Below are 88,812 nucleotides of genomic sequence, written 5' to 3'. Positions count from 1 at the left end.
ATCATTTACGAGTATTTTATATAAGACTATATATTATAATTTAAATTATAAATAAAAATAACTTATATAGATAATATTCTATGTATATAAGTTATTTCCCCGATATTTTTCTTATTTTAATAGATAATTATCTATTTATTATATAAAAACAAATATTAATAAGTTTAAATTTTCAAAATATAAACTATCTTAACCCATTCCACAGCATAAACCAGTACTTCTCCCTCTTCTTGAATATTGTTTTAATATTTTACATTATATATAAAAAAGGAGAATTAAACTTAATTCTCCTTTTAAACAGCAATAAAACTTATTTTTAATAACTTAAATAATTCCTAATGAAAGGTTTTAGGAATAAATTCATCTCCCTTTGCTTTAGGTTCTCCAAAAACTGCTTTTGTGCTTTCTTCAATAGGATTATGATTTATGTGTTTTTTTCGTATTTTTTTATTTTTCATACTAACACCTCCAAACACTTATATCATGTCCTAAAAAATAATAAAAAAACTATAAATTTTAATACTTTAAAACTATAAAATTTCTTTTTTGTTATGATTTTCATCCTCATTTTTATCAAGGTCTTTATAATCTACATCTATAATAGTACCATTAAAAGAATTTTCATCTTCTTTTGAATTTCTTTCATTATAATAATTTGTCCCATATAAATTATCTTTTTTTATTTTATTTTTATTTAATAATGGCTTTATATACTTAAAATATATAAACAAACAAACTCCAACTATTATAGCATATGGTAATATAAACCAAACCAATTTAAAAATTAAAATTAAAATTATAATAGAAATAATTAAGCTTATAGCTCTTCCCATAAACATATCATCCTTTTAAGTATAAATATTGTAATTTTTTAATCTTTTTTGTATTTATAAAAAATTTATATATTCTTTTTTATTATTATAACAGTAAAACACGAAAAGAAAAAGTATCAGTAATAATTATTATGAAAAATACACATTAATAATATAGTTAATAAAATTTAAAAAATAAATTAAGGAGGTTATAGCAAAACAATATTTAATTTTGCTTAAATTTTTATGAAAAAGCTTTTATTATTTTTTACGTGTATAATAATGTTACTATGTATTCCGTTTTCTACTTGTATAGCTCAGGATATTGATAATAATAAAAATGAATCTAATTGCGACAATAAAAAGATAGTGTACTTAACTTTTGATGATGGTCCTGGCGGAAAAGTTACAACTCAAGTTTTAGATACATTAAAAAAAGAAAATGTTAAAGCAACCTTTTTTGTAGTTGGTGAACTTGTTGAAACAAATCCAGACATAATAAAAAGAATGTATGAAGAAGGTCACAGCATTGGTCTTCATACATATAGCCATAAAAAAAGTATTTATAACAATGAAGAAGCTTTCTTAGCTGAAAATTTAAAAACAAAGCAACTAATTTACGATTTAACTGGGTATGAATCTAATATACTTAGATTTCCTTTTGGGTGTAATAACTCATACTACCATTTAACTAATAGTATGTTAAATAAATTGCATTCAAATAACATTAATATTTATGATTGGAATGTTGATACAACAGACGGGATGAATCCTAAACTAGAACCTTACAAAATAGCCGAAAAGGCTAAAAGTGATAAAGATGTTGCTATGATTTTAATGCACACAGGATATGCTAACAAAAATAGTGCAGATGCTCTCCCTTTAGTTATAAAATTTTATAAAGAAAAGGGTTATGAATTTCAAACTATAACCCATGATACACCGGAATTATATAAAATTAAATCAAAATAAATTTTATAACTTATAAGCCAATCATAGACTCTACTATTTTTTTAGAAAGAGATGGTATTAAATATTTTTCATCTCTTTCTATATCTAAAATATCATAGTTTATTCTCAGAATAATACAAGGCATAATCGTATTTTTTATCTTATAAACATCAGAATACCAAACTCCTAAATCCAAAAAACCTAAATTAGTAATAGAATTTATTATGTTTTTAGCAATCTTTTCTTCTTTAAAACAATTTTCACCTACAAAACATTTAACCCCTTTATAAGTACTATTGTTAAATTCTAAAGACAAGTGAATATTAGATGAAATTTCATTAATATTTTTTACCTTATAAAATATACAATCTCCAAAAGATAAAAATTCTCTGTTCCATGGGGTATAATCCCTTGTATTAAATCCATATTCCTTAAAATATCCAATTATAGATATAACAATTTTATTCAAAAATTGCTTTTTTAAATTAATTATATACTCTGTAATATCTTTTGATAATATTCCAACGTCAATACTTATTAAGGAACCATCTTTTAAGTACATATTATTATTTCCTCCTATGTTAATTATATTATTAGCTTAATAAGCAGTAGAATTATTTTATATATAATATGTACTTGGCTTTAAAATTGTTAAATCAAATGATTGCTTTAACTAAAACCACCTTTATCTAGCAATATCTTTATCATATACACTAGGAAATATATTAAACATTTTATTTTCAAGTTCTATTATATCCTTCTCTGAAATCTCTAAATTACCATTTAACCATTCAAGCATTAAATTAAAATGCCCATTAGAGTAAACTATATATAGCGCTTCTAAATATTTTTCATCTATTTCTGGATTCATACGTTTCCATCTATTTATACATATGCTTTTCCCAATGTCCTTAACCTTTTTAAAAAATTCTTTATCATTATAATTTTTAGCTAAAATTAAATATAACTTTTTATTCTCTTTTATTTTTTCTAATATATGTTTGGTGTCTGTAAAACTTTCGCATCCATCTAATTCATGCTTTTTAACATCTTCTTTTATTTCATTAAATATTTCATCTTCTATCTTTTTCAATAAATCATATATATCATCATAATAGTTATAAAAGGTACTTCTATTAATTTCAGCTCTTTTGCAAAGAGATGATACCGTTATCTTGTTTATATCCATATCTTCTAACATATCTACTAATGTATTTTTTATAATTTTTTTTGTAATTTTAACTCTCTGATTATCTTTTTTATTAGCCATATTTCTCCTTTAATTCAACAAAAAGATTTAAATTGTTTGTTTAATAACAATTTTATAAAATATTGATGATTGAAACTTAATTTAAATAATTTTATAATAAAAAAAACAATAAATCAACACAGTGTTTATTTAATTTTACATAAATATAATTAAAAGGAGAAATTTTTATGTCAAGAGGATTATTTTTAATTTTACCAGGTCACGGTCATGTTAACCCTACCATCGGCTTGGTTAATGAACTTGTAAATAAAGGTGATGAAATAGTATATATTACAGCTGAGGAATTTAGAGACAAGCTAGAAAAAGTTGGAGCTAAATTTTTAGGATATGAATTAGAAGATGGTTCTTTAAAGTTTAACCCAAATGAAATTAATAAATCAATGCAAGACCTTAATAACTCTGCTACTTTAATGGAAAAATTCATGGAAACTAGTAAAAAAACATTAGAACTTATTTTCACTTTAACTGGCGAATTTGATTATTTGGTTATAGATCATTTTCTTTTATTAGATACAAATCTTTTCGCAAGTAAATTTAATATAAAAAAAATAATAAGTTCTATAACTACATTTGCTTTGAATGAAAAACTAATGGATGATATGTTTAATTTAATGATGTCTACACTTACTAAAAGTGGTGCTACAATTCCTCAAGATATTAAAGAAAATATGGCAGGCATACGAGAAGCTTTTTTAAATAAAAAATGCGATTTAAAAATAGTATTCACCTCTAAATATTATCAACCTTACGGAGATGAGTTTGATGATTCCTTTAAATTTGTAGGTCCATCTATTTTTGATAGAAAGGAGTTAGTAGATTTTAAAATAGAAAAAACTAACAATAAAAAACTTATCTTAGCCTCTCTTGGAACTGTTGCAAATGAAAATCAAGTATTTTACAAAAACTGCTTTAAAGCTTTAGGTGGTAGAAATGATATAGATGTTATAATGTCTATTGGAAAGAGAATTAATATTAATGATTTAGGAGAAATACCAAAAAACTTTAAAGTCTATAATTATGTTCCACAACTTGAGGTCTTAAAACATGTTGATTTATTTATAACTCATGGTGGAATGAATAGTTCAAGCGAAGGGCTATATAATGATGTTCCTTTAATTGTTGTTCCTCAGTTTGGTGACCAACCAATAGTTGCAAATAGAGTAGCAGATCTTAAAGCTGGACTTGCTTTAATCGGAGATGAAAACTTAACTCCATCTGCTATATCTAAAGCTGTTGATAAAGTTTTATCTTGTAATTTATATAAAGAAAATGCTCAAAAAATTGGTAAATCCTTAAGAGAACTTAATGGATATAAAGAAGCAGCTAATTTAATTAAAAAAATCTTATTATAATATTAAAAAGAAGTATATTTAAAATATACTTCTTTTTAATTATTTTAAGCTTTAAAATTTTTAAGTCTTAACGCATTTAAAAGTACTGATATTGAACTTAAACTCATAGCTGCTGCTGCAATCATAGGATTTAGAAGTGGACCTCCAAATATATGAAGAACTCCCATAGCAACAGGTATTCCCAAAACATTATAAGCAAAAGCCCAAAATAAATTTTGCTTTATATTTCTAATTGTTGCTTTACTTAATTTTATTGCCTTGGATACATCCATTAAATCGCTTCTTATTAACACTATGTCAGCAGATTCTATTGCTACATCACTACCTGAGCCTATAGCTATTCCAATATCTGCTTTAGCTAGTGCAGGTGCATCATTAATTCCATCACCTACCATAGCAACTTTTTTATTTTCATCTTGAAGCTTTTTAATACTTTTAGCCTTATCCTCTGGTAAAACCTCAGCTAAAACATTATCTATTCCAACTTCTTTTGCTATCGCCTTAGCAGTATTTTCATTATCCCCAGTTATCATAACTGTCTTTATCCCCATTTTATGAAGAGTTTCTATAGCTTTTTTACTGCTTACCTTTACTACATCAGCAACAGCAATTATCCCTTTAATCTCTTTATTTATAGCAATATACATTGGTGTTTTTCCTTGATTTGATAAATCCTCTACTTTATCATTAAATATAGTTATATCTATATTTTGGTCTATCATTAACTTTCTATTTCCTAACAAAATATTTTTATTTTCAATAACAACATCAATACCTTGACCTGCAATTGCATTAAATTTATCTATTTTCTTTAATTTTAAATTTCTGTTCCTTCCTTCATTTAAAATAGCTTCTCCTAAAGGATGTTCTGAACCCTTTTCTGAACTTGCAGCTAAAATTAAAAGTTCCTCTTCACTTATAGAATTGGTTATTATATCTGTAACCTTAGGTTTTCCTTCAGTTATAGTACCTGTCTTATCAAACACTATGGTATCTATTTTGTGAGTAGTCTCTAAAGCTTCACCACCCTTTATTAATATTCCATTCTCAGCACCTTTCCCTGTACCTACCATTATCGCTGTTGGAGTTGCTAAACCTAAAGCGCATGGACATGCAATTACAAGCACTGAAATAAATATTGTCAAAGAAAATATGAAACTTTCCCCTGCAATTAACCAGCTTACTGATGATATTATAGCTAATGATATTACCACAGGTACAAAATAAGCTGATATAACATCTGCAATTTTTGCAATCGGAGCTTTAGACCCTTGAGCATCTTCTACTAATTTTATTATCTGTGCTAATGCTGTATCTTGTCCAACTTTTGTCGCTTTATATTTTATAAATCCATTTTTATTTATACTAGCTCCAATAACAGTACTTCCAGTTACTTTTTCAACAGGAATACTCTCCCCTGTAAGCATAGATTCATCAACAGAAGTTATTCCTTCTATTACTTCCCCATCTACAGGAATTTTTTCACCAGGTTTAACTATAACTATATCAGATATTTCAACATCCTCTATAGATACCTGCATTTCTTTATTGTCTCTTATAACTGTTGCTACCTTTGGTGCAAGCCCCATAAGCTTCTTAATGGCTTCTGATGTTTTTCCTTTCGATACTGCCTCTAAATATTTGCCTAAAGTTATAAGAGTTAAAATAGTAGCTATCGATTCAAAGTAAAGATGCATTGCATAATCATGTGGATTATCCCCTATTATTATTTTATAAATTGCAAAAATTCCATAAATAAAAGCCGCTAATGTACTAACAGATATTAAAGAATCCATATTAGGAGCTAATTTAAATAAATTTTTTATTCCAATTTTATAAAATTTATATCCTGTTATCATAACTATTAAGGTTAATACAAATTGCACTAAAGCAAAATTTAACGGATTTATTTTAGGATTTATTATGCTTAAAAGTGGCATTCCTATCATATGTCCCATACTTATTATAAGAAGTGGCACAGTAAACACTAAAGAAATTATAAACCTGTTAAATAATCTCCTACTCTCACTCACTTCTTTAGTTTCTGTTTTTAAATTTGTTTCATCAACTAACCTATATCCAGCCTTATCTATGGTCGTCTTTAATTTCTCATAAGATATCTTGTTTTTCTCTACAGTAACTGTTAGCTTTTCTGTTGCAAAATTTACACTGGCATCTTTAACCCCTTCTAATTTTCTTGTTACACGCTCTACCCTACTTGCACAAGCCGAACATGTCATTCCATAAACTTTAAATGTTTTAACTTCCATAACCATCCCCCTTTTACCCCTCCCCTGAGGGGTATTAAAAATATAGTATATTATATTATTTATTTTGTCAATAATGTTATTTTTTATGCGTTAATAAAAAAAGAACTATATCTAATTTTTGATATAGTTCCTTTTTATTATTGTTTAAGATACATTTTTATGTTCATTCTTAATTTTTTCTTTTTTAACCATATATCTATGAACAGGAAGACCTAAAAGCGTAATTAAAATTCCTCCAATTGCAATTAAGGAGCTATTTAAGCCTGCCATAAATAATTGATTAATTAATACAAAAATTCCTCCTGCTATCGCTATAGCTGGTATTACTGGATACCCTAAAACTTTATACGGTCTTTCCATATTAGGTCTTGTGAGTCTTAATTTAAATATTCCTATAAATGTTAAAACATAAAATATCCATACCGTAAATATCTCTAGATTACTTATCAAATTAAACTCACCAGTTGCTGCATAAATAGCACCAATTACAGCTGTTAATATTATTGCATTTATTGGAGATCCACCTTGGTTTATCTTTTTTAAACTTTTACTAAATGGCAAATATCCTTTTTTAGATAACGCAAACACAACCCTTGGACCAGTTAAAAGATATCCATTTAAAGATCCAAATGCTGCAATTAATATACCAATACTTATTATTTCTCCACCCATAGAACCAAATATCTTATCCGCAACTAAAGCTGCTGGTACTGAAACTTTAGCAAGTTCATTTGCTGGAAGTACCCAAAGATAAGCAAGATTTATTGCTATGTAAAGTGCCATAACTATTGATATTCCACCAATTATAGCCTTTGGTAAATCTTTTCCGGGATTTTTAAGTTCTCCAGCTATTGATCCAATATTTATCCAACCATCATAAACAAATAAAGTCGCTATAAGTACCTGACCAAAAGCTACACCAAAACTAACACCATTTCCAAGCATTGGCGATAATATCGGATTTGTTCCTGTCCCTTTTATAAGTCCAAAAACTATTAATATAACTATGGGTACTACTTTACAAGCTGTTGAAATGCTTTGAACTAAACTTCCAAATTTAGCATCTAGTAAGTTCAAAATAGTTACAATTGCTATCATCATAACAGCTATAACAGCTCTTAAACTATTATCACCTATCATCTGACAAAACTGTTCTGAAAACATTACAGCTAATGCCGCTACAGTGCCTGGATAATATAAAACAACTTGCATCCATCCAGTTAAAAATGAAAGCTTTTCTCCCCACATTTCTCTTATGTATATCATCATGCCACCAGTTTCAGTTATAGAAGCTGCTGCTTCAGCTACAGTAAGCCCAGCAGATAATGTTATTATTCCACCTATAATCCAAGCCACTATTCCAAGACCTGGAGCTCCATTTGTTGCAGTATATATTGCCTCTGGTTTAAAAAATACTCCTCCACCTATAACAATTCCAACCACAATTGATAGAGCTGTAAAAAGTCCCATAGTTTTTTTAAGACCTTGATCTTGTTCCATATCCTTCTCCTTAATCCTTTGTTTAAAATCCTAAAAATTTATAGAGCGCTACAACTTTTAAATCTACTTTTCTAATATATTATATTATATTTTTCATGAAAAACATATTAATTACTAATAAAAAAAGAGTTAATTAAAAAGATAATAACTTGATTAAACAAGTTATTATCTTTTTAATTATAAAAGTATTAAAGTGTTAATTATCAACATATATTTATTTTCAAGATTTACTATACTTAAACGATAAATAGTATAATTTTTACATGTAATTGTTTTATAAAAATAGTGATATGACATAAATATCAAAAAAATATCTGGATTATCTTTAATAAAATAAAATGTTATTTTGCTAAATTACACTTATTTTTAATCATAAATATATTAATTTTTTGTTAATAAATAGTTATATTTATACAAATTTTATATTTTTTATATAAAAAGTTATATAAAGTATGAAAAAATAATTTATAAATTTTAATTATTCGGCTATATAAGGTGATTTACTAATTTTATTTTTTATATATTTTATTTTTATTTTTTATACATTATTTTCTATATTTTTGAATAAAAATACATTTTTATATTCAACTTTTTATATTTTATTCAATTTTAAGGATTTTATTTCATCCTTATTTACTTGTTGTTAACAGTTTTACACCTTTACAATTAAATTTATTTATTGTAACATATTGCCTACAAGGACGAATAAATAAAGATGTTAAATATTTTTATTATCTTTATTTAAAAATTAGTTCTTAAATTTGTATTAACTATATATTAATTTAAATATATAAATTTTTTAAAAGTTATATATGTTGCATTTTAATAACATATTAACTAATAAAGGAGGGAGATTTAGGCAAATAAATTAATATTTTTATATTAAAATAAATTTGAAGTTTATATTTTTATGTGACTTTTAATTTATTATTTGCCATTATTTATGATTAAGAAGAATTTGATAAAAACAATGATAGCTATAAGTTTAATTACGGGTGTATGTGCAGGTAATACAATACCATCTTTTGCAGCTACTCTACCAAACTCACAAACTTCTACTAGTTCTTATTCTGCAGGTAAGGTTTACGATGTTAATACTTATCTAAATGTTAGAAGCGGAGCAGGAAAATCTTATAGTGTTATTGGAAAGCTTTCAAACAACCAAGAAGTAACTATCATAGGTGAGAATGGAAATTGGTATAAAATTAACTATAACGGCTCAATTGGATATGTTAGTAAAGATTATATAACTTCAGCTAATAATTCTAATGGTAATTTAAATACAATAACTACTACAACTACTAGCACTACTAGTACAACTAGTAACCAAAGTTATTTAAAAACACTAACAATGAACGCCACAGCTTATTGTGAAACTGGTAGTAAAACTGCAACTGGCGTTTGGCCAACAAGAAATTCTAACGGGGTAAGTACTGTTGCCGTAGATCCAAATGTTATACCTCTTGGAACTAAGCTTTATATTGAAGGATACGGATATGCTATAGCTGCCGATACTGGTGGAGCTATTAAAGGTAATAAAATTGATTTATATATGAATAGTAATTCTGAATGTATAAACTTTGGTAGACAAAACGTTACAGTTCATATAGTTTCATATCCTAGTTAATGGTAAAATAATAATTTTAAATCAACTTAATAAAATTTAATATATAAAAAAAAAGACAGGTAATAAATGCTTGTCTTTTTTTATGTCTAATTAATTAAAACCTAAAAAATGTCATGATTTTTTAACTTTTATGTACAATAATTTAAACTTTATTTATATAAATTTTATGCAACCTTTGGACTTATCATACCAAATATCATAGCAAGATGAGATACAATTAAATACCCAGAAAGAAGGTAAAAACGTATTTTTAATTTTTGTTCAAATGTCTTATGTCTACATATTGCTTTAATTTCCATTAATGCAACAGGAAGAAGGAACACTATTCCTCCAACATATGATATCATTGCAACTATATCCACCCAACCATGCCATGTTCCGGTTTGTGCAACAGGCAGCACTATTGTGCAAAAAACATAGATAGATATTACAGAAAAATAAAAGCCACCTAAAATACCTGTAATTTTATTTACCGTTCTTACACGTGATTTTTCAATCTTGTTAAAAATTACTAAAAGTTCTGTAATTGTAAGAGTTTCTGCAAAAATTATTGGTATAGCCATGAATAATATTACTCCCCATGGCTCCCATTTAGACATCATAATCATATAATGAGTCATACTAGTCATAAAAAATTCCTCCTAATACTTTATCTTTTGTTTTAATCAACCACCCCTCCCATAGGGGGTGTTACACATTTATTATATATCTTTATTAAATTTTGTCAATCTATATTAATAAAATTTATATAATTATTCTTTTATTGCTTATTTTTCAGTAAATCTATTAAAATGTTAACGTTTTTAATCTTATTTTGAAATATTTTATGCTAAAACAACTTGAATTTATTTATAATATTTATTTAAACTCATTTATTATATTTAAAAATAAAAAATCATGAGCCTAAAACTCATGATTTATATGTTTATATTATTAAGCTAATTTTGATTTAGCTATTTCCACTAAATCAGTAAAAGCTTTCGCATCATGTATAGCTATTTCTGATAACATTTTTCTATTAACATCAACACCTGCTAATTTTAAGCCATGCATGAATTTTGAATATGAAAGACCGTTCATTCTTGTAGCAGCATTTATTCTTGCTATCCAAAGTCTTCTATAATCTCTTTTCTTTAATCTTCTTCCAACATAAGCATTTCTTAATGCTCTTATTACTGATTCATTAGCAGTTTTAAATAACTTACTCTTTCCTCCGTAATATCCTTTTGCAAGTTTTAATACTTTTTTATGATTTTTACGACTGTTTACAGCTCTTTTAACTCTTGCCATGTTTCAATTCTCCTCCTAGGTTTATATTATAGATATGGTAATAATTTTTTCATAGTTTTTTCTTGAGTAACTGAAACATATCCAGCTTTTCTTAAGTTTCTTTTTCTTTTTTGGCTCTTTTTAGTTAATATATGGCTTTTAAAAGCTTTAGCTCTTTTAAGCTTTCCTGAACCAGTTTTCTTAAATCTTTTTGCTGCACCTCTATGAGTTTTCATTTTTGGCATTATAAAATTCTCCTCTCAAGTTACGCCTTTTTAGGACCTATTATCATGTACATGTTTCTACCTTCTTGTTTTGCAGGTTTTTCAACCACACAAACATCCTCTAGTTTTGAAACAAAATTTTCAAGTATTTTTAATCCCATATGACCTAATTGTGCTTCTCTACCTTTAAATCTTACAGTTATTTTAACCTTATCTCCATCTAATAGGAACTTTCTAGCGTTTTTAGCTTTAATTGCAATATCATTTTCCTCAATAGTAAGACTGCATCTTATTTCTTTTAACACAGTTACTTTTTGATTTTTCTTAGCTTCTTTTTCTTTTTTAGATTGCTCGTATATATATTTACCTAAGTTCATAATTTTACAAACTGGTGGTTTAGCAGTTGGAGATATCATAACTAAATCTAGTTCATTCTCATCTGCTATTTTTTGAGCCTCTCTTGTTGCCATTATTCCTAATTGACTTCCATCATTAGCAATAACTCTAACTTCTTTTTCTCTTATCTTTTCGTTGATTATAAATTCTTTTTTTATACTTTCCACCTCCAAAGTTATAATAGTTATAATAAATCACCTTAAATTAAGCATCATATCTTAATTTAAGTCGAAGCTTAGTAGTTTCCTCCAATATAATTACCTTAACTAGCTTATTTTGCTGTAAGGTGGGAATTACTTTCCACTTCACCTACATTATTTTAACATCAAACATCAATTTTATCAAACAATAATTTATTATACTTTATGAAAATAACATTATTGTTTAATATATATCTACCTATAATATATATTGCTATTTTAATTTTGTTCTTCTTTAATTATTATATTTTTAAATTTATTTTTTATTTCATACATAGTTTCTTTAGCTACATTATCCATAAGCTTTAATTTGGTAATATCTAAAACTATTGATTTTTGTAAATCATCCTCATCAAAAGAATCTAAAAACTTTTTAGATGTAGCAAAAAAAAGATATCCAGATATTTTATATAAAACTTCCTTTTCATTTTCTATTTTTTCTATATCTATCTTAGCTACCCTATACACAAAAACTAGTGCATTTATTATTACACCTAAAATTACTCCAATAGCTAAATTTTGAGTTATAAGAACTGTTATCACTGTAATTATCATAACAATGGTATCTATAATAGGTGTTTTATGTATTTTTTTTACTGATTCTATACTAAATGTTGTTATAGATATCATTATCATAACTGAAACCAATGCAGCTATCGGTATTTTAGATACATAACTACTAAATACTGATACCAAAATCATAAGACTTACTCCAGCAAAAAGAGTTGAAAGCCTTGTTTTTGCACCAGATTTACTATTTATAGTCGATTGTCCTATAAGCGCACATCCTGCCATTCCACTAAAAAATCCTGTAACCACATTTCCAATTCCCTGTGCCATAGCTTCCTTATTTTTATTGCTTTTATCTCCAATTATTTCATCAAGAGATTGAGCTGTAAGTAAACTTTCCACACTCCCTACAATAGCTAAAGAAAAAGCGTAAGGTATAACTATTGATAATGTCTTAAAATTTATAGAAATTTTAGGAATGATAAAAGAAGGTAAAGTAGCACTTATATTACCTAATGTCCCTAAATTAGGAACATTTATATGGAATATAACAACTATAAACGTAACAACAATTATAGCCATTAAATTTTGAGGTATTTTTTTGGTTATTAAAGGGAAAAGATATATGACTGCAAGTCCTATTAAAACCAATATGTACATTATATATGATTGACCTTTAAAAAAATGAAGCTGATCTACAAAAAGCATTATTCCTAAAGAATTTACAAAACCATACATTACTGATTTTGGTACAAATCTTAAAAGATTTCCTATTTTAAAAATACCAAATAATATTTGTATGATTCCTGTAGCTATAGTCACTAAACCTATATATTCGACTCCATATTTCTTAGCAACTACAACCAAAACTAATGCCATGGAACCTGCTGCGGCTGATATCATAGCTTTTCTAGCACCACAAAAAGCTAATACTATTGACATACAAAATGTTGTATAAAAAGCTACCATTGGACTTAAACCTACCATAATTGCAAATCCTGCTGTTTCTGGTATCATTGAAAGCCCTACCACAAAACTTGACAGTAAATCAACTCTTATATTAGAAAACCAATCTCTCTTTATAGTTTCTAACAAATAATCACATCCTTTCAATTTAGAGTTCATATTAATAAGTTATTTTCATTACTTATATTTTACTATTAATAATTTTTATATATTTTAAATTTAGAATATCATATTTTAATATCTATTAAAATTAATTTAATCCCAATTTTTCTAAAATATAATTAAAAATTAATATTCTTTAAAAATAATTTTTACTTTTCTTTACATTGACTTCTAAATTTATAAGCAATATAATTAAATTAATAAAACTAATGAGTTTTCTTTAAAACTTATAAGTTTTGTTAATTACTAAGGAGATTTACATATGGTAGCATTTAGTGAAAAGAAAAAACATATTTTAGATGCTTCACTTCATCTATTTTCATTAAATGGATATAATGAAACATCTATGCAAGATATAGCAAGCTATTGTAATATATCTAAAGCAACTATTTATAAGTTTTTTAAATCAAAAGAAGAACTTTTAGCTTATATTATTAAGTATTTGCATGAAGAAACAATAAATATATTAAATGAAATAAATTCGAATAATTCTTTAAATGCTAAAGAAAAATTTGAAAAAAAAGTATTTCTTTTATTTACTTCTTTTATCAATAAAAAAGATTTTGCAATGAGCTTAATAGAAAGTGATAAATCTTTTAAAAATACTATAGTTGAAGATGCTTTTGATAATGGTAAAAAATTATTTTATGGTTGGCTTAAAAATTCTATCTATGAATATTTTGGTGATAGCGTTAACCCGATTATTTTAGATTTAACGTGTGTCTTAAATGGAATTCTTAGAGAGTTTTTTACAGCATCAATGTTTGATAAATTAATAATTGATGACTTTAATGAACTTAGTATATTTATAGTAAATGTTATAATTTCTATATATGAATTTCATATTAATGAAAAACCTATTATCAAAGAAAATTGCTTGAAATTTTTATCAACCAACAATAAATTTAAAAGAGATGAAAATATATTATTTGATAAATGGAATAATTTTATTTTAAAATCAAAAAATATAATCCATCTTCACGATTTAGATAATAAAGAAGATATTTTAAATAGCTTAGAACTTTTAGATAAAGAATTTAATAAAAAAGAAAATTCTAGAAATTTTTTAATTAATGCTCTTTTTCTTTATTTAGGAAATGTTGAACTTTTAAGCTCTGAAATAAATATTTTACAAATAATTTGGACAAAATTAAATAGGAGGAATTTTTAATGGAAGGAAATTCAATGAGTATACAACTTAAAAGAAATAGATGGGTTGTAATATCAATTCTTTTACTAGGATCAATAATAGCCTTTTTAAACGAAACAGCATTAACTACAGCACTAGCAACAATAATGCGTGACTTACATATAAGTGCAGATAAAGGACAATGGCTAACGACATCCTTTATGCTAGTATCTGGAATAATGATACCTATGACAGCATTTTTAATAGATAGGTTTTCAACTAGACAGCTTTTCTTTATAGCAATGGGTTGCTTTACTATAGGAACTATAGTAGGAGCCTTTTCTATAAACTTCAATATGCTTTTATTAGCTAGGGTAATTCAAGCAATTGGTGCAGGAATTATGATGCCACTTACACAAGTTGTTCTTTTATATGTATTTGAACCTGAAGAGAGAGGTTCTGCTATGGGTATTTTAGGAATAGTAATTTCATTTGCCCCAGCTATAGGGCCAACATTAGCAGGTTGGATAGTAGCTCACTATGCATGGAGAGATATTTTCTTTTTATCTTTACCAATAGCTATTCTAGACTTAATACTTGCAATTTTTATTCTTGAAAATGTTAAAGGTGCTCAAAAGGCTAAACTTGATATAATATCAGCTATAACATCCGCTATTGGATTTGGTGGTCTTTTATATGGATTTGGTAATATTGGAACTTATAGCATTACTAATATGCAAGTTTATGTGCCTTTATTAATAGGAGCTATAGCACTTATATACTTCACTATAAAACAATTAAAAGCAGATGTGCCATTTTTAAATTTATCAGTATTAAAAAATAAGACATTTACTTTAACAACTATAATAGTTCTTATTGTGTTTATAGGATTTATAGCTAGTGAAACTATCTTACCTTTATATATTCAAGAAGCTAGAGGATATTCTGCTTTTGATTCAGGGCTTACTCTTATGCCTGGTGCTATAATAATTGCTATAATGAGTCCTATCACAGGTAAATTATTTGATAAATATGGTGGTAGAGGATTAACACTAATTGGTTTAATCTGTACAACAGCTGGAACATTTGCTCTTGCAACTTTAACTTCAACTACACCATTATACTTTGTAACTATAATGTACACTTTAAGATTATTTGGTATAGGTATGTTTATGATGCCGCTTACAACTATGAGTTTAAATGTATTAAAGAAAAGTATGTACTCTCATGGTGCTGCAGTGAGTAATACTTTAAGACAAATAATATCATCAATAGGAACAGCTGTTTTAGTTGCTGTTATGACATTCTCTGCAAGTCATAGTGGTATTAAAAACCCTATAAATGCAACAATTCATGGTATGAATACATCATTCTTTATTGCAGGTATCTTTACTTTAATAGCTTTAATTATAGCTTTCTTTGTTGTTAAGAAAAACTATACTATAGAACATGAATAAAATAAATTACTCTAGATATATTATCTAGAGTAATTTATTTTTTATAGTTATTTCTATTAATTTCTTTTATTTAAAAATATTAACATAATAAATTTCCTATAATTAAAAAAACAGTATAATAATTATTGTTTTGTTGCATATTAAAAATAAGATTAAAAATATGAGAGGATTAAATTATGAATAGTAAATATAGCGATTTATTAAATACCCTAATAAAGGCTTATTATAATGATACTTTTGATAAAACTTTAGATAATCTTATAACTTGTCATGAAAAATCTCCACAAGAAACTTTCGAGATAATAACATCTCTTTGTGGTGTTACGGTGCCATTTGATAATAATTATAAGTACAACTTAAAAAAAGCTATAACAAGATATACAGCCAATAAAAAAATTGTAGAAAAACTAAAAAGTAAATGCTCTGATGATTGTTTAACTGACAAAAATGGTAAATTTCAATGTCAAATTTGTTGCCCTTTTGATGCAATTTTTTATGATAATAATGAAAAAATAACAAAAATTAATGACTCACTTTGTGAAAGTTGCGGAAAATGTATTGATGCTTGTAAAGATGGTAAATATCTTGATAAAGTTGAAATACTTCCAATTATTGATCTTTTAAAAAACAATAAAACTGTTGTTGCATGCGTAGCTCCTGCAATTATCGGGCAATTTGGTCCTACTGTAACATTAGATATGTTAAGAGAGGCCTTTATAAAAATCGGTTTTACAGATATGGTTGAAGTTGCTTTTGCAGCTGATATTTTAACTATAAAAGAAGCTTTTGAATTTAATAAGCATGTAAATGATCCTAAACATGACTTAATGATAACATCATGTTGTTGTCCTATATGGGTTGGAATGCTAAAGAAAGTTTATCATGATTTAGTTAAAGATTTATCTCCATCTGTTTCTCCTATGATAGCAGCTGCTAGAATAATAAAAAATATCAATAAGGATGCAAAAATCGTTTTTATTGGTCCATGCATTGCTAAAAAAGCTGAAGCTAAAGAAAAAGACTTGATAGGTGATGTCGATTTCGTACTAACTTTTGAAGAATTAAATACAATATTTAAATCTTTAGACATTCATCCAGAAAATTTAAATGGAATTCCATCTAAAGATTATGTATCTAGAGGTGGTAGGCTCTATGCACGAACTGGTGGTGTTTCCAAGGCTATTTCAGATGTTATTGAAGAAGTATATCCAAAAAAATTTAAATTTTTAAAAACTGCCCAAGTTCACGGAATTAAAGATTGTAAAAAAATTCTGCAAGATGCTTTAGAAGGTAAATTGGATGCAAACTTTTTAGAAGGTATGGGTTGTGTTGGAGGATGTGTTGGAGGTCCTAAAGCTTTAATTCCAGCAAACCAAGGTAAAGTCTTTGTAGATAATTGTGCTTTTGATTCTGCTATAAAGATGCCTCTTCATAGCGATACGACCGAAAAAATACTTGAATCACTAGGTATTAATTCTATTGATGATTTCAACAATCCACAAAAAGGAGAAATTCTTCATAGAGAATTTAAATAATTAATAAAAATAAATCGTATTAAATTATTTAATACGATTTATTTTTATTAGCTATTATATCTTTCTATGGAATTCTTAACTCTATCCAAATCTTCTTTATTAAAGAAATTTAATTTTTCCAAATCATTTATTATCTCATACTTACTCATACCAGTAAGCCAAACAGCATTTATAAACATCTCTTCTATAGCATAGTTATCAACATAAAGATGCAACATATTTCTCTCTTTTAAGAGATTTAAAACTTCTTCATACATTTTTCTAAAATCTCCACGAACTAAAGCACTTCTTGAGTGATTAAAACATTCTAACATATAGTTTAAATACCCTTGCTTATTATAGACTCCTTCTGTCCACGCTAAAAGTCTAGCTTTAGCAAGAACCATTGTGTTTTTGCTCTCTATAACCTCTTCTATAACCTCTGCTTGCTTTTCTTTAGGCAAATCATGAAAATTTAAAAGCATTCTTCTTAAACTTATCTCTTTTAATTCTTTTGATAAATCCTCAACTACATTATTTAAACTTTGACTTAATTTCCCTAAGTTATCAATTAATTCATTTTCAAATATTTCTTTATTTGTTAAGTTTTTTACCCTTTGTATAGAATCTTCTTCATCTTTAGATACACTTCTTTTGTCTATAAATGATTTTATAAGTATCTTTATTTTATTAGTTATATCAATTTTCTGATTTTCTGTATTATCTACATATTTTATATTTTCAAAGTTTTTAGGAAGAATTACACCTTCATTTAATATAAGATATTCTTCATCATATCCTTCTAAACCTACATTCATATTCAATAAACTATCTAAAAATGTAGTAAATTTTCTAAATTCTAAAAGTAAATTCCTAAGATCTCCCTCTAAAAAATTTGTAACATTACTTTGTTGATTTAACACATAACAATTTCTATCTATTTCTCTAAAATCTATTTCCATATCATAAAAATATCTTAGAAAAACATTGCCAACATCATAATTTTTAAATATAACAGCATCTACCATATCTTTTACATTAAATATATTTATAAGTTTACCTAATCTACATATAGTACCTTCTCTAAAAGATTTTACTCGATATTCGCCTAATATTTGTCTATCATCTGTTGAGTATTTAGTATCAAAATAAAGTTCTAAACATTCTTTTATATATAATAATCTTATATCATTAGCTTTTTCTGAATCTATAAGTTTTAAACAATACTCTTTGTTCTCTAAAAAGTTCTCTTTAACTTTATTATAAACTAAATTTACAGTATGCTTATTACTATTTCCTAAGTTTATTACATATAAGAATGTTTCATCATCTTCATAGTATTTCTCTGCACTTAATTCTTTTGTAAATGTTGTTTGAATTCTTTTATCTAAAAATCCTTCTATCAAATAATTTTCATTCTGTTCACTAGGTGATAAATCAAAATTCTCCTCTCTAAACATAAGAGGTAAATCGTATCTTTTTACTAACTCTTTATAAAGCTCCTCTTTATATACATCATCTAATTTATCAAATATTTTAAATATAGTTTCATTATATACATTTTCAGCTATTGTTTCTTCTCTATTTACATACTCTATCAAAAGACTTAATTTTTCCTTATAGATATTTAGATTTGTATAATAATTTATCAAGTCTAGTAAAAGATCTGTATAATTTTCTTTTAATATTTTTTCAGTTAATATATCAAAAAGAACTTGTGTGTTTTCATCATTATAATCCTCGTGAAACATTATTTGTTCTATTGATTTTAGTATGCCTTTACTTAATTTAATAAATTCCACAAAAACTTTATTCTCATCTTCGAAACTAAAATCCTTAATATATCTAGAAGTTAAAACCTTAAATTTAGTATAATCTGATTCACTATAATATGTCATAAGAGATTTTAATATCTTAAGCCTTTGATTAAAGTCACTCAATATACCATTTTTTAATGTTGCCTTATCTAAAAGTTCTAATTCATCATCATTTAAATTCTTTCCATCAAGAAGATTTTGCAAAATTATATCTATATAATTTGATAGTATTATAATACTTTTATTTGATAGTTCTTTAATAATATTAAAATATTTTCTGTTTATTTGCTTTAAAACATTAGCATTCGCTTTATTATATAGCTTCTCTAAAATACTAACTCCAAAAGGAATTATTTCTAAATCATCTTTATAATTTTCAAAAAGATCTAATCCTTCTATATATTCATCTATCGTTATCTTTCTATTGTAAAACTCAAAAAGTTTTAATACATCCTCTTTTTTAAAGATTTCTTTTATTCTCTCTAAACCTTTATTATTAATATTTCTCACTAATATTTTCAAAGAATTTATATCATTATTTCTTAAATAAAAATCATATATTATATCTACAAGCTCCTTTTTAGATATATATTCACATTTATTAACTATTTTATTTATTATATTATCAAAATCACTTTTATCCTCTGATAAACTATAAAGTTTTAAAAAATCATCCATAAATTCTAAATCAAAATTTCCTTCATCAGATTTTAAGGATAATAGCATATAATTAACTCTAACATCATCTTTTGTAGTAAGTTTTATATATTCTAAAATTTGTTTTGAATTTCTCGTAAATATATTATTTTCATACATCTTTTTTAAATATGTTAAAATATCATCTAAATTATTGGATTCTTTTTTATTATCTCCTCACAAAGCATTGCAATTTTTAAATTAAACTCTTGCCTACTTGCACACATTTTCACAATATCTATATAAGTTTCAATATCTATGGGTTCGTCCATAAATTTAGGGGCTGATTTTACAAAACTATACAAATCATCACTAGTTTGTATTTTGCCTAATGCTTTATTAAACATTGTTTTATTTGGTTTTTCCTTAAATTCCTTAAGCAACCTATCTAAATTTGTATTTTTTATAAAAGAATATACTTCTTTCATTTCCTCAGCATTATATAATTTATCAGACTTAGATAATATCTTAATTATTTTCTCATTTACAGCCGTAAGTTTTCCCTTAGCTATTTCATCTACAATTATATAAGATAATATTCTTAGATATTTATTATAGATACTAAATTCTCCATCTTTTATTATATAGTTATTTAAATAATCATAAGCTGTACCTTTAAAATCTAAAAGCTTATCCTTATAAAATTGCCTTAAAACCTTTAAATTTTTAATGTCTAATATTAATCCATTATCTCTTGGAATAAAATAATAGTTATCTAAATTAAAGTAATAATTACTAATTTCTATTTTAGATGTTTTTTCAAAAATAAAACCTATTATTCCATTTTTAAATAAAGTTTTTTCTTTGTCTATATAAATCTTATCTAAATTGTCAAACTTAAGTTTTATAAGCTTTAATTTATTTTCATGAATATATTCTTTTTCTAAAGAATCTATTATACTACTTAAAGTACCCCCATCCATATTATAATGAATATCATCAAAAATAAGATTTTCAATATAAGTATAAATTCTTTTTTTAACAGTAAATTTTCTCTTTATATCACTTAAATATTCATATCTAAGTTCTATAGCTATTAAAAGATATGCCTCTAAAGGAAGACATGTGTTATTTTCTATAAGCGTATTTACCATTGCAAACCATCTATTATCTTCTTCATATCGTCCCCTTTGATCAAAGCTTACTAAAGGCTCTCCTATTTTTAATTTTTTAATACTTCGTTCCTTAAGATTTATATAATCGTCTGAAAAAATATCCTTGTATTCTAAGTTTTCATGTATCTTCTGAAGAAGTCTAATAATTTCCAAAACTTCTAGTCACCTCCTAGCTTCTTTTAAAGCCTTTTAACATTTGTTTTATTTTCCATATAATATTCATATCTTTTTTATTTTCATCTTTCTCCTCTTTCCTTGTTATCCTATATTTACTATCCCTTTGAAGCTCCTTTATCTTAAACTCTTCTAAACCTTCATTTTCTAAATGTTTATCATCCGCTTTTTTTATTTTAACTTGATTTTTAATATTTTCTTTATTTAAGTCATTTTCTTTTTCTTTTGTATTTTCCAAAGACTCAGACTTATCATTAAAATCAACTAATTTTTTTTCTTCTTTTTTCTTTTTTATTTGATTATAATCCACAATATTGCTTTTTTCTTCTTTTTTATTCTTAGATTTATCTAATAATTCTTTACTATATTTTATTTTATTTTCTTTAACACTTTCTACTTTTCCTGTGTATTCTAAAGAAATAGTTCTACTATCTTCTTTTTGAATATCCATTTGATTTGATGTTTCATTTAAAGATTCTTCTTTATCCTCTTTTGACACACATTTATCTTTTATCAAAGAGTCCTCTTCTTTACTTTTTTTATTAACAGATAATTCCTCTTTAATCTCTTCTATATTTTTTTCTTTAATAAAATCATTTTTAATAATATCTTTTTTTACATTTTGTTCTTTATTGGCACTAGAATCTCTATTTTTTTCCATGTTAGAATTACTAGATTGTTGTACGCTTAAATCTTCATTTTTTTCTTTTACCTTAGTTTTATTTGATACAACTATCTCCTGCACAACTTTCTCTTTATTAGCTTCCTCTTTAGCTATATTTTTCTCTTCAATATTATCAGGTTGCAAAGCTAATATTTTCTTAGAATTAAAAGTTTCTTTAAATAGTAAGTCCTTGTTTATCTCATTTATATCACAAAAAAGTGAAAAAGGATACGTTTCTATTTCCTTGCTTATTTGCTTACAATCTTCATAATTTAAAATTTGTTCTATATCACCACTTTGCTCTAAAAATGCCTTAAATCCATCTTCATTACTAAAAATACTTCTTGCAGATTTTCTATTTATTTTTACAAGCTTTAAAAAACTATCAAAATCATCTATGGATTTTGTAACATTACTAGGCAATGTAGTGTCACAAACAATAGAAAAATCTATCGTTTTAATTTCAAAATCTGTATATATTATTAAACTTTCAGTAAAATTATAAGTCACATGGTCATTAGCTGGTATATCTATATCTAACGTTACTTTTTTCTTGCTTCCCTCGTTATCAACTTGAATACTTATTATATTTTTATGACCACATTGGACTTCTTTTATATAAAAGGGAAATCTATCTAATACATCATAACTTATAGTTATTTTTTCTTTAAGTCCCTTACTTCTTTTATACTTTATAACGTTATCTGTATCTAAAGGATTTTTTTCAGATACTGGAATTTTATCAATTATTCCTGTATCTAAAAGAAGAATCGCTAAATTTATATCCGCTAAATCTCTATCTTTTAACATATAATCTTTTAATATATGTAGACTACTACTACTTAAATATCCATATCCTTGCCACTTAAAATATCTAGGCAATATCTCTCTATAAAGCTGATCATTTCCAAGAGAATAGAAATTTATTTTTCTATTCTCAAGATCTCCTATAATTTTCTTAAGATTTAAATTTATCCTCTCTTCATCAAATATCTTTAACTCTTCTTCGGTAAATAACTCATGGATTATTTCTTGCATAAATGTCACACCTATTCATCACTTTTATTATTAGCTCTTTCTATTAAAGCCTCTTCCAAATCGGTATTCTTAAATACCATCCTAACCTCAATTCTTCTATCATTTTTAGTTGCCTCTACATCATATTCATCTAATCCCCTATCTCTTTCTTCCTTTGTACTATAATTTTCAAATTCAGACATACCAGATGCCTTAAATTTTGCTCCAAATTTATTCTCTAAAATACTATCTTCTTTTACTATTTCATTTAAAAAAGCCACAGCCCTATTAGTTGATAATGTTCTACCTGTTATTGTGCTACCTGCAAAATCAGTATGACCAACTATTTCTATATATTGTATTTCATTTGCTATATCTTCTTCTAATAAAAGCTCATAAAATATTTCACTTAAAATACTAGCCATTTCTATTCCATCTTCTTTCAACATTGACACACCACTATCAAAAAAAGTCTCTGTATTTATTTCTATTTTCCCTTTTTCTCTATTAAAATTTATTATACTTTCATCAACATTATTTTTATTAAGTTTCATCTCTATCTTATCATAAAGTAACTCTCTTTTGGCAGCTATATTATCAACAAATATACTAGATACACCAATTGCTATAATCATAATAAAGAAAAATACAAGCGCAACAGTTGTCATTATATCAACAAAAGAAGGCCAATAAGATGGTATTTCTTCATATCTTCTATTTATTCTACTTCTAACTTTCATAGAAAAATATCCCCCTTAAATTATTGAACTCCTATTGCACTTTCCTTAGTTAAAGCAACCCATTCATTAGTAGCCTTAACTAACTGACCTACAATCAAGCTATTAGTATTTAATTGTTCTGTAGATTTTTTTAAATCTATTAACGATTTATCTAGCTTTTTAACTATATTATCAGCTACATTGTCCATTCCTATTTTAAAACTTTTAGAAATTCCATTTGAAATTTCTTTTTGTATGATATCTAAACTAGATGTAAAATCATTCATTCCTTCCTTAAATGTAATATAACTTGAATTTAGATTTTGTATTTGAAGATGTAAATCATTTTTATTACCTTCATATATATTCTTTAAACTATCTGTTACGTCTATTAACCTGTCATAGCTACACTCTAATATCTTATCTTGATTTTTCAATAAAGCAGATACATTTTTAAGTTCTTCACTATTTAAATCAATACCTTGGTATAAATATGATAAATTATTATCTATACGTTCTAATTTATCACAAAATTTACCTATATTTTCTTTATTTCTATACATCAAATCATCACTTATAGATATAAACTCATAAATTGATGTTTTAAACACATCTACAGGATTTTTAAAATTTTCTATCGATATGTTTAAACTATTTGTAAGTCTATCTAAATCCTTGGTATAATTTGAAAGACCTTCAACAGTTTTGGTTAAATCTAAATTATTCTTATTTATTCCTTTAACTAATTCATCTACACCATATTTAAAAAGATTTTTCATCTCATCTGTTAATGAAATCATAGATTCTCTTATAATTTTATTAAATTCACAAAACTCGCTATTAAAATTTTTAGCATAAAGTGCAAAAACCTTATTGTCTAAATAACTTTCAAAAACATCATAGAATTTTTCTTTAGAGCCCTTCATTTTTACATTAGCTAAATTTAATACCAGAGAAGATAACACGCCAAAAATGCTTGTCCAAAAAGCACTAGACATACTAGATAAAGGTGCTTCCATATTTTTAGCAAAATCAACCATGCTTTGAGTTCCCAGAGAAAGAGCTTTTGTCGTACTCATTATAGCAGTTGTAAGCCCTAGAAATGTTCCTATAAGTCCTAAAGCTATACAAGATGTTGGAATTACCATTGCTAAAGCTTCTTTACCTAAAATCTCTCTATCTAAATTTTTTTGAATAATAGCTTCTGTATTTATATTATCTGTTCCTAATTGTGCACTTTTTTTAAATTCCTCATCTATGTTTTTTAATATATCTTGTTTAAATACTTTTAACGTCAGGTTTTTGTGTTCACCTATACTCTTTTCTATTTCCAAGGCATTATTAAAACTATCTAATAAATTTTCATAACTATTCTTAGAAATGTTGCTAAATTTATACGATAAAATAGCCAATATTAATATAATAAAAATAATAATCCAACCTATTACTCCTTGTTTTATAAACGAACCTATTATGTTCCCTATTAAATTTTCCATATTTCCTCCTTATACATAAAAATAATTTATCTTATGATAATATTACCATATTTTTGATTATATGTTTTATTTTTCTATCGACATTTTTCATCATATATAAAACAAATTAACTTCATTCATTTTTATGTATAAGGAATACCTCAGAATTTATTATACAACATTACACTATATTTAAAAAGTAATGTGTATGCAATTTTAAAACTCTTATTTATTTAAGATAAACTTATTTATAGCCATTGCAACACCACTATTTTCATTACTATCAGTTATAAAATCAGCATATTTTTTTATATCATCTTCAGCATTTCCCATAACAACCGCAAGTCCTGCCTCATTTAACATAGATAAATCATTTCCACTATCTCCAATACACATTATCTCTTCTTTTTTTATATTAAGTTTTTTAGCTAACATTTGCACAGCATTTCCTTTAGTAGTTCCTTTTTCCATAATCTCTAATGCTCCATTCCAAGAATGAACTATATCTCCTGTACATGAAATTTCAATTAAATCATCTTTAGCCTCTTCAAAACTCTTGCTTGTTAGTGTTTGTATTAAAATAACTTTTAATATACTGTGCTTTTTATCTTTAAAAGCTTCTCTAAAATCAGAAACTTCATAAAGTTTTATTTTCTCTTCATTAACCCAACTATTCATAAGTCTATAGCTATCATTACTAGGAATTTTAGTTTCTGATATTATTCCTTCAAGAGTATCAAAATACGCTAAAAAATTATACTTCTTTATTAATTCATAAATTTTATTAAATAATTTTTCACTCAATGTAGACTGAAAAACTACATCTCCACTATCTCTCTCTTTTATGTAGGCACCATTAGAACAAATTACATCAACATTTATTCCTAAAAGCTTAGAATATATCTCAATAGTTGGATAAACACGCCCTGTTGATATTGCAATTCTTACTCCTTTATCTAAAGCTTCTTTTAAAGCTTTCTTATTTTCCAAACTAACCTCATGTTGTTTATTTAATAATGTCCCATCCATATCTATACATACAAGTTTATACATATACTTATCTTCCTCTCTTAAAATCAAATTAACTCTATAAGCTATATAGTAAAAACAAATTATTCTATTTTACATATATCTTCTTTAATTATAATAATTATATATTTATTAAATTTATTTTTCCATATATAGTTTTAATTAAAAAATTTATAATTTTATTATAAAAACAAATAAAGCTTACAATAATCTCCTAAGATTATTGTAAGCTTCTGCTAAAAAAACTATACATTTTAAAGAACCGTAATTTTATCTCCAACTTTTATAATTCCACCTTTTAAAACTTTAGTAAAAATACCTTCTCTTGGCATAACACAATCTCCAACTAATTGTTTTATAGCACACCCCTTATGACATTCCTTTCCTATTTGTGTCACTTCATGAAGTGTTTCTCCTATTTGCACTTTAGTGCCCACAGGTAATTCATATAAAACAATCCCCTCTGTTGTTAAATTTTCTGCAAATTTTCCTGGAGTTAAATCTTTAGCACCTGCCTTATTCATCTTTTCTATGCTCTCTAAAGCTAAAAGACTAACTTGTCTATGCCAATTTCCACTATGAGCATCACCTACAAGACCATGATTTTCTTTAAATTCACCTGATTCTATTGGATTTTTTACAACCCCTTTTGTTTCGCTTATGTTAACTGATATAACTTTACCTTCCATTATTATTCTCCTTTTTAACCGCCTATGGCCATCATATTTCGTTTTATGTAACTTCCATCTTCTAAATTATGTTCTTTTGGCTTGTCCTTTATAATATTTTTCAAAATTCCTGATATATCCATATCTTGTCTTAAATATTTCATAATATCTATCTCTTCATCAGAATGCAAACATGCCTTAATTTTCCCATCAGCTGTAAGTCTCATCCTATTGCAATTTGAGCAGAATTTGCATGATATTGGATTTATAAGCCCTACTCTTCCTTTACCATTTTTCAATTTATAATAAACAGCAGGAGATGATTTATCCGCAGATTCTATTCTTTCTAAATAACTGCATTTTTCTAAAACAGTATTATTAGACAAATATCTATTTAATGACCATTGACAAACTTGTCCAATTGGCATAAGTTCTATAAATCTTACATCTATATTCTCATCTCTTGTTAAATTTACAAAATCTTCTATTTCATCTTCATTAAATCCTTTTATTAAAACCACATTAAGTTTTATAGGTGTAAGTCCTACCTTTTTTGCTTCTTCTATACCTTCTAAAACATTCTTTATATCTCCACCTCGAGTTATATGGCTGTATTTTTTAGGATCTAATGTATCTAAACTTATATTAACTCTATTTAGTCCTGCATTTTTAAGTTCTTTTGCATATTTCTTTAGCATTGTTCCATTAGTTGTCATTGCAAAATCTTTAACTTCTTTTAAAGAACCTATTTCCCTTATAAGTTTTAATATTCCCTTTCTTACTAAAGGTTCTCCTCCAGTTATCCTTATTTTGTTAATTCCAAGCTTTACAAATTCTTTTGTTATCTTTTCTATTTCTTCTAAAGTTAAAATCTCTTCAAATTCTTTTTTTATAACACCTTTATCTGTCATACAATATCTACATCGCAAATTGCAAAGATCTGTTATGGATATTCTAAGATAATTTATGCTTCTTCCATAAGAATCTAACATATCTTTACACCTCCACTTCTAATCTTTATTTTTAATTGTAACATAATTTTAAATCTTATACACATGATTTTTTAGTTAAACAATCTAAAATTATTTTAAAACACCACTTAATCTCAAAAGATTAAGTGGCTTATAATTAATAATTTAAATCCATCAATTGTTTAAGACTTTCTTCTCTTTTAGAAGTTACTGATTCTTGAAATCTTTCACTTTTAACAAAAGTTAATGTCTTTGTTGGACAAATTTCAACACACGCTGGACCTGCATCTCTTCCAAAACACAAATCACATTTATTCGCCACTATTTTTACTTTTTTATTAACAACCTCTTCAGCCATAGTCATTGCTCCAAATGGACACGCAACTACACATGTTTTACAACCAATACAAGTTGTTCTATTTATTTTTACTAATCCATCTTCCATAGTTATTGAACGATTTGGACATGCCTTTAAACAAGCTGCATCTTCACATTGCCTACATTGGACTGGAGCACTTATTCCTGCTATTTTTATAACTGTTAAACGAGGATTAAAATTTTCTATATCTTTATCACCTATAAATATATTCTTTTCAGTATGAGCATCAACACATGCAATTTCACAAGTTCTACAACCTAAACATTTATTAGGATTTGCTATTACAAAACTATTCATTATTATTTTTCTCCTTTATTAAAATTTTTGCTTCTATCTTTATACTTAGTATGTAACAAGTGGTGAGATTTTTCTCCTAAAGGCTTTCCTAAAAATTCCTCATACACCTTTTTAACATTAGGATTTTCATGAGATTTTCTAAATTCCATTGATTTATCATGAGCATATATAGAAGCTCTTCTCTTGCTATAAGCTTCTTCTCTTTTCCATTGTAGTACAAGCTTTGGCTGTCCTCCTCCACTTATACATCCATTTGGACATGCCATAACTTCTACAAAATCATAATTACATGTTCCTTGCCTTACACTATCTAAAACACTTCTAACATTTTTAAGACCAGCTACCATAGCAACATTTAGAGTTTGTCCACCTAAATCTACCTTAGCTTCTCTTATTCCTTCTCCACCTCTTAAAAATTTAAGTTCAAAATTATCAAGAGGCTTTTTAGAAGCTAACTCATATCCTGTTCTTATAGCAGCTTCCATTACTCCACCTGTAACTCCAAATATTGCTCCTGCACCACAATATCCACCAAGTGGAACATCAAACCCTTGTGGTTCTAAATCTTTTAAATCTATTCCTTCTGCTTTTAAAAGTACCGCAAGTTGTCTTGTTGTAACAACTAAGTCAACATCTTTATAACCATTATTTTGCATTTCCTCTCTATTGGCTTCATATTGCTTACAAGTACAAGGCATTATAGCAACACTAAATATTTTTTTAGGATCTATATCGTTTATTTTTGCCCCATAACTTTTAAATAAAGCTCCTGCCATTTGTTGAGGTGACTTACAACTTGATAAATGATTTAAAAGATCTGGATAATCCTGTTCTATAAATTTAACCCAAGCTGGACAACATGATGTAAACATTGGAAGATTTTTATGTTCTTTTAATCTTTCTATAAGTTCTGTACCCTCTTCCATAATAGTTACATCAGCACCAAAGTTAGTATCATAAACTCTATCAAAACCAAGTTTTCTAAGAGCTGTTGGTATCTTATCAACAACTAATGTTCCATAATCTAAGCCAAAATCTTCTCCAAGTGATACTCTAATTGCAGGAGCACACTGAACAACTGTAAATAAATTAGGATCTTTCAAAACTTCTCTAAGTTCCCTTATAGTTCCCTTATTGTAAGCTGCAAATATTGGCTCTGTAATCTTGTCTATCATCCCACGCTCTTTAAATCTTTTACTGCCTTTTTTCATATCTTTATTAAATTCTGTATCATAGGCACTACAAATTTGAACGCATTGTCCACACATAACACATTTATCTTGATCTATTGTATAAGCTTCTCCCTCTTCTCCATAAATAGCATCAACAGGACATATTTCCTTACATCTGCCACACCCTTCACACAATTCTTTATCAATATTAATTATTCCACTTGTTTCCATTACCAAGTTTCCTTCTTTCTAGATCTATATTAAATTTTAAAGTCCTTGTACAACGTTTCTAAGAGTTTTAACAACTTCTTCTCTTTTTCTATTTTCCTCTTCTTTAGGATTTACAAGCCTTAAAGCTTTTTTAGGACAAACTTTAACACAAGCCGGACTATCAGAATTTGCACATAAATCACATTTTAACGCAATAGTTCTTTCATTTTCGGTATCCTTATCTATTGTTGTCATTTCAATAGCTCCAAAAGGACACGCAACGGCACAAGTTTTACATCCTATGCATATACTTTCATCTAAAATCACCTTATTATCAACCTTCTTTATAGCATTTACAGGACATACTTTTCCACAAGGCATGTCTTCACAATGTCTACATTGAATTGGCATCTTTACTTTTCCTATTTTAGTCACAAATATTCTTGGAATGATTGGACCTTTTCTTGCACTTATAGTTTTTCTAGCTTCTTCATTTTTACTGTGTACATTCGAACATGCAACTTCACATAATTTGCATCCTACACATTTATTATGATCTGCTATAACAAATGAGTTTACTTTATTTTTCATATCTTTTCCCCTTATTAATAATCAATTCTTTCATCACCTGAATATATGTTCATTTTATTTCCACGAACAAATCCTACTAAAGTTATATTTAACATTTTAGCTAAAGCTACAGATAAACTAGTTGGAGCTGACTTAGATATTATTATAGGAATATTAAGTTTTGCACATTTTAAAATCATTTCTAAAGAAACTCTTCCACTTAAAATTACTATCTTATCCTTTAAATATATTTCCTTTTCTAAAGATTCACCGATTACCTTATCTAAAGCATTATGTCTTGCAACATCTTCATTTATAACTAATATATTTTCTCTATCACAAAGAGCTACACAATGCACTCCTCCAGTTTCTTTAAATACATTAGAATAATCAAGATTTTTTTTCATAAATTCAAATATTTTATTTATATTTAACTTTAAATCACTTCTTACACTTTCACAATTTACGCTAGTTAAGAAATTACTTGCTGCAAGAGATGTATCTTCAAAATCCTCTATACTATTTAAATCTATCTTTTTAGAATAAAAACTCTCTCTCTTTAAATTTTTGTTTAAAGTTTCAACATAAACGACTCCTAAATCTTCATCAAGATTTATAGTCTTTATATCCTTTAAATCCTTTATAAGTCTTTCAGTTCTTAAAAAACCAATAGCTAGTTCTTTTAACTTTTTAGGACTACACAAAAGTGTTGCTAATTTCTTACCATTTAAAATTATAGTTAATGGATATTCCCTAACTATAACTTCCTTAAAATCTTTTAAAATTTTTTCATTCTCTATTTTTATAACTTTACACTCTAAAACTTTATCCATCTGTAATCCTCCTAAAATGTTAAATATAGTATTAATTTATCTTATTTTTATTCCCATTTTTCTTCTTATTTCATTATATTCTTTTTCTACTTCTTTTTCGGCTTCTTCTTGATTTTCCATTTTTTCTACTTTTACAGCACAATACTTAAATTCTGGTGTTTTAGAAATTGGATCTAATGCATCATTTGTTAATTCATTACAAGCTCCAACCCACCATTGATATGTCATAAATGTTGAGCCCTTTCTTATTCTCTCTGAAACTGATGCTCTAGTTATAACTGAACCTCTTCTAGATGTTACTCTAACTAATTCTCCATCTTTTACTCCAAGTTCTTTAGCATCTTCTATACTCATTTGTATACGTCCTGGTTCATCCTCTAAAGCTCTTAATGCTCTACAATTACCAGTCATTGTTCTAACTGAATAATGTCCAACTTCTCTTACAGTTGAAAGGCTAAGTGGATATTCATCATCTACTTCCTCACCTGGTTTTCTCCACTCACATGCAAATAATACACCTTTTCCACTTGGAGTTGTGAACTTATTATCCTTATAAAGATATGAAGTTCCTTTGTCAGCATCTGATTTATCTGTACAAGGCCATTGAACTCCTCCTAATTTCTCCATCTTTTCATAAGTTGCACCAGTGAATGTAGGACAAAGATCTATAAGTTCATTCCAGATCTCTTCTGTATTTTTGTAAGCCATTTTATATCCCATAGCAGTTGATATTTCGCATATGATTTCCCAATCAGTTTTAACATCACCCTTTGCCTCTACAGCTTTTCTTATTCTTTGGAATCCTCTATCTGCTGATGAATAAACTCCATCATGTTCTCCCCAAGCTGTTGCAGGTAATATAACATCTGCATGAAGAGCTGTTTTATTCATAAATATATCTTGAACTATAACAAACTCTAATTCATCTAAAGCTTCTCTAACTTCTGCAGCATTTGGATCACTTTGTACTGGATCTTCACCCATTATGTAATAAGCTTTTAGCTTTTTATCCTTTAAAACAAGTTTTGGTACTTCTGTTAAAGACTCACCTTTTTCTGTTGGAATTTTTACTCCCCAAGCTTTTTCGAATTTTTCTCTTATCTTTTTATCAGTAAATTTTTGATAACCTGGAAGATAGCTTGGAAGCGCTCCCATATCGCAAGCACCTTGAACATTATTTTGACCACGAACAGGTCCTATACCAACATTTGCTCTACCATAATTTCCTGTTAAAAGACCTAAAGAAGCTAATCCACGTACAACATCAACTGCTTGTGAGAATTGACAAACACCCATTCCATAAAGAATTGTTGCATTCTTAGCTTTTGCATATTCTCTTATAGCTTGTCTTATTTCGTCCGCCTTAATTCCTGTTATAGTTTCAGCATACTCTGGAGTATACTTTTCTACTATTTTCTTATATTCTTCAAATCCTTCTGTAAAGTTTTTAACATAATCTTCTTTATATAATTTTTCTTCTATTAAAACATGTGCAAATGCATTAACAAGAGCCATATTAGTTGCGCCCTTTATGTATAATTGAAGATCTGCAAACTTTGAAGTTTCAGTTTGTCTTGGATCAACTACTATTATTTTAGCTCCTTTTTCTTTAGCTTTAGCTATTCTTCTTGCAACTATTGGATGACTATCTGCGCCATTATATCCAAAAACAAATATTAAATCAGTATCTTCTATTTCTTCTATTGAGTTTGACATAGCACCATCACCTAAACAATAAACAAGACCTGGTAATGTAGGACCATGACACACTCTTGCACAGTGGTCTATATTATTAGTTCCAATTGTTGCTCTTGCAAATTTTTGCATTATATAATTGGCTTCATTCCCTGAGCCTCTTGCACATCCTGTCATCATAATTGAATCAGGTCCATACTTTTCCTTTATAGCTGAAAGATTATCAGCTACATATTTTATAGCTTCTTCCCAAGATACTGGTTCTAATACACCATTTTTTCTTATCATTGGAGATTGTAATCTCCTTGTTAATATTTGAGGATCATTTAAATAATCCCATCCATAATGTCCTTTAAGACATAATGTTTTTTGATTTGTTCTACCATCTGCTGGTTCTGCTTTTATTACTTTTCCATCTTCAACTATTAGATATAATTGACATCCACTAGCACAGTATGGACATGTTTCTAACACTTTTGTTCTCATTTCACATCTCTCCTTAATATTATTTTTTATGTATTTCATATATAAATTAAAAAGTCAGCACAAAAACATACTATAAAATCAAAAATAAACTTATAAAAATTAAAATTATTTTTATAAACTTTTAATGATTTAATGTTTTGCACTGACTTATCTAAAAGCTAAGATATAATCTTTCTTTTTAATCCAATCAATGTTTATTTACTTTTATAACTACAATTCTTTCATTATCTTCTAATTCCAAGTTTTTAACTTCCCAACTGTAGTCGAATCCTCCACCTATAATATCACAGGCTTCTTGCAAAAATTCTTTTTCTAAATGTGGCTTAATATACTTCCAATAATCCATAACTATATCTCTTGCTCCCTGTTTTACAAGGATATCAGACAATTTAGATAATATTCCTCTAACTTCTATAGTTATAGTGCCACCATTAATTTTAACTTTAACATTATCAGGTCCTTTGCCTTTATAGCATTTTACAACCTTTATTGCAAATTTTCTTATTTTTCTTGCAATTCTAACTCATATCTATCCAAGGATATCACCTAATTAAATTAGTTTTTCTTTTGTTATGTATTTATTGTAATACTACCCACAAATACAGTCAATATATATTGTATTTAATATATGGTTAATTTATTTTATTTTTATTAATAAAATTTAATATATCTAGCTTTTTCTACGTTTTTCGTTATTTTTATCATAAATGTTATTTATCTTATTAGATATTTCTCTGTTTAATAAATAAAAATATTGGGTATTCTATAATTATTCTTAAATTACACTTTTAGGAGGAATACCTATGAATAGTTCTTTTAAGGCTAATTCTCTTATTTTTCAATTTATTTTAATATTAATATTGACTTTGATAAACGCCTTTTTTTCCGCAAGTGAAATGGCTATTGTATCTTTAAATAAAAATAAAATAAAAGTTTTAGCAGAGGAAGGAAACAAAAATGCCATACTTATAGAAAGGCTCTTGCAAGAACCAACTAAATTTTTATCTACTGTACAAGTTGGAATAACCTTAGCTAGTTTTTTTTCAAGTGCATCAGCAGCAACTGGCATATCAAATGTATTTGGAAATTCTTTAGAAACATTAAATATACCTTACGCTCACGAAATTTCTTTAATTGTGGTTACTATAATTTTATCTTATATTACTTTGGTTTTTGGAGAACTGCTCCCTAAAAGATTGGCTCTTCAAAATTCTCAAAAAATAGCCATGTATGCTGTTAAACCAATTATGCTTATATCAAAAATCACAATACCTTTTGTAAAACTTTTGTCAATCTCAACTAATTTTTTAATAAGATTGTTTAATGTAAACAGTAAAAATTTAGAAGAAAAAGTTTCAAAAGAAGAGATTAAGTCTTTAGTTGATGTTGGGCAGGAACATGGAGTTATAAATGAAACAGAAAAAGATATGATAAACAGCATATTTGAATTTGATGATAAGCTTGCAAAAGAAGTCATGACTCCTAGAACCAATGTATATATGATTAATATTGACGATTGTGCTAATACTTATTTAAATAGTCTGTTAAATGAAAAATATTCTAGAATTCCAATATTCCAAGGAAATATTGATAATATAATAGGGATTTTATATATGAAAGATTTTTTGTGCGAGGCATACAAAGTAGGGTTTGATAACGTAAACTTAAGAAACATATTACATGCACCTTACTTTGTACCTGAAATGAAAAACATTGATGAATTATTTAAAGAACTTCAAATTTCAAGAAAACATATGGCTATTTTAATTGATGAATATGGTGGCTTTTCTGGAATTGTAACTATTGAAGATTTGATCGAAGAAGTAATGGGTGATATTGGTGATGAATTTGATGATGAAGAAATCCTATTAAAGAATATAAACAAAAATACATTTTTAGCTAGCGGTCTTATATCTATTAATGAACTTAATGAAAAACTTCATATAAATTTAGACTCAGAGTCTGATGATTATGATACCTTAGGCGGATTTATAATAAAACTTATAGGATATATTCCTAAAAAAGATGATGACTGTATTGTTAATTACAAGGATATAATATTTGAAATAAAAGAAGTTAATAAGAAACGTATTGTTAAAGTAGAAATTACTATAAATAATTCTTTAGAGGATAAATAGAGTTTGTAGATAGCTCTATCTATCCTCTATTTTAAATTACATTATTATTATAAATAGTGTATAATATAGTTAATTAATTTTAAATAAGGAGCAATTTAAATGAAAAATATTTTACTTATAAATTGTAGTAAACGCAAAAAAAATACGTATAATCTTTTGCTTCAAGCAGAAGAAAATTTAAAAAGACATGATTTTAATACAGAAATAATAAATTTGCATGATTATAAAATAAATTTTTGTATTGGATGTGAATGTTGTATTTTAAAAGGATATTGTGTTTTAAATGATGATGTTAATATTTTAATGGAAAAACTAAAGAAATGTGACGGCTTTATAATAGGCACTCCAGTATATTTAAATAACATGAGTGGAATTTTAAAAGCCTTTATTGACAGAACATGTGTATGGTTTCATAGAAGTGATATAGCTGGAAAACCTAGTTTTTTAATTATAAACACTCAAGGTTCTGGTGCCAAAAACACATTAAAATCTATTGAGGAATCTTTAAGACAATGGGGAGTATTTTCTTGTGGCCATGCCCTTAGAATTGGTAGTAAGATACATTCTAAACCTCTAACTTCTGATGAATTATCTACTTTTATGAACATCGTTTGTAATAAAGCTGAGTATACACCTTCATTTAAAGATGTTTCTTACTTTAGTGTACAAAAAGCTTTAGCCATGAATATTTTTTCTTTGGACAAGGCCTTTTGGATAGAGAATAATTGGAATGAACTTTATTTTTATCCAAATAGTAAAATTAATATGTTTAAAAAATTTTATGGACAGTTTTTATATTCTATGATATCTAAGAATTTAATAAAAGCAAAATCAAACAAAAATGCTATATCAAACTAGATATAGCATTTATTTGACTCTATTTTAATTTTCTTTTAGCCACTTAGAAGCCTCTAAAGCATAATATGTTATTATCATATCTGCCCCAGCTCTCTTCATAGATAACAACATTTCTAACGCTATTTTCTTTTCATCTATCCATCCCATTTTAGCTGCAGCCTTCACCATAGCAAATTCTCCACTTACACTATATGCTACAACTGGTACATTAAAATTGCTTCTCACTTGGTGCATTATATCTAAATAAGAAAGTGCTGGTTTCACAATAACCATATCAACCCCTTCTTCTACATCCCATTGAACTTCTTTTAAAGCCTCTCTAGTGTTTGCAGGATCCATTTGGTATGTTCTTCTATCTCCAAAACTTGGAGTTGAATCAGCCGCTTCTCTAAATGGCCCATAAAAAGCTGAACAATACTTAGCTGAATATCCCATTATAGAAACATATTCGAAACCATTTTTATCTAATACTTCTCTAATATATTCAACTCTTCCATCCATCATATCAGATGGAGCCACAACATGTACCCCTGCCTTTGCATGTGATAATGCTATTTCTCCTAAGCGCTTTAATGTTTTATCATTATCTACATCTTTATCATTTAATATTCCACAATGTCCATGATCTGTATATTCACACATACAAACATCTGTTATAACTAATAATTTATCTGTTAGCTCTCTAATTTTTCTAACAGCTTTTTGAACTATTCCATCTTCTGTTGAAGCTTCTGTTCCACAAGCATCCTTGTGTGCTGGTATACCAAAAAGTATTACTCCTTTTACTTTAGCCTCTAAAATTTCTTTTACCACTTCGTCTAATCTATCAATTGATACATGATAGTTTCCTGGAAGAGATGATATCTCGTTTTTTATATTTTCTCCTTCAACTACAAATAAAGGATATATAAAATCACTAGCAGATAAAGTATTTTCTCTAACTAAATCTCTAATTTCATTATTTACTCTTAATCTTCTACCTCTTTTAAACATTTTTATCTCCTTTGCATTGAAATTATTTTAAAAAATTTATTTTAATATATCTTGTATTTCTTTTAAAAGCCCATCTTCTGTATGAACCTTGCACATAAATCCATTAACTTCTTTTTGCTCTAATGCTTTAAATGTTTGAGGTCCTATAGCTATGTTTATCTTTTCTTTTATTTTATCTAACCCAACTATATCAACCATATTATTAAACGTACTTGGACTTGTATACAAAACTACATCAACTTCATCAAAAGCTTTTGGATTTTTAGCCTCTCCACATACGTTGTCATATATATGAACTCTATCAACTATTGCTCCAACTTTTGAAATTTCCTCATTTAAATAATCTCTACTTAATGACGAACAAGGCATTAATACTTTGTCTCCTTTATTTAAATGTGGTTTTAAAGCTTCAAATAAACTTTCTCCATAAAATTCTCTAGCCATTACAAATGGTATTATTCCACGTCTCATAAGAGATTTTTTAGTTTCTTTTCCTATAACAGCAAATTTTGCTTTTATACTTCTTACATCTATTTGTTTATCAACTATATAATCAAAAAATGTTTCAACAGCATTTACTGATGTCAAAACTATATAATCATAAAAACTTATTTTTTCTAAATAATTATCTAAGTTTTTAGGTGTTTTTACTATCTTTATAGAGTTTATTTCTGTAACCTCAGCTCCTAAATCTCTTAATTTTGATTTTAAATTAGATGATTGATTTCTTGATCTTGTGACGCAAATATTTTTTCCAAATAAAGGAGTATGCTCATACCAAGCTAATTTTTCATTTAATGTTACAACTTCTCCAATTACTATAATACAAGGAGATTTAAGCTTAGCTTCTTCTACCTTTATTTTTATATTTTCTAAAGTCCCTATAACTTTTTTCTGTTTTGAAGACGTTCCACGCATAACAACAGCACACGGAGTATTTATGTCTTTTCCATTTTGAATCAGATTTTCTACAATAAGTTCTAAATTATTAAGCCCCATCATAAATACTAAGGTTCCATTTTCTTTAGATAAAGCCTCCCAATTCATTTTAGAAGTACCAGCTGACATTCCTGTAACTATATGAAAATCTTGAGCCATAGCTCTTTGAGTTATAGGAATTCCTGCATAATTTAAAACTGATATAGGTGATGTTACACCAGGCACAACTTCAAATTTAATATTTTCATCTACACATGCTAGAACCTCTTCTCCTCCACGACCAAATACATACGGGTCGCCTCCTTTAATTCTACCTACAGTATGACCTTTTTTTGCTAATGCCACTATCATAGAATTTATTTCTTCTTGAGTTTTGTAATGACATCCTGGTTCTTTTCCACAATAATATATTTCGCAATCATCACTTAAATAATTTAAAACATTATTACTAACTAATCTATCATACAAAACAGCTGTACATTTTTTTAATGCCTTTACTGCCTTTAATGTTAAAAGTTCTTCATCCCCTGGGCCTGTTCCTATTATATAAACTTTATTATCCATATTTTTCACCTCTTAAATTTACACACTTAATATTTTTTTAGCTAATTTTTCTCCAAGTAAAATATTATCTTCTTTATTTCCTAAAATATCTTTTTTTATTATTTTATTATTTACCATAAAAGTTCCCATCATATAAAGGTCTAATCCTTCTATTTTAGTATAACAACCTATAAAACTATGACAATCTCCATTTAAAGCTTTCATAAAGCTTCTCTCAGCATCTACAGTAATTCTTACTTCTTTATTATCTAATTCCTTAAAATATTCATTATATTTACACGTTTTAGCTACTTCTATTCCAATTGCACCTTGACCAATAGCTGGTATTACCATTTTAGGATCAAAATAATCAGTTATTATATTTTCCATATTCATCCTTTTAAGACCTGCAGCTGCTAATATTATTCCATCCATTCCTTCTTCTTCCATCTTTTTAAGTCTAGTTTGAACATTTCCTCTTATTGGGACAATTTCTAAATCAGGTCTTAGAAGTTTTATTTGAGCTTCTCGTCTTATACTACTTGTTCCTATTTTGGCACCCTTTCTTAGTTCAGCAAAATGAACCCCATTTGAAGATACAAAAACATCTCTTATATCATCTCTATCTGGCATAGAAATCAAAGAAAAACTGTCTTCTAATTGATATGGCACATCTTTCATGCTATGAACTGCACAGTGTGCTCTACCTTCTAAAAGTGCACGTTCTATATCTTTTACAAAAAGACCTTTACCCCCTATTTTATCCAAAGCTACATCAAGCCTCTTGTCTCCTTCTGTAACTATTAATAATTTTTCACTATCTAAATTTAACTTATCACTTAAAATTTTCATAACTATTTCGGTTTGCACTTGTGCTAACTTACTTTTTCTAGTTGCAATTACTATACTCATATGTATCCCTCTCTCTTAATCTTGTAAAAATATTTTACTTATTATATCTAAACATTCCTTTTGCCTTCCCTTTAAAGATTCTTCCTTTAATACATCTATGGCTTTATTTATATATGTATGAGATGCGCTTTTTATAAGAGTTTTAGCAAGCTTTAAATCTTCTTTACCCTTGCTCTTATTTGCGAAAGTTTTAGCTCTTTGTAGATAAGTTTCATCTCCAGACATTTTAAGCATTTTTATTATAGGGCCTAGTTTTCTAGTATTTAGCCAAACATTATATTCCCCTATTTTTTCATCTATTATATATCTGTAACTCTCCATTCTTTCTTTTCTAACTGCTTTATTTCTATCATCTATAGAGCTTATGTAATCTAAATCATAAAGCCTAACCCTATCTATTTCAGAAACCTTTGAATCTACATCACGCGGAACAGCAAGGTCAAAAATATATATACTATCTCCCTCTACATCTATATCCTCTTTATTTATTAATGTATGCGTTGCAGCAGTACAACTTATAACTGCATCAACTTCATTTAAAAATTTATTTTTTTCCGCAAATGATATAACAGATAACCTATCATCTTCTATATCATTAACAACATCCTTATTTCTTACAACTATATATAACTTATCGATATTATGCCCTAAAATATACTTAGCTGCAAGTTTTCCCATTTCACCATATCCTAATACCATAAACTTTTTTGCATTAATACTAAGAGCTTTAGTTATAGATATTGAAACTGATGATACTGGAACTTCAAATATCTTACATTCAGTTCTAAACTTTTTACCACATGATAAAGCTTCTTCAAAAAGTTTTTGAAGTTCGTAACCTAAAACCCCTTCTTCTTTAGCTAATATATAGCTATCTTTTATTTGTCCTAAGATTTGATCTTCACCTAAAATCCTTGAATGAAAACCACATACAACTTCCATAAGATGATATACTGCATTATCTTGTTTTAATAAAAATACAAAGGGTGATAACTTTTCATAATCCCATTGCAAATCTTCAAATATTTTATGTACTATATAATTATCTTCTAAAGAATCATCTGCATTTATATATATCTCTGTTCTATTGCAAGTGGATAGTATTACAGCTTCTTTAAAATCTTCTTTTAATCTCTTTACTAATATCTTTTGTCTACTAGGTGCTATTGCAAATTCTGCTCTTACATCTAAACTCGTATTTTTTTTAATTCCTAAAAGTAATATCACATTATACCCCCTAATCCTTTAATACATAAAGAATATTATATCATAAAATAAGAACTCTTTCATTTCTTTAGTATTTTCTAAATTTAATATATATTATTAATAAGAAATAATTATTAATAATTATATCATATAATTATTATTTTGGTTATTCTTTTGATGTTCTTCTATATTTATATTCCATAGTATACCTTCCTTTAATTCTTAAAAAATTAAAGAGACAAAATAATCATTTTGTCTCTTTTGCTTTTAAGTTAAGCTTAATAAATAATCATAAATTGGCTTTAATTCATCATATGTTCCAACAATACAATTTGGATATTGTTTTATATCAGGTTTATTATAATCTCTAAAATCACTAGGAACTGGAAGCCCTAGGCCGCAAAGTATCAAAAAATCAACATCAAATATTATATTAGATATTGCTGATAACTTTATCATTACCTGCTCTTTGCCTTCACTTGCATATATTCCTTTAAACTTACTTTTAGCACTTTTTCTCTCTATTATTATTTTATTACTAGTTATATTTACAATAGTTCCGCACTTTAACTCAAAAATTTTTCCTTCCATAACCTTCTCCCTACCTTAACTCTATATTAATCATATAATAATCTACTTTATATGATATATTATATCACTTTTTTATGTCCTTTTAGTTACAAAAGGAAAAATAAGTTTATAAATACTCATTTATACTCATATTGTTTATCATCAAATTTTCAATTTTATAATCTGAAAAAATTTCTTTCATTATACTAACTGGAGTTGCTAAAGACATAACATTTGACTCCTTATTAGTACATTTATCTATTAATTGTTTTGAAATCATACCTATAAGATTTCCTTTTACATCAAAAACTCCTGCACCACAAGCATACTTATCTGTTTCTGCTAAAATTTCTATTAATCCCTTTGGGGTAACTGTTTTGCTTTCTTCTTCTATATAACCATTTACTTTGGCATTATAATGTATATCTAAAGTTTTATATTGCCTCATACTATTTATAATATTGCCTAAAGTTATTATGTTTTCATCCTTTTTATATATTTGTCTGACTACAATAACGTGACTACCTATGAAAGCTTCATTTTCATTCCCAAAATTTGCAACTAAACTTTCATCAAAAATTCTATTAATTTTTATTATTGCTAAATTATTATTTTTATTTTTATATACTACCTTCCCTATTATTTCTTCTCCTGTATTTAACGTAACTATAGGACTTAAATTTTCTAATTCTCCTACTAACTCATAAGTTGTAAATATATGTCCATCATTATCAACTATAACTCCAGATCCTCTTTTACCCATTTTTCCAGACACTCCATCCATTACTTGAACGCCTTGATTTATAAGCTTTTTAGTTAAATCACTTATATATTTTTCTTTCTTATCTACCATATATCTATCCCCTTTAAAAACTTAATTATTAACTCTTTATACAATGCTTTTATCTAATGCAACTTCATCTATAACACTATCAGAAGTTTCATTATTTATAATATCCTTTATATTATTTATTGAAATTGCAAAGCTTAACCTCTCATAATCTTCGCATTTTCCAAGCAATAATCCAACAATCTCCCCTCTCACATTTAAAAGAGGACCACCAAGTGATGCTTTAGTTGCTATACCATTATATAAAATACAATTGTTGCTTTTAAATATATTATCAGAACCAATTTTATATTCTTGATTTATTTGAGCTACTATCCCTTCCACTACATTTATATTTCTGTTTTCTTCAAAAGGGCATACTGCATATACTTTATTTCCAATCCCTAAATCATTTGAATCACCAAGGGATAAATACTTTGTATAATCATTTAAACTTATAGAAATCATTGAAAATAAATTTCCTTCTTTATCTTTGAAAACTTTTTCTACTATCCCCTCTATTGTTTTATCTGAATTATAAAACTTACAATATAACCTGTCCCCACATTCAAATTGAACTAAATTACCATCTTTATTTAATTTATATCCATTTGCTAAAAGATTTCCTTCATTATTTATAAACACCGCAGTACCTAATATACTATTTTCTCTATCAAGTAGCATTACAGTAGCTTCCATAGCTTTCTTAAGCATAGTGACTCTACACTCATCTTCTTGAAAAATAGATTGTAGTACATTATCTTCATTTTTCAAAGTGTTCCCCACAATATAATTTTCTTTAATATCTCGTCTTAACATTTCACGAGATTTTATATTGCCTTTTCTAAAATTAAGTCCTATACAAACCCATGTAGCAACACATATCAAACTTAATAATATTATTATATTTTCTTCATTTATTGTCTTTGCACAATAAATAGTTACTGAAAAAATTAACATCGCTAAAAATATTATAGTTAAATTAGCCTTCTTACCCACTTTATTCTCCATAAATTCCCTCCTAAAATATTATGTAAAATATATATTATAAATTTTCATATTTTATTCCATTAAATTATAAATATCTAAATTATTGAAAAGTTTATTTAATTAGAGTAAAATTTTATTATTGTTTATTTTAGGAGGTGCTTTTTATGCCTTTAGCAGTTAAAATACTAGTTATATTTGCTTTTTGCTTTTCTATAGCAGTTATAATATCTCTTGCAGTATTTGCTAGAAAAGTCTTAAAGAAAAAATAATAATTTACATAATTTTTATGCTTTTTACTGATAAATTGTAATTTAAGCACACAAAAAGACTGCCTAATTCCTAGACAGCCTTTTTATTTTACCAAGGATATTTTCCTTGTTTACTATATGGTAATAATTTTCCATTCATTGTTATAATAACTCTATCTCCCTTAGAGTCTTTTTCTATTTCAACATCTATTCCAAAATCAATAGCACTCATTATAGCATTCCCTGATTTTTCATGAATTATTTCTTTTATTGCAGGTCCATATGTATCTAATGCCTCATGCAATCTATAAAGAATAGGATCAGTATCTGCCTTATATGGATGTTCCCTAAGAACATCAAAAACCTCTGTATTTAATTCTAATTCTTTTTCTAATAGCTTAATGTATTCCTCTGGAACCCATTGTTGACCTTTAAAAGCACTAGCAAGCCATACCTTATTTACATTTATTCTCCTTGCAAGTTCTTCATAAGTTAATCCCTTTTTCTTTCTAGCCTTTTCTATAACTTTTAACTCCTCTTCTTTTGAATATCTGTTTAAATAATCCTCATTTCTCATAATGAATCTCCTTAAATCCAATCATTTTTTAATTAGTTTTTTCTTTTAACCTTTAATTTAGTAGTTTTTTTCTTAAATTTTGGCTTCACAACCTTAACATCTGATATTTGTCCATCATACATATATAACCTAGGAATTTTTATCTTTAATTTTTTTTCATATGATAAAACAGTCTTTTCTTCTTTATAGTTTACTAAAGAATACGCTATTCCCTTATTTCCACATCTCCCAACTCTACCTACTCTATGAAGATAATCTTTATAATCTCTTGGTATATCTAAATTTACTATATGACTGACTCCTTTTATATCAAGTCCTCTAGAAGCTACATCTGACGCTATTAAAACTTGGACTTCTCCTTTTCTAAATTTTTCTAAAGCCTCTTGTCTTTGTCTATTTTTATTATTTCCGTGTAATGACTCTACTTTTATCTTATGATACCTTAATTTTTCTAACATTATATTTATATCATAATTATTATTTATAAATGCTATTAATTTTTCTGCTTTTGTGGCATGAATTATTCTTCTTAAGTAATCTATTTTATCTCTTTCTTCAACTAAAAAATATCCATGAATTATATTTTCATTTACTTGATTTTTTCCTCTAATACTTAAAACTTCACAATCTTTTAAAATCTTTTTTCCAACTTCTAAAGTTTTTTCCGTTAGAGTAGCTGAAAATAGAAGCTTTTGAACATCTCTTTTACACGATTTTATTATAGCATTTACTTCCTCTATATAATTAAAATCTAAAAGTTTATCTCCTTCATCCATAACTATAAAATTTATTGTGTGAGCTGAAATCTTTCTTTTTTTTATAAGTTCCAATATTCTTCCACTAGATCCTACTAATATATGAGGTTTTCCTTTAAGCTTTTCAATCTGTCTTGAAATATTTCCACTTCCAACTAGACTTAAAGATGTTATTTTTCTATTCATACCTCTCTTTAAATCATTTAAAGTATTATTTATTTGAATAGCAAGTTCGTATGTAGGTGCTACAACTATACATTGCATGTCTTTTTTAGTGTCATCTATCTTTTCTATTATTGGCAAAATATAAGCTAAAGTCTTTCCTGTCCCAGTTTCAGATTGAGCTATTAAATTTTTTTCATTTAATACGATAGGAATTGCTTTTTCCTGTATTTCAGTTGGTTTGTCTATTTCTAAATTTTTTAATGAATTTACTATATCTTCTCTAAGACCTAAACTTTTAAATGTTGTCATATAATTCTCCTTAAATAAATTTCATTTAAATATTTAAAAGCTTACCATAGAAAAATATGATAAGCTTTTTTTATTTTATTATACCCTAAATAAGCTATTATTAAAACTTTTATATTTATAACTCCTTTTTTCTTGTTATCTTTACTTTTATCATATTTATTATAAAAAGTATAAAAGCTATAAAACAAAGAACAGATACCATTAAATAAACATCCCTCATTGCAAATATAAATATATGTGGCTTTCCAGGTATAAAACCTAAAACCTTGTATCCTGCAAGTTTACTCATATATTTATAAAGAAATGTTGTGGATACCGAAACACCAATTGCAAGACCTACATTTCTTATAAGCGCATTTGTTCCTCCTGCTATTCCTAATTTATTTTTAGGGACAGATGACATTATAGCATTTGTATTTGGAGATTTAAATAAACCATTTGCAAAACCTAATGTAGATAAAAATAATACTATACTTACTACGCTAGATTCAATATTTAATGTGGATAATAGTATCAGCACTATTCCAATTATAAAAATTCCTAATATATTTAATATTTCATTTCCTATTTTATCTGATAAATGACCACTCAATGGCGCCACTATAAGCATTATAATTGGTGAAGACATCATAATTATAGATGTATAAAAAGCACTAAATCCCAAAGCATCTTGGAGATAAAAAGGCTCTATTATACTAACCGTATTTATTGCTATAAATGATATACATGCCCCTATTAAGTTTATTGTAAAAGTTAAATTTTTAAAAAGAGATAAATCAAGCATTGGTGATTTTGCTTTTTTTTCAATATAAACAAATACTGCAAAAGCAAAAAATCCAATTATAAATCCACACACTATGTATATATCAGAAAATCCTATTTGTTGTCCTATCATTATCGCTGAAAATATAAAAACTATCGAAATAAAAAAAGTTAGAACACCTTTTCCATCTATTTTCTCAGTAGTTTTTAATACTTCAACTGGTATATATTTTCTAGCTAAAATATATGCAACTACTCCTATCGGAACATTTATCAAAAATATATAATGCCATGTTAAATATGTTATTATAATTCCTCCAAGCCCTGGACCTATAAGAGCACCAAGGGCAACAGCAGCTCCCGTTACTCCAAGTGCTTTTCCTCTTTCTTCAGCAGAAAAAATAGCTGTTATTATCCCTTGATTTGTTGACATTACAAGTGCTGCACCTATTGCTTGAACCACCCTTGAGGCAACCAATAGATAAATATTCCCCGATATCCCACAAAGAAATGATCCTATTGTAAACACTAAAATTCCATTTATAAATACTAAAGTCTTACTCTTCATATCTCCTATTCTACCAAACAACAATATGGTTGCTGATATTATTATAAGGTAGATGCTAACTATCCACTCCGCAGAAGCCATGTTTATCCTTAATTCTGTTTCAATTGTTGGAAGAGCTATATTTACAATATTACTATCTAAGGACGCCATAAAAGGTAGTAAAACAACTATTGCAAGTATTATCCATCTGTTTTTATGTATTTCTTCAGAAGACATTTGTTTTCTTTTAAACATATACTTTCTCCTTTTTACTTATTAATATAATTCCATTTATCAAAATAAAACTAAAAAAGATAATGATATATTATTTATCATTATCTTTTTTTTATACTTGTATTTAAATTTTTTATATTAAAGTAAAACTTTTTTCTTTGCCTTTGTCCTTATCATATTGATTATAAAAAGTACAAAAGCTATAAAACAAAGAACAGATACCATTAAATAAACATCTTTCATTGCTGACACAAATATATCTGGTTTTCCTGGTATATATCCTAAAACTTTGTGTCCTGCAAGTCTACTCATGTCTGCATAAAGAATAGTTGTTGATACTGAAACACCAATAGCTAGTCCAACATTTCTTATAAGTGCATTAGTTCCGCCTGCTATTCCTAATTTATTTTTAGGTACAGATGACATTATAGCGCTTGTATTTGGCGATTGGAAAAGTCCATTTGCAAGACCTAATACACATAAAAATAATACTATTTTTAATATACTAGAATCTACATTCAATGTAGATAACATTATAATTGATATGCCTGTTATTAAAATTCCAATTGTATTTAACTTTCCATTACCTATCTTATCTGATATATGACCACTTAAAGGTGCTACAACTAACATAACAATAGGATAAGACATCATAATCATAGCTGATGTAAAAGCACTATACCCTAATGCATCTTGAAGATAAAATGGCTCTATTATACTTATTGTATTTATTGATATAAAAGATATACATGCACATATTAAATTTGTTGAAAAGGTAGAATTTCTAAAAAGCGACAAATCAAGCATTGGTGATTTTTCTTTTCTCTCAACAAATATAAATATAACTAAAGCTATAAATCCAACTATAAATGCACAAATTATATAAATATCATTAAATCCTATTTGCTGACCTACCATTATAGCTGAAAATATAAATACTATTGCAATAAAAAATGTTGATGCACCTTTTCCATCCATTTTTTCATTCTTTGTTGACATATTAACTGGTATAAATTTTCTAGCTAAAATATATGCAACTATCCCTATTGGAACATTTATTAAAAATATGTAATGCCATGTTAAATATGTTACTATGATTCCTCCAAGAGCAGGTCCTATAAGAGCACCAAGTGCAACAGCTGAACCAGTTATTCCAAGTGCTTTTCCTCTTTCAGTTACGGGAAAAACCGCAGTTATTATTCCTTGATTTGTTGACATCACAAGTCCTGCTCCTATTGCTTGTACTACTCTAGATGCGACTAAAAAATAAATATTTATAGATACTCCACAAAGAAGTGATCCTAATGTAAATACTATAATACCATTTATAAATACTAACCCCTTACTTTTCATATCTCCTATTCTACCAAATAATAGTATTGTAGCTGATATTATTATAAGATAAGCGCTAACAACCCACTCAGCTGAAGCCATATTTATCTTTAAATCTGCTTCAATTGTCGGAATAGCTATATTTACAATGTTGCTATCTAAAGAAGACATAAGAGGCAATAAAACAACTATTGCAAGTATTATCCATCTGTTTTTATGTATTTCCTCAGAAGACATTTGATTTTTTTTTAATATACTTCCCATATTTTTCTCCTTTAAATTTTATTATGTTTACATATAAACACCATTTATATTGTACATCAAAAGTGTTTATACGTAAACACTAAATTTTCAAAAAAATAAAAGACAATGATAAATTACCATTGCCTTTTTTTATACTTCAATCTAAAAAATTATTTAAAATATTTTTATGCTCTTATTGGTGATCATTATATTGTCCATAAAGGAACATTTGAGCCTCTGCTGTTCTTCTTGCATATAGTCCTGATGAGAATGAACCTCCTATATAACTCCAAGATTGAAAATCTGTCATTATGGTTGATGCATTTGTATTTCCATTTTTTATATCTTGAAGAAGTTGACTATTTTCTAAAGAACCTATTCCTAAATTATAAGCAAAATCTGTTAAAGCATTTATTTGATTTTGATTTAAATTACATCCTTGTGTTAAGCTCTTAACTTGACTCATGTATGTAGTTAAACTACCTTGTAGTGTATTTAAAGCCTCTTGATAAGTTACATTCTGTGGATATGAATTTCCATGATTTTGTCCAAATCCTACTGTCCAACCACCGCTCCAATAAGGTGTTGCTGAAAATCCCTCATATGATGCTGTAAAATCAACTAAATCAGATGGTGCTGTATATGAAACCTTATTTGCATAATTTGTTCCTACAACATTATTATTTGATGAATTAGTAGCTTCATTGTTAGAAACATTTGAATCACTTAATTTTTTTGATGAATTACTTTTTGAAACACTTGTTTTTGAAACAGTTGCAGTTGAATTATTTGAAGCATTTGTTGAATTATTTGATGAAGCGCTTCCTATTGATATATAGTTTGAATAAACATATCCAACCGTTCCATCATAATTTATTTTATACCATCCATTATTTTCTGATAATATAGTAACGCTTGTCCCTTCTGATAATTCTCCTATTATGCTATAATCAGTATTCGGACCTGATCTAAAATTTAAATCTACTCCGCTATTTAGATTACTAACAACTCCAGATTTTGAAGTATTGCTTGATGAATTTGATAAACTTGACGAATTATTTCCTACAGATACATAGTAACCGTAAACATATCCAATTGTTCCATCATAGTTTATTTTATACCATCCGTTACTTTCTGATAATATAGTAAACGTTGTACCTTCTGACAAGCCACCTATTACAGTATCATTAGTGCTTGGACCTAATCTGAAATTTAATTGTATATCTCCACTAAGATTTATAACTGTTCCTGTTTTTGAACTACTACTACTTAAATTACCGCTAACAATAGATATACATGGTGCATAAACATATCCTGTTGTTCCATTATATTGTACTTTATACCAATTACTATTACATTGAGATATTATTTGAAAATTAGTACCACTTGAAAGTTCTCCGATTATATTATAACTAGTGCCAGGGCCTTGTCTTAGATTTAATGATGTGTAACCATTCCCAAGATTAGAAACTTCACCATATTGAATCTCACCACATAAAGTTGTATCTTTTGATGCAGTTGAAACTTCTGAAGTTTTTATACTATTAAATGCTTTATTAGAAACCTTTGAAATATTTTCGTTTTTAGTATTATCCGTTAGTGCTTTTTCACCGTTATTATCCGTTGTTTTTGATTGGTTTTTAGTTGTAGTTTTTTGTAAACTCTGTTTCGACGAAGAGTTTAAAGATGCGGAACTGCTTAATGGTAGTGTAGCTGCAAAAGCTGATGTACTTCCTACAAGAGTAGTACTTATTACCACTGATGCTACCACTAACATATTTTTTATTTTATTACTTTTCACTTATAAATTCCTCCTACTTGCTTAGAATTTCTTATATTTATCGCAGAAATAGTTAACACTGGGTTCATAATTCTTAGTAAATAAAATTTTTTAACAAATTCCATCTAAAAATTCAACTTTAATTTTAAATTTAATTTTTTAAGTACTTTTTTAACAATCTAGCTATGTTTAAAATTCGACATTTAGGCATTTTCATAAAATTAATCTTACCTTTAACAATCTACAATTTTCTGCATAGAAAAATCGTACTAAATAAATTTCCCTAATTATATAAATATAAAAAATTTGCGTCTTATTTGAATATTATGTTTTTATTTATTAATTTATTTTTTTATGTATTTTTATCCTTATTTTTTGTCATAATATCCCTCGTTTTGTATACATTATACACTATATTTTTTTCAAAAGCAAGTTTTGGATTATTAAGGTAAAAAAAATGTAATTTTTTATGTAATTTAATTATATTTTTTAATGCTTTTATATCTTAGTATTTTTTTAAAACTCTAATGATATTTAAAAATACATTTAAAAATACATTAATTAAAATTACTAAATTTTACATTTTTTTATTATTAACTATAAAAATATATTTTTATAGTTAATTTTTTATCAATATTTTATTTTAAATTTTCATTAATCTCTTTTATAGTATTTTTTATATTATTAGTTTGAAAAATGGCAGAAATCACAGCTACTCCATCTATGTTTTCTCTCAAAGAGCTATTTATATTATTTTCTGTTATTCCTCCAATTCCAAAAATAGGATTATCCGTGATTTTTCTTATTTTTTGAAGAGTTTCTATAGATAAATTGACAGTATTGCTTTTACTTTTGCTTTTATATAAAGCACCTACTCCTAAATACGTAGCCCCTTCACTTATAGCCTCAAGTGCTTCCTTTTCATTATGTGCAGTTGCCCCTATTATTTTTCCTTCTCCTAATATCTTTTTTGCTTCGCTTATTTTCATATCTTCCCTTCCTAAATGCACTCCATGAGCATCAACTACAAGGGCTATGTCCACTCTATCATTTACAATAAATATTGCATTATACTCATGACAAAGTTGCTTTAGCACTCTAGCTTCTGCACACATATCCTTTGTTGATTTTTCTTTAGCTCTATACTGAACTATTTTTATTCCACATTCTAAAGCTATTCTAACTTTTTCAACTAATATATCAAAATCTAATCTATAATCTGTTATAAGGTATATTTTTTTTGATTTTAAATCAAATTCGTCTTTATTTTTATGATTTTCGATTAAATCATCAAATTTATTTTTTTCTTTTTTTATAATAAATTCCCCTTGATTATTATAAAATTTATAAAAATGGTGTGTTGGTCCTATCCCTTTACCTAGAGTAAATCCATACTTTATTGCATTTGTGACATATTCTTTTGCCAAAGCAACACTTTCCTTTAAGGACATTCCCTTAGCTATATTAGCAGCTATTGCTGAAGATAACGTACAGCCCGTCCCATGAGTATTATCATTTTCTATTCTTTCTTTTTCAAAAATAGTAAATTCTATTCCATCATATAAAACATCGATAGCATCACCCTTTAAATGTCCACCTTTTATTAAAACAGCTTTAGGTCCAAGGCTTAAAATAGCTTCTGCTGCTTTTTTCATATCATCTAACGTTAAAATTCTTTCATTTGTTATTTCTTCAGCTTCTAATATATTAGGCGTTATTAACGTTGCAAAAGGTATTAGATTAGTAATTAAAGCATCTTTTGCATCTTTTGACAAAAGATTAAATCCATTTTTAGACACCATAACAGGATCTATAACAATAGGTGGCAAATTTCTAATTTCTCTTAAACTTTCAACTATCGCATTTATTGATTCTTTTTTTGAAACCATCCCTATTTTAATTACATTTACATCTATATCATCAAAAATAACATTAATTTGTTTTTTTATCATATTTGAGCTTATATCCTCTATACTAAAAACTCCTTGAGTACTTTGTGCTGTTACTGCTGTTATTACACTCATTGCAAAAACTCCATTAGCAGACATAGTCTTAATATCAGCTTGAATACCTGCCCCTCCACAACTATCTGATCCTGCAATTGTAAGTCCATTAATCATAATTTTCTCCTTTTAAATTATCTATTTTATTATTTTTATATAAACAATATTAAATTTAAAATAAAAAATAGGGGATATATTATAAGTAATAATTATTTTATAATATATCTCTCCTAATCCATCTAAAACATATATTATTTAAACTTTTTATATAAATTATTTTAATTATTTATCTCTAAATGTTCTCCATTTAATATCTTTTTCATAGTTCTCATAGAACACATTTTTCCGCACATTGTACAACTCTCTTCATCATGAGGCTTAGAACTTTCTCTATATTCTCTAGCTTTACTACTGTCTATTGCTAAATTAAACATTCTTTCCCAATCAATATCAGCTCTTGCCATACTCATTTTCTTATCCCACTCTTTTGCGCCTTTTACATTTTTAGATATATCTCCTGCATGTGCTGCTATTTTACAAGCTATAATGCCTTCTTTCATATCGTTTAAATCTGGAAGTCTTAAATGTTCAGCTGGAGTTACATAACATAAGAAATCAGCTCCAGAACTTGCTGCAATAGCTCCTCCTATTGCTGATGTTATGTGGTCATATCCTGGAGCAATATCAGTAACTAATGGTCCTAAAACATAAAATGGTGCTCCATGACATAACTTTTTTTCTAATAACATATTGGACTGAATTTCATTTATCGCCATATGTCCAGGCCCTTCAATTATAACTTGTACATTTTTCTCCCATGCTCTTTTTGTAAGTTCACCTAATGTTATAAGTTCTTTTATTTGAGATGCATCTGTTGCATCACTAATTGAACCTGGTCTTAATGCATCTCCTAAAGAAAGAGTCATATCATACTTTGCACATATTTCTAAAAGCCTATCATAATATTCAAAAAATGGATTTTCACAATTATTAAGTTCCATCCAAGCAAATAAAAGAGAACCTCCCCTAGATACTATATTTGTAAGTCTTTTATTTCTCTTTACAGTTTCTACTGCCTCCCTATTTAATCCCGCATGAACTGTTATGAAATCAACTCCATCTTGTCCATGTCTTTCAACAACTTCAAAAAATTCATCAACTGTAATATCCTTTAAATCTTTATCATGAAACCCTAAGGCATCATACATAGGAACAGTTCCAACCATTGCACTTGACATTTCTATTATTCTTTTTCTCATTTCTTCTGTTTTCCCATAATTCGATAAATCCATTATAGATTCGGCTCCCATATCTAAAGCTACTCTTACCTTTTCTAATTCCTTTTCATAATCATAACAATCTTTAGATATTCCAAGATTAACATTTATTTTTGTTCTTAATCCTTCCCCTATCCCTTCTGCGTTTAACGATTTATGATTTTTGTTAGCAGGGATTGCAATTACTCCCTTTGCAAGTTTTCTTCTTATTTCCTCAGAAGTCATACCCTCTTTTAAAGCTACTGCCTCCATTTCTTTTGTTATAATTCCCTTTTTAGCTGCATCCATTTGAGTTGTATAATCCATAAAAAATCCTCCATTTAAAAACTATAAACTTTTTTCTTATATTTAATTACTTGCTATATTTATCTATAATAGATTGAAAATTTTTAAAGTCTTCATAAATATTTTGACTCTCCATAAAAGCACTCATAATAGCCACACCATCAACTTTTTCCTCTAAAACTTCATTTATATTTTTAGAGGTTATTCCCCCTAGTGCTATAACTTTTATACTTGTCTTTTCCTTTATCTCTCTTAAAAAACCTACACCTTTGCCTTTTAATCCTTCTTTACATTTAGTCTCATATATATTTGAAGCTAAAATATAATCTGCTCCTAGCTTTTCTACTAAAATTGCTTCATCCAAAGAATGAACAGAAACACCTAATACAAAAGAATCATTCAAATTTTGTTTTTTGTATTTTAAAAAATCATTAAATGAGAGGTGAAGCCCATAAGCTTTAACACGCCTTGCCAAGGCAATATCTGAATTTATTATTATTTTTGTATCATCCTCAATTATATTTTTTATATTTACATAAATATCTTCTAATTCATTTGAAGATAAGTCCTTTTCCCTTAAAATTATTCTTTTTAATCCTAAGGTAGATAAAGTTTTTATAACTTCATAATATTTTTCAGCGTCTACTAAATGTCTATTTGTTATCAAATAAAGCATTTTATATTCTCTCCCAATCTTTAAATATAGCTTGATATCCTAACGATTTTATAACATTCTTTATTTCTTTAGCACTCCTTGTATCATTTATTACAAATTGTTCTTCTCCAACATCCTCTATAGCATGTCCACCTACATTTGTTGATACCCCAGCACTTATTTTATTAGCACCAAGTGGAATTAAATTTTCTCTAAACACTGGTCTCTCCCTTGTAGATATATTAATTGAAGCTGTAGGATTAAATATTTTAAAAGCCAAAAGCATTTGAACAAAATTTTTATCATTTACCTTATTTATATCATCAAATTCTCCTTCATGAGGTCTTATTCTTGGAAGTGCATAAGCAATATTTACTTCTCTGTATTTTTTAGCAATATATTCTCCATGAAGAGCTGTAAAGAATGCGTCCACTCTAAAATCACTAAGACCTAAAAGCGCTCCAAGACCAATATCTCTCATTCCAGATTTTGCTCCTCTCTCTGGTGCATCTAATCTAAATATATAATCTTTCTTAGGGCCACTTATGTGAACTTTATCATAAACTTCTTCATTGTAAGTTTCTTGATATATAGTAAGCCCATCAACTCCAGCATCTACTAAAATCTTATACTCATTTTCAGTCAAAGCATAAACTTCTATCCCAATAGATGGAAACATTGGTTTTAACACTCTAACACACTCTGCTATATATGATACTGGTGTTTTAGTTTTACTCTCTCCTGTCAATATTAAAAGATGTTTAAAACCTTGTTTACTTATAGCTTCCCCTTCCAATTTGACTTCTTCTAATGTAAGCCTTTTCCTATGAATTTTATTAACTACATTATATCCACAATAAGCACAATGATTTTCACAGTAATTTGCAAGATATAAAGGAGTGTATAAATTTACTACTTTTCCAAAGTACTGAATTGATAATTCATTAGCCCTTTGAGCCATCTCTTCTAAACATTCTATAGCTTTAGGTGATAAAAGATTTAATAAATCTTCACTGTCTAATTTTTCTTTATGTATACTTTTTTTTACATCTTGTATAGTAGTATTTCTAAAATAGTTGTTAAAATCAAAATCTTTATATTTTTCTATAACTTTATAAAAACTCATATTCTCCATCCCCTATCTTAAAAATCCAGTAAGTGGTGATGATGCATTAGCACTACTTGAAATCTCACCAAATTTTGCAAGATATCCAAGCCTTCCACCCTCAACAGCCAATTTAAATGCTCTAGCCATTACTTTAGGGTCCTTTGATGAAGCTATAGCAGTGTTTACAAGGCAAGCTGAAGCTCCAAGTTCCATCGCTTCCATTGCATGAGATGGTCTGCCTATTCCAGCATCTACCACTATCGGTGCATCGATTTCTTCTATCATCATTCTTATAAGTTCTTTAGTTTTTAATCCCTTATTGCTTCCTATTGGTGATGCTAAAGGCATAATAGCAGCAGCACCCGCTTCCTTCATAGCACGTCCAAAATATATATCAGGGCTCATATAAGGAAGTACTACAAAACCCTCATTAGCCAATACCTCGGTTGCCTTTAAAGTTTCCAAATTATTTGGCATAAGATATTTATTGTCAGAGATAACCTCTATTTTAATCCAATTCCCACACCCCATAGCTCTTGCAAGTCTTGCAAGTCGTATAGCTTCACTAGCATTTCTCGCTCCTGATGTATTTGGAAGAAGTATAGTATCCTTTGGAATATATTCTAGTGGATTTTCTTCCTTATTATCAAAATCAATACGTCTTACAGCTAAAGTTATGACTTTAGAACCACTTTCTTTTAAAACCTCTGGAATTAATTCATTTGAACTATATTTACCTGTCCCTACAAATAATCTTGAACTTAATTTAATTCCTCCAATTATTAAATCATCCATGTATTTTTCCTCCTAATTTTTGCTTTATAACTTTAAATAATTAAATAGTTTTGCACAAAATCCTAACAGCTTCGTTTGCCATATGATTCGCTACAATTCCTACTCTAGGCGCCATAAGCCCTGAGCCCATCTTAGCTTCATTTATAAAATCACCGCAAACAAAAAATTTTTCATTTATCTTTCTCGTTCTTATAATATTAGAATCAAAATATCCAGCCATACCAGATCCCATTATTAAGTATTTATCTGGCATTTTTGTTAAAACAACATTAGCTAAAATAGCCTTACTTTCAGCTTTATCAAAAGCTTCAATTATTATATCTCTATCTTTAAACAAATATTCAATATTGTCTTTATCTATAAATACATTGTTAGTTTTAACATTTATAAATGGATTTATTTTAAGTAAAATCTCCTTCAAAGCATCTACTTTAAATTTTCCAATATCTTTTACAAAATACTGTTGTCTATTTAAATTAGATGGCTCTACTATATCAAAATCACATATCACAATATCCCCAATCCCAACTCTAGCTAAAGATATTGCTATATTAGATCCAAGACCTCCACATCCAACTATTGCTACTTTTGCTTTTTTTAATCTTTCAAAAACACCCGGAGTATGTCTTGCCATCATAAGAAATTCAAGTTCATCTTCTTTAGGTATCTCTCCTTTTTTTATCAAAGTAACTTTATCATTCTCATTCAATTTAATATTGCTATTAATAGGGAATCCATTTAAAATAACGACATCTGCATCATTTTTATATTTTCCCTTAACATCGGAAATATAGGCATTTTTATCAATATTAATCTTTAATTCATTTACGTATATATTTATCTTAACCACCTCCCACAAAACTTAAAACTTCTAAAGAATCATTTTCTTTAACAATAAAACTATCATATTCCTCCTTATGTATTATGTTTAAATTAACTTCTACAACAACTCTTTCTTCGTTAACATTTAATTTTTTTAATATTTCAGAAATAGTTGAATTTTCTGTAAATTCATACTTTTTGCCGTTTATTATCATTACTATACACTCCTAAAAATTATTTAATATTTTTATATATTTATAAACTATTTAGAAAATAAAAAGACTTGCTTAAATAGCAAGTCTTAAAAATCTATAACTTTATTTGTAATTGTATTATATCTTCACAAACAAAAATCGCTAAATTTACTTGCTTTCCTACGCTGGTATTAACCATATCAGGTTCATAGGGTTGGATTTTCCTCTCAGCCAATTATTTGGCACCCCTAGCAACAATTTATTATATTAACTTTACCTTTATTATATACCTATATTTTTTTATTGTAAATAGCAAATTATACATCTATAAGATTTATTCCAACCTCATCTAAATATCTATTTAAATTTCCCTCTATTTCTGTTACTATTATTTCAGCAGTTATAGTAACTTTCCCCTCTATAAAATGCCCTCCATAACATATACAATCTTGTCCACTAAAATTTATATGTAAATGCATATATGGTTCATTATCTTTTGTTGTAATATTTCCTGTAAGACTTGTTATCTCATAATTATCATTAAATATTGTTTCATTATATTTTTTGCTTTCTATATCATAAATCCCTATCTTTGTATCAGTTACTGCGCCTATTCCATTTACCATGGCTGCTTTTATATTGTTTTCTTTAGCAAATTTTTTTAAACTTTCAACTATGTTTTCATCTTTCTCAAGTCTAACAACATAAATATTTTTTCTCTTTGTATACTTCATTTTACAACCTCCATAAAAAATAATATCTTTATTTTATTATACTAAAAAATACAAAAGTAATATTAATAGTAGATAAATTTATTATCTACTATTAACTCATGCTCTACACTTAAATGTTATCTTTAAAGCATTTTACACTTCTATCTAAAATATCATTTAAGAAAGCTAAAATTATTCCATAATTAGTTATAGGAACATTCTCTTCTTTACAGTAATTTATTCGATTCACTACAGTTTTTCTATTTATCATGCAAGCACCACAATGTATTATTAAATCATATTCTTTTATGTTATCTGGAAAATCATGTCCTACTCTGTATTCAAAATTTAATTTTTGTCCTACATATTTAGTTAAAAGTTTAGGAATTTTCACTCTTCCTATATCTTCATGAGACACATTGTGAGTACAACTCTCTGATATTAAAATCTTTGAACCCTCTTTTAAGTTTTTTACAGCATTAGCTCCTTTTATAAAATCACTAATCTCTCCCTTATGTCTTGCAAAAAGAATTGAAAAACTAGTTAAAGGTGTATCTTCTGAAACTATTTTGGAAACTTTTTTAAAAGCTTGAGAATCTGTTACCACTAAATCAACATTTTTCAAATCTTTTAAAGCGCTTTCAAGTTCAGTATCTCGAACTACATAACTCTTTATTCCATGATCTAAACAATCTCTTATACACTGAACTTGCGGAAGAATTATCCTTCCCTTTGGAGCTTCTGAATCTACTGGTACAACCAAAACAACTGTTCCATTATAAGGAATTAAATCTCCAAGTATTGGTCCATCTTCCTCTTCTTTTTGTAAACTTTTTATAAGAGCATCTTTAACTTTTTCCACTCCTATATCTTTTAAAACTGATATAAAAATACCATTTTTAAATTCATTTTTTAATTTACTTAAAACTTCTTCTGATACTTTATCTATTTTATTTACTATAATCAAATAAGGTATATTATATTTCTTAAAGTTTATCTTAGCTTTTTCAAGTTCATCTCTATCGACATTATTTGCATCCATAACATAAAGAGCTATATCAGTTCTTTTTAATACATCTAAAGTTTTTTTAATCCTCAAATCTCCAAGTTCGCTTTTATCATCAATACCTGCTGTATCTATAAATACTACAGGCCCCACTGGAATAAGTTCCATAGCTTTTAAAACTGGATCTGTCGTAGTTCCTGCAATATCTGATACTAAAGATACTTCTTGGTTTAATATCTTATTTATTAATGAGGATTTTCCAGTATTAGTTTTTCCATACACTGTTATATGTTTTCTATTAGCATTTGGTGTACTGTTCATAAAACTCCTCCTTAAATGTAATAATCCCTTCCACCTTCTTTAAGTTTTTCTAAACTTTCCATTATAAATTCTTTAACTTTTTCTGATTTTAATTTTTCAGTTCTTTCTTTGATTACTTTTTCTGCTTTTTTACAAGTTTCTGCATCACCATAATCTAACACATATTCCATAAGAGTAAGCATTGCATTTGGTTCACACATATTTTGTATTTCACCACTTTTTGCAAGCTTCATGAACTTCTCACCAGTTCTACCCATTCTATAACAAGCAGTACAATAACTTGGAATATATCCATCATCTAAAAGACCATTTAAAACCTCTAAAGGTGTCCTTTCATCTGAAGTTTTAAATTGAGCCTCTCCACTACCTTTTTCTTCTCTTTCTTTATATCCACCAACACCAGTACTTGAACCTGAACTTACTTGGGTTACACCAAATTTTAATGCATCCCTTCTCATCTCTGGTGTTTCTCTTGTTGACATTATTATTCCTGTAAATGGTACAGCTATTCTTATTACTGCAACTAATTTTTTAAACATCTCATCATCAACTATATTCGGGAATTTTTCTAAATTTATTCCACCTGATGGTCTAAGTCTTGGAACTGATATTGTGTGGAATCCTACACCAAATTTCTTTTCCATTTCTTCATTATGAATCATAAGTCCTAAAACTTCAAATTTAGGATCTGCAAGTCCAAATAAAACTCCAGCTCCTACATCATCTATTCCACCCTCCATTGCTCTATGCAATGCTGTTAAATGATAATTATAATCTCCTTTTAAACAATTTGGATGCATCTTTTCATAAGTTGGTTTATGATATGATTCTTGGAATAATATATAAGTCCCAATATTTGCTTCCTTTAATTTCTTATAATTTTCAACAGTTGTTGCTGCTATATTTACATTAACCCTTCTTATAGTTCCATTTTCATTTTGAGTATTATATATAGTTTTTAAACTATCAATTACATATTCAATTGGTGCATGAACTGGATCTTCTCCAACTTCTAAAGCTAATCTTTTATGCCCCATTTTTTCTAAAAGTTTTACTTCTTCTGCAATTTCTTCTTGAGTTAATCTTCTTCTCTTAAAATCATGACACTTATGATATCCACAATACACACAATTATTCACACAATAATCACTTATATATAAAGGAGCAAAAACAACAACCCTATTTCCATATATAGATTCTTTTATTTCTCCTGCAACTTCAAATATCTTTTTTAGTAGTTCCTTATCTTCAACCTGTATAAGTGCTGCAACATCCTCGTGGCTTACTCCTTGTTTATTCTTTGCTTTTTCTAAAATTTGTATTATATCTTCTTTGGTTGCCTTTTTCCCATCTTCTAAAAGTTTATATATATATTCATGATTTATAAAATTTTCCATTTCACATTCTCCTAACGTTTTATTAAAACTTAAAATAAATTCTATTTACTTTCTTTTTCCCAAAGAATACTGTCTCCTCTAGATATATCAATCTGAAAGCCTATATTATTCATTCTTCTCTCTATACACATTCTACACTCGGCAGCTTCATCTCCTGTACATATCTTTCCATCATAAAGAGAATATTTTTCACGCACATCAGTTGGTGATAAATTAGGCATAACAACATTTGCACCTGCTTTTATTCCTTTTTCTCTACCAGTTGGATCTATAGTTCCTAATGATGTTGTTGCCGGAAGCAATGTGTCTGGAAGAAGAAGTCTTAAAATAGCAATCATTATAATTGTTTTTTCTAATGTTCCACCTTCCTCATTATTTAAAGGAGTATCTTTATGAGGTATAAAAGGTCCTATACCACACATATGAGGTTTTAATTGTTTTGTATAAATCAAATCATCTACCAAACTATTATTATCTTGTTCAGGAAGCCCTATCATAAACCCAGAGCCTATTTGATATCCTATCTCTCTTAAATCTTCTAAACATTTTCTTCTATTTTCAAAACTAGCGTTTGGATGAAGCTTTTCATAAAGAGTTTTGGTTGCTGTTTCATGTCTCAAAAGATATCTATCAGCACCTGCTTTAAACATTTTTTTATAGCTTTCATAAGACCTTTCGCCTATTGATAAGGTAATTGCGTTATTAGGAAGTATAGATTTTATCTTCGTTATAATTTCAACCATAATCTCATCTGTAAAGAAAGGATCCTCTCCCCCTTGTAAAACAACTGTTTTATACCCTAATTTATCTCCTAAAACAGCACAATTTACTATCTGCTCTACAGTTAATCTATACCTATCTGCATCCTTATTACTTTTCCTTATACCACAATACTTACAATCTCTTACACAGTAGTTTGTAAACTCTATAAGCCCTCTCATATAAACCTTATCTTTATATGTTTTCATTCGAACTTCATTAGCTTTTTCAGTTAAATAATTTATTGAATCCTTATCTATATTATCTAAAAGATATAAAAGTTCTTCTCTAGTTGCAATATTCTCTTTATACAACTTATCAATAATATTTATTGTATTCATTCCCATCTCCTTAAATTTCTTTTTTACCTATAGCAGTTTTTATACTTACTCCTTGAATTTTTCCTAACTTTCCTGTAAGACTATTTATTTCATCCAACTTACCTGTAAGTATTATAGATATAACTGTTATATCCTCTCTTATTGGTATTCCCATTCTCCCTTTAATTTTGCCTCTAAAATTAATAAGGATATCATTAAACTCTTCCTGACTCTTTATAGGATCTTCTAAAATAGCACTTATAACAGCTATTTTTTCCATAAAAACTCCTCCTCTAAAAAACAATAAACCTAGCTTTCTCAAACAGAAAACTAGGTTTATATTTATTCACATAGGCTAAACATAATTTATAACCTTCATTAGCATTAATAAACTTTATAAATAATTATGTTAGTCTTCCAGATTAGCATTTCTTTTCTGTTAGACAATAAACTTTAACTGCTATTACATTAAAATAAGAACATCTCATTATAATGAAAATAATAATTTAAATTAACTTACACTTTTATATTAAATTTTTAAAAACATATTGTCAATACTTATATTGATATATTCTTTTAATATTTACTTATTATTTTTGCTTTTAGAACTTTAAATTCACTTTCATCTATAACATTTAAATCAAAAAGATTTTTAATATTTAGAAGTTCTTCCTTTAATAATTCAGAATTTAATTTAGTTTGTGGTTCAATTATTTCTCTTTCTTTTTCCACTTCACTCTTTTTCATTCTTTTTTCTTCTGTTAGTTCGTGTTTTTCTATATCTGCTACAAACAAAGGTTTAATATCTTTCTTATCTTCAATTGTAAATGCCCTTACATTTCTCCTATTTGCAATTATTCTATCATTATTCTTTCTTCTACATAAAATTCCAAGTCCAGCACCATCTTTACATAGTTCACATGCAAAAATATTTCTTTCAATAAATCTTTCTTTAGTCAATAAAATATCTTTATCTATTATAGTATTTATTTCTTTTGCTGATAAAGAACCTGTACTAACTCTTATGCTCTGAACTCTAATTAAAGTATCTATAAATTTTTTAACCATTATTCCGTTTTTTATTGATAATTTTTTATTGTTTGAAAACTCATCCATAATACTTTTTAGTAGCTCATCTGTACCTTTGCTAAGCACAAATCCTTTTTCTTTTAAAGAATATCTTGCAACTCCTATAAGCTGTTCTAAATTATACGGTGAGAAATTCAACCAAAGTGGAAATCTTCCACTAAAATCAGAGTTACCTGCATAAAGACATCTTAGTTTATCTCCATCTCCACTCAATGCCACTATAACCTTTGTCTTATTTTCATCTATAAACTTTAATAATGCATCTAAAATATATTCATTATTATCCTCTTCCATTAAAAGATTAAAGTCATTTATATATAAGACTCTTCCTAAAGATTCTCCTAAAATATCTTTTAATTTATTTCCGTCTTTTAGCATAAGTAATATATCTCTTGCAGCCAATTCCATTAAGTTCTTTGATTTAACCATACCTAAGTTATAATACATCTCACTTAATATTTTTAATGCTGTTTTTTTACCGGTTCCATCTTCCCCTATAAATACCATATTCATAAGTCTATTAACTTCTGTTCTCATCCCTAGACGTTGTCTCTTTTTATTAACCCTTGTTAGATTATATTGATTTCTTATAAATTGTTTTGAATTCTCAGCAATAATAACTTCATTTAGCTTTTGTTCTAAATCATAAGTATTTATATGTTCTGCCTCATTTATTTTTTCAATATCTCTTGTTGTTATAAGATTCATCTCATACACACTTATATCATTTTCAGCAATTCTTATACTTTGATTTCTTATAAGATTTTCAACATAATTTCGAACCATTCTACCATTTCCAGATTGTGCATCTGAATTTTCATAAACATCTATTAAACTATTTTTTAAAGAAATATATGCATTTTTTGATAATTTAAATCCATTTTTCTCTATAAGTTTTATAGCCATTTGTAAAAGTTCATCAGGATTATAGTCTTGGAATGTCGTCCAAAGTGGGAATCTTGACCTTAAGCCTATATTTACATCAAAGAAATTTTCCATTTCTTTTTCATATCCAGCTAAAATAACTATAACTTCATTTGAATAATCTTCAATAAGTTTTAATAAAACCTCTATCGCATCTCTACCTAATTTATCATTAGCTAAAGTATAAGCTTCATCTATAAATAATATTCCGCCAATTGCTTCCTTAAATTTATCCTCTGTTTTTTTTGCAGTTTCTTCTGTAGTATTTGCAACAAAGCCTGATCTGTCTGTTTCTATAAGTTGACCTATTTTTAAAAGTCCCATACTATTTAACATTTCAGCTACAAGTCTTGCCACACTTGTTTTTCCAGTTCCAGGATTTCCGGCGAAAACCATATTTAAATTTTGCTCAAGTTTTGTTTCAACACCAGCTGCTTTTCTCTTTTCATGCGCCGCTATAAGTTTATATTGATTTCTTATAAGAGTTTTAACTTCATCTAATCCTATTATACTTTTTAATTTTTCTTCTAAATTAAATTTTGCATTTACTTTAAAATTGAAATTATCTTTTTCTAAAAGGTCAATTTGCTTTTTATTATCAGTTAAATATTTTTTAGAAGCATCCATTATAGCATTTTCTACAACATTTCTTACAAATCTAGCATTTCCTAAATCACTTTTACCTATCAATTGATTTTTTGTAAACAAATCTATTAATCCTTCTTTAGCAGATTTGTCTATTCTATATCCTTTTGACTTTGCTATATTTACAGCTATTTCATACATTTCCACAGGATTATAATCCTCAAAAGCAATAGTATTTGGGAATCTTGATTTTAACCCTTGGTTAATAGATAAGAAATTTTCCATATCTCTTTCATAACCAGCTAAAATAACTATTAAATCATTTTTATTATCTTCAATCCCCTTAAGTAGTGCCTCTATTATCTCTTTTCCTACTTTATCATCTTCACTCTCACACAAGGAATATGCCTCATCAATAAATAATACTCCTCCTAAGGCAGAATTTACAACTTCCATAGTCTTCTTAGCTGTATCATTTAAATTTTCAGTTACAAAATCAGCCTTACTAGCTTCTATAAATATTCCAGTTGACAATATTCCAAGAGCATTTAAATATTCATATGTTATTCTTGCTGCATTAGTTTTTCCAACACCTGCATTACCTTCAAATATCATATTTAAAGATATGTTTGAATTTCTAAGACCAAGTCTTTTTCTTATTCTTTGTACTTTAAAATTATTATCTATACTGTTTATAAACTCTTTTAAATTTGACATTCCTATTATAGAGTTTAATTTATATTTAACCTCTTCTAATGTTGGCATTGAATAATTGTTTAAATCATATACCTCTTTATCTGTTTTACATAAAATAGTATTGTTTTCCACATATATTAATGCTCTTTCCTCAATCCCTATATGTTCATTTATCATTAAATTTTTAATTGGATCATACAATCTTGACTTAACATAATCTGATATTCCAAAATTATCATTTTTTACATAAGTTTCTTGAAGATAATGGCACATACCATATTGTTTTTCTAAATTATCATTTTCATTTATATCATATATAACATCTAATTTTAAATCATTTTTTATTTTCTCTATTGTTTTTAATACTTCCCTATGAACTACACTTCTTCTTTCATTTTCATCCAAAGATTTAGTATAAAAAATTGCATCTACCATCTTAGAATAATCTTTAGGAAAATATTTATTTAAATCTATTTTCTTTTCATCTGATACAAAAACCAAAAATTTGTTATTACATGTAATCTCTTTTATGTTTTCATAACTTTTTTCACTAGATTCAACTAATATTTGATTTTTTATTACATAATTATCCTTTAACTTTATACAACTATTTGGTGATATTTTAGACAATGTTTTTAAAATATCTTTTGTTGCATTTTCTATATTTCTAAAAATTAAACATTCTGAATCACTTTTTAATTTTTCATAAATATCAGTTAAAAAAGCATTATATCCATAATTAAAGTTATATGAGCCTAAATCAATTTGTTCTACTACTCCTACTTTAATTAAATTTTTTTCTTTTAATTTTTCAAAAAGACATTTTATGCTTAATTTTTTACCTGTATCTTTTTCTCCATTAATGAAAATTATTCCTCTTTGGTCACCTTCAATTTTTTTTTGAAAATATGTACAAAGTTTTTCTATAAACTTATCTTGACCTATTAATCTATTATTTAAACTCTTTTTTATATCTATAAATTTTTCATTTGTATTAATCAATTAAGAAACACCTCTTTTCTTATTTATTAGTATATTTAATTATATCAAATAATATTATTTATATTTATTATAATATTATTAATATTATCTAGCAATAAAAATTATTATTTAATAATAATTAAACAATAAAAAAAGAGGAATAAGAAAATTCTTATCCCACTTTTTGTTTTATGAATTACTTTTAAACTATGCCTTGAGCTAACATCGCATCTGCAACTTTCAAAAATCCTGCAATATTTGCTCCAACTACAAGATTTCCTTCATATCCATATTCTTTTGCAGCATTTTTTGCATTATAATATATATTAACCATAAGTTCCTTAAGTTTCTTATCAACTTCTTCAAATGTCCAAGAAAGTCTTTGGCTATTTTGGCTCATCTCTAATGCAGATGTTAAAACTCCACCTGCATTTGCAGCCTTTGCTGGTGCAAATAAAACATTATTATCTAATAACACCTTTTGTGCCTCTAAAGTTAATGGCATATTAGCTCCTTCTCCAAGTGCAAAAACTCCATTTGACACTAAAAGTTTAGCTGATTTAGCATCAACTTCATTTTGAGTCGCACAAGGAAGAGCTATATCACATTTTATGCTCCATATACCTTTGCAACCCTCTGTATATACTGCATCTTTTTTATAATTTAAATACTCTTTTATTCTGCCTCTTTTAACTTCCTTAATTTCCTTTACTACATCTAGATTTATTCCATCTTTATCATAAATATATCCAGATGAATCTGAAAGTGCTACAACTTTTCCGCCCAATGCTTGAACCTTTTCAGTAGCATATATTGCAACATTTCCTGATCCTGATATTACAACAGTCTTATCTTTAAAGTCTTTCCCATTATCTCTTAGCATTTCATCAACTAAATAAACAAGTCCATAACCTGTAGCTTCAGTTCTTGCTAAACTACCACCATAGCTTAGTCCTTTACCAGTTAAAACTCCATCAAAAGAATCTCTTATTCTTTTATATTGACCATACATATAACCAATTTCACGACCACCAACTCCAATATCTCCAGCTGGAACATCCACATTTTCTCCTATATGTCTATAAAGCTCTGTCATAAAACTTTGACAAAATCTCATTATTTCTCTATCTGATTTTCCTTTAGGATCAAAATTTGATCCTCCTTTTCCTCCTCCTATTGGAAGTGAAGTTAAAGAATTTTTAAATATTTGTTCAAATCCTAAAAATTTTATAATACTTAAATTTACTGAAGGATGAAATCTTAAACCACCTTTATAAGGTCCAATAGCACTATTAAACTGAACTCTATATCCCCTATTAACTTTAACATTTCCATTATCATCAATCCAAGGAACTCTAAACATAATAACCCTTTCAGGTTCTACCAATCTTTCTAAAACTCCTTCTTCTATATATCTTTTATCTTTTTCTAAAACTGGTACAATAGATGTTAAAACTTCTGTTGCAGCATCTAGGAATTCTTTTTCACCTTTATTATTTTGTTCTAAACTACATAATAGATTTTCTACATAAACTTTTGCGTCCATTTGAAAACTCCCCCTTCAACATATAAATTTTTAACTTTATACATATTATACTATATTTTTTTCAATAATAGAAGTATTTTTTAATAATTTAATATTTTTATCTGTTATTTATTATTCATTTAACATTTATGCTATTTTGTTATTGTTATTTTTACAATAATTGTATATTAGTATGAATAATATACTTAATATCACTATACTTCCTAACAATATAAAATTTAATCTAGTATGAAAAAAATTCTTTTTTAAATCAGCGTTTTCATTTTGCGTATTTAAAATATTCTCATCATCATATGATTTTATGATACAATTTATATCCCCATTAGATGAACTTATTTCTATTTTATTTAATTCAATTTTGTTTTTCATATGACTTAAATCAAAGTATTTTATATTTTCCTTATTCAAACTTTTCACAATTTGCTTTAAATATTCTATGTCTAAAATTGAATTGTAAGATACCGTACCTACACTTCCCTTTACCTTTAATAATTTTTTTATATTATATTCTATATTTTGAAGCCAATTCTTATTATTACTATCAATCTTTCCCACATTATTCGTTATTATATTGTAACTGTTTTGAAAATCAGTTATTATAAATGGATATTTAAAAACATTATTTAATTCACCACTATACATAAACGTATTAAAACTATTTTTTAACTTTTCAAAATCTTTTTCACTAGTTATTTCTATCCCTAATGGATAAATATTATTTTTTGCACACTCTATAATAAATTTTTCTAATATACTTTTTTCATCATTTTCATTTGCTAAATAATTTTTATGTATAAAATTATTTTTTATTACTACGCTACCACCTTTATCAATCATATATCTTATGGTAGAAAAAAATTCTTTAACATTATAATAAATTATATCATTTTCATTAATACTTAAATTTTTTATATCTAGTATTTCATCTAACACTATTATAAAAGGTACTCCTTCACTATGTAAATAATCTGCTATTTCCCTTAACTTAGTGCTATCTGATAACGTATTAACATTTGTTATCTTTAAAAACATTCTTAAATATTCGTCATTTTCTTTCTCAAAAAATGAATTAAATGCTTCTGTTAGAGTCAAAAAAGATTCAAATTCATTGGGGATTATAACCATATTCCATATATTATTTATCTTCCATACTGTACCGTGTTCTTTATTAACATTATCTTTTAGTATTTGTGATACTCCAGACCCTACCCAAAATATATCTCCAGTAAAATTTTCTAAATCAAGTATTAATTCTGAATTTGATATATTAGCATTAGAAATAATTATAACCTTATCATAATTAAATAACTCTCCATAATTATACTCAATATCTTTTATACATCTTTCTTTTGCCCCATATACTCCTAATACATTTTTTATTGCTTCAGTAACAATATAGTTTTCTGCACTATTTTCAACTATAAGTACATCTGTATAATCAGTTGCCACAACCATTTCCCCTTTAGGAAAATATAGCAAAACAAATATTATTCCTAAAAATTTCAAAAGCATACTTTGTTTCATTTATTGCGTATCTCCATAATACTAATCTATATTATATTCATAAATCATATTTTAATTATCCTTAATATTAAAAACAATAAAATTTAATAATTTCTAAATATTTTAACAATATCTCATATCCCTTTTATACTTGATTTTTGACTGAATAAATTATACCATAAAACTTTTATTTTAGAAATATTTTGTATTAATGTGTGATTACTTTCTAGCTTTTTCTATTTTTACATTTTTCCCTTTTATTTTAACTGTGTTATTTTTTAATACTATATTTCCTTTTCCATTTAAAATATCAACATATGATATATTATCTAAAATATCTATAATTCCTATATCTTCTCCAGTTAATCCATTTAAATTACTAAAACACCCTAAAATATCTAAAGCCCTTATTTTTTTCTTTTTACCTGCATTTATATGAATTTTTACTATATCCTTATGAATTTCTTTTTTTGCTACCTTTACTTTTGAATTTTTTAATATTTCATTTTGATCTTTTTTGAATATTTTTTTTCCGTCTAATATCTCATCTTTACTTGGATAAAAAATCTCTTTTATATCTTTTTTAGTATATTCTTTAATTGATTGCAAAAATCTTTTTTCATATTCAGCGACAAAAGATATAGCTACTCCTTCTTTACCATTTCTCCCTGTTCTACCTATTCTATGAACATAACTTTCATTTTCCATAGGAACTTCATAATTTATTACAAGACTTAAATCATCTATATGAATCCCTCTAGACGCTACATCAGTAGCTACTAAAACCTTAAATTCCTTATTTTTAAATTCTTCCATAACAGATAATCTATCTCTTTGTTCCATACCACCGTGAATACTCTTAGCTAAAATATTTTCATATTTTAATTCTTTTAAAACCTCATTAACCCTGTCTTTGGTATTACAAAAAACTATAGATTGATTTGGATGTTTTGCATATAAAAATTGCCATAAGGCTCTTTTCTTTTCTTTTACATCTAAAGCTATATAATTTTCTTGTATTTTTTTTTCTAAATCTAAAGTCTTTACCTCAATAAATTTAGGCTTTTTCATATAAACTTTGCAAAGATATTCTATTTTTTCTGGAAGTGTTGCTGAAAAAAGACCTACTGTTGCATTTTTATTTACTTTTTTTAATATATCTTCTATTTGCTCTATGAATCCCATACTAAGCATCTTGTCAGCTTCATCTAATATAACAAACTCTACACTACTAAGATCTAATGTTTTTTTCTCTAAATGATCTATAATTCTCCCTGGTGTTCCTGCCACTATATGAGTTCTTTGTTTTAATTTTTTTATTTGCCCTTCCATTGATTGCTTCCCAAAAATGGCTTCACATCTAACTTTTTTAATTCTTCCTATGTTAGATAAATCCTCCTTTATTTGAAGAACTAATTCTCTTGTAGGAGCTAATATTATTGCTTGAACCTTATTGTTCTCCACATCTACACTTTGACATAAAGGAAGACCAAAACTTGCAGTTTTCCCACTACCTGTTTTAGATTTAACTATAACATCTTGTTTATCTAAAAGATTTGGTATAACTTCTTTTTGAACACTCGAAGGCTTTTCATAACCTAAATTATCTATTGCCTTTAATATATTTATATCCAGTTTAAAATCTCTAAATTTATTTTCCATATTATCTCCTTAAATTTTAATTTTTCTCTTAGTTACCGTATAACTATATAATATTTTATACTATTAATCCAGTTTTTAAATCATATAGTTTGCCTAAATAATTTTGAATAAATTTACATTTTATTCATTATCCCTCTTTATCAGTTAACTATTTAATGATAAAATATTAAGGGGTTTAAATACTCAAAATTTAAAATTTAGTAAATTATTTTTGATAGGGGCGATTTTTTTGAAACAAGAAACAAATATTGATTGGAATAATCTTGGATTTAACTACATAAAAACTGATTTTCGTTATATTTCCACTTGGAAAAATGGGGCTTGGGACGAAGGTCATCTTACAGAAGATAATATGCTCTCAATAAGCGAAGCATCAACTGCACTTCACTATGGACAACAATGCTTCGAGGGATTAAAAGCATATAGAACTAAGGATGGTTCTATTCAGTTATTTAGACCAAATGAAAATTCAAAAAGAATAAACAATTCTCTAAAAAAACTTTTAATGCCTGAAATTCCTGAGGAAAAGTTCATCAATGCATGCATTGATGTTGTTAAAGCTAATGAACGTTTTGTACCTCCATATGGAACTGGAGCTACTCTTTATCTTAGACCATTTGTAATTGGAGTTGGTCATAATATAGGTGTAAAACCAGCACCTGAATACTTATTTGGAATATTTTGTGTGCCAGTTGGAGCTTATTTTAAAGAAGGGTTAAAGCCTGTAAACTTTATGATTTCTGATTATGATAGAGCTGCCCCTCGTGGAACTGGCTCTGCAAAGGTTGGTGGAAATTATGCAGCTAGTATGCAAGCTCATGAAATAGCTTTAAAAAGAGGATTTGCAGATTGTATATATCTAGACCCTGCAACTAATACAAAAATAGAGGAAGTAGGAGCTGCAAACTTTTTTGGTATAACTAAAAATGATGAATTCATCACTCCTCTTTCACCATCTATTCTACCTAGTATAACAAAATATTCGTTAATGCACATAGCTAAGGAATATCTTGGTTTAAAAGTATCTGAAGGTGATGTATATATAGATAATCTAGATATCTTTAAAGAAGCAGGGGCTTGTGGAACAGCAGCTGTTATAACTCCAATTGGTGGAATTGAATATAAAAACACACTTCATGTATTTTATAGTGAAACAGAAGTTGCTCCTATAACCAAAAAACTTTATGATACTTTAGTTGGAATACAATTTGGAGATGTCAAAGCTCCTGAAGGATGGATTTATAAAGTTAAATAATTTTATCATAGGGATAGAAGGATAATGTCTTTTATCCCTTATTTTTTACCTTTTCTTTTATTATTAAATTTTCGTTAATTTTTTTAATATAGTTTTTTTATATCCTTTATTTTGTATATTTTCTTTTTTATTATTAGACCTATATAACATTTTTTTATATAATTATAATTAAAAATATTAAATTACTTAGTAATGAAGGTGACAATATGGAAAGTAAAAAAGAGATTATTAAATCATTAATCAAACTTGTTTTACCTAGTGTTTTAATAAACTCGATTCTTCCTTTGGTTCTTTATCATTTTTTTATGATTTATTTTTCAAGTTTAAATTCACTCATAATAGCAATTACAGCTCCTATTTTTTACAATATCTATGAAGTTTTAAAAGAAAAAAAGGTAGATGCGTTTGGAATACTTATGTTAGCTAGTTTTGCTATGGGAATTGGATGCGTATTTTTAGGTGGAAGTGAGAAATTTTTATTGCTTAAAGAATCTTTTGTAACGTATATTTTAGGCTTTACTTTTTTAATTACTCTACTTTTAAAAAAACCTCTTGTATATTATTTTATACTTAAATTTGAACCTGATAAAGAAACATTTAATGAAAATACAATTGAGCAACTTTGGCAAACAAACTATTTTAGATTTTCTATAAAATTTATAAATTTAGTTTGGGGATTAGCCATGTTAACTGATGCAACACTAAAAACTATTCTTGTTTTTTACACATCAGTTTCTGTATTTTTAGTTGTTTCAAATCTTGTAACATATGTAGTTATAGGTCTTACTATTCTTTGGACTATACATTATAGAAATAAGATTAGACATACTATAAAAAATTCTATAATAAATGATTGTTTTTCTTTAAAACATATTTAATTTTATACATAAATAAAGGGACTAAAAAGATAAAATTCTTTTTAGTTCCTTTATTATCTAAGAAAACTTTAAATATTTTTCTACTATTTGTTGTGCCTCTTCATCTTTAAAAGCTTTAGCATAAACTGCTTCTATTTTATCTGATATGACCTTTGCCAAGCCCAAATATCTTGTTCCTAATTTTACTTTTTCTTTATATCTTTTAATTATTTGATTTAATTCCTTACTATACTTTTCATCAGTTCCTGCTTTTACACATTCTTTATAAACATCTATAACTTCATCATCCTCTTTATCAGGAAAATATTCATGTGGAGATGTGCTATCAAATATAGCTAAATTTAAATTTCTACAAATAACCATATCTAAGCTATTAGGATCAAAACCACAATGATATACTTCTATATTATACCCTTGCTCTATTAATTTGTTTGCTATCTTTTTAAGTATTGTTGATTTACCTGTTCCAGGTCTTCCCTTTAAAAAATATCTTTTTAATCCATCTGTTAAATTTATTATATAATCTTTAGAACCTACAGGTGTTGCAGCTCCTAAATACCTATCATAAATAACCCCTAAGCTTTCATTTATTTTTTCCTTAGGCACTATTTTATCTATTATTTCATTTGAAAGATTATTAGCTCTTTTAAAATCCATATTACTTATATAAAATGTTTCCCATATATCATGTATTTCTAGTGCTTTTTCATATTCTTTTGTTGCTTTTTTTATATTTTCGCTAAACGATTTTTTTAAAGCATTTAAATTTAAGTTATTTATTTTTAGTATGTTCTTATTTTCAGCCTCTGTTAAATCTATTTCTATTAAATCAACCTCACTATTTACAGGCTTTTTCCCATGAATAGGTGTTAAATCTACAATAGCAATTTTTAATTCATTTATTATGATACCTTCTATTTTGTTTATATCTATTGAACTATTTATTACATCCACTTTATAAAGTTTGCTATAATTATTAGAAATTTTTTTTAATAATTGAGTCTTAAAAGAACTTGTCCCTCCTTTTAAACCATAGATAGTATTTAAACCTTGGAATATTGATTGATAAAAATCCACACTTCCCTTAGCTGTATTTCCCATTCCATAGTAATTTATTAAATTCCCCATAAAGCTCACATCCTAAGATTTATAACTTCTCCCTATTAATTTACTCTAAATACCTATAAATGTTTCCTTTTATTTATACACTTCTACTTTCAGTTTCAATGTAATAAATTATTAATGTTGGGCAATAATTTATTATTATACTATTTTTTAAGACATCTTTTGAATTTTAAAAATATATATATTATTTTGAGGTATCTTATATGAAAGTTTTTAAAAATTTAAATATAACAAAAAATGATTACAAAACTTTAATACTATCCATAGTTATATCCGTGACTATTTTATACATTTTTTCGTCTAATTTTAAATTGTATAAAGTATACGGAACTTCTATGGAAAACACTATTCATTCAGACGATGTTTTATTGGTATCATTAAATTCTTATAATAATAAAACCCCAAGTTATAGTGATATTGTAAACATAAAATACGTTGATAATAATGAAGAAAAATTTATAGTTAAAAGAATTATAGGCGTTCCTGGAGATATTCTAGAAATTATTAATAATCAAATCTTTTTAAATGGCACATTACTGGAAGAACCTTATATTAAAAACTTATCTAGTTCGTATTTTAACTTAAAAGTAATTATCCCCGAAAACAAATATTTTGTTTTAGGGGATAATAGAGATGTTAGTTGTGATTCTCGATATTTCGGACTTATTGACAAGACATCTATTGAGGGTAAAGTATTATTAAAATTTTGTATTTTAAACAAAATAATTAATACATTTTCGTGACTGATTAGTTATCTAATTTACTTATATTGTATATATTGGAATAGCTTAGTGCTTTATTATATAAACCAATTTGACCAATTTTTACATCTACAATGTTCTTAGGAATATTGTAAACTTCCAACTCATTATTACTAACAAAAACTGTATCTACTTCTTTATTATTAATAAATACTTTGCTAAACCTTGTAAAATTTTCACCCTCTATTGTTATCTTTTCATTATCTATAATTACATTATCTATAACAATATCTTCAATTCCCATATTAGTATTTATCGTGCTATATGGGTTCTTTCCATTATATATATATTTATCTCCAAATAATATATCATATTGAAGGTTTTCAAATTTTTCTTCATAATCTTCATTACCTTTACAATTTTCATGAAAAGAAGTTATAACCCCTAAAGATGCCATATTAATTTTACTAAGCATTGCACTACCCAATTGATATGCATTCATATTTTCCTTTGTCACATCAAGCCCCATATTATCCCATATAAAATATTGAGTATTGTATTTATTATCTCCCACAAAATCCTCATCTTCATCAGTTATTGCATCTAATTGTGGAAGATGATCACTAAACATTAATACAATTGTTGGTTCATCTATTGAACTTAAATAATCTATTAATGAGCCAATATATTCATCAACTCCTTCTACTTTACTTGCATAATGTTCTAATTGATTTAAAGTTTCTTCTGAGAAATCCCCTGAAACTATTCTATTATCTCTTGTATAATCATGATTATATGGGCTATGGCTCTCAACAGTTACATTATATATAAACTGTGGTTCATCACTTTCTAACAATGTTTTAATAGTATCTAAATTTAATATATCTGGCGCATAAGCTGTATCGTTTTTAAATTTTGTCATATATTCTTTAGACACATAATTTTCAAAACCTAAATTTTTATATATTAAATCTCTATTATAAAAATTCCCAGTATGATTGTGAACAGCACTTGTTGTGTATCCAATATCCTTTAATATATACGCTAAACTTTCTACTGGCATTCTTTTCAACACATTGTTATTAGGTATTTCACCAACAGGGAAAAATCCCATAGAAAGACCTGTCAACATTTCAAATTCACTTCTTACAGTTCCTCCACCAAATGTAGGAACTTTTACAAGTCCACTACTAAAATTTTCATATAAATTTCTGAAGTTTGGGATAGGATCTTTTAAAAGTTTTATTCCATCAATTAAATTCATATCAAAAAAAGATTCTAATTGAACTACTATTATATTTGGAGTTGTATTTTCTTTCTTTTCTAAAGTGTTAACTTCACTAAAAACATCCTTTACTTCCTCATTTGATTCTATATTGTTTTGTATTTCATTTAACAAATTTTTACTATAAGAATGAGGCTTTTCCACTTTAAAACCAGTTGCACTATCTATAAATGAAAATAAATAGCCATTGTTTTTATAGGTGCTTGGCATATCCCATCTGTACCTATAAAATCTGCCCATTATATTGTCTGTGCAATATAATACTCCACTTGTTAAAATAACTGTAGGTATAACTATAATAACCCCTCTTATAAACGATTTTCCCCTACTATATTGTGGCTTTTCTATTTTTCTTATAAAAAATAATAATGTAAAAATTACTAAAATTATTATTGCTGAAATGATTATAGTTTTCTTATTTATATAATTATTAGCTATTGATGCTCCATCTTTTATAGAATAAACATCAGCCCACATGATAGGCGTACCTCTTAATTTTTCTATAAAATAATTTCCAATGTAAAAACTCATAACCAATATTGATATAACTATATAAGACGATTTCATTCTTCTAAACAAAAATGATAAAGATGTAATTGCTAAAACTATCATATAATTTGAAAAAAACACTATATTTCTACTTACTATAAATTTAATCGCTTCATTTACACTCCCTCTTTGAAGCGTTTCTCCTAAAAAAACTATAAAAAAAGAACCTATAATCCATATTAATACATTTAATATGTTTGGTTTTAATTTGCTTGATTTTTCTTTATTTATTTGCATTTTATTTTTGCTCACTCTTTAAAATCCCCCCTTGATTCAACTATTATTAAATTATTTTTTAAATAACAACATTATATACTAATAATACTATTTTTTCTACATTTTTATTTATATTATATATTTTATAAAAAAATCATCTTTAAGATAATATTGTTAGTAATTATTTGCTAAATATTTATCAATATAACCCTAATAATGGAATTTTTAAATTTTTGTCTTGTTAGATTTTAAAATTTAATTTATAATATAGTCATATTTCTATAAAGTTAAACTTAACTTATATTAAACAATAATACTTATAAGTTAATTTAAATTTAACTTGAATATGATTTCATCATTTAATAAACAAAATGATAATTTTTTTAAGATAAATTATAATATTAATACATAATGAAAGGATGTTATATGTAATGAACATTAAACCGCTTGTTATTGGCAACCTGGTTGCTAAATTACCCATTGTTCAAGGTGGAATGGGGGTTGGAGTATCTTTATCTAACTTAGCAGGTGCCGTAGCTGCTGCAGGTGGCATTGGAGTTATCTCTTCAGCACAAATAGGGTTTTTAGAAGAAGACTTCTTAACCAATACTGTAGAAGCCAATATAAGAGCTTTAAAGAAGCATATAAAAATTGCTAAAGAAAAAGCTAAAGGAGGTATTATAGGAGTTAATATAATGGTTGCATTAACTAATTATAATAAATATGTTGAGGCTGCCATTGAAGGTGGTGCAGATATTATAATATCTGGTGCTGGAATGCCAACTTCTTTACCTAAAATAGCTAAAGATTCTAACGTGAAACTAGCACCTATAATATCATCTTTAAAAGGTGCTAAAGTTTTGTTAAAACTTTGGGATAGACATAATAATGTAACTCCTGATATGCTTGTAATAGAAGGTCCTAAAGCTGGAGGACATTTAGGCTTTTCTAAAGATAAATTAGAAGATGACATAAAAAATTTCGATAACACTATCCCTGAAATACTTAATGAAGTTAAAATATATGAAGAAAAATACAATAAAAAAATTCCAGTTGTCGTAGCAGGAGGAGTCTTCGATGGATTCGATATTGCTAAATATCTAAAACTTGGTGCCTCTGGAGTTCAAATGGCAACACGATTTGTAGGCACTTTTGAATGTGATGCTAGCGATGAATACAAAAATTCCTACATAAACTGTCAAGAGGAAGATATCGCCATAGTTAGCAGTCCTGTTGGTATGCCTGGAAGAGCCATTTTAAATAAATTCGCTAAAACATCAAAAACAGGAAAAATCCCTGTAACATACTGTTATAATTGCTTGACACCTTGCAATCCTAAAGATACTCCTTATTGCATAAGCAAAGCTCTTATAAACGCTGTACAAGGAAATCTTGATGAAGGACTTTTATTTTGCGGTTCCAATGCTTACAAAGTCAACAAATTAGTTTCTGTTCAAGAACTTATGAATGAACTTCAAGATGAAATACTATCTGTTTAATTAAATTCAATTATAAAAAAGTGGATTCAAAATTGAATCCACTTTTATAGAATTTCATGCAATAAATTAGCCCCTCTTTTATATCCACCTGCTTCTTTTAAAGATTCACCTATTTTTCTTGCATTTTCTTTATATGAGTCATTTTCTAATATTTTATTTACAGCTTCCTTTATAGAATCTGAATCTACATCCTTTATTAAAGATACTCCTGCGCTTAATTGAACTACTCTAGCTGCAACCATAAACTGGTCTCCAAATTGAGGAACCACGATTAAAGGTATATTATTATATAATCCCTCACTAGAACTATTCATTCCACCATGAGTTATAAAAAGATCAACTTGTTTTAACACTTCAAGTTGTGGAACGTAATTGTATAATTTAAAGTTTTCAGGTATTTCTCCTAAATCTTTTATATTTATTCTTTTTCCAATAGACATTATAATTATTAAATCATCTCTTGAGCCTAAAGCTTCAAAACAATTTTTATAGAAACTTAAATTTTTATTTGCAACAGTTCCTAATGATATAAATACAATTTTTTTATTTTGCGGATTTTCTATTTTAAAATCCTGTAATTCCTTTCTATCAACTATTGATGGCCCTATAAATTTATAACTTTCATCAAAAGTTTCTGCAAGAGGTTGATAATATTTAGATGTAAATACTAAATTTAAATCCATCTTTGCGCCTAAAAAAATCTTTGTTACATCTGGAATTTCCATTTCAAAATCTTTTTCTAGGTCTTTTATATCTTTTTCTAACTCTTTCAACTTATCTTTATATTTTTCAAGTTCTGAAAAATTATTAGTTTTTCTTGACTCCTCTATTACTTTCTCATTCAACCCAAAAGTTGTTGATAAAGATATTGTCTTTTTTATTCCTAATTTTCTAATCAATTTTTTACCTGGATTTACAATTGAGTCGCACACTAAATAATCAAATGTACCCTCTTGCTTAAGTGCAAGCTCTATTAAATTCCTATATATACCAATAGCTTTTCTTACAACTGCTATCATACCCTCTTTATTATTTGGATCTACACTATATTCTTCATCATATCCTTTAAATTCAACACCAAGTTTTTCTAATTTATCTCTAAATTCTTCTGCTGTTATATATGTAATTTGATCACCCTTATTTATTAATTCTGTTACCAATCCAATGGTAGGGTTAACATGTCCATGCCCTGGAAATATTAAAAACAGTCCTTTTGCCATTTTATCACTCCTTATAATTTATGTACTCATATATTTATATCATAAATAAAAAAATATATTTTTAATAATATAGGTGTATTTTTCAATATACATTAATTATCCTTTAATTTTCTTTAAATTTCGTATTTTTTCTATAATACTTTTATACTGATTAGTATTATTTAATATTTATTTTTCTTTTATCTTCTTAATTTATTCAACTATTTACAAAATAAATTAAAAAGATAAACCTTAAATAATATAAAGTTTATCTTTTTATTAAAATAAATTTTATGTAGTTTTTTTCTTTCTATATAATGATCTATCATATAAAAATACTATAATCGCTCCAACAATTATAAGAGCATATCCTATGTAAGCTACAACTTGTGGAAGTTCTCCCCACACCGCAAGTGATATAATTGCTGCAAATAACACTTCTGTATATCCAAATATAGATATTTCTTTTCCAGCTGCATATTTATACGCAATAGTTCCACACACTTCAAATCCAGCTATACCACATCCTGCTCCAAGCAAACATAACATTTGATGAAAGTTTGGAGTAACATAATTAAACATCATAGATGGCACGGTAAAGGCTAGTGATACTAATGCTAAGAAAAACACAATTGTTTCTGGACTTTCTTTAGCTCTTAAACCTCTTATTATAGTATAGGCTCCACCAGATAATGCTGCTGATATTATAGTAACTATTGCAGGTATAATAGGAACGCTTCCACCTGGGTGAACAATAAATAATATACCTATAAATGCAATTACTATGGCTATTATTTGAATAATATTTACTTTTTCTTTTAAGAATATAAAAGAGAATATTATTATAAAAAAGATATTTAAATCTGATAATACTGTTTCATTTGGTAATAACATATGAGACAGTGCGTAATATCCTAACAATATTCCTATGGTTCCAAAGGCTCCTCTTCCTATTAAAGCTATTCTATTTCCTTTATGCCCAAATAATGAAGATTTATTTTTTGCAATCATTATAAGTGAAACTACAAAAAGCATTATATTTCTATAAAAGACCTTTTCTCCAAGAGGAATTCCACTAGCACCTTTAATAAATGCATTCATACAAGCACAACTAAATGCAGCTAATATTATTAAGATAATTCCTTTCATTCGTTTATCCACTATTTTTTGCCTCCTCATTTGTAAACAAATTGTTAATAAAATTATAATACTTTAGCCCATTATTATCAATATCATATTTTTATATTGCATATATTAATTTATTTCTTGTATCTTTAATCCAAAAATAAAGATATAGAATTTTTTATTCTATATCTCCTCATACATCTCTCTAATTTTACCTTTTTAAGCTAACTCACTCTTGCTTGCTTATTATATCTTTAGCAATCTTTATCATTTTTTCACCTGTATTCATGCTTTTTTTTTGAATAAATCTAAAAGCTTCATTTTCTGTTATTCCTTTATTTTTTATTAGAATTTTCTTAGCTTTTTCTATAAGTTTTCTCTCTTCCATTTTATTTTCTAAATTTTTCACCTTTTTTTGAAGCTTTGCCATTTGCTTTCTGCCTTGAAATATCATGCTTACAGAATTTAAAAGCACACTCCTTGAAAAAGGATGGGGAAGATAATAAACATCCATATTTTCACTTACTATGGACAAATATGATTCATTTGTTAAAACTAAAAAATCGCATACTCCAACTAAAGCATCATAAACTTCCATAACCGTAGTATCTGGTAGTTTATAACTTAATATAACCAGCTCTGGTGAACACTGAATTGTTTTCATTATCAATTCATTTCCAGATTTACAAACACCTAAAACATCATATCCACCTTCTATAAGTATACTTTTTATCTTTTCACTAGCTTCAACCTTTCCCGTAGCTACTATCACTCCGCCTTGCATCTCCATTTTAATACACCTTTTTTCTTAAATCTAATATTTTTTCAAATACTTATCTATTTCCCATTGGTGTACCTGTTTTACATATTCATTCCATTCTAAAGTCTTAGCTTCAATATATTTATTAAATATATGCTCACCTAACACATCTCTAACCAAACTGCTCTTTTTCATTTCTGAAATAGCTTCTCTCAAATCCTTTGGAAGACACTTAATATTTTCTTGTTCTCTATCTTTAGCAGACATATCAAAAATATTTTTTTCTATACTTTTGGGAGCTTCTATATTCTCTTTAATCCCTTTAAGACCTGCCTTTAGAAGACATGCTAAGACAAGATACGGATTTGCGCTTGGGTCTGGACATCTAACCTCTATTCTTTTTTCATAATTTTTTGATGCTGGAACTCTTATAAGTGGACTCCTATTTTTATTAGACCAAGCTATGTATACAGGTGCTTCATATCCTGAAACTAATCTTTTATAAGAATTTACTAAAGGGTTAGTAATAGCTATCATCCCTAAAATATTCTCCATTATTCCACCTATAAAATTATATGCTATTTTACTCAAGCCATTTTTATCTTTTTCATCTACAAAAGCATTTTTTCCATCTTTAAAAAGAGATATATTTATATGCATACCAGAACCACTAACAGCAAATGTAGGTTTTGGCATAAATGTTGCATAAAGACCATGTCTTTGAGCTATTGTTTTAACTATAAGCTTAAATGTCATTATATTATCTGCGGTAGTTAAAGCATCTGCATATTTAAAATCTATTTCATTTTGTCCTGGGGCTACTTCATGATGTGATGTCTCAATTTCAAAACCCATTTGCTCTAAAACTAATGTCATATCACGCCTTGCATTTTCTCCCATGTCAGTTGGAGCTAAGTCAAAATATCCACCATTATCTTGAGCTATTGTAGTTGGTTGTCCTTTGTCATCCGTATGAAATAGGAAAAATTCACACTCTGGTCCCACATTCATTGTATACCCTAAACTCTTTGCCTCATCTATCACTTTTTTTAAAACATTTCTTGGATCACCCTCAAATGGAATATTATCAGGTCTATAAACATCACAAATTAATCTAGCAACTTTTCCTTGTTGAGGTCTCCATGGAAATATGTTAAAGCTATCTAATTGAGGTTTTAAAATCATATCTGATTCTTCAATTCTTACAAAACCTTCTATAGATGATCCATCAAACATACAACCATTTTCTAAAATTCTATTTAATTGCCTATCCGTTATAGACACATTTTTTAGACTTCCAAAAATATCACTAAACTGAAGCCTTATAAATTTTATATCGTTTTCCTCAACCAATCTTATAATATCTTCTTTAGAATATTTTCCCATATTTTTACTCCCTTCACCTCATAAAAAAAAGACGAAATATAATAAGCTATTAACTCATTCATAAACGCCTTTTTACTACTTAATATTATATGATGTTTTTGTTACAATATGCAATATAAATTATTTATTAAAATTAATTTATTTTAATAGGTTCGTCATACTCTATACCTTTAGTATCTATCGTTATTGATTCTATAATAACATCTTCTAATGGTTTATCATTAGCATCTGTACTTACCTTTGATATTTTATATACTATATCCATTCCCTCTATTACCTTTCCAAATGCCGCATAATTGCCATCTAAATATGTTGCTGTACTATTCATTATGAAAAATTGACTTCCTGCACTATTATATGAATTGCTTCTCGCCATAGATAATACCCCGTCTTCATGCTTTAACGTATTTTCAATTCCATTTGCTTTAAATTCACCTTTTATGCAATAATCAGTACCACCAGTACCATCTCCGTTTGGATCTCCCCCTTGAATCATAAAATTATCTATAATTCTATGAAATGTTAATCCATCATAAAATCCTGAATTTGCTAAAGAAATAAAATTTCTAACTGTATTTTCTGCAATATTAGGATATAGTTCAGCCTTAATACTGCCATATCCCTTAATATTTATTGTCGCTATAGGTAAATCTTCATCAGACAATTCCATTGCCCTATTAACCTCCTTCTCATTATCAGCAATATTAGAATTCCCCGTCTCAGACACACCTGAACACCCTAGCAACGATACACTAAATAATGAAAAACATATTATTATTCCCATTAACGCCTTTAATTTATTTATTCTTTTCATTTATTTTCCCCCTAAAAATTCTTATATTATGTGAAGTTAATTCTACCTAATATTATAAGGTATATTTTTTCATTTTTGAATAATTTTATTTTTTTACTTCAAACAATAAAATTTTTATCTCTATATAAAATAAAAAACTATATAAAAATATATTTAAATGTATATTTTTATATAGCTTTTATCTTTTCTTCACATAGCTCCTTGATATTTTTTATTCAAAATTATAGATTTTATTTTCATAAACAAATTTAATAACATCCCAACCGATAATACAGCTAATATTGCAAATATACCTTTATCTAACCCAAATGTTATTCCACCTAACAAAGTTACAAAAAAATCTATACATAAAAGTGCTATAGGTATATTCATGTTTGAAAACTTAGATAAAATTCTAGCTAATATTTCCGTTCCACCAGTAGATGCATTATGTTTTATTAATATAAAAAGACCTATTGCCATAACAAAAGCACCCAAAATAACTGATAAAACTAGATTGTTCGTAAGCCCTATTCCTTTATATAAACAATCAAAATAATTCATAAATACACTTAATATGATACTTGCATAAAGAGTTTTAAATCCAAAATCTTTATCTATTATTTTAAAAGCCCCAATTAAAAGTCCTATATTAAACAATAAAGTAATGCTAGAAATGGATAAAAACGAAAGATAATGATTTAATACAAGAGCAAAACCCGAAAGTCCTCCAGCTGCAATACCATTTGGTATATAAAAACTCTCAAGCCCAAAAGCTATAAAAGCAACACCTATTGTAACTTTTAAATATTCTAATATAAATTCTTTCTTTAACAACATTTTTTTCAATTTATTCTCCTTGTTTCATATATTTTTATGCCTATAAAAGAATATCAAATTTTTTCCTATTTTAAAATAGATAAAAAAAAATTTATGTTTTTTTCACTATAATTTTATATTTCTTGTTTAAATTACTATTTTTTAAATTGTTTTATTAATAATATATTAAACAAATATAAATTATTCATTTGTATTTTAACAATATAATAAATAATTTATATTTAAATATATTTTTTGTAATTTTTATCTATTATTAATCATAGAATATTTTGAAATGATAAATTTTTAGGAGGATATTTTATGGAATTTTATCCTGACGACAGATATAGACATGATAATAAGCATAACAAATGTAACTCAAATTTAGAATGTATGAGATTAGAAGACTTACTAGTATGTCCTAAATGCCATTGTGTAGTACTTATGAAACCAGAAAAAAGGGAATATGTATATTGCCATAAATGCCATGGTAATACTCTTATGGTTCCGCTTGTTTATGTAATTTCTATATGTCAAAATTATATGAATTTTCCTGTAACATGTATGCCTATGCCATATCCACCAAATATGGCTCCATTTATGACGCTTCCACCTATGTTACCTCAAGGTGGACCTGGACCTTTGATTATTCAGCCAGCTAATAATTCACAGGCTGTTTCAAATCAATCAATGTCAAATGTAAATTATGGACCTTGGCAAATGGGATACCCTGTGAGTGGAATGGGACCTGAAATGTATCCCTTTCCTCCAATGGTAAATTCAAATACCATTCCTTTTACACCATTATCAAACATAGACCAAAAACAAACAAACAATGGATATAATAATGCATACATTCCAAACAATTATATGAATCCTTTTTGGGGTAATTCTGTTTCTGTAAATCCTAACAATTACAATAATCCAAATAATTATAATGATCCAAATACTTCAAATTCTAATAAAGACCCAAATAAAGATAATAAAATAAAAACTCCAATAATTACCAAGAGAGCTTCAGAACTTTTTGACTAAATAAATAAAAAGGTATGAAAAATATTTTTCATACCTTTTTATTTATTTCTTTATCATTTTTACTATAACATTCGAAATATTTTTAGCAATATCTTCTATTATTTTCCCATTTATTTTGAGTTTTTTTGAATTTTTCCCCATAACTTAATCACTCCCTATATATGTTGTATACAATATATAGTTTGTTCAAATTCACAAATTAAATACTTAAAACTACTTCCAAAAATAAGCTATTCCAATACTTCCAGGACCAACATGAGAACCTATTACAGGACCTATATCTTGAATATCTACCTTCATATTTAATTTTTCTTCTAAAGTCTTAGCTAGAGTCAATCCATCCTCTTCACAATTTATATGATGTACTATAACGCCACCTAATTCTTTTTCTTTTAAATCATTCATCAAAATATCTATCATAGTTGATACAGCTTTCTTTTTAGTCCTAACTTTAGCCAATACATCTGTTTTTCCATTATTAACAGTTAATATAGGTTTTATTTGAAATAAATTTCCAATCAATGCAGAAGCACTCCCAATTCTTCCACCTTTTTTTAAGTAATCTAAAACACTAGGAGAAAATACAAACCTACTATTCTTTATAGTATTGTTAGTAATATCTAAAATTTCATTCATTGATTTTCCAAACTTAGCATGTTTTGCAGCTTCTAAAACAACAAAACCCATTTGCATACAATTAGTTCTTGAATCTATTATTTCTATATTTATATCATATTTTTCTAATATCATATTTTTAACTAAATTAGCAGTAGAATATGTTCCACTCATTTCTGAAGATATGAATATTCCAACTATGTCATCGCCATTTTTAGCTATTTTATCAAAAACATCATAAAATTCTTCTGGAGTTGGTTGAGAAGATACAGCAAACTCTTTCGCCTCTTCCATTTCCTTATAAAATGTCTGATTACTTATTGAAGTTTCCCTTCTATTTGTATTTTTCAATAATATATTTAAAGATACAACGCTAATATCATATTTTTCTAAATACTTTTTAGGTATATATGATGTACTATCTGTAACTATTTTTATAGCCATAAAAACACTCCTCAAATTTAAATAATTATACTTATATATATTTTTAATTTTTTAATATTAAATATAAACATTCTAATAAACTTATAAAATTTATTTATATCAATATTTTTTAGGTTATCATATAGAAGTATCTCATAATAGAAATAAATTTTTTATATTTCAAACTCTTCAATCACAACTGAATATACTCCACAATTTTTACAAACTATAATTGTTACTATATAGCTATCATCTACTATACCTTCTCTTAAAAGTTTGTTAAATGTTACTCCTTCATATTCCTTTGATATATTACTTATGATATACTTAGAATCTTTTGTAAACATATAAAAATTAAATTCTAAATACTCATAATAATCCTTATCTTCTTTATTTACCTTGCATTTTTCACAACGAACATCATAATATTCTTTATCAAAATCAACTTCATCTTCATCGCTATTTTCAAAAATATTTATTATTTTTTTTATATCCATATCCTTTATAGGTTTTTCTTCATCATTAAAAAATCCTATAGCTTTTTCTTCATTTAATTCATATTCTTTTCCTTTAAAAATAAATTTGTATGACACTTAAAATCAATTCCTTTCATTTGTTATAAACAATTTTAATTAATAATTATTTACAATTAATATAATTAGTCAAATATCAGTTTAAAAACACTAATTTCCGAATAAATTTTTCTTTAATTTATAAATAACAATTTTTATACCTTAAATTATTATATAGCAGAACTATATCTTTGAAAAGAACATAAAATCTTCTTAAAATTTTAATAATATCTTACAAAAAAAATATTGATAAAATGTCAAATACAGATTATAATTTATTACATCTTAATATAAAACATGATTAAGTTATTTTAAATTAATCCCTAATATTTAAATAACTTATAAAACCCCTAATTAAAAATTTGAATTATTTATCCCAAATTTCTATTAGTATACTAATAAATTAATAATCATATAGTTTATTATGATTTAAAAAGTTTACTATTATTTAATTCATTTTCAAGGAGTGATTGTTTTGTATAAAAGTACTAGAGGCTATGAAAAGCTAGTAAGTTCTAGCTATGCCATAATAAATGGTCTTGCAGAAGATAAGGGTCTTTATGTTCCCTTTAAAATACATAAATTAAAAAATTCTTTAGAATATTTAGCAGGACTTCCTTATGAAGAATTAGCTTTTTGCATTCTTAAAGAGTTTTTAGATGATTTTTGTGATGATGATCTTAGAGATTGCATCTACAAGGCCTACGATAAAAAATTTGAAGATAATAAAATATTACAAATAAAATCTATTTCAAATACTCACTTTTTAGAACTTTATCATGGTCCCACTCTAGCATTTAAAGACGTGGCACTATGTCTTTTTCCTTATTTATTAAACAAAGCTTTAATAAATAATAAACAAAAGGAAAATATTCTTATTTTAACTGCAACATCAGGTGACACAGGCAAAGCTGCTTTAGAGGGTTTTTCTGATATTCCTAGAATAAAAATTGCAGTTCTTTATCCTAAAGATGGTACAAGTTTAATACAAAAACTTCAAATGATAACCCACAGAAGTAACAATTCTTTAGTAATTTCCCTAAATGGAAATTTTGATGATGCACAAAATTGCATAAAAAATATATTGAATGATTCTAAGATAAAAAAAGAATTTAATGATAATGGCTTTATATTATCATCAGCTAATTCTATAAATATTGGTAGACTTTTTCCTCAAATAGTTTATTACTTCTATGCTTATGGAAATCTTCTAAATAAAAATATTATAAAACATAATGAAAAAATAAATATAGTTGTTCCAACTGGGAATTTTGGAAATATTCTTTCTGCTTACTATGCAAAAAAATTAGGTCTTCCTATTAATAAACTTATTTGTGCTTCTAATGAAAATAATGTTTTATTTGATTTTATAAATACAGGGATTTATGATAGACGAAGAATTCTAAAAGT

General features: G+C 26.8%; 76 protein-coding genes, 3 pseudogenes and 1 riboswitch (1 of these 80 running past the window's edge). Of the genes and pseudogenes, 15 read left to right on the top strand and 64 right to left on the bottom strand.

Annotation, left to right across the window (positions count from 1 at the left end; translation table 11 throughout):
- Positions 1-335: 335 nt before the first annotated feature.
- Both DR020_RS12630 and DR020_RS10285 read right to left on the bottom strand, forming a co-directional pair.
- Positions 336-458, bottom strand: coding sequence for a CPC_1213 family protein (locus DR020_RS12630; protein ID WP_256437750.1), 123 nt, complete (start codon positions 456-458; stop codon positions 336-338).
- Between the two features lie 72 nt (positions 459-530).
- Positions 531-833, bottom strand: coding sequence for a hypothetical protein (locus tag DR020_RS10285; protein WP_055257376.1), 303 nt, complete (start codon positions 831-833; stop codon positions 531-533).
- A gap of 225 nt (positions 834-1,058) precedes the next feature.
- Between DR020_RS10285 and DR020_RS10280 the strand changes: the two genes are divergently transcribed.
- Positions 1,059-1,784, top strand: coding sequence for a polysaccharide deacetylase family protein (locus DR020_RS10280; protein ID WP_055257375.1), 726 nt, complete (start codon positions 1,059-1,061; stop codon positions 1,782-1,784).
- A gap of 10 nt (positions 1,785-1,794) precedes the next feature.
- Here the strand turns inward: DR020_RS10280 and DR020_RS10275 are convergent, their stop codons facing one another.
- Positions 1,795-2,325: an N-acetylmuramoyl-L-alanine amidase gene (locus tag DR020_RS10275; protein WP_112365885.1), complete on the bottom strand. Its 531-nt coding sequence runs from the start codon at positions 2,323-2,325 to the stop codon at positions 1,795-1,797.
- Between the two features lie 123 nt (positions 2,326-2,448).
- A complete protein-coding gene (locus DR020_RS10270; RefSeq protein WP_112365884.1) occupies positions 2,449-3,033 on the bottom strand; it encodes a TetR/AcrR family transcriptional regulator in 585 nt (194 codons plus the stop codon).
- Positions 3,034-3,200: 167 nt separating this feature from the next.
- Between DR020_RS10270 and DR020_RS10265 the strand changes: the two genes are divergently transcribed.
- Positions 3,201-4,385 carry a macrolide family glycosyltransferase gene (locus DR020_RS10265; RefSeq protein WP_112365883.1) on the top strand — a complete coding sequence of 395 codons (1,185 nt, stop codon included), beginning with the start codon at positions 3,201-3,203 and terminating at the stop codon, positions 4,383-4,385.
- Positions 4,386-4,429: 44 nt separating this feature from the next.
- Here DR020_RS10265 and DR020_RS10260 read toward each other — a convergent pair whose 3' ends face one another.
- Positions 4,430-6,655: a heavy metal translocating P-type ATPase gene (locus tag DR020_RS10260; RefSeq protein WP_235865690.1), complete on the bottom strand. Its 2,226-nt coding sequence runs from the start codon at positions 6,653-6,655 to the stop codon at positions 4,430-4,432.
- Between the two features lie 144 nt (positions 6,656-6,799).
- Entirely contained in the window at positions 6,800-8,155 is a 1,356-nt protein-coding gene (locus DR020_RS10255) for an APC family permease (protein ID WP_112365881.1), read from the bottom strand.
- Positions 8,156-9,098: 943 nt separating this feature from the next.
- On the opposite strand from DR020_RS10255, the pseudogene DR020_RS12520 reads away from it, so the two are divergent.
- Positions 9,099-9,392 (top strand): annotated as a pseudogene (locus DR020_RS12520) (SH3 domain-containing protein); the annotation flags it as partial.
- A gap of 93 nt (positions 9,393-9,485) precedes the next feature.
- A pseudogene (locus DR020_RS12685) lies at positions 9,486-9,782 on the top strand (3D domain-containing protein); the annotation flags it as partial.
- Positions 9,783-9,946: 164 nt separating this feature from the next.
- Here DR020_RS12685 and DR020_RS10245 read toward each other — a convergent pair.
- From DR020_RS10245 to DR020_RS10225, 5 genes are all read right to left on the bottom strand, one after another.
- Positions 9,947-10,411 (bottom strand): DUF6803 family protein, encoded by a 465-nt coding sequence (locus DR020_RS10245; protein ID WP_112365879.1) that lies wholly within the window; start codon positions 10,409-10,411, stop codon positions 9,947-9,949.
- Between the two features lie 304 nt (positions 10,412-10,715).
- The gene (gene rplT / locus DR020_RS10240) at positions 10,716-11,072 is read right to left on the bottom strand and encodes a 50S ribosomal protein L20 (protein WP_055256895.1); all 357 of its coding nucleotides are present in this window, start codon (positions 11,070-11,072) and stop codon (positions 10,716-10,718) included.
- Between the two features lie 26 nt (positions 11,073-11,098).
- On the bottom strand, positions 11,099-11,296 hold the full coding sequence (gene rpmI / locus DR020_RS10235) for a 50S ribosomal protein L35 (protein WP_055256897.1): 198 nt from the start codon (positions 11,294-11,296) through the stop codon (positions 11,099-11,101).
- Positions 11,297-11,316: 20 nt separating this feature from the next.
- Positions 11,317-11,838, bottom strand: a complete 522-nt coding sequence (gene infC, locus DR020_RS10230; RefSeq protein ID WP_055256898.1) for a translation initiation factor IF-3 — start codon at positions 11,836-11,838, stop codon at positions 11,317-11,319.
- A gap of 252 nt (positions 11,839-12,090) precedes the next feature.
- Positions 12,091-13,476, bottom strand: a complete 1,386-nt coding sequence (locus DR020_RS10225) for a SulP family inorganic anion transporter (protein WP_058992496.1) — start codon at positions 13,474-13,476, stop codon at positions 12,091-12,093.
- Between the two features lie 295 nt (positions 13,477-13,771).
- Between DR020_RS10225 and DR020_RS10220 the strand changes: the two genes are divergently transcribed.
- The 3 genes from DR020_RS10220 to DR020_RS10210 all read left to right on the top strand — a co-directional run bounded on the left by DR020_RS10220 (position 13,772) and on the right by DR020_RS10210 (position 17,630).
- Positions 13,772-14,680 (top strand): TetR/AcrR family transcriptional regulator, encoded by a 909-nt coding sequence (locus DR020_RS10220; RefSeq protein WP_112365878.1) that lies wholly within the window; start codon positions 13,772-13,774, stop codon positions 14,678-14,680.
- A complete protein-coding gene (locus tag DR020_RS10215) occupies positions 14,680-16,095 on the top strand; it encodes an MDR family MFS transporter (RefSeq protein ID WP_112365877.1) in 1,416 nt (471 codons plus the stop codon). The genes DR020_RS10220 and DR020_RS10215 overlap by 1 nt, the downstream gene beginning before the upstream one ends.
- Positions 16,096-16,271: 176 nt before the next feature.
- On the top strand, positions 16,272-17,630 hold the full coding sequence (locus tag DR020_RS10210; protein WP_112365876.1) for a [Fe-Fe] hydrogenase large subunit C-terminal domain-containing protein: 1,359 nt from the start codon (positions 16,272-16,274) through the stop codon (positions 17,628-17,630).
- Between the two features lie 47 nt (positions 17,631-17,677).
- On the opposite strand, the gene DR020_RS10205 is transcribed toward DR020_RS10210, so the two are convergent.
- The 14 genes from DR020_RS10205 to DR020_RS10140 all read right to left on the bottom strand — a co-directional run bounded on the left by DR020_RS10205 (position 17,678) and on the right by DR020_RS10140 (position 34,101).
- A complete protein-coding gene (locus tag DR020_RS10205) occupies positions 17,678-20,242 on the bottom strand; it encodes a hypothetical protein (RefSeq protein ID WP_112365875.1) in 2,565 nt (854 codons plus the stop codon).
- Positions 20,243-20,268: 26 nt separating this feature from the next.
- Positions 20,269-21,390, bottom strand: a complete 1,122-nt coding sequence (locus DR020_RS10200; RefSeq protein WP_112365874.1) for a hypothetical protein — start codon at positions 21,388-21,390, stop codon at positions 20,269-20,271.
- 16 nt (positions 21,391-21,406) lie between these two features.
- Positions 21,407-23,113: a hypothetical protein gene (locus tag DR020_RS10195; protein WP_112365873.1), complete on the bottom strand. Its 1,707-nt coding sequence runs from the start codon at positions 23,111-23,113 to the stop codon at positions 21,407-21,409.
- Positions 23,114-23,124: 11 nt separating this feature from the next.
- A complete protein-coding gene (locus DR020_RS10190; protein WP_055256911.1) occupies positions 23,125-23,832 on the bottom strand; it encodes an OmpA family protein in 708 nt (235 codons plus the stop codon).
- 20 nt (positions 23,833-23,852) lie between these two features.
- On the bottom strand, positions 23,853-25,307 hold the full coding sequence (locus DR020_RS10185) for a hypothetical protein (protein ID WP_112365872.1): 1,455 nt from the start codon (positions 25,305-25,307) through the stop codon (positions 23,853-23,855).
- 204 nt (positions 25,308-25,511) lie between these two features.
- Positions 25,512-26,339, bottom strand: coding sequence for a Cof-type HAD-IIB family hydrolase (locus DR020_RS10180; RefSeq protein ID WP_112365871.1), 828 nt, complete (start codon positions 26,337-26,339; stop codon positions 25,512-25,514).
- A 230-nt stretch (positions 26,340-26,569) separates the two neighbouring features.
- On the bottom strand, positions 26,570-27,004 hold the full coding sequence (locus DR020_RS10175; RefSeq protein ID WP_055256917.1) for an MOSC domain-containing protein: 435 nt from the start codon (positions 27,002-27,004) through the stop codon (positions 26,570-26,572).
- Between the two features lie 14 nt (positions 27,005-27,018).
- A complete protein-coding gene (moaA, locus tag DR020_RS10170; RefSeq protein WP_055256919.1) occupies positions 27,019-27,975 on the bottom strand; it encodes a GTP 3',8-cyclase MoaA in 957 nt (318 codons plus the stop codon).
- 136 nt (positions 27,976-28,111) lie between these two features.
- Complete coding sequence (locus DR020_RS10165) at positions 28,112-28,630, bottom strand: 4Fe-4S dicluster domain-containing protein (protein ID WP_112365870.1); 519 nt, start codon at positions 28,628-28,630, stop codon at positions 28,112-28,114.
- 2 nt (positions 28,631-28,632) lie between these two features.
- Positions 28,633-30,033: a [FeFe] hydrogenase, group A gene (locus DR020_RS10160; RefSeq protein WP_112365869.1), complete on the bottom strand. Its 1,401-nt coding sequence runs from the start codon at positions 30,031-30,033 to the stop codon at positions 28,633-28,635.
- Between the two features lie 36 nt (positions 30,034-30,069).
- On the bottom strand, positions 30,070-30,603 hold the full coding sequence (locus DR020_RS10155) for a 4Fe-4S dicluster domain-containing protein (protein WP_055256924.1): 534 nt from the start codon (positions 30,601-30,603) through the stop codon (positions 30,070-30,072).
- A gap of 14 nt (positions 30,604-30,617) precedes the next feature.
- Positions 30,618-31,415 carry a formate dehydrogenase accessory sulfurtransferase FdhD gene (gene fdhD / locus DR020_RS10150; protein ID WP_112365868.1) on the bottom strand — a complete coding sequence of 266 codons (798 nt, stop codon included), beginning with the start codon at positions 31,413-31,415 and terminating at the stop codon, positions 30,618-30,620.
- 36 nt (positions 31,416-31,451) lie between these two features.
- Positions 31,452-33,596, bottom strand: coding sequence for a formate dehydrogenase subunit alpha (fdhF, locus tag DR020_RS10145; protein WP_112365867.1), 2,145 nt, complete (start codon positions 33,594-33,596; stop codon positions 31,452-31,454).
- 187 nt (positions 33,597-33,783) lie between these two features.
- Complete coding sequence (locus DR020_RS10140; protein WP_265327745.1) at positions 33,784-34,101, bottom strand: Na-translocating system protein MpsC family protein; 318 nt, start codon at positions 34,099-34,101, stop codon at positions 33,784-33,786.
- Between the two features lie 298 nt (positions 34,102-34,399).
- Here DR020_RS10140 and DR020_RS10135 point away from each other — a divergent pair, with 298 nt between their 5' ends.
- Complete coding sequence (locus DR020_RS10135) at positions 34,400-35,734, top strand: hemolysin family protein (protein WP_112365865.1); 1,335 nt, start codon at positions 34,400-34,402, stop codon at positions 35,732-35,734.
- Positions 35,735-35,833: 99 nt separating this feature from the next.
- Positions 35,834-36,592, top strand: a complete 759-nt coding sequence (locus DR020_RS10130) for a flavodoxin family protein (protein WP_112365864.1) — start codon at positions 35,834-35,836, stop codon at positions 36,590-36,592.
- 24 nt (positions 36,593-36,616) lie between these two features.
- Here DR020_RS10130 and hemB read toward each other — a convergent pair whose 3' ends face one another.
- The 29 genes and pseudogenes from hemB to DR020_RS09990 form a co-directional block, all read right to left on the bottom strand.
- Positions 36,617-37,585, bottom strand: a complete 969-nt coding sequence (hemB, locus tag DR020_RS10125) for a porphobilinogen synthase (protein WP_112365863.1) — start codon at positions 37,583-37,585, stop codon at positions 36,617-36,619.
- A gap of 36 nt (positions 37,586-37,621) precedes the next feature.
- Entirely contained in the window at positions 37,622-39,088 is a 1,467-nt protein-coding gene (gene cobA, locus DR020_RS10120) for a uroporphyrinogen-III C-methyltransferase (RefSeq protein ID WP_055256940.1), read from the bottom strand.
- 18 nt (positions 39,089-39,106) lie between these two features.
- Positions 39,107-39,979: a hydroxymethylbilane synthase gene (hemC, locus tag DR020_RS10115; RefSeq protein WP_112365862.1), complete on the bottom strand. Its 873-nt coding sequence runs from the start codon at positions 39,977-39,979 to the stop codon at positions 39,107-39,109.
- 15 nt (positions 39,980-39,994) lie between these two features.
- On the bottom strand, positions 39,995-41,206 hold the full coding sequence (gene hemA, locus DR020_RS10110; RefSeq protein ID WP_112365861.1) for a glutamyl-tRNA reductase: 1,212 nt from the start codon (positions 41,204-41,206) through the stop codon (positions 39,995-39,997).
- Between the two features lie 246 nt (positions 41,207-41,452).
- On the bottom strand, positions 41,453-41,776 hold the full coding sequence (locus DR020_RS10105; protein ID WP_055256947.1) for a hypothetical protein: 324 nt from the start codon (positions 41,774-41,776) through the stop codon (positions 41,453-41,455).
- Positions 41,777-41,882: 106 nt separating this feature from the next.
- Positions 41,883-42,608, bottom strand: a complete 726-nt coding sequence (locus DR020_RS10100; protein ID WP_055256948.1) for a S1 family peptidase — start codon at positions 42,606-42,608, stop codon at positions 41,883-41,885.
- A gap of 36 nt (positions 42,609-42,644) precedes the next feature.
- Positions 42,645-43,595, bottom strand: coding sequence for a S1 family peptidase (locus DR020_RS10095; protein WP_112365860.1), 951 nt, complete (start codon positions 43,593-43,595; stop codon positions 42,645-42,647).
- 336 nt (positions 43,596-43,931) lie between these two features.
- Positions 43,932-44,399 carry a cyanase gene (cynS, locus tag DR020_RS10090; RefSeq protein ID WP_055256951.1) on the bottom strand — a complete coding sequence of 156 codons (468 nt, stop codon included), beginning with the start codon at positions 44,397-44,399 and terminating at the stop codon, positions 43,932-43,934.
- Between the two features lie 32 nt (positions 44,400-44,431).
- Positions 44,432-45,628, bottom strand: a complete 1,197-nt coding sequence (locus DR020_RS10085) for a DEAD/DEAH box helicase (protein WP_112365859.1) — start codon at positions 45,626-45,628, stop codon at positions 44,432-44,434.
- A 115-nt stretch (positions 45,629-45,743) separates the two neighbouring features.
- On the bottom strand, positions 45,744-47,192 hold the full coding sequence (locus DR020_RS10080; RefSeq protein WP_235865689.1) for an MFS transporter: 1,449 nt from the start codon (positions 47,190-47,192) through the stop codon (positions 45,744-45,746).
- A 117-nt stretch (positions 47,193-47,309) separates the two neighbouring features.
- The gene (locus DR020_RS10075) at positions 47,310-48,767 is read right to left on the bottom strand and encodes an MFS transporter (protein WP_112365858.1); all 1,458 of its coding nucleotides are present in this window, start codon (positions 48,765-48,767) and stop codon (positions 47,310-47,312) included.
- A 172-nt stretch (positions 48,768-48,939) separates the two neighbouring features.
- Positions 48,940-50,547, bottom strand: coding sequence for an SH3 domain-containing protein (locus DR020_RS10070; protein ID WP_112365857.1), 1,608 nt, complete (start codon positions 50,545-50,547; stop codon positions 48,940-48,942).
- A gap of 617 nt (positions 50,548-51,164) precedes the next feature.
- Positions 51,165-51,752 carry a thiamine phosphate synthase gene (thiE, locus tag DR020_RS12510; RefSeq protein ID WP_265327482.1) on the bottom strand — a complete coding sequence of 196 codons (588 nt, stop codon included), beginning with the start codon at positions 51,750-51,752 and terminating at the stop codon, positions 51,165-51,167.
- Positions 51,753-51,863: 111 nt separating this feature from the next.
- Positions 51,864-52,646 (bottom strand): annotated as a pseudogene (gene thiD, locus DR020_RS12505) (bifunctional hydroxymethylpyrimidine kinase/phosphomethylpyrimidine kinase); the annotation flags it as partial.
- Between the two features lie 161 nt (positions 52,647-52,807).
- A complete protein-coding gene (gene thiC, locus DR020_RS10060) occupies positions 52,808-54,112 on the bottom strand; it encodes a phosphomethylpyrimidine synthase ThiC (protein ID WP_112365856.1) in 1,305 nt (434 codons plus the stop codon).
- A 46-nt stretch (positions 54,113-54,158) separates the two neighbouring features.
- Positions 54,159-54,767, bottom strand: coding sequence for a thiamine phosphate synthase (locus DR020_RS10055; protein ID WP_055256957.1), 609 nt, complete (start codon positions 54,765-54,767; stop codon positions 54,159-54,161).
- Between the two features lies 1 nt (position 54,768).
- Positions 54,769-55,872, bottom strand: coding sequence for a 2-iminoacetate synthase ThiH (gene thiH / locus DR020_RS10050; RefSeq protein WP_112365855.1), 1,104 nt, complete (start codon positions 55,870-55,872; stop codon positions 54,769-54,771).
- 12 nt (positions 55,873-55,884) lie between these two features.
- On the bottom strand, positions 55,885-56,649 hold the full coding sequence (locus tag DR020_RS10045) for a thiazole synthase (protein ID WP_055256959.1): 765 nt from the start codon (positions 56,647-56,649) through the stop codon (positions 55,885-55,887).
- A 40-nt stretch (positions 56,650-56,689) separates the two neighbouring features.
- On the bottom strand, positions 56,690-57,490 hold the full coding sequence (gene thiF, locus DR020_RS10040; RefSeq protein ID WP_055257349.1) for a sulfur carrier protein ThiS adenylyltransferase ThiF: 801 nt from the start codon (positions 57,488-57,490) through the stop codon (positions 56,690-56,692).
- A 1-nt stretch (position 57,491) separates the two neighbouring features.
- The gene (thiS, locus tag DR020_RS10035) at positions 57,492-57,686 is read right to left on the bottom strand and encodes a sulfur carrier protein ThiS (RefSeq protein WP_070101116.1); all 195 of its coding nucleotides are present in this window, start codon (positions 57,684-57,686) and stop codon (positions 57,492-57,494) included.
- 139 nt (positions 57,687-57,825) lie between these two features.
- Positions 57,826-57,925, bottom strand: a riboswitch (TPP riboswitch).
- A 57-nt stretch (positions 57,926-57,982) separates the two neighbouring features.
- A complete protein-coding gene (locus DR020_RS10030; protein ID WP_112365854.1) occupies positions 57,983-58,399 on the bottom strand; it encodes a PPC domain-containing DNA-binding protein in 417 nt (138 codons plus the stop codon).
- A 109-nt stretch (positions 58,400-58,508) separates the two neighbouring features.
- The gene (hydF, locus tag DR020_RS10025) at positions 58,509-59,705 is read right to left on the bottom strand and encodes a [FeFe] hydrogenase H-cluster maturation GTPase HydF (protein ID WP_112365853.1); all 1,197 of its coding nucleotides are present in this window, start codon (positions 59,703-59,705) and stop codon (positions 58,509-58,511) included.
- Positions 59,706-59,716: 11 nt separating this feature from the next.
- Positions 59,717-61,102: a [FeFe] hydrogenase H-cluster radical SAM maturase HydG gene (gene hydG / locus DR020_RS10020; protein ID WP_055256963.1), complete on the bottom strand. Its 1,386-nt coding sequence runs from the start codon at positions 61,100-61,102 to the stop codon at positions 59,717-59,719.
- Between the two features lie 41 nt (positions 61,103-61,143).
- Positions 61,144-62,202: a [FeFe] hydrogenase H-cluster radical SAM maturase HydE gene (gene hydE / locus DR020_RS10015; protein WP_055256964.1), complete on the bottom strand. Its 1,059-nt coding sequence runs from the start codon at positions 62,200-62,202 to the stop codon at positions 61,144-61,146.
- 10 nt (positions 62,203-62,212) lie between these two features.
- A complete protein-coding gene (locus tag DR020_RS10010; RefSeq protein ID WP_055256965.1) occupies positions 62,213-62,461 on the bottom strand; it encodes a TM1266 family iron-only hydrogenase system putative regulator in 249 nt (82 codons plus the stop codon).
- Between the two features lie 296 nt (positions 62,462-62,757).
- Complete coding sequence (locus DR020_RS10005; protein ID WP_112365889.1) at positions 62,758-66,474, bottom strand: AAA family ATPase; 3,717 nt, start codon at positions 66,472-66,474, stop codon at positions 62,758-62,760.
- A gap of 184 nt (positions 66,475-66,658) precedes the next feature.
- On the bottom strand, positions 66,659-68,002 hold the full coding sequence (gene gdhA, locus DR020_RS10000) for an NADP-specific glutamate dehydrogenase (protein WP_055256966.1): 1,344 nt from the start codon (positions 68,000-68,002) through the stop codon (positions 66,659-66,661).
- Positions 68,003-68,128: 126 nt separating this feature from the next.
- Positions 68,129-69,526, bottom strand: coding sequence for a DUF2334 domain-containing protein (locus tag DR020_RS09995; RefSeq protein ID WP_112365852.1), 1,398 nt, complete (start codon positions 69,524-69,526; stop codon positions 68,129-68,131).
- A 198-nt stretch (positions 69,527-69,724) separates the two neighbouring features.
- Complete coding sequence (locus DR020_RS09990) at positions 69,725-71,167, bottom strand: DEAD/DEAH box helicase (RefSeq protein ID WP_112365851.1); 1,443 nt, start codon at positions 71,165-71,167, stop codon at positions 69,725-69,727.
- 229 nt (positions 71,168-71,396) lie between these two features.
- Between DR020_RS09990 and DR020_RS09985 the strand changes: the two genes are divergently transcribed.
- Both DR020_RS09985 and DR020_RS09980 read left to right on the top strand, forming a co-directional pair.
- A complete protein-coding gene (locus DR020_RS09985; RefSeq protein ID WP_112365850.1) occupies positions 71,397-72,422 on the top strand; it encodes a branched-chain amino acid aminotransferase in 1,026 nt (341 codons plus the stop codon).
- A 206-nt stretch (positions 72,423-72,628) separates the two neighbouring features.
- Entirely contained in the window at positions 72,629-73,300 is a 672-nt protein-coding gene (locus tag DR020_RS09980; protein ID WP_055256970.1) for a VC0807 family protein, read from the top strand.
- A gap of 57 nt (positions 73,301-73,357) precedes the next feature.
- On the opposite strand, the gene DR020_RS09975 is transcribed toward DR020_RS09980, so the two are convergent.
- On the bottom strand, positions 73,358-74,428 hold the full coding sequence (locus DR020_RS09975; protein WP_112365849.1) for a hypothetical protein: 1,071 nt from the start codon (positions 74,426-74,428) through the stop codon (positions 73,358-73,360).
- Positions 74,429-74,628: 200 nt separating this feature from the next.
- Between DR020_RS09975 and lepB the strand changes: the two genes are divergently transcribed.
- Entirely contained in the window at positions 74,629-75,168 is a 540-nt protein-coding gene (gene lepB / locus DR020_RS09970; protein ID WP_055256972.1) for a signal peptidase I, read from the top strand.
- A gap of 4 nt (positions 75,169-75,172) precedes the next feature.
- On the opposite strand, the gene DR020_RS09965 is transcribed toward lepB, so the two are convergent.
- Positions 75,173-77,212, bottom strand: coding sequence for an LTA synthase family protein (locus DR020_RS09965; protein ID WP_112365848.1), 2,040 nt, complete (start codon positions 77,210-77,212; stop codon positions 75,173-75,175).
- 395 nt (positions 77,213-77,607) lie between these two features.
- Between DR020_RS09965 and DR020_RS09960 the strand changes: the two genes are divergently transcribed.
- Complete coding sequence (locus DR020_RS09960) at positions 77,608-78,675, top strand: NAD(P)H-dependent flavin oxidoreductase (protein WP_055256974.1); 1,068 nt, start codon at positions 77,608-77,610, stop codon at positions 78,673-78,675.
- Between the two features lie 44 nt (positions 78,676-78,719).
- On the opposite strand, the gene DR020_RS09955 is transcribed toward DR020_RS09960, so the two are convergent.
- From DR020_RS09955 to DR020_RS09930, 6 genes are all read right to left on the bottom strand, one after another.
- Positions 78,720-79,895 carry a macrolide family glycosyltransferase gene (locus tag DR020_RS09955; protein ID WP_055256975.1) on the bottom strand — a complete coding sequence of 392 codons (1,176 nt, stop codon included), beginning with the start codon at positions 79,893-79,895 and terminating at the stop codon, positions 78,720-78,722.
- Between the two features lie 270 nt (positions 79,896-80,165).
- Complete coding sequence (locus DR020_RS09950; RefSeq protein ID WP_160110465.1) at positions 80,166-81,035, bottom strand: DMT family transporter; 870 nt, start codon at positions 81,033-81,035, stop codon at positions 80,166-80,168.
- A gap of 193 nt (positions 81,036-81,228) precedes the next feature.
- A complete protein-coding gene (locus DR020_RS09945; RefSeq protein ID WP_055256977.1) occupies positions 81,229-81,789 on the bottom strand; it encodes an ANTAR domain-containing response regulator in 561 nt (186 codons plus the stop codon).
- Positions 81,790-81,813: 24 nt separating this feature from the next.
- Positions 81,814-83,145 (bottom strand): type I glutamate--ammonia ligase, encoded by a 1,332-nt coding sequence (gene glnA, locus DR020_RS09940; protein ID WP_055256978.1) that lies wholly within the window; start codon positions 83,143-83,145, stop codon positions 81,814-81,816.
- Between the two features lie 133 nt (positions 83,146-83,278).
- Entirely contained in the window at positions 83,279-83,815 is a 537-nt protein-coding gene (locus DR020_RS09935) for a peptidylprolyl isomerase (protein WP_371811687.1), read from the bottom strand.
- A 333-nt stretch (positions 83,816-84,148) separates the two neighbouring features.
- Positions 84,149-84,778 carry a YitT family protein gene (locus DR020_RS09930; RefSeq protein WP_055257351.1) on the bottom strand — a complete coding sequence of 210 codons (630 nt, stop codon included), beginning with the start codon at positions 84,776-84,778 and terminating at the stop codon, positions 84,149-84,151.
- 300 nt (positions 84,779-85,078) lie between these two features.
- Between DR020_RS09930 and DR020_RS09925 the strand changes: the two genes are divergently transcribed.
- A complete protein-coding gene (locus DR020_RS09925) occupies positions 85,079-85,792 on the top strand; it encodes a hypothetical protein (RefSeq protein WP_055256980.1) in 714 nt (237 codons plus the stop codon).
- Positions 85,793-86,005: 213 nt separating this feature from the next.
- On the opposite strand, the gene DR020_RS09920 is transcribed toward DR020_RS09925, so the two are convergent.
- Both DR020_RS09920 and DR020_RS09915 read right to left on the bottom strand, forming a co-directional pair.
- Positions 86,006-86,851, bottom strand: a complete 846-nt coding sequence (locus DR020_RS09920; RefSeq protein WP_055256981.1) for a DegV family protein — start codon at positions 86,849-86,851, stop codon at positions 86,006-86,008.
- Between the two features lie 152 nt (positions 86,852-87,003).
- Positions 87,004-87,423, bottom strand: a complete 420-nt coding sequence (locus DR020_RS09915) for a DUF3785 family protein (RefSeq protein WP_055256982.1) — start codon at positions 87,421-87,423, stop codon at positions 87,004-87,006.
- Between the two features lie 448 nt (positions 87,424-87,871).
- Between DR020_RS09915 and thrC the strand changes: the two genes are divergently transcribed.
- A protein-coding gene (gene thrC, locus DR020_RS09910; RefSeq protein WP_207655895.1) for a threonine synthase crosses the window boundary here: on the top strand, positions 87,872-88,812 show its 5' portion. It continues 565 nt past the right edge of the window; only the first 941 of its 1,506 coding nucleotides appear in the window; the start codon lies at positions 87,872-87,874; its stop codon lies beyond the right edge, outside the window.

The organism is Sarcina ventriculi, from assembly GCF_900456775.1.
In the GTDB taxonomy this organism is placed as follows: Bacteria; Bacillota; Clostridia; order Clostridiales; family Clostridiaceae; genus Sarcina; species Sarcina ventriculi.
This window is presented reverse-complemented; position numbering and strand designations above follow the sequence as displayed.

Excerpts from the sequence above, each read along its gene's own strand:
- glnA (WP_055256978.1), bottom strand. The coding sequence starts at position 83,145 with ATGGGAAAATATTCTAAAGAAGATATTATAAGATTGGTTGAGGAAAAC.
- DR020_RS10135 (WP_112365865.1), top strand. The coding sequence starts at position 34,400 with ATGAATAGTTCTTTTAAGGCTAATTCTCTTATTTTTCAATTTATTTTA.
- DR020_RS10285 (WP_055257376.1), bottom strand. The coding sequence starts at position 833 with ATGGGAAGAGCTATAAGCTTAATTATTTCTATTATAATTTTAATTTTA.
- DR020_RS10045 (WP_055256959.1), bottom strand. The coding sequence starts at position 56,649 with ATGGATGATTTAATAATTGGAGGAATTAAATTAAGTTCAAGATTATTT.
- DR020_RS10095 (WP_112365860.1), bottom strand. The coding sequence starts at position 43,595 with ATGGAGAATAAAGTGGGTAAGAAGGCTAATTTAACTATAATATTTTTA.
- DR020_RS10195 (WP_112365873.1), bottom strand. The coding sequence starts at position 23,113 with ATGCAAGAAATAATCCATGAGTTATTTACCGAAGAAGAGTTAAAGATA.
- DR020_RS10255 (WP_112365881.1), bottom strand. The coding sequence starts at position 8,155 with ATGGAACAAGATCAAGGTCTTAAAAAAACTATGGGACTTTTTACAGCT.
- DR020_RS10210 (WP_112365876.1), top strand. The coding sequence starts at position 16,272 with ATGAATAGTAAATATAGCGATTTATTAAATACCCTAATAAAGGCTTAT.
- DR020_RS09990 (WP_112365851.1), bottom strand. The coding sequence starts at position 71,167 with ATGGAAAATAAATTTAGAGATTTTAAACTGGATATAAATATATTAAAG.
- DR020_RS10175 (WP_055256917.1), bottom strand. The coding sequence starts at position 27,004 with ATGGAAGGTAAAGTTATATCAGTTAACATAAGCGAAACAAAAGGGGTT.
- DR020_RS10085 (WP_112365859.1), bottom strand. The coding sequence starts at position 45,628 with ATGACAACATTTAAAAGTTTAGGTCTTAGAGAAGATATAGTAAATTCA.
- DR020_RS09980 (WP_055256970.1), top strand. The coding sequence starts at position 72,629 with ATGGAAAGTAAAAAAGAGATTATTAAATCATTAATCAAACTTGTTTTA.
- DR020_RS09960 (WP_055256974.1), top strand. The coding sequence starts at position 77,608 with ATGAACATTAAACCGCTTGTTATTGGCAACCTGGTTGCTAAATTACCC.
- DR020_RS10245 (WP_112365879.1), bottom strand. The coding sequence starts at position 10,411 with ATGACTAGTATGACTCATTATATGATTATGATGTCTAAATGGGAGCCA.
- DR020_RS10010 (WP_055256965.1), bottom strand. The coding sequence starts at position 62,461 with ATGGAAAAAATAGCTGTTATAAGTGCTATTTTAGAAGATCCTATAAAG.
- thiS (WP_070101116.1), bottom strand. The coding sequence starts at position 57,686 with ATGATAATAAACGGCAAAAAGTATGAATTTACAGAAAATTCAACTATT.
- DR020_RS12630 (WP_256437750.1), bottom strand. The coding sequence starts at position 458 with ATGAAAAATAAAAAAATACGAAAAAAACACATAAATCATAATCCTATT.
- DR020_RS10130 (WP_112365864.1), top strand. The coding sequence starts at position 35,834 with ATGAAAAATATTTTACTTATAAATTGTAGTAAACGCAAAAAAAATACG.
- DR020_RS09955 (WP_055256975.1), bottom strand. The coding sequence starts at position 79,895 with ATGGCAAAAGGACTGTTTTTAATATTTCCAGGGCATGGACATGTTAAC.
- DR020_RS10275 (WP_112365885.1), bottom strand. The coding sequence starts at position 2,325 with ATGTACTTAAAAGATGGTTCCTTAATAAGTATTGACGTTGGAATATTA.
- rplT (WP_055256895.1), bottom strand. The coding sequence starts at position 11,072 with ATGGCAAGAGTTAAAAGAGCTGTAAACAGTCGTAAAAATCATAAAAAA.
- DR020_RS10280 (WP_055257375.1), top strand. The coding sequence starts at position 1,059 with ATGAAAAAGCTTTTATTATTTTTTACGTGTATAATAATGTTACTATGT.
- DR020_RS10205 (WP_112365875.1), bottom strand. The coding sequence starts at position 20,242 with ATGTATGAAAATAATATATTTACGAGAAATTCAAAACAAATTTTAGAA.
- gdhA (WP_055256966.1), bottom strand. The coding sequence starts at position 68,002 with ATGGACGCAAAAGTTTATGTAGAAAATCTATTATGTAGTTTAGAACAA.
- DR020_RS10220 (WP_112365878.1), top strand. The coding sequence starts at position 13,772 with ATGGTAGCATTTAGTGAAAAGAAAAAACATATTTTAGATGCTTCACTT.
- DR020_RS10030 (WP_112365854.1), bottom strand. The coding sequence starts at position 58,399 with ATGAAGTATACAAAGAGAAAAAATATTTATGTTGTTAGACTTGAGAAA.
- cobA (WP_055256940.1), bottom strand. The coding sequence starts at position 39,088 with ATGGATAATAAAGTTTATATAATAGGAACAGGCCCAGGGGATGAAGAA.
- DR020_RS10080 (WP_235865689.1), bottom strand. The coding sequence starts at position 47,192 with ATGTTTAAAAGAAAACAAATGTCTTCTGAAGAAATACATAAAAACAGA.
- thiH (WP_112365855.1), bottom strand. The coding sequence starts at position 55,872 with ATGAGTTTTTATAAAGTTATAGAAAAATATAAAGATTTTGATTTTAAC.
- hydE (WP_055256964.1), bottom strand. The coding sequence starts at position 62,202 with ATGAATACAATAAATATTATTGATAAGTTGTATAAAGAGAATATTGCA.
- DR020_RS10270 (WP_112365884.1), bottom strand. The coding sequence starts at position 3,033 with ATGGCTAATAAAAAAGATAATCAGAGAGTTAAAATTACAAAAAAAATT.
- DR020_RS10185 (WP_112365872.1), bottom strand. The coding sequence starts at position 25,307 with ATGGAAAATTTAATAGGGAACATAATAGGTTCGTTTATAAAACAAGGA.
- DR020_RS10100 (WP_055256948.1), bottom strand. The coding sequence starts at position 42,608 with ATGGTAGATAAGAAAGAAAAATATATAAGTGATTTAACTAAAAAGCTT.
- moaA (WP_055256919.1), bottom strand. The coding sequence starts at position 27,975 with ATGTTAGATTCTTATGGAAGAAGCATAAATTATCTTAGAATATCCATA.
- hemB (WP_112365863.1), bottom strand. The coding sequence starts at position 37,585 with ATGTTTAAAAGAGGTAGAAGATTAAGAGTAAATAATGAAATTAGAGAT.
- DR020_RS09930 (WP_055257351.1), bottom strand. The coding sequence starts at position 84,778 with ATGTTGTTAAAGAAAGAATTTATATTAGAATATTTAAAAGTTACAATA.
- hydF (WP_112365853.1), bottom strand. The coding sequence starts at position 59,705 with ATGAACAGTACACCAAATGCTAATAGAAAACATATAACAGTGTATGGA.
- DR020_RS10265 (WP_112365883.1), top strand. The coding sequence starts at position 3,201 with ATGTCAAGAGGATTATTTTTAATTTTACCAGGTCACGGTCATGTTAAC.
- fdhD (WP_112365868.1), bottom strand. The coding sequence starts at position 31,415 with ATGGATAAAGTTTTAGAGTGTAAAGTTATAAAAATAGAGAATGAAAAA.
- hydG (WP_055256963.1), bottom strand. The coding sequence starts at position 61,102 with ATGGAAAATTTTATAAATCATGAATATATATATAAACTTTTAGAAGAT.
- DR020_RS10160 (WP_112365869.1), bottom strand. The coding sequence starts at position 30,033 with ATGGAAACAAGTGGAATAATTAATATTGATAAAGAATTGTGTGAAGGG.
- DR020_RS09935 (WP_371811687.1), bottom strand. The coding sequence starts at position 83,815 with ATGGAATTGTCTGATGAAGATTTACCTATAGCGACAATAAATATTAAG.
- DR020_RS10165 (WP_112365870.1), bottom strand. The coding sequence starts at position 28,630 with ATGAATAGTTTTGTAATAGCAAATCCTAATAAATGTTTAGGTTGTAGA.
- DR020_RS10105 (WP_055256947.1), bottom strand. The coding sequence starts at position 41,776 with ATGGAAGGAAAAATTTTTGAGTTAAAGTGCGGAACTATTGTAAATATA.
- cynS (WP_055256951.1), bottom strand. The coding sequence starts at position 44,399 with ATGAGAAATGAGGATTATTTAAACAGATATTCAAAAGAAGAGGAGTTA.
- DR020_RS10180 (WP_112365871.1), bottom strand. The coding sequence starts at position 26,339 with ATGTATAAACTTGTATGTATAGATATGGATGGGACATTATTAAATAAA.
- hemC (WP_112365862.1), bottom strand. The coding sequence starts at position 39,979 with ATGAGTATAGTAATTGCAACTAGAAAAAGTAAGTTAGCACAAGTGCAA.
- DR020_RS10190 (WP_055256911.1), bottom strand. The coding sequence starts at position 23,832 with ATGAAAGTTAGAAGTAGAATAAATAGAAGATATGAAGAAATACCATCT.
- thiC (WP_112365856.1), bottom strand. The coding sequence starts at position 54,112 with ATGGATTATACAACTCAAATGGATGCAGCTAAAAAGGGAATTATAACA.
- DR020_RS09975 (WP_112365849.1), bottom strand. The coding sequence starts at position 74,428 with ATGGGGAATTTAATAAATTACTATGGAATGGGAAATACAGCTAAGGGA.
- fdhF (WP_112365867.1), bottom strand. The coding sequence starts at position 33,596 with ATGAGAACAAAAGTGTTAGAAACATGTCCATACTGTGCTAGTGGATGT.
- DR020_RS09995 (WP_112365852.1), bottom strand. The coding sequence starts at position 69,526 with ATGAAACAAAGTATGCTTTTGAAATTTTTAGGAATAATATTTGTTTTG.
- DR020_RS09920 (WP_055256981.1), bottom strand. The coding sequence starts at position 86,851 with ATGGCTATAAAAATAGTTACAGATAGTACATCATATATACCTAAAAAG.
- DR020_RS09925 (WP_055256980.1), top strand. The coding sequence starts at position 85,079 with ATGGAATTTTATCCTGACGACAGATATAGACATGATAATAAGCATAAC.
- DR020_RS10155 (WP_055256924.1), bottom strand. The coding sequence starts at position 30,603 with ATGAAAAATAAAGTAAACTCATTTGTTATAGCAGATCATAATAAATGT.
- rpmI (WP_055256897.1), bottom strand. The coding sequence starts at position 11,296 with ATGCCAAAAATGAAAACTCATAGAGGTGCAGCAAAAAGATTTAAGAAA.
- lepB (WP_055256972.1), top strand. The coding sequence starts at position 74,629 with ATGAAAGTTTTTAAAAATTTAAATATAACAAAAAATGATTACAAAACT.
- DR020_RS10055 (WP_055256957.1), bottom strand. The coding sequence starts at position 54,767 with ATGCTTTATTTGATAACAAATAGACATTTAGTAGACGCTGAAAAATAT.
- DR020_RS10260 (WP_235865690.1), bottom strand. The coding sequence starts at position 6,655 with ATGGAAGTTAAAACATTTAAAGTTTATGGAATGACATGTTCGGCTTGT.
- DR020_RS09945 (WP_055256977.1), bottom strand. The coding sequence starts at position 81,789 with ATGGAGATGCAAGGCGGAGTGATAGTAGCTACGGGAAAGGTTGAAGCT.
- DR020_RS10075 (WP_112365858.1), bottom strand. The coding sequence starts at position 48,767 with ATGGGAAGTATATTAAAAAAAAATCAAATGTCTTCTGAGGAAATACAT.
- DR020_RS10215 (WP_112365877.1), top strand. The coding sequence starts at position 14,680 with ATGGAAGGAAATTCAATGAGTATACAACTTAAAAGAAATAGATGGGTT.